General features: G+C 65.9%; 96 protein-coding genes, 2 tRNA genes and 4 pseudogenes (2 of these 102 cut by a window edge). 57 read left to right on the top strand and 45 right to left on the bottom strand.

The features are described from left to right. Window positions 1–1,681, bottom strand: the 5' portion of a protein-coding gene (locus JD971_RS03480; RefSeq protein ID WP_202085970.1) for a pitrilysin family protein. It extends 1,226 nt beyond the left edge of the window; 1,681 of the gene's 2,907 nt are visible here — the first part of the coding sequence; it begins with the start codon at window positions 1,679–1,681; its stop codon lies beyond the left edge, outside the window. A 241-nt stretch (window positions 1,682–1,922) separates the two neighbouring features. Here JD971_RS03480 and clpB point away from each other — a divergent pair, with 241 nt between their 5' ends. Then, window positions 1,923–4,502, top strand: a complete 2,580-nt coding sequence (gene clpB, locus JD971_RS03475) for an ATP-dependent chaperone ClpB (protein ID WP_202085969.1) — start codon at window positions 1,923–1,925, stop codon at window positions 4,500–4,502. Between the two features lie 97 nt (window positions 4,503–4,599). Here the strand turns inward: clpB and JD971_RS03470 are convergent, their stop codons facing one another. Beyond that, complete coding sequence (locus JD971_RS03470) at window positions 4,600–7,602, bottom strand: TonB-dependent receptor domain-containing protein (protein ID WP_202085967.1); 3,003 nt, start codon at window positions 7,600–7,602, stop codon at window positions 4,600–4,602. Between JD971_RS03470 and JD971_RS03465 the strand changes: the two genes are divergently transcribed. After that, entirely contained in the window at window positions 7,601–7,795 is a 195-nt protein-coding gene (locus tag JD971_RS03465) for a hypothetical protein (protein WP_202085965.1), read from the top strand. The two genes, JD971_RS03470 and JD971_RS03465, sit on opposite strands and share 2 nt — an antisense overlap. A gap of 69 nt (window positions 7,796–7,864) precedes the next feature. Here JD971_RS03465 and JD971_RS03460 read toward each other — a convergent pair whose 3' ends face one another. Then, the gene (locus JD971_RS03460; RefSeq protein ID WP_202085963.1) at window positions 7,865–10,789 is read right to left on the bottom strand and encodes a sulfotransferase; all 2,925 of its coding nucleotides are present in this window, start codon (window positions 10,787–10,789) and stop codon (window positions 7,865–7,867) included. A 120-nt stretch (window positions 10,790–10,909) separates the two neighbouring features. Then, entirely contained in the window at window positions 10,910–14,029 is a 3,120-nt protein-coding gene (locus JD971_RS03455) for a TonB-dependent receptor (RefSeq protein WP_202085961.1), read from the bottom strand. Between the two features lie 427 nt (window positions 14,030–14,456). On the opposite strand from JD971_RS03455, the gene JD971_RS03450 reads away from it, so the two are divergent. Next, entirely contained in the window at window positions 14,457–14,915 is a 459-nt protein-coding gene (locus JD971_RS03450; protein WP_202085959.1) for a MarR family winged helix-turn-helix transcriptional regulator, read from the top strand. Between the two features lie 28 nt (window positions 14,916–14,943). Here JD971_RS03450 and JD971_RS03445 read toward each other — a convergent pair whose 3' ends face one another. From JD971_RS03445 to JD971_RS03415, 7 genes are all read right to left on the bottom strand, one after another. After that, a complete protein-coding gene (locus JD971_RS03445) occupies window positions 14,944–15,933 on the bottom strand; it encodes a type II secretion system F family protein (RefSeq protein WP_202085957.1) in 990 nt (329 codons plus the stop codon). 13 nt (window positions 15,934–15,946) lie between these two features. Beyond that, a complete protein-coding gene (locus JD971_RS03440) occupies window positions 15,947–16,915 on the bottom strand; it encodes a type II secretion system F family protein (RefSeq protein WP_202085955.1) in 969 nt (322 codons plus the stop codon). A 22-nt stretch (window positions 16,916–16,937) separates the two neighbouring features. Further along, window positions 16,938–18,206, bottom strand: coding sequence for a pilus assembly protein CpaE (locus JD971_RS03435; RefSeq protein ID WP_202085953.1), 1,269 nt, complete (start codon window positions 18,204–18,206; stop codon window positions 16,938–16,940). Then, entirely contained in the window at window positions 18,203–18,877 is a 675-nt protein-coding gene (locus tag JD971_RS03430) for a CpaD family pilus assembly protein (RefSeq protein WP_202085951.1), read from the bottom strand. The genes JD971_RS03435 and JD971_RS03430 overlap by 4 nt, the downstream gene beginning before the upstream one ends. 23 nt (window positions 18,878–18,900) lie before the next feature. Next, window positions 18,901–20,538, bottom strand: a complete 1,638-nt coding sequence (locus tag JD971_RS03425) for a type II and III secretion system protein family protein (RefSeq protein ID WP_202085949.1) — start codon at window positions 20,536–20,538, stop codon at window positions 18,901–18,903. Window positions 20,539–20,564: 26 nt separating this feature from the next. Next, a complete protein-coding gene (cpaB, locus tag JD971_RS03420) occupies window positions 20,565–21,599 on the bottom strand; it encodes a Flp pilus assembly protein CpaB (RefSeq protein ID WP_202085947.1) in 1,035 nt (344 codons plus the stop codon). Window positions 21,600–21,692: 93 nt separating this feature from the next. After that, the gene (locus tag JD971_RS03415) at window positions 21,693–22,205 is read right to left on the bottom strand and encodes a prepilin peptidase (RefSeq protein WP_202085946.1); all 513 of its coding nucleotides are present in this window, start codon (window positions 22,203–22,205) and stop codon (window positions 21,693–21,695) included. A gap of 92 nt (window positions 22,206–22,297) precedes the next feature. On the opposite strand from JD971_RS03415, the gene JD971_RS03410 reads away from it, so the two are divergent. Continuing rightward, the gene (locus tag JD971_RS03410) at window positions 22,298–23,263 is read left to right on the top strand and encodes an alpha/beta fold hydrolase (RefSeq protein WP_202085944.1); all 966 of its coding nucleotides are present in this window, start codon (window positions 22,298–22,300) and stop codon (window positions 23,261–23,263) included. Continuing rightward, window positions 23,260–24,348 (top strand): FAD-binding oxidoreductase, encoded by a 1,089-nt coding sequence (locus JD971_RS03405; RefSeq protein ID WP_202085942.1) that lies wholly within the window; start codon window positions 23,260–23,262, stop codon window positions 24,346–24,348. Before JD971_RS03410 ends, JD971_RS03405 begins: the two co-directional genes overlap by 4 nt. Before the next feature lie 10 nt (window positions 24,349–24,358). Here JD971_RS03405 and rnhA read toward each other — a convergent pair whose 3' ends face one another. From rnhA to ispH, 3 genes are read right to left on the bottom strand one after another with little or no spacing between them, the layout of a single operon-like run. Beyond that, window positions 24,359–24,799 carry a ribonuclease HI gene (gene rnhA / locus JD971_RS03400; protein ID WP_202085940.1) on the bottom strand — a complete coding sequence of 147 codons (441 nt, stop codon included), beginning with the start codon at window positions 24,797–24,799 and terminating at the stop codon, window positions 24,359–24,361. Then, window positions 24,796–25,800, bottom strand: coding sequence for a homoserine kinase (gene thrB, locus JD971_RS03395; RefSeq protein WP_202085938.1), 1,005 nt, complete (start codon window positions 25,798–25,800; stop codon window positions 24,796–24,798). Before thrB ends, rnhA begins: the two co-directional genes overlap by 4 nt. Window positions 25,801–25,804: 4 nt before the next feature. After that, window positions 25,805–26,785 (bottom strand): 4-hydroxy-3-methylbut-2-enyl diphosphate reductase, encoded by a 981-nt coding sequence (gene ispH / locus JD971_RS03390; protein ID WP_202085936.1) that lies wholly within the window; start codon window positions 26,783–26,785, stop codon window positions 25,805–25,807. Between the two features lie 286 nt (window positions 26,786–27,071). Between ispH and JD971_RS03385 the strand changes: the two genes are divergently transcribed. The 9 genes from JD971_RS03385 to tatC all read left to right on the top strand — a co-directional run bounded on the left by JD971_RS03385 (window position 27,072) and on the right by tatC (window position 34,371). After that, entirely contained in the window at window positions 27,072–27,731 is a 660-nt protein-coding gene (locus JD971_RS03385; protein ID WP_202085934.1) for a hypothetical protein, read from the top strand. Between the two features lie 81 nt (window positions 27,732–27,812). After that, window positions 27,813–29,573 carry an arginine--tRNA ligase gene (gene argS / locus JD971_RS03380; RefSeq protein WP_202085932.1) on the top strand — a complete coding sequence of 587 codons (1,761 nt, stop codon included), beginning with the start codon at window positions 27,813–27,815 and terminating at the stop codon, window positions 29,571–29,573. Window positions 29,574–29,588: 15 nt separating this feature from the next. Beyond that, complete coding sequence (locus JD971_RS03375) at window positions 29,589–30,212, top strand: SPOR domain-containing protein (protein ID WP_202085929.1); 624 nt, start codon at window positions 29,589–29,591, stop codon at window positions 30,210–30,212. A 78-nt stretch (window positions 30,213–30,290) separates the two neighbouring features. Further along, complete coding sequence (gene nagZ, locus JD971_RS03370; RefSeq protein ID WP_202085927.1) at window positions 30,291–31,319, top strand: beta-N-acetylhexosaminidase; 1,029 nt, start codon at window positions 30,291–30,293, stop codon at window positions 31,317–31,319. Then, window positions 31,316–32,116, top strand: coding sequence for a ScpA family protein (locus tag JD971_RS03365; protein ID WP_202085925.1), 801 nt, complete (start codon window positions 31,316–31,318; stop codon window positions 32,114–32,116). Before nagZ ends, JD971_RS03365 begins: the two co-directional genes overlap by 4 nt. A gap of 2 nt (window positions 32,117–32,118) precedes the next feature. Then, the gene (gene scpB / locus JD971_RS03360; protein ID WP_202085923.1) at window positions 32,119–32,790 is read left to right on the top strand and encodes an SMC-Scp complex subunit ScpB; all 672 of its coding nucleotides are present in this window, start codon (window positions 32,119–32,121) and stop codon (window positions 32,788–32,790) included. Window positions 32,791–32,825: 35 nt separating this feature from the next. Further along, on the top strand, window positions 32,826–33,122 hold the full coding sequence (gene tatA, locus JD971_RS03355) for a twin-arginine translocase TatA/TatE family subunit (protein ID WP_371809707.1): 297 nt from the start codon (window positions 32,826–32,828) through the stop codon (window positions 33,120–33,122). A 27-nt stretch (window positions 33,123–33,149) separates the two neighbouring features. After that, the gene (locus tag JD971_RS16460) at window positions 33,150–33,563 is read left to right on the top strand and encodes a twin-arginine translocase subunit TatB (RefSeq protein ID WP_236672245.1); all 414 of its coding nucleotides are present in this window, start codon (window positions 33,150–33,152) and stop codon (window positions 33,561–33,563) included. 4 nt (window positions 33,564–33,567) lie between these two features. Then, window positions 33,568–34,371, top strand: coding sequence for a twin-arginine translocase subunit TatC (gene tatC, locus JD971_RS03345; protein ID WP_202085920.1), 804 nt, complete (start codon window positions 33,568–33,570; stop codon window positions 34,369–34,371). A 43-nt stretch (window positions 34,372–34,414) separates the two neighbouring features. Here tatC and JD971_RS03340 read toward each other — a convergent pair. Then, window positions 34,415–36,094 (bottom strand): annotated as a pseudogene (locus JD971_RS03340) (amidohydrolase). A 58-nt stretch (window positions 36,095–36,152) separates the two neighbouring features. Here JD971_RS03340 and JD971_RS03335 point away from each other — a divergent pair. The 4 genes from JD971_RS03335 to JD971_RS03320 all read left to right on the top strand — a co-directional run bounded on the left by JD971_RS03335 (window position 36,153) and on the right by JD971_RS03320 (window position 44,905). Next, window positions 36,153–37,418: a threonine ammonia-lyase gene (locus JD971_RS03335; RefSeq protein ID WP_202085918.1), complete on the top strand. Its 1,266-nt coding sequence runs from the start codon at window positions 36,153–36,155 to the stop codon at window positions 37,416–37,418. A 224-nt stretch (window positions 37,419–37,642) separates the two neighbouring features. Next, window positions 37,643–38,497, top strand: a complete 855-nt coding sequence (locus JD971_RS03330; protein WP_202085916.1) for an arginyltransferase — start codon at window positions 37,643–37,645, stop codon at window positions 38,495–38,497. After that, a complete protein-coding gene (locus JD971_RS03325) occupies window positions 38,436–40,706 on the top strand; it encodes an autotransporter assembly complex family protein (protein ID WP_236672244.1) in 2,271 nt (756 codons plus the stop codon). The genes JD971_RS03330 and JD971_RS03325 overlap by 62 nt, the downstream gene beginning before the upstream one ends. Continuing rightward, window positions 40,703–44,905: a translocation/assembly module TamB domain-containing protein gene (locus JD971_RS03320; protein WP_202085914.1), complete on the top strand. Its 4,203-nt coding sequence runs from the start codon at window positions 40,703–40,705 to the stop codon at window positions 44,903–44,905. The genes JD971_RS03325 and JD971_RS03320 overlap by 4 nt, the downstream gene beginning before the upstream one ends. A gap of 45 nt (window positions 44,906–44,950) precedes the next feature. Here the strand turns inward: JD971_RS03320 and JD971_RS03315 are convergent, their stop codons facing one another. The 7 genes from JD971_RS03315 to JD971_RS03285 form a co-directional block, all read right to left on the bottom strand. After that, window positions 44,951–45,496, bottom strand: coding sequence for a fasciclin domain-containing protein (locus JD971_RS03315; RefSeq protein ID WP_202085912.1), 546 nt, complete (start codon window positions 45,494–45,496; stop codon window positions 44,951–44,953). Between the two features lie 20 nt (window positions 45,497–45,516). Continuing rightward, entirely contained in the window at window positions 45,517–46,575 is a 1,059-nt protein-coding gene (locus JD971_RS03310) for a hypothetical protein (protein WP_202085910.1), read from the bottom strand. Window positions 46,576–46,729: 154 nt separating this feature from the next. Continuing rightward, a complete protein-coding gene (gene glnA, locus JD971_RS03305; RefSeq protein ID WP_202085908.1) occupies window positions 46,730–48,139 on the bottom strand; it encodes a type I glutamate--ammonia ligase in 1,410 nt (469 codons plus the stop codon). A 94-nt stretch (window positions 48,140–48,233) separates the two neighbouring features. Beyond that, window positions 48,234–48,572, bottom strand: a complete 339-nt coding sequence (locus JD971_RS03300) for a P-II family nitrogen regulator (RefSeq protein ID WP_202085906.1) — start codon at window positions 48,570–48,572, stop codon at window positions 48,234–48,236. A 267-nt stretch (window positions 48,573–48,839) separates the two neighbouring features. Further along, window positions 48,840–49,778 (bottom strand): N-acetyl-gamma-glutamyl-phosphate reductase, encoded by a 939-nt coding sequence (gene argC, locus JD971_RS03295; protein ID WP_202085904.1) that lies wholly within the window; start codon window positions 49,776–49,778, stop codon window positions 48,840–48,842. Then, on the bottom strand, window positions 49,775–50,125 hold the full coding sequence (locus JD971_RS03290; RefSeq protein WP_236672243.1) for an SH3 domain-containing protein: 351 nt from the start codon (window positions 50,123–50,125) through the stop codon (window positions 49,775–49,777). Before JD971_RS03290 ends, argC begins: the two co-directional genes overlap by 4 nt. 95 nt (window positions 50,126–50,220) lie before the next feature. Further along, entirely contained in the window at window positions 50,221–51,618 is a 1,398-nt protein-coding gene (locus tag JD971_RS03285; RefSeq protein ID WP_202085903.1) for a M17 family metallopeptidase, read from the bottom strand. Window positions 51,619–51,686: 68 nt separating this feature from the next. On the opposite strand from JD971_RS03285, the gene JD971_RS03280 reads away from it, so the two are divergent. Both JD971_RS03280 and map read left to right on the top strand, forming a co-directional pair. Next, complete coding sequence (locus tag JD971_RS03280; RefSeq protein ID WP_202085902.1) at window positions 51,687–52,505, top strand: DUF4163 domain-containing protein; 819 nt, start codon at window positions 51,687–51,689, stop codon at window positions 52,503–52,505. Window positions 52,506–52,567: 62 nt separating this feature from the next. Then, window positions 52,568–53,398 (top strand): type I methionyl aminopeptidase, encoded by an 831-nt coding sequence (map, locus tag JD971_RS03275; protein ID WP_202085900.1) that lies wholly within the window; start codon window positions 52,568–52,570, stop codon window positions 53,396–53,398. 137 nt (window positions 53,399–53,535) lie between these two features. Here map and JD971_RS03270 read toward each other — a convergent pair whose 3' ends face one another. Then, entirely contained in the window at window positions 53,536–53,853 is a 318-nt protein-coding gene (locus tag JD971_RS03270) for a 2Fe-2S iron-sulfur cluster-binding protein (RefSeq protein ID WP_202085898.1), read from the bottom strand. Between the two features lie 128 nt (window positions 53,854–53,981). Here JD971_RS03270 and JD971_RS03265 point away from each other — a divergent pair. Continuing rightward, window positions 53,982–54,599: pseudogene (locus tag JD971_RS03265) on the top strand (DNA-3-methyladenine glycosylase). Here JD971_RS03265 and JD971_RS03260 read toward each other — a convergent pair. Next, window positions 54,594–54,881, bottom strand: a complete 288-nt coding sequence (locus JD971_RS03260; protein WP_202085897.1) for a 4a-hydroxytetrahydrobiopterin dehydratase — start codon at window positions 54,879–54,881, stop codon at window positions 54,594–54,596. The pseudogene JD971_RS03265 and the gene JD971_RS03260 sit on opposite strands and share 6 nt — an antisense overlap. A 107-nt stretch (window positions 54,882–54,988) precedes the next feature. Between JD971_RS03260 and ccmA the strand changes: the two genes are divergently transcribed. The 26 genes and pseudogenes from ccmA (at window position 54,989) to JD971_RS03130 (ending at window position 81,314) form a co-directional block, all read left to right on the top strand. Next, complete coding sequence (ccmA, locus tag JD971_RS03255; protein WP_202087296.1) at window positions 54,989–55,585, top strand: heme ABC exporter ATP-binding protein CcmA; 597 nt, start codon at window positions 54,989–54,991, stop codon at window positions 55,583–55,585. Continuing rightward, a complete protein-coding gene (locus JD971_RS03250; protein ID WP_256435280.1) occupies window positions 55,582–56,241 on the top strand; it encodes a heme exporter protein CcmB in 660 nt (219 codons plus the stop codon). The genes ccmA and JD971_RS03250 overlap by 4 nt, the downstream gene beginning before the upstream one ends. Window positions 56,242–56,291: 50 nt before the next feature. After that, entirely contained in the window at window positions 56,292–57,293 is a 1,002-nt protein-coding gene (locus JD971_RS03245) for a cysteine synthase A (protein ID WP_202087294.1), read from the top strand. Window positions 57,294–57,306: 13 nt separating this feature from the next. Beyond that, window positions 57,307–57,738, top strand: a complete 432-nt coding sequence (locus JD971_RS03240; RefSeq protein WP_202085896.1) for a hypothetical protein — start codon at window positions 57,307–57,309, stop codon at window positions 57,736–57,738. A 1-nt stretch (window position 57,739) separates the two neighbouring features. After that, on the top strand, window positions 57,740–58,540 hold the full coding sequence (locus tag JD971_RS03235) for an ABC transporter (protein WP_202085895.1): 801 nt from the start codon (window positions 57,740–57,742) through the stop codon (window positions 58,538–58,540). Between the two features lie 331 nt (window positions 58,541–58,871). Further along, window positions 58,872–59,375, top strand: a complete 504-nt coding sequence (locus JD971_RS03230) for a division/cell wall cluster transcriptional repressor MraZ (protein ID WP_202085894.1) — start codon at window positions 58,872–58,874, stop codon at window positions 59,373–59,375. Continuing rightward, a complete protein-coding gene (rsmH, locus tag JD971_RS03225; RefSeq protein ID WP_202085893.1) occupies window positions 59,372–60,361 on the top strand; it encodes a 16S rRNA (cytosine(1402)-N(4))-methyltransferase RsmH in 990 nt (329 codons plus the stop codon). The genes JD971_RS03230 and rsmH overlap by 4 nt, the downstream gene beginning before the upstream one ends. Continuing rightward, window positions 60,358–60,972 carry a hypothetical protein gene (locus JD971_RS03220; protein ID WP_202085891.1) on the top strand — a complete coding sequence of 205 codons (615 nt, stop codon included), beginning with the start codon at window positions 60,358–60,360 and terminating at the stop codon, window positions 60,970–60,972. Before rsmH ends, JD971_RS03220 begins: the two co-directional genes overlap by 4 nt. 161 nt (window positions 60,973–61,133) lie before the next feature. Then, entirely contained in the window at window positions 61,134–62,759 is a 1,626-nt protein-coding gene (locus tag JD971_RS03215; RefSeq protein WP_202087293.1) for a penicillin-binding protein 2, read from the top strand. After that, on the top strand, window positions 62,759–64,243 hold the full coding sequence (locus JD971_RS03210; RefSeq protein WP_202085889.1) for a UDP-N-acetylmuramoyl-L-alanyl-D-glutamate--2,6-diaminopimelate ligase: 1,485 nt from the start codon (window positions 62,759–62,761) through the stop codon (window positions 64,241–64,243). The genes JD971_RS03215 and JD971_RS03210 overlap by 1 nt, the downstream gene beginning before the upstream one ends. Then, the gene (locus JD971_RS03205) at window positions 64,240–65,220 is read left to right on the top strand and encodes a hypothetical protein (RefSeq protein ID WP_202085888.1); all 981 of its coding nucleotides are present in this window, start codon (window positions 64,240–64,242) and stop codon (window positions 65,218–65,220) included. Before JD971_RS03210 ends, JD971_RS03205 begins: the two co-directional genes overlap by 4 nt. Window positions 65,221–65,411: 191 nt before the next feature. Next, window positions 65,412–66,473, top strand: a complete 1,062-nt coding sequence (gene mraY, locus JD971_RS03200) for a phospho-N-acetylmuramoyl-pentapeptide-transferase (protein WP_202085887.1) — start codon at window positions 65,412–65,414, stop codon at window positions 66,471–66,473. Continuing rightward, on the top strand, window positions 66,470–67,828 hold the full coding sequence (gene murD / locus JD971_RS03195; RefSeq protein WP_371809706.1) for a UDP-N-acetylmuramoyl-L-alanine--D-glutamate ligase: 1,359 nt from the start codon (window positions 66,470–66,472) through the stop codon (window positions 67,826–67,828). The genes mraY and murD overlap by 4 nt, the downstream gene beginning before the upstream one ends. Further along, window positions 67,825–69,060, top strand: coding sequence for an FtsW/RodA/SpoVE family cell cycle protein (locus JD971_RS03190; RefSeq protein ID WP_202085886.1), 1,236 nt, complete (start codon window positions 67,825–67,827; stop codon window positions 69,058–69,060). Before murD ends, JD971_RS03190 begins: the two co-directional genes overlap by 4 nt. Beyond that, window positions 69,057–70,223: an undecaprenyldiphospho-muramoylpentapeptide beta-N-acetylglucosaminyltransferase gene (gene murG / locus JD971_RS03185; protein WP_202085885.1), complete on the top strand. Its 1,167-nt coding sequence runs from the start codon at window positions 69,057–69,059 to the stop codon at window positions 70,221–70,223. Before JD971_RS03190 ends, murG begins: the two co-directional genes overlap by 4 nt. Further along, entirely contained in the window at window positions 70,220–71,641 is a 1,422-nt protein-coding gene (gene murC, locus JD971_RS03180; RefSeq protein WP_202085884.1) for a UDP-N-acetylmuramate--L-alanine ligase, read from the top strand. The genes murG and murC overlap by 4 nt, the downstream gene beginning before the upstream one ends. A 92-nt stretch (window positions 71,642–71,733) precedes the next feature. Then, a pseudogene (gene murB / locus JD971_RS03175) lies at window positions 71,734–72,609 on the top strand (UDP-N-acetylmuramate dehydrogenase). Further along, on the top strand, window positions 72,606–73,535 hold the full coding sequence (locus JD971_RS03170) for a cell division protein FtsQ/DivIB (RefSeq protein ID WP_202085883.1): 930 nt from the start codon (window positions 72,606–72,608) through the stop codon (window positions 73,533–73,535). The pseudogene murB and the gene JD971_RS03170 overlap by 4 nt, the downstream one beginning before the upstream one ends. Before the next feature lie 7 nt (window positions 73,536–73,542). Then, the gene (ftsA, locus tag JD971_RS03165) at window positions 73,543–74,808 is read left to right on the top strand and encodes a cell division protein FtsA (protein ID WP_202085882.1); all 1,266 of its coding nucleotides are present in this window, start codon (window positions 73,543–73,545) and stop codon (window positions 74,806–74,808) included. 199 nt (window positions 74,809–75,007) lie between these two features. After that, window positions 75,008–76,600 carry a cell division protein FtsZ gene (ftsZ, locus tag JD971_RS03160; protein WP_202085881.1) on the top strand — a complete coding sequence of 531 codons (1,593 nt, stop codon included), beginning with the start codon at window positions 75,008–75,010 and terminating at the stop codon, window positions 76,598–76,600. A 4-nt stretch (window positions 76,601–76,604) separates the two neighbouring features. Then, window positions 76,605–77,510 carry a M48 family metallopeptidase gene (locus JD971_RS03155; protein WP_202085879.1) on the top strand — a complete coding sequence of 302 codons (906 nt, stop codon included), beginning with the start codon at window positions 76,605–76,607 and terminating at the stop codon, window positions 77,508–77,510. A gap of 199 nt (window positions 77,511–77,709) precedes the next feature. After that, window positions 77,710–78,198, top strand: a complete 489-nt coding sequence (locus JD971_RS03150) for a YbjN domain-containing protein (protein WP_236672242.1) — start codon at window positions 77,710–77,712, stop codon at window positions 78,196–78,198. Between the two features lie 13 nt (window positions 78,199–78,211). Next, on the top strand, window positions 78,212–79,018 hold the full coding sequence (locus tag JD971_RS03145; protein WP_202085875.1) for a pyrroline-5-carboxylate reductase: 807 nt from the start codon (window positions 78,212–78,214) through the stop codon (window positions 79,016–79,018). A 162-nt stretch (window positions 79,019–79,180) separates the two neighbouring features. After that, complete coding sequence (locus JD971_RS03140) at window positions 79,181–79,924, top strand: Bax inhibitor-1/YccA family protein (RefSeq protein ID WP_202085873.1); 744 nt, start codon at window positions 79,181–79,183, stop codon at window positions 79,922–79,924. A gap of 306 nt (window positions 79,925–80,230) precedes the next feature. Beyond that, window positions 80,231–81,121 (top strand): hypothetical protein, encoded by an 891-nt coding sequence (locus JD971_RS03135; protein ID WP_202085872.1) that lies wholly within the window; start codon window positions 80,231–80,233, stop codon window positions 81,119–81,121. A 117-nt stretch (window positions 81,122–81,238) separates the two neighbouring features. Continuing rightward, window positions 81,239–81,314: transfer RNA gene (locus JD971_RS03130), tRNA-Ala, on the top strand. Between the two features lie 173 nt (window positions 81,315–81,487). Here the strand turns inward: JD971_RS03130 and pnp are convergent. The 5 genes from pnp to JD971_RS03105 form a co-directional block, all read right to left on the bottom strand. Beyond that, window positions 81,488–83,797, bottom strand: a complete 2,310-nt coding sequence (pnp, locus tag JD971_RS03125; RefSeq protein WP_202085870.1) for a polyribonucleotide nucleotidyltransferase — start codon at window positions 83,795–83,797, stop codon at window positions 81,488–81,490. A gap of 216 nt (window positions 83,798–84,013) precedes the next feature. Then, the gene (gene rpsO / locus JD971_RS03120) at window positions 84,014–84,283 is read right to left on the bottom strand and encodes a 30S ribosomal protein S15 (RefSeq protein ID WP_202085869.1); all 270 of its coding nucleotides are present in this window, start codon (window positions 84,281–84,283) and stop codon (window positions 84,014–84,016) included. A gap of 22 nt (window positions 84,284–84,305) precedes the next feature. Next, the gene (gene truB, locus JD971_RS03115; RefSeq protein WP_202085868.1) at window positions 84,306–85,271 is read right to left on the bottom strand and encodes a tRNA pseudouridine(55) synthase TruB; all 966 of its coding nucleotides are present in this window, start codon (window positions 85,269–85,271) and stop codon (window positions 84,306–84,308) included. Beyond that, window positions 85,268–85,960 (bottom strand): site-2 protease family protein, encoded by a 693-nt coding sequence (locus tag JD971_RS03110; RefSeq protein WP_202085867.1) that lies wholly within the window; start codon window positions 85,958–85,960, stop codon window positions 85,268–85,270. Before JD971_RS03110 ends, truB begins: the two co-directional genes overlap by 4 nt. Before the next feature lie 126 nt (window positions 85,961–86,086). Then, window positions 86,087–86,809, bottom strand: coding sequence for a GcrA family cell cycle regulator (locus tag JD971_RS03105; protein WP_202085866.1), 723 nt, complete (start codon window positions 86,807–86,809; stop codon window positions 86,087–86,089). Window positions 86,810–86,915: 106 nt separating this feature from the next. Here JD971_RS03105 and JD971_RS03100 point away from each other — a divergent pair, with 106 nt between their 5' ends. Next, window positions 86,916–87,782, top strand: a complete 867-nt coding sequence (locus tag JD971_RS03100) for an ABC transporter permease (protein ID WP_202085865.1) — start codon at window positions 86,916–86,918, stop codon at window positions 87,780–87,782. Between the two features lie 4 nt (window positions 87,783–87,786). Here the strand turns inward: JD971_RS03100 and hspQ are convergent, their stop codons facing one another. Continuing rightward, window positions 87,787–88,212, bottom strand: coding sequence for a heat shock protein HspQ (gene hspQ / locus JD971_RS03095; RefSeq protein ID WP_202085864.1), 426 nt, complete (start codon window positions 88,210–88,212; stop codon window positions 87,787–87,789). 168 nt (window positions 88,213–88,380) lie between these two features. Here hspQ and JD971_RS03090 point away from each other — a divergent pair. Continuing rightward, window positions 88,381–88,470: transfer RNA gene (locus JD971_RS03090), tRNA-Ser, on the top strand. A gap of 345 nt (window positions 88,471–88,815) precedes the next feature. On the opposite strand, the gene JD971_RS03085 is transcribed toward JD971_RS03090, so the two are convergent. The 8 genes and pseudogenes from JD971_RS03085 to JD971_RS03050 form a co-directional block, all read right to left on the bottom strand. Then, a complete protein-coding gene (locus JD971_RS03085; protein WP_202085862.1) occupies window positions 88,816–89,889 on the bottom strand; it encodes a PLP-dependent cysteine synthase family protein in 1,074 nt (357 codons plus the stop codon). Continuing rightward, a pseudogene (locus JD971_RS03080) lies at window positions 89,889–91,913 on the bottom strand (M3 family metallopeptidase). The gene JD971_RS03085 and the pseudogene JD971_RS03080 overlap by 1 nt, the downstream one beginning before the upstream one ends. A gap of 25 nt (window positions 91,914–91,938) precedes the next feature. After that, the gene (locus JD971_RS03075; RefSeq protein ID WP_202085860.1) at window positions 91,939–92,778 is read right to left on the bottom strand and encodes a hypothetical protein; all 840 of its coding nucleotides are present in this window, start codon (window positions 92,776–92,778) and stop codon (window positions 91,939–91,941) included. A 2-nt stretch (window positions 92,779–92,780) separates the two neighbouring features. After that, window positions 92,781–93,083, bottom strand: a complete 303-nt coding sequence (locus tag JD971_RS03070) for a co-chaperone YbbN (protein ID WP_202085858.1) — start codon at window positions 93,081–93,083, stop codon at window positions 92,781–92,783. A 70-nt stretch (window positions 93,084–93,153) separates the two neighbouring features. After that, entirely contained in the window at window positions 93,154–94,860 is a 1,707-nt protein-coding gene (locus JD971_RS03065) for an ABC transporter ATP-binding protein/permease (RefSeq protein ID WP_236672241.1), read from the bottom strand. Between the two features lie 114 nt (window positions 94,861–94,974). Further along, window positions 94,975–97,170 (bottom strand): TonB-dependent siderophore receptor, encoded by a 2,196-nt coding sequence (locus tag JD971_RS03060; protein WP_202085856.1) that lies wholly within the window; start codon window positions 97,168–97,170, stop codon window positions 94,975–94,977. Window positions 97,171–97,348: 178 nt separating this feature from the next. Beyond that, the gene (locus JD971_RS03055) at window positions 97,349–98,524 is read right to left on the bottom strand and encodes a pitrilysin family protein (RefSeq protein ID WP_202085854.1); all 1,176 of its coding nucleotides are present in this window, start codon (window positions 98,522–98,524) and stop codon (window positions 97,349–97,351) included. Continuing rightward, window positions 98,461–100,110, bottom strand: a complete 1,650-nt coding sequence (locus JD971_RS03050; RefSeq protein ID WP_202085852.1) for a pitrilysin family protein — start codon at window positions 100,108–100,110, stop codon at window positions 98,461–98,463. The genes JD971_RS03055 and JD971_RS03050 overlap by 64 nt, the downstream gene beginning before the upstream one ends. Window positions 100,111–100,194: 84 nt before the next feature. On the opposite strand from JD971_RS03050, the gene JD971_RS03045 reads away from it, so the two are divergent. The 4 genes from JD971_RS03045 (at window position 100,195) to JD971_RS03020 (ending at window position 104,202) form a co-directional block, all read left to right on the top strand. Further along, window positions 100,195–100,824, top strand: a complete 630-nt coding sequence (locus JD971_RS03045; RefSeq protein WP_202085850.1) for a GntR family transcriptional regulator — start codon at window positions 100,195–100,197, stop codon at window positions 100,822–100,824. After that, window positions 100,710–101,627, top strand: a complete 918-nt coding sequence (locus JD971_RS03040) for an aminotransferase class I/II-fold pyridoxal phosphate-dependent enzyme (protein ID WP_236672360.1) — start codon at window positions 100,710–100,712, stop codon at window positions 101,625–101,627. Before JD971_RS03045 ends, JD971_RS03040 begins: the two co-directional genes overlap by 115 nt. A gap of 403 nt (window positions 101,628–102,030) precedes the next feature. Continuing rightward, window positions 102,031–103,812 (top strand): sensor histidine kinase, encoded by a 1,782-nt coding sequence (locus JD971_RS16455; protein WP_236672240.1) that lies wholly within the window; start codon window positions 102,031–102,033, stop codon window positions 103,810–103,812. Window positions 103,813–103,818: 6 nt separating this feature from the next. Then, window positions 103,819–104,202: a response regulator gene (locus tag JD971_RS03020; RefSeq protein WP_202085848.1), complete on the top strand. Its 384-nt coding sequence runs from the start codon at window positions 103,819–103,821 to the stop codon at window positions 104,200–104,202. Between the two features lie 39 nt (window positions 104,203–104,241). On the opposite strand, the gene JD971_RS03015 is transcribed toward JD971_RS03020, so the two are convergent. The 3 genes from JD971_RS03015 to JD971_RS03010 all read right to left on the bottom strand — a co-directional run bounded on the left by JD971_RS03015 (window position 104,242) and on the right by JD971_RS03010 (window position 106,804). Then, window positions 104,242–105,099: an alpha/beta hydrolase gene (locus JD971_RS03015; protein WP_202085845.1), complete on the bottom strand. Its 858-nt coding sequence runs from the start codon at window positions 105,097–105,099 to the stop codon at window positions 104,242–104,244. A gap of 571 nt (window positions 105,100–105,670) precedes the next feature. Beyond that, complete coding sequence (locus JD971_RS17035; RefSeq protein WP_371809734.1) at window positions 105,671–105,844, bottom strand: DUF3649 domain-containing protein; 174 nt, start codon at window positions 105,842–105,844, stop codon at window positions 105,671–105,673. 84 nt (window positions 105,845–105,928) lie between these two features. Next, the gene (locus JD971_RS03010; protein WP_202085843.1) at window positions 105,929–106,804 is read right to left on the bottom strand and encodes an ROK family protein; all 876 of its coding nucleotides are present in this window, start codon (window positions 106,802–106,804) and stop codon (window positions 105,929–105,931) included. A 211-nt stretch (window positions 106,805–107,015) separates the two neighbouring features. Between JD971_RS03010 and JD971_RS03005 the strand changes: the two genes are divergently transcribed. Together JD971_RS03005 and JD971_RS03000 are read left to right on the top strand one after the other, a co-directional pair. Beyond that, window positions 107,016–108,731, top strand: coding sequence for a thiamine pyrophosphate-dependent enzyme (locus JD971_RS03005; protein ID WP_202085841.1), 1,716 nt, complete (start codon window positions 107,016–107,018; stop codon window positions 108,729–108,731). 77 nt (window positions 108,732–108,808) lie between these two features. Further along, a complete protein-coding gene (locus JD971_RS03000; protein ID WP_202085838.1) occupies window positions 108,809–109,267 on the top strand; it encodes a hypothetical protein in 459 nt (152 codons plus the stop codon). A gap of 332 nt (window positions 109,268–109,599) precedes the next feature. Here JD971_RS03000 and JD971_RS02995 read toward each other — a convergent pair whose 3' ends face one another. The 4 genes from JD971_RS02995 to JD971_RS02980 are packed head-to-tail and all read right to left on the bottom strand — an operon-like array spanning window position 109,600 to window position 113,676. Beyond that, on the bottom strand, window positions 109,600–109,992 hold the full coding sequence (locus JD971_RS02995) for a cytochrome o ubiquinol/quinol oxidase subunit IV (protein WP_202085836.1): 393 nt from the start codon (window positions 109,990–109,992) through the stop codon (window positions 109,600–109,602). Next, window positions 109,989–110,621: a cytochrome c oxidase subunit 3 gene (locus tag JD971_RS02990; RefSeq protein WP_202085834.1), complete on the bottom strand. Its 633-nt coding sequence runs from the start codon at window positions 110,619–110,621 to the stop codon at window positions 109,989–109,991. The genes JD971_RS02995 and JD971_RS02990 overlap by 4 nt, the downstream gene beginning before the upstream one ends. Continuing rightward, the gene (locus JD971_RS02985; protein ID WP_202085832.1) at window positions 110,618–112,723 is read right to left on the bottom strand and encodes a cbb3-type cytochrome c oxidase subunit I; all 2,106 of its coding nucleotides are present in this window, start codon (window positions 112,721–112,723) and stop codon (window positions 110,618–110,620) included. Before JD971_RS02985 ends, JD971_RS02990 begins: the two co-directional genes overlap by 4 nt. Then, on the bottom strand, window positions 112,720–113,676 hold the full coding sequence (locus tag JD971_RS02980) for a cytochrome c oxidase subunit II (protein ID WP_202085830.1): 957 nt from the start codon (window positions 113,674–113,676) through the stop codon (window positions 112,720–112,722). Before JD971_RS02980 ends, JD971_RS02985 begins: the two co-directional genes overlap by 4 nt. Window positions 113,677–113,988: 312 nt before the next feature. Here JD971_RS02980 and JD971_RS02975 point away from each other — a divergent pair, with 312 nt between their 5' ends. Further along, window positions 113,989–114,900 (top strand): GAF domain-containing protein, encoded by a 912-nt coding sequence (locus JD971_RS02975; protein ID WP_371809705.1) that lies wholly within the window; start codon window positions 113,989–113,991, stop codon window positions 114,898–114,900. A gap of 139 nt (window positions 114,901–115,039) precedes the next feature. Continuing rightward, window positions 115,040–115,343: the 5' portion of an aldehyde dehydrogenase gene (gene adh / locus JD971_RS02970; protein WP_202085825.1), read on the top strand. 1,217 nt of this gene lie beyond the right edge of the window; 304 of the gene's 1,521 nt are visible here — the first part of the coding sequence; its start codon is at window positions 115,040–115,042; its stop codon lies off the right edge, out of view.

Here is a 115,343-nt window from a genome sequence, read left to right as displayed (position 1 = left end):
CGAAGGCGAGCCGGATCGACACGGTCGGGATCGCGTCGCGCTGCGCGAAATAGACCTCGATCCCGTTCGACAATGTGGCACGCTGTATCTCCGGGAAATCGAGTGCGGCAAGCTCAGCGATCTCCGGCAATTGCGAGCGGTCCGCCTCTGCCTGCGTCATGACGGCGGCAGGATCGGTGCCCGGCTGCATGAAGAAGGCCGGGCCGCGCAGTGCGCCATCGGTACCGGTGCGGTAGCTTCCGGGCGTGGCGCCTTCCTCGTTCCGTTCGCCCGGCTCCACCGTGAGGCGGAAGACGGGCCGGGACAGCCATGTCTGCGCCGCGGTGCGAACCTGCGCCGGGGTCAGGTCGGCGGCGCGTTGCAGCTCCCGTTTGTACGCGTCGGGCGAGCCTTGGTACAGGAGGCTCTGCGCGAGCGTCGGTGCCTTGCCCGCAAACCCGCCGAGATTGTCGAGGCCGCGGATCTGCGACGCGGCATAGGTGGTCTTGGCCCGCAGCAATTCATCCTCGGTCGGTCCCTGCGCGATCATGCGGGCGATTTCGCGGTCGAGCGCGTCGGCGACCTCCTGCGGATCGACGCCGTCCTTCACGTCGGCATAGACGGTGAATTGCCCGCCCTGGGCAAAGGCGCTGTTGCTGGCGACGACGCGGACGGCGATCTCCTCATCCCGGACCAGCGTATTGTCGAGCCGCGAGCTCGCCAGCCCGCCGAGCACGGACGCGGCAGCATCGAGCGGCAGGTAATCGGGATTGTCGAGCCCCGGCGTCGCCCAGATGCGATAGACGCGCGTCGTCGCCACCTGGTCGGTGAGCGTGCGTTCGACATCGGCGGGAAGCGTCGGCACCGGCGCGGCGACCGGCGCGATGGCCGGGCCGGCCGGGATGGCGCCGAACCATTTCGACACCTTTGCCCGCGCCGTCGCGGTGTCGATATCGCCCGACAGCACGAGCACTGCATTGTTCGGCCCGTAATGATCGCGGAACCAGTCCTTCACATCGTCGAGCGTGGCGGACGACAGGTCTTCCAGCGAGCCGATCGTCGAATGGGCATAGGGGTGCGCTTCGGGATAGAGCGTTTCAAGCTCCAGATATTCGACCATGCCGTAGGGCTGATTGTCGCCCTGACGCTTTTCGTTCTGAACCACGCCGATCTGGTTATCGAGCTTTTCCTGCGTCACCGCGCCGAGCAGATAGCCCATGCGGTCGCTTTCCAGCATCAGCGCACGGTCGAGCGCGCCGGTCGGCACGGTCTCGAAATAGTTGGTGCGGTCGAACCAGGTCGTGCCGTTGAAATCGGTCGCGCCGGCATCCTGCAACGGTTGAAAGAAATCGCCCGGCGCATTTTCCGACCCGTTGAACATCAGGTGCTCGAACAGATGGGCAAAACCGGTCTTGCCCTCGGGCTCATGTTTCGATCCCACGCCGTACCAGACCGAAACGGCGACCAGCGGCGCCTTGCGATCCTCATGCACCAGCACGGTCAGGCCGTTGTCCAGCGTGAACCGGTCATAGGGAATATCGACCTCGGCGATCAGCGCGTCGAGCGAGGCGGGCTCTGCCATCGAAGGGGCCATGTCCGGGGCGGGTGCATTTGCGGCGACGGGCACACTCGCATTCTGCACGGCGCAGGCCGACAGCGCGAGCGAGGAAACGGCGGCAAGGCAGGCGGTGATGATACGCATGGATAAATCCCCCTCAATCGATCATGGCGCCAGACGGCGCGAGCGCGCTATTCGGTATCAGTTTCAACCGGAAACGCCAGCCTTAGAACGCCGTCCCGAACGCGAAGATCGGTCCGTTCGCGGTAGACACGGCCCCTTGAAATCGGCGGGTTGCGACAAAATCTTTACCGCTTAGCCGGCGAGGCCCTTGTGTTGTAAAATTGCAACACTATCTCCTGTCCGTAACGACAAGGATTGTGTGATGAATCTCGAAAAATTTACCGATCGCGCCAAAGGCTTTCTGCAGGCGGCGCAGACCGTGGCGATCCGCAACAATCATCAACGGATTTCGCCCGCCCATATCCTGAAGGCCTTGCTCGAGGATAACGAGGGCATGGCGGCGCAGTTGATTCAGCGCGCCGGCGGCAATGCGAAGCAGGCCGAAGCGCAGGCCGATGCGGCGCTGGCAAAAATCGCCGCCGTGTCGGGAAGCGGCGCGCAGGCGACGCCGGGGCTGGACAACGATGCGGTTCGCGTCCTCGATCAGGCGGAGCAGCTCAGCCAGAAGGCCGGCGACAGCTTCGTGCCGGTGCAGCGCGTGTTGCAGGCGCTCGCATTGTCGCAAGCGAATGCGGCGGGGCAGGCGCTGAAATCCGCGAATGTCGATGCGCAGGCGCTGGAGGCCGCGATCCAGGAGGCCACCGGCGGCCGCACCGCCGACAGCGCAAGTGCCGAGGAAAGCTACGATGCGATGAAGAAATACGCCCGCGACCTGACCGAGGCGGCGCGTGCCGGCAAGCTCGACCCCGTGATCGGCCGGGACGAGGAAATCCGCCGCACGGTGCAGATCCTTGCCCGCCGGACGAAGAACAATCCGGTCCTGATCGGCGAACCCGGCACCGGCAAGACAGCCATTGCCGAAGGCCTGGCCCTGCGCATTGCGAATGGCGATGTGCCCGACAGCCTCAAAGACCGCACGCTGATGTCGCTCGACATGGGAAGCCTGATTGCGGGCGCGAAATATCGTGGCGAGTTCGAGGAGCGGTTGAAGGCCGTGCTCGACGAGGTGAAGGGCGCCGAGGGCCATATCATCCTGTTCATCGATGAGATGCACACGCTCATCGGGGCGGGCAAGTCGGAAGGGGCGATGGACGCGGGCAACCTCCTGAAACCCGCGCTCGCCCGCGGCGAGCTGCACTGCATCGGTGCGACGACGCTCGACGAATATCAGAAATATGTCGAGAAGGACGCCGCCCTCCAGCGCCGGTTTCAGCCGGTCTTCGTCGACGAACCCACGGTGGAGGACACGGTGTCGATCCTGCGCGGGCTCAAGGAGAAATACGAGCTGCACCACGGCGTCACCATTTCGGACAATGCGCTGGTGGCGGCGGCGACGCTGTCGAACCGCTATATCGCGGACCGTTTCCTCCCCGACAAGGCGATCGACCTCATGGACGAGGCGGCGAGCCGCATCCGCATGGAGGTGGAGAGCAAGCCCGAAGAGATCGAGAATCTCGACCGCCGCATCATCCAGCTCAAGATCGAGGAACAGGCGCTCCAGCGCGAAACCGATGCCGCGTCGCAGGACCGGCTGAGCGCACTGCGCGAGGAACTCGCCAACCTCGAGCAGCAGTCGAGCGAGCTGACCACCCGCTGGCAGAACGAGCGCGACAAGATCGCCGCCGAGGGCCGCATCAAGGAGCAGCTCGACGCCGCGCGGATCGAGCTGGAACAGGCGCAGCGGGCCGGCGATCTCGCGAAGGCGGGCGAGCTGTCCTACGGCCGCATCCCTGAACTCGACCGGCAATTGGAAGAGGCCAAGGCACAATCCGAAAACGCGATGCTGCGCGAGGTGGTGACGGAGGACGACATCGCCGGCGTCGTCAGCCGCTGGACCGGTGTGCCCGTCGATCGCATGCTGGAGGGGGAGCGCGAAAAGCTGCTCAACATGGAAGGCGCGCTGGGCAAGCGGGTCATCGGGCAGAACCAGGCGGTCGAGGCGGTATCGAAGGCGGTGCGGCGCGCCCGTGCGGGCCTACAGGATCCGAACCGTCCGCTCGGCAGCTTCCTCTTCCTCGGCCCCACCGGCGTCGGGAAGACCGAACTGACGAAGGCGCTGGCCGGGTTCCTGTTCGACGACGACAATGCGATGGTCCGCATCGACATGAGCGAATTCATGGAGAAGCACGCCGTGTCCCGCCTGATCGGGGCGCCGCCGGGCTATGTCGGCTATGACGAAGGCGGCGTCCTGACCGAGGCGGTGCGCCGCCGCCCGTATCAGGTCGTGCTGTTCGACGAGGTGGAGAAGGCGCACGCCGACGTGTTCAACGTGCTGCTGCAGGTGCTCGACGACGGGCGGCTGACCGACGGGCAGGGGCGGCAGGTGGATTTCAGCAACACGCTGATCATCCTCACCTCCAACCTCGGCAGCCAGTATCTCGCGAATATGGAGGACGGGCAGACCGTCGCCGATGTCGAACCGCAGGTGATGGATGTGGTGCGCGGGCATTTCCGGCCCGAATTCCTGAACCGGCTGGACGAGATCATCCTGTTCCATCGCTTGGGCGAGGAGCACATGGCGCCGATCGTCGATATTCAGGTGGGTCGGGTGCAGAAATTGCTCAAGGATCGGAAGATCACGCTCGACCTCACCGATGCGGCGAAACGCTGGCTCGGGCGGGTCGGTTACGATCCTGTCTATGGCGCGCGCCCGTTGAAACGCGCGGTGCAGCGCCATTTGCAGGACCCGCTCGCCGACCGGCTGCTGCGTGGCGAGATCGCCGATGGCAGCACCGTCCATATCGACGAGGGCGACGGCGAATTGCAGATGCGCGTCGCGTAATTCGAGGACGCACCCCGATCCGATAATGCAGCCCGATACGAAAACGGGCCCGGCTTATGGCCGGGCCCGTTTTTTTATGCGCAGGCTTCTTGAAGGATCAGAAGCCGAAGGTCGCAGCCACCTTGAAGTAGCGGCCCATGATCCCGTCGAAATAGGTCACGAGACCGCCACCGGCGGGCGAGGGGAACGGCGCGCTGGTGTCGAAGATATTCTCCCCGATGAGGCGCAGAACCATGTCGTCGCCAGCCTTGAAGCTGATGCCGGCATCCACGAAGATGACATCGTCACGCTCGAAGAATTCGTACGTCTCGGGCGCGGCGTCGGGATCGACCACGGCCTCGCCGATGTAACGACCCTGACCGAAGACGCCGAACGCATCATTGTCGTAGCTCAGGCCCAGCGTGCCCTGATGCTTCGAATAGCCGATACCGCCACGCAGCGTTTCCAGATCGCCGGAACCGACCCGCGTTTCGAGCTGATCGATATACTGGTACGAACCGCGCACCGTCACGCGGCTGTCCGCGCCGAGGAACGGGGTCGGCTGCACCCAGCGCACTTCGCTCACCAGACCCTTGTAGTCGTAGCTTGCGACGTTGAGGTAGCCGGTGCGCACGAATTCCACCTGACCGGCGGCGTCGCGGTCGATCCGGCCACATGCATCCGACGGGAAGCTCGTCGCGTCATAGCATGCCTCGAGCGTCTGCTCGGCATCGACGCTCTGGATCGCGCCTTCGAGCGAGATGTCGACCCAGTCGGCCGAGAGCGTGAGCCCGCGGGCAAAGGTCGGGGTGAACACGAAGCCGACCGTCCAGCTGTCCGCCTTTTCATTCTCCAGATTGGTGTTGCCCGAAAGCGAACCGCGCGTCGTGAAATCGACGATGTTGGAGGTGAAGTTCGCCGGAAGCCCCGCCGCTGCGCAGTTTGCCGCACGCTGGGTCGGGTTCGGACCCGCATTGATGAAGCGCGCATCGCACGGATCGTCTGCGGTCGTGAAGATCGCGCTGGTCGGGTTGAACAGCTCGGTAATCGCGGGCGAACGGATCGAACGGGTGAAATTGCCGCGGAACGTGATGTCACGCACCGGCTGCCAGCGGCCGCCTGCGGTCCAGGTGAGATCACCGCCCGTCAGCGAATTGTCGACGTAACGCGCCGCACCCTTCACCTCGATCAGATTGGCGAACGGCACTTCCATCGCCGGCGTGACGAGCGGCACGAGCACCTCGCCGAACACCTCGTCCGTGTTGTACGAACCGGACACGGCGTCGATCGGGATCGAACGGCCGAACTGGTCACGGGGGCCGTCCGGATCGTCGGGGTTCACCTGACCGAAGAAGAATTCACCCGGATCGAAGTCCGAGGATTCGTCGCGGTGCTCGTAACCGAGCGAGAACGCGACCGGACCGCTCCAGATATTGAACAGGTCGCCGCCGACCGTGGCAATGAAGTCGTACTGTTCGTTCAGGGCGACGGGGTTCGCGATGGTCGTGATGTAATCCGCCACGGCCTGCGAATTCTGGTTGCCGAACGGGTTGAACGGCACGCAGGTCGCGCTGACCGTGTCGATCGGCGCGGATGCGGCGCCGGCGGGGCAACCGGCCAGCGCGTTCTCGAAGTTCTGCTGCACCAGCTCGCGGCTGCGGCCGTCGGTCTTCGAACGACCGTACAGGCCGGACACTTCCCAGTTCAGGTCGCGTTCGCCCAGCGTGAAATCGCCGCGCAGGCCGCCGGCAAAGCGGTACACTTCCACCGTCGACGAACCGCGACCGGAAATGAGGTCGGTGTTGGCGCGGCCGAGGTAGAAGAAATCCTGACCTTCGGGAAGCTGCGCGGCGATTGTGGCGCGTGCCTCGTCCGTCAGGAACGGATTGTCGATCGGGATGATCAGATTGCCGTCGGGCGCGCCGCCGGCATCGAACAGGGCGGTGTTGTACACCGGCTGCGCACGCAGTTCGGTGCCCTTCGAATTGGCATATTGCCCTTCGAAGAATGCGGTGACGTTGTCCGTCAGGTCATAGGTGCCCTGAATCGCGCCGAGGTAACGTTCGACCGGCGAACGCAGGTTCGACACGTCGACGAGGCTGAAGCCATTGCCACCCGAGGAATTGACCGTGCCGAAACGTTCGCCGAAGTCGAGCGGAACGAGGTTGCCGTTCGCGTCGAACACCAGCGTGTTGCCGGCGCTGTCGGTGATGTCGGCGCCAAGACCGGGGAACGCGTCTGCGGTCGAGGGGGCGCCGAACTGGCTCAGGATCGGAATGCGACGATCCTCGATGATCACCTGATCGAAGGGGGAATCGGGATCGTTCGGCGCGGCATAGAACAGGCCGCGCGCGGTCCGGTCACGATCGCGATAGGTCAGGCCGTTGGTGCGGTTATATTCGAAGGCCGCGACAATGTTGCCGCGCCCGTCGCCAAAGCTGGTGCCCGTGAGTGCGCCGAGGCGATATTCGCGGGCGTCGCCTTCTTCGGCAATGCCCATCTGCGCGTCGAAGCGAACACCTTCGAAGCGGTCCTTGAGGATGACGTTCACGGTGCCGGCGATGGCGTCGGCGCCGTAGATCGGCGCGCCGCCGACCGCGATCGTCTCAAGCCGGTCGACCATCAGCGTGGGAATGGTGTTGAGATCGACCTGCGAGCCGGCCGCGACCGGGCCGAAGATCGACGCGGTGTTCGAGCTGACATAGCGGCGGCTGTTGAGCAGCGTCAGCGTGCGCTGCGAACCCAGGCCGAAGAAGTTGATGAAGGTCTGGCCCGAACCGAAGCTGCCGCCCTGGCCGCCGACGGGGTTGTTCGCCGGGGGGCCGAATGCGGGAAGATCCTCGAGTGCTTCGCCGACGCTGGTCTGGCCGCGTTCCTCGATCTGCTGCGAATCGACGACGATCGCAGGCTCGATCGTGTCGCGATTGGCGCGGCGGATGCGCGAACCGGTCACCACGATCGGCGCGCTGACCTGTTCCTCGGTCACGACGCCATCGGTGTCGCCGGCCTGCGCGAAGGCGGGAACCGACAGGGCTGCGGCGCTGCCGGCGCCGATCAGGGCAACCGCACGCAGGGCCGAGCTGGCGGCAAGCAGGCGCTTGTTACGAAAAGAGGCTTTCATGGAATCCATTCCCTTTGCTGGTCGCCCGTCCGATCCGCACGTCACGCGGTGGCGACGGCGCGATGCCGAACGGAACCGCTGTGGTTCGATCGCACCGGACGGGCAAAACTTTCAGGGCGGCGCCACTCTCAAACTCGCCGGGGTTATGCAAAACCTATTGGTATCTTCGGAAACCTTTCGCGAAAATCTGTGACATTTCTGATACAGTTGGGCGGTCTTGCCGTGGGAGACAGTGCGAAAGCGGAAAAAGTTTCACAATAATTTAAAGAGGGCTGTCGTTGCTGCGCCGGGCCGCTTCGAACGGGGCGAGTCGGACGCGATAGGGTTCGGCGACGCCGATGCCGCGGCGGTTGATCGGTGCGCGCACCTGCATCGCGCTGGCGGTGATGACGCTGCGCTTCGTTTCGTGCGGGGCAAAGCACGCAGCCTCCCGCGTGAGCCCGCAATGATCGAGGATACGGCCGATCTCGGTCGCGGGATCGGCGACCAGCGTTTCGTATGCAATGGTCAGCATCCTGTCGCCCAGAACGTCTTGCCAGTGATCGTGGAGCGCATCCTCGCACGCCATGTGCGCCGCGATATCGGCCTGGTTCCAGCTCCACGCGACGCCCTCGACAAACCATGTGCGATAGGCCGACCACGCATTGTCGAGCGGATCGCGCCGCACCCAAACGACCGGCGCATCGGGCAATACCATCGCCACGAGCCCGAGATGGCGGGAGGTCGACAGAGTCTTGTCGATAACGCGCCCGTCCCGCGTCACGCTTTCGTTCAGGAGATGATCGTAATGCGCGACAAGATCGTCGACCCGGCCGCCATCGCGTTCCCAGTGGGCGAAGGCGCCGTACGACTTGCCCCCGATCCGTTGCTCAAGCAGGCGAAGCAGCCCGAGTTCGCCCCCGCCGGCGACCGCGGAATGGGCGGCGAGGATCTGCTCCACCAGTGTCGACCCGGACCGCGGCAGGCCCGTCACGAACACGGGGTCGCGCACCGGTTTGCGCCGATCCGCCCCGCGCGTGTCGCGGAGCCCCTCGGCCCAGCCATCCACCGCCGCGCGGGCATCGGCGCGATCGGCCTCCCGGTCGAACGGGCGCAGCGGTGCCATATGGGCCGCACCCTTTTCGAAGGCATCGAATGTGCGCCCATGCTCGCCCGCAAGATGGCGCATGTGGCCGAGCGCATAGTGCCATGCCGAGCGTTCGGCCGGCGGCGCCTGGGCGAGCGCGGCGGACGCATCCTCCATCGCCCGATGGTCGGCATCGTCGGCGGCGCCCGTCATCGCGAGGCCGAGCCAGCATTGTCCCGATGCCGGCTGCATCCTTGCCGCACGGCGGAAATGGTCGGCGGCCTCCTCCGCTTCGCCGAGATTGGTGGCGATCGATCCCATTAGAAATTGCAGCGAGGCGGAGGCGTCCTGCGCATTGCCGGCGCCTTCGGTCAGAAGCCGCCGCGCGTCCTCCGGCAATCCGGACCGGGCGACGAATGCGGCCCGCTCGATCCGCAGCGCGCGCGTATGGCCGCCGTTCTCCTCCAGCAGGCGCATCGCATCCCGCGCGGCGGTTTTCTCGCCATTGCGCAACAAGGCCTGCGCGATGGCGCGCCAGGAATTGCCCATCGGGGCCTTCGCCGCGATCAGGCCCTTCGCCGCGTGGTTGATCGCGAGGATATCCTGCCGCGCGAGACCGTCCTTCAATCCGGCCACCAGCGTCGCGGGGTCCGGCGGCGTATCGACGGGTGGGGCGCGATACACGCGCATGAACGGGTCGAGCCAGCGGCGATAGGGAGCCGCCGCGCCGATACCCTTGCGATTGACGGGTTCGCGCACCTGCAGGGCGCTGGCCGTGCTGACCGCGCCGGCGCGGCGGTGAAAGTTCATCTGGCCGGGCTCAAACTCCAGCCCGCAAAAGCTGGTGATCCGGCGCGTCCATTCCTCCGGATGTTCGACAAGATCGGCATACGGCACGGTCAGCATCCGGTCGCCGAGAACATCGGCCCAGTGGGCGTGCATGCGATCCTCCACCATCATGTGGTGCGCGATATCGGCAAGCGACCATCCGGATAGCACATTGTTCGAAAACCACGCGCGATAGATGGACCACGCATTGTCGAGCGGATCGCGGCGCAACCAGACAAAAGGCGCATCGGGAAACATCGCCGCGAGCGGGCCGATCGCCCGGCTGGCGTTGAGCGTCTTGTCGACGAAGCGCCCGGTGCCGGAAATGCGTTGACCGGCGAAGCGGAGATAGGTGTCGCGCAGCGCCTCCATCGTGCCGCCACGGGCGCGATAACGGTCGAAATCCGCGGGGGCGAACCCGCCCGTCATCGCCTCCACAGGCACGGTAAGGCCAAGCTCCCGGCCGCCATCGACCAGCGAATGCGCGGCAAGCAATTGTTGAACCAGCGTAGTGCCGCTTCGCGCGAGGCCGGTAACGAAAATCGGCTGCCGCTCCGGCGCGGGGCCGGCGATGGCATGGTCGGCGATATCGGGTGCGTGCCACATCCGGGCGGTCCGCGCGGAATTCTCGTCGTCTCGCGCCGTATAGGCGTATAGCTCGGCCTGAATCCGGGTTGCCGCGTCGAAATGGTCGAAGGCCTTCGCGTGGTCCTGCTCCCGATCGGCGGCGATGGCGAGCGCATGGTGCAGGCCCGCACGGTCGACCGTTTCGATCCGGTTTGCGTCGGGGGCGTCGAGCCGGGCGCGGATGGCGGCCCGGTCCGAAGGGGTGAGCCGGTCGAGCTGCGCCAGCCCGACCCATGACCGACCCGATACGGGCAAGGCGGCCACGGCACGGCGATAATGGCGTTCCGCCTCGTCCCGGCGCCCCAGATTGGCGGCGATGGACCCGCGCAGATACGCATTGGCAACGGGCGAGGGGTGCGTTTCGGGAAGCTGCGCGACAAGGGCAAGCGCGTCGTCCTCACGCCCCGACTGCGCGAGGAGAACGGCTTTCTCATGCACGGCGGCATGGGGCGGTGCGGCCTGATCCTGCCACAAATCGAGTGCGCGCAGGGCAAGATCGAGATCGCCGCAGCGCATGATCGCCTGCGCCGCGAAATTCCATTGCGGCCCGATCGGTGCGCGCTGCTCCACAAGCACGCGCGCCGCGGCGAGCAGCGCCGGGCGGTCGTCGGCGCGATTGGCGGCCTGAAACGCGGCGGCGGCGGTTGTCACATCGGGGGATGGCATCGGGCATGGTCCATGGTGAACAGGAATGATGGGCTGGGGCGCAAGGCCGGGTCAATAAAAAGGGGCAGCCGAAGCCGCCCCTTTCCATTTGTCCGGTGTCCGGCGCTTTGGTGGAAACGCTTATTTCGCGTCGCCTCCGAAACGCATGAACATGGTGAACCGGACCGCACGCGGCGCCTGATAGGCGGTCACGCGGCCATAGTTCGGGTTGCCGTTCGGCGTATAGTCGAGATCGTAATCGCCGAATTCGTTGTAGTCGGATTCCTGCTTCCAGTTGAACACGTTGAAGACCGCGGTCTGGAACTGGATGTTCCGGTTGCTGGCGAATGGCTTGAACGTGACGCTGAGATCGACATTCTTGCTCCATTCGGATTCGAACGCGGAACCGCGGGGGACGAGATAGGACGTCGTGCCACCCGAATTCTCGACCGGGGTGCCGCCGACGCCGTCCTGGGTACAGTAGTAGGATGCCGCACCGTAACCCGCCGCGAAGTTGTTCGAATCGAAGTAGTTACCGATACAGCTGAACTTGCGCGGGCTGGACACGGTCATGTTCGCGCCAAGGTCGAGCCATTCGGTCGGGCTGACATTGCCGTAGAGCTTGAAGGTGTGCTTGCGGCCGTTGGCAAGGGGGCCCGTCGCGCCTTCGAGGAAGCCCGGCTGGTCGAAATCCTGCGTCAGGCCGGCGTCGGTCTGGTTGTTGTCCGACTTCACCGCACCTTCGAAGTTACCGCGAAGGTCCATGTAGGTGTAGTTGAACCGGAAACCGTAGAGACCGTTATACGCCTTCTCCAGTTCGAACTGCACCGCGTCGTAATCGCGTACCGCTTCGGGATAGCCAAGCGATGCCGCATCGAGGGTCACGACATCGCACTGCCCTTCGATGGAGCAGTCGCCGTCGAGGCGCACGGTCACGTCTTCGCCCGGATTGAGCAGCACGTACTGGTGGTAGCCAGTGAATACATCTTCGCAGCCCGCGATACCGTTGTCGGCGCAATAGGAATTGACCGCAGCATCGATCGCGGCGTCCTCCAGCGTCGAGGCCAGGCGGCGACGGGTGTAGTTGATGGACGCGCGCCAATCGCCGATCCGGTGCTCCAGACCGATGATATATTCGTCGGTCCGGCTCGGCTTCAGGGTCTGCGACACCAGCGTGTCGGTCGGCCCGGCGGTGCCATCGCTATAAACGTTGTTACACACTTCGCCTGCATTGGGCGTGCCCTCGGGGCAGACGCCCCCGCCGAAGTTCGCATCGAAGCCGACGATGTCGCCATTTTCGTCGAGCGTATACTGATCGGGAATACCATCGCCGTTCAGATCCTGCGAGGTGCCGTAGAAATCGACCTGCTGATAATAGGTCTCGGCACCGCCGAGGCGGATGTTCGTGTTCGTCGCGATCGGCAGGTAATACTGACCATAGAAAACGTTCAGCTTGGTCGCGCCGTCGCCGAACACGTCGAACGATGCGCCCAGGCGCGGTGCCCAAAGATCGCCCGAATCATAGAATTTCGCGCCGGTGACGCCGTAGTTCTTGAAGCTGTCATTACGGACGCCGAGCTGCAGGTTCACGCGATTGTCGAGCAGCGACCACGAATCCTGAAGATAGAAGGCGCGCTGATCGGTGTTGAACCCGCCTTCGTTGAGGTAGTACCAGCGGATCGCGAGGTTGGACCGCACGTCATAGCGATAGCCCGTACCGTTATAGGTCGTGTTCTCGCCAGCCGACAGCTTTTCAAGATCGAAACCGCCGCGGATGTGGTGCTCGCCAAGGAAGTCGACGTAGATGTCGGCGTCGGCACGGTAGAATTCGCGCTTGCTCTCGTCGTTGTTTCGCCCGGTGCTCGTGCCGCCTACGACACGCGTGCTGCCGATCCGGCTGAGGATATAGGCGTTGTTCGGGCTGGCGACCTGCGTCGTATTGTCATTGTACTGACCATAGGAGCCGGAAATCGACAGCCAGTCGGTAAATTGACCAGAGTAGGTACCGATGAAGTTGTCGCCGCCGAATTCCTGCCTCAGGCCGCCCTGCACTTCGCCATCGACCATGTTTTCGGTGTCAAAGCCGGTGTAGATGATGTCGCGCGTCACCTTGTCGCGGAAATAGGTGCCTTCGAGACGATGGCCGTCGGCGATCACGAAGTCGAGCTTGCCGCCGAAGAACGGGCTGTCGTCGCGGATCGTCGTCGTGCGCGCGCCCGAGAACGACGTGTCGGCATTTTCGCGATAGCGCGCGTTGTAAAGGCCGTAGAAGAACAGGCGATCCTTGATGATCGGACCGGACAGGTAGAAGTTGCCGTCGAGCGACTGGTCGTAATCGCGCGAGTTCAGATTGCCGATGATGTCGCCTTCGGTCTCGGGATCGGAATCCGCATCGACAAAAGTGTTGGGCGTCTGGCTGCGCAGGCCCTGCGGTTCGTACACGACGACCGCGCCGCCGGCGAATTCGTTGGAGCCGGATTTCGTGATCGAAGAGATCACGCCGCCCAGCGCACGGCCGTATTCCGCCTGATAGCCGCCCGTCTTGACGTCGGTGGTACGGTAGAACTCGAACGGAACGATCGAGCTGCCGAGCAGGTTACGGAAATCGGTGACGTTGAGGCCGTTGATGTAATACTGGTTCTCGGCAACGGTCGCGCCGTTGATCGAGGCCAGGTTGCCAAAGCCTTCGTCGCCCGGCGTGGTGCCCGGCGCCAGCAGGATGAGCGAGGTCTGATCGCGGCCTACGGGGACGGTCTGCGCAAGATCTTCGACGTCGAGGGTCACGCCCGTCTGCGTCGCGGCGAAATCGTTCACCTGGATACGGCGACCAACGACGACGATACCTTCGCCGCCCGCGACTTCCTCGCCCAGCGTGCTTTCACCCGCAATGTAGCGATAGGCGGTGTTCTGGCCGGCGACGACGCGCACGCCGGTATCACGCACGACGACGGCACCCTGCGACGTGACGGTGATCGAGTAGGAACCGGTCGGCAGGCCGTTGATCCGGAACGAACCGTCGGCATCGGTGACCGCAGTGTTGTTGAAGCCCTGCTCGTTCGAGGTGAGCGTGACATTGGCGCCCTGCACCGCGTTGCCTGCCTCGTCGACGACGATGCCCGTGATCGAGCCGCGCGTGAAATCCTGCGCATGGGCGGGCGCGGTGGCCACGCCGATCGCCGCGGTTCCGGCGCCGATCAGCGCAATCGCGCGCAGCGCCGAACCGGTGGCAAGCGCCTGCTTGCGGAAAGTCCAAGCTTTCATGTGTTCAGTCCCTCTAATGTCATACATCGGATGCCCCCAAGGAATCCGTACCCCTCGGCTCGCGCCGTTAAAGGAGAGTTCAGAGGCTCCCCCGACCGTCATTTTTTTGCAATTTAATTAAGTCACAAAATCAACGATTACGCACATCATGTTGTTATCGGGCAACAGTATATCCTTTTTTGCCGTCCACGTGCGATCGCGACGGATCCCGAGCATCGGCGTGGAACCGTCGTACAAGGCGGCAAAGGGCGTTTTGCGCGTAAAGTCGCTCGATCATGAGTCGCGGTGCGCCGGGCGAAAGACAAGACGGTCGCGAGGGTCGTTTGCGGATATTTAAATGCGCCACGGGCAGGTATTCGCGTAACATACTAAGCTAAATGGCGAAGCGACGCTTGGCGAAGCGGCGTTTGCGCGATAGGGAAACGCTATGAAACAGCTTTCGTCCCGCCTTGCCGACTTTCTGCCTTATCGCCTGTCCGTCACCTCCAACATGGTCAGCGACAATATTGCGCGCGAATATCGTCGGCGCTTCGGGCTCAGGGTATCCGAATGGCGCGTCATGGCGATTCTGGGCGATGCGGGCGCGTTGACGCAGCGCGATCTAGTCGCCGCGACGTTCATGGACAAGGTCGCAGTCAATCGCGCGTGCAAGGTGTTGTGCGACCGTGCGCTCATCAAACGCAGGCCCAATGCGAACGACGGCCGGTCCCATCTTCTCGAACTGACGGAGGAGGGGACCGAAATCTTCGACGCGGTCATGCCGCTCGCGCTGGAGATGGAGGCGTCGTTGCTCCATGTGCTGTCGGCGAGCGAGCGCGAGACGCTGCTGCGCACGCTGAGCAAGCTGTTCGACCGCGCGCGCGAGATCGGCGCAAAGCGCGATTGACGCGCCGGGTTCCGGACCCGGCGCGTCGTTAAAGCATCGCGTCCGAGATGGAGCAGGCCGCCGGGCCGAGAATGACGATGAACAGCACCGGCAGGATGAACAGGATCAGCGGCACGGTCATGATCGCCGGCAGGCGTGCGGCCTTTTCCTCCGCCCGCATCATCCGTTCGTTACGAAATTCCGCCGAAAGCACGCGCAGCGCGGAGGCGAGCGGCGTGCCGTAGCGCTCGGTCTGGACCATGGTGGTGGTGACGCCGCGGATCGCCTCCAGATCGACGCGATAGGCGAGGTTTTCGAACGCCTGGCGCCGTTCGGACAGGAACGACAATTCGATCGAGGTCAGCGAAAATTCGTCGGCGAGCTCGGGATAGGCGCGCCCGAGTTCGCCCGCCACGCGGCCAAACGCGGAATCGACCGTCAACCCGGCCTCGGCACAGATGACGAGCAGGTCGAGCGCATCGGGAAGCCCCTTGCGGATGGCGTCGGTGCGCTTCGTGATGCTGTTCTTCAGGTAGATGTCGGGCGCCTTGTACCCGATGCCGAGCGCGGCCGCGAAGAGCATGAACCGCTTGAAGCTGCCCCATTCGGGGAATGTGTCGGACCAGTAGACGATGAAGGCGGCAAGCAGGCCGAGAACGACAGGCGCAATCACCCGGAAGGCGATGACGACATAGGCCAGATCCTTGCGCCGGATGCCCGCCTGCATGAGCTTCTGCTCGATCTCGCTGATCTGCGTGTCCTGCAACATGCGCAGTTTGGCGAGGATCCGGCGCACCTTGTCGGTATGGGTCGTGTTGCGCCGCACGCTGCGCCGCCGGTGCGCCATCACGGTCAGCCCGGCCTTCAGTTCGTTGCGCCGGGCATTCAGCGACTTGACCCGTTTCGCCATCGGGTCGCGCACGGTCACTGCGGCATAGATCGCGAGCATCACGGCAAAGGTCGCAACCGCGACCAGCAGCGTGCCGACCGTGATCACGTCGAAGCCGAGAAGGGTGGGGCCGTCGCTCTGGTTCATCATGCCGCGTCCCCCCTCAGATCTCGAAACTGACCATCTTGTACATGATGAACGCGCCGATGCTCATCCACACGGCACCGATGATGCCCGCGACGATGAGCCGGTCGTCGACGAAAAATCCGCCCAGATAGTCGGGGTTCAGAAGATAGACGAGCGTGAAGACGATGAACGGCAGCGAGCCGACGATATAGGCAGAGGCCTTCGATTCCGAACTCATCGCCTTGATCTTCAGCTTCATCTGCGCGCGCTTGCGCAGCACCTCGGCAAGGTTGGACAATGTTTCGGCCAGATTGCCACCCGTCTCGCGCTGAATGGCGAGACTGATGCAGAAAAACTGAAATTCGGGGATGTTGAGCCGGTTCGCGGTCTGCTGCAGCGCATCGTCGAGCGTGCGGCCCACCTTTACGCCGTCGACCACACCGCGAAATTCCGCGCCGACGGGGCCGGGCACTTCATGCGCGACGACACCCATGGTTTCAGTGACCGGCAAACCGGACCGGAGCCCGCGAACGAGCAGTTCGATCGCATCGGGAAAGCGGGTGTTGAACTGATCGAGGCGGCGCTTGATCATGAACCCCACGATCCAGTGGGGCAGCCCCAACCCGATCGCCAGCCCTGCAAACACCGAGAGGAAAACGGCCCCTGTCTTCAACAGGGTCAGCGCCGCGACGATGACGGTCAGCCCGGCCGAAATGTAGAGATATTGGGAGACCGACCATTTGTCGCCCGTCCTCTCCAGTCGAAGCGCGAGCGCATCGAGCCGGGAATCGGCACCGCCCTTTCGGCGGCGCGGCTTGCGCGCGGCGACCGCCTTTTTGAGCTGCGCCTCCACCTTGGCGCTTTCATTGAGCGCGTGGCGAGCGCGGATCTTGTCCAGCCGCCTGGTCTGGCTGCGCGCGCGCATGTTCTCGTAAACGCCGTAATAGCCGAGCAGCAACAGGGCGAGCATCGCACCCGCAATCATCAGCGTCTGCATCAATCCCATGGCTTGTCCCCCGCGCGCCGCATCATGCCTTCTGCTTTGTGCCGAGAAGGGCGCGAAGGTCGAACATGCCCTTCAGCGCGCTCTTTTCCGACTTTCCGCTCACCGGTTCTGCGCCGCCCGACATCGCATAGATGCGGTCCGCGAGATCGACGATCGCGCCGCCTGCCTTGCTGTTGCGGTTGGCCTCGATGAAGGTTTCGCCCTGCTTTGCCGCGTTGACGGCCGCCTTCGCGTCTTCGGCGATGACGATGTCGATCTTGCGTTCGATCGAGGCTTCGAAATCCTTGCGCGTGATCTCGGTCTGGTAAGCGGGCATCTTGTTGCACACGATGAAGGGGGTCACGTGCTGCGCGTTCGAGGTCACCCAGGACAGGATGCGGATCGCATCGCGCGCGGATGCCAGCGTCAGTTCCGTAACGAGAACGAACGCATTCGTTTCGGCCAGAACATGCGGAAAATTGATGAGCATGTTGCGCGGCAGATCGATGACCGTCATGTCGAAGGCCTGACGAAATTCCTCGCTCAACCGGACAAAGGCGCTGCCATCCGTCATCAGCGGCGTGCCGATCGCCGCCTCGGCGGAGAGGACGGAGAGGTTTTCATTGGCACGCACCATCGCGCGTTCGATGAACAGGCCGTCGATCCGGCTCGGGTTGTCCATCGCATCGGTGAGGCCACGACCCGGTTCGAGATCCATGACGAGCGCCCCGGTCCCGAAATGGACGTCGAGATCGAGCAATGCCGTCGGCAGTTTCCGCTCCTCCGAGAAAAACCACGCGAGCGAACTTGCGATCGTGGTGGCGCCGACGCCGCCGCGCGTACCGACGACAGCCGTGCTGACATGGGTGCGTTCCGTTCCGCCGCCGTTCGCCGCCGAATTGCGAGGCGCGTTGAACACGGCGAGCGCGGACACCATCGCCTCGCGCAGCATCTGTTCCGATAGCGGTTTGAGCAGGTAATCCTGAATCCCGCTGGCGATAAGTTCGCGGTAGAGGCGGACATCGTTCACCTGCCCCATCGCGACGACCATCGTGCCCGGCTCGCAAACCTCCGCCAGGGCGTTGATATCGGACAGCGGGTCGGCGCATTCGGACAGGTCGACGAGAAGGATCGTCGGGCTCGCGCTCACCGAAAGCGACTGCACCGCGTTGCGCAGACCGCCCAGATTGATGTTGTCCTCCGAAATGTTGAGATCCGAAATCACCGTGCGCACGATGTCCATCGTGGGCTGGTCGCAGACATAGGCGGCAAAGCTGTCGCGATCTGACTTGTTGCCTGTGGACGCGCTCATTGCTGGTTCCCTCCCTGGCTGGCGGTTTGCGCGCCGATCAGGCCGCGCTGCGAACTGGGCGGCTGTTCGCGATAGCTCTCGATCGGCTTGGCCGCGGTCATGATATCGGTCCCCCCGCCGGCCCGTTGCCCGCGCAGCAGATCTTGCGGATCGGCGATCATCACGGCCATGTTGCCGTTTATCGCGCACCCGAAATTGGGATAGGTCGCGTTATAGGGGTTCGCATCGGAATCGGCGGACCAGTCCGGGCAACCCGGCACCGCGGCGGTAGCGCGGGTCAGCACGACGCGCACGACCCCCGGCGGCAGCGCGCCTTGCGTGACGGGCGCGTTCGCCGACAGCATCATGCCCCGCTGTTCGACCAGTGCCGCGATCTGGGCGATGGCATCGTCGCCGATGGCACCGTCGACCGCGATCCTGTCCCCATAGCCGAAATCCATCGCTTCGAGCCATTCGTCAAGCCGGGCCTGTTCGGACTGGGGCAGGCCATACGCCATCGTTTGCAGGTCGAGGACATGCGTTTGCGCGGTGACCACGGGCTGTTTCACGGAATAGAGCGAGCGATTGTGCGGCACTCCGCCGATACAGCCGGAAAGCCCCGCGACAAGCGCGATGCAGAGCGGGAAGGTCAGGGTGCGCAGGCGTCGGGCCGGGCGGCGGGGCGTGGTCATGGGCATCATGCGTGGGTCACCCTTCAAAACGAAAAGCCGGGGGCGGGATCGCCCGTTTCGGTCGCGTACGGACCGGCGGGCGGCGCCACTGCGCCACCATCGGCGCGCAAGGCCGGGGCCGGCTCGCTGCGCGGCATGGGGCGTTCGCTCCCCGTTACGCCGGCCGACACGCCGTCGGTCTGCATATTGCCGAGAATGCGCTGCAACTCGTCGGGCGCGCGATAGCCGTCGGTGGGCAGGACGATGTCCTTCGCATCGACCGGCTCGACCAGATAGGGCGTGACCACGATGACCAGCTCGGTCTCCCCGCGCCGGAAATCGGTGGAGCGGAACAGGCTTCCGATGATGGGAAGGTCGCCGGCACCCGGCGTTTTTTCCAGTGTCTGCCGCGAATTGTTGGACAGCAGGCCCGCGATCATGAAGCTTTGCCCGGACCCAAGTTCGACCGTCGTTTCCGCCCGCCGCGTGGTGAGCGCGGGAATCTGGAACCCTTCGATGGTGATGGCCCCCTGGGAGGACAGTTCCGACACTTCGGGCCGCACGCGAAGCGAGATGCGTCCGTTGGCGAGCACGGTCGGCGAATAGGACAGGCTGACCCCATATTCGCGATATTGCACGCTCGTCGCGCCCAGACCCTGGCTGATCGGGATGGGATATTCGCCGCCGGCAAGGAAGGTGGCCGTCTCGCCGGAAAGCGCGGTCAGGTTCGGTTGCGACAGCGTGGTGATCAACCCGACCCGTTCCGCCAGGTCGAGGCCCAGATTGACGTCGATGCCGAGCAGCTTGCCCGCCAGGTTGAGCGCGGTCTGCTCGGATTGATTGCCCGGCGAACTGAACCGCGTGCCGTTCACGACAAATTGCCCGGTCGTGGGGTCGAACGGCAGGCTGATCGAACCTTCGGGAAGATTATACATGGCCGATGCGTCGACCCTGGGAAAACGGTCGAAGCTGAAGGCATCGACGATCTCGCAGCCGGCATTGTTGCTGCCGCGCTGAACCCCGAACTGAAACCCGCCGGTCGTGTCCCGGGTGACGAGATTCGACGCCATCTCGCGGACCAGCGAACGGCTGACCTCGGCAAAGCGGACATGCAGGCTGACCTGCAAGGGCGTGGCGGTTTTCAGGCGGCTGATGACGTTGACGCCATCGCCGACGAAGGCCGCGACGAGCCGCTCCGCCTCCGCCGCATCGCCGGGCGACGCGACCGTCCCTGTCAACAGCACCATGTTGTTCATCGTGGCCGTCGCGATCCGCGCCTCGGGCATGGCCAGCCCGAGCATCTGGTCGATGCTGTCGATATTGGAGCCGACCCGCACATTGGCAGACCACACGATATCGTAGGCCGCGTTCGAGGCATAGACGGTGGTTTCGCCGCCCGCCTTGCCAAAGACGTAGAGCTGGTTGCGGGATTTCACTTTCACATCCGCGATCGCGTCATTGGCGATGAAGATATCCGTCATCTGTCCCGCGACATTCACCAGCTGTCCCCGCCCGATGGACAGGACGATCTCGCCCGCCGGCGCGGTCACGCTTTGCGCCCGTGCCATGCCGCCCGTGCCGCCCATACCCGGTCCCGCAGGGGCGAGCGCGGTCGCGGCAAGGGCAACCCCTGCGAACAGGCGTTTCGCGAACGCAGTCTTCGATTGTGTCTGCCTGATCATGATCCCGTTCTTACCTTTTTGCGCGATCATTTGCCGACCGGGACGGCGACGGTATCGGTCCCGCGGCTGATCCGGACGATCGGCCCCTGATAGCCCGACTGCGCGGTCTGCGACCCGCTGGAGGAATTGCGGCTGCGGTCCTCGTCCGCGTCGATCCGGCGGACAGGGGCGCTGCTGCCCGAATTGCTCTGCCGGGGCGGGACGGTGCGGCGTTGAAAGCGGGACACGTCGGCGCCCGTCTGCACGGTGGAGCGGCCGGCCTGCGGGCGGTTCATCGCGGTGCGCAGGATCGCCTCCTCCTGTTCCGGCGTCGCATCGTCGGGCACGATCACCTCGCCCGATGCGATCGCCCGGTCGAGCTCACCCTGATTATCGGCGAGCGAACGCAGCGAGAGCGACAGTTCGCCGATCGTCTGCGCGACCGCGATCTGCTCCGCGATGCGGGGCGTTACCTCCAGCGTGACGGTCCGGAATCCCTGCACCACGGTTTTCCCCTCCACCGTCCGCGTCGTCGTCGACTGATCCGTAGCGAGCACGCGCAGGTTGCGCAGGATCGTTTCCGCGACCTTCAACGGCGGGCCGTCGCCCGTGACCTGCTGCGTCAGCACGAGATCGATCCGATCACCCGGAAAAACGAACCCGCCGACCCCGGTCTTGACCGAGACGGGCACGGTGACCGCGCGCATCCCGGGGCCGAGTGCCGCGGCGAGAAAGCCCCTGTCGCCCGGCATGACCAATGCGCCATGCGTGACAGGTTGCCCGGCGGTCACCGGATAGCGCACGACCGTGCCGAGCAGTTTTTCGAGGTCCGCCTCGCCATCGATGTAATAGGCATCCTGCACCATTTCGGAGGGCCACTGCTTGAATTGGAGGGCGTCCGCGGTGACGATCGTGCCGACGGGCAGGGCGCGTTGCGCGACCAGCACGCGCGGCCCTTCGGGAACCTGTGCGGCCTGCACCTGCGGCGCGGTGCTGCCGGCGAACAGGCTGCGCGCCATCAGCGCGGTCCCCACCGCCACCACCAGTGCCACCGCCAGCAATATCAGCTTTTTCCTGTCCATGGCCCATCAGCCCTCATTTATGCGCAAGGTCCGGCGAATCCCGTCCGCGCCTGTTTGTCGAAGTGAAATTCGCCCCAAATGGTTAAGATCAGGTCAAGAGCCGAGCGTCGCACTGCCGAGCTCGCTCAACCCCGCGCCGTAGCGGACCGCGATCACCGCCATCATCGCGGCGGCCACCGAAATGGCGTAGGGCACCTGCATGCGGTCGGTTTTCGTGCCATTGCGCCGTGCCCGCCGGTGACGTCGCCACACGGCAAGCGTCAGCACCCCGTTGGCAAGCGCGGTGAAAACGATGAGCGCGAGATACCAGCGCGGCTCCATGCAAAGCGCGATCGCGGCGAGCAGCTTGACATCGCCGCCGCCCACCTGACCCAGCCGGAACAGCACCGCCCCCACCAGGAACGCGGCCACCGCCATGATCAGTTGAATCGCCACCCCCGGCCAAAGCGATAGCCCGCTCCCGATCCAGAACAGCGGCGCCATGACCACGATCGCAAGGCAGAGCGTGTTCTTGATCTTGCGATAGCGGTAATCGGTAAAAGCGGCATAGAGCACCGCGATTGCCAAGGCGGCGACCGCCGCGTAAGTGAGCAGCCCATCGTCCATGTTCCAAACCCCGTCTTAACCATTACGAGGCCCGGTTTAGGCGGCATGGCTTACCAAATAGTAACCAAGCCCGAAAAGATGGCCTGAGCCAGATGACGTCCTCCCCCGACCCGGTCCGCCGACAAATTCCGGCCCACGCGCACGAAGCGCGATGGTCCGCACCCGACGGGTTTCGCTTGCGCCGGATCGACTTCGATCACGGGTCCGGCGTCGCCGCGCCGCGCGGGTCGTTGCTGTTCCTGCCGGGGCGGGGCGATTCGTATGAAAAATATCTCGAAACGCTGGCCCGCTGGCATCAGGCGGGGTGGCGCGTGACGGCGGTGGACTGGCGCGGGCAGGCGGGGTCGGGACGGCTGGGCGATGACCGCGTGACGGGCCATGTCGATCATTTCGGCCTGTGGGTCGACGATCTCGCCGATTTTTGGACGCAATGGATGGAGCAGGGTGTCGGGCCGCGGGTCGTGGTCGGCCATTCCATGGGCGGGCATCTCGCCCTGCGCGCGATGGCGGAGGGGCGGATCGCGCCCGATGTGGCGGTGCTTGTCGCGCCGATGCTGGGCCTTGCGGGGAAACAGATGCCCGCGGTGATCACCGATGCGGCGGCGCGGGCGATGCGATGGATCCGGGGCGCGACGACGCCGGCCTGGCGGTGGAGCGAGAAGCCCGGCGAATTGCCGCAGGACCGGATCGACCTGCTCACTCACGACGAAAGCCGCTATGCCGACGAGGTGTGGTGGCGCAGCGAGCGCCCGGAGCTCGCCATGGGGCCGGGGAGCTGGGGCTGGGTCGCGGGTGCGATAGGCTCCATGCGCTGGCTCGCGCGGGAGACGGTGTTGCGACGGGTCGCGGCGCCGGTCATGTTCGTCGCGACAGGCGCGGACCGGCTGGTGTCGGCGGATGCGATCCGGCGGGCCAATCGCCTGATTCCCGATTCGCGGCTGGTCGAGTTCGGGCCGGATTGCGCGCATGAAATCCTTCGCGAGACCGATGCGATCCGCGATCGGGCGCTTCTCGCGATCGACGATTTCCTGGACGAGGCGGCACCCCCCGCATCATGACGGAACGGTTCGACATCGTCATTGCCGGCGCGGGTATGGCCGGGGCGTCGCTCGCCGCGCGGCTCGCGCCGCATCGCAGCGTGACCATGATCGAGGCCGAGGACGAGCCGGGCTATCACGCGACGGGGCGTTCGGCGGCGTTCTGGGCCGAAAGCTATGGCGGGCCGGGCATCACGCCGCTCACCATCGCGTCGGGACCGTATCTGCGGCGGCACGGGTTCCTCACCCCGCGCGGCGCGCTGACGCTGGCGCGGGAAGGGGACCGGGGCCGCATCGCCGCGTTCGTTTCGCGTTTCGCCGCACTCGGTGTCGATGTCGCGATGCTCAACCGCGAGGAGATCGAGGCCCGCGTGCCCGGCATTCGCGAGGGCTGGACAACCGCATCGTGGGAACCGGATTGCTGCGACATCGACGTGGCCGCGCTGCACGCGCATTTCCTCGCGCTGGCGCGGCGGGGCGGGGCGGGCCTGCGCAACCGGGCGCGGCTTTCCTCCGCCCGGCGGGAGCGAGGGGAATGGCAGCTCGTCTTGGCGGATGGCGCGACGATGCGGGCCAGTGTGCTGGTCAATGCGGCCGGCGCTTGGGCCGACGGGATCGCGCGGATCGCGGGGGCGAAGCCGCTGGGCATCGCGCCGCTGCGCCGCACGGTCGCGCAGGTGCGGACCGATCCGCCCGCGCCGGCGACGCTCCCGCTCGTGCTCGACATTGACGAACGGTTCTATTTCAAGCCGGAAAGCGGGCGCATCTGGCTATCGCCGCATGACGAAACGCCCTCCGCGCCTTGCGATGCCGCGCCCGAAGAGATTGACGTCGCGACCGCCATCGCGCGGCTGGAGCAGGTGGTCGACTGGCGCGCCGAACATGTCGAGCGGCGCTGGGCCGGGCTGCGCAGCTTCGCGCCCGATCGCCTGCCGGTCTATGGCTGGGATCCTGTGGCAGAGGGGTTTTTCTGGTGCGCGGGGCAGGGCGGTTTCGGGATCCAGACCGCGCCCGCCGGGTCGGCGCTGGCTGCGGCGCTGCTGCTCGGCCAAGGGGGTGACGAACCGCTCGACCCTGCGCCCTACGATCCCGCGCGCTTCGCCTGACGCTTGGCGCCTAGCGCCCGGCGATCGCGTCCGCCGCATCGCTGGCGAGCGTGTCGGCGCGTTCGTTCTCCGGATGGCCGGCGTGCCCCTTGACCCAGTGCCATTCGATGGTGTGCGGGCGCGCCGCGTCGAGCAATTCGCGCCACAAATCCTCGTTCAGCACGGGTTTCTTCGCCGCGGTCTTCCACCCCTTTTTCTGCCAGCCGAAGACCCATTTCGTGATCCCGTCGATCAGATATTTGCTATCGGTATAAAGATCGACGCGGCACGAGCGTTTGAGCGCGGACAGCGCGCGGATCGCGGCGGTCATCTCCATGCGATTGTTGGTGGTGTCGGCCTCGCCGCCCGACATTTCCTTTTCCACCTCGCCCTTGCGCAGGATCGCGCCCCAGCCGCCGGGGCCGGGATTGCCCTTGCACGCGCCATCGGTGAAGATTTCGACGTCGCTCATGCCGCGAACGCCGCGTCGCCGTGGCGGGCATAGAATTGCAGGCGATTGAGAAAGGCGACCGGATCCTTCTTCGTCACCAGCGCATCGGCGGGCGTATGGAGCCAGTCATAGGCCCGCGTGAGCAGGAAACGCAGCGCCGCCCCCTGCGCCAGAAGCGGAAGCGCCGAACGCTCCTCGTCGCCGAGCGCGCGCACCGTTTCGTACCCGGCGAGCAGGGCCGCACCCAGCTCTGCGTCGAATTCGCGCCCGTCGGGGGAAAAACACCACGCCGCATGGGTCACGGCAAGGTCGTAGGCCATCGCCCCGTTGCACGCGAAATAGAAATCGATCAGCCCCGCCACCGCATCCCCGGTGAGCAGCACGTTATCGGGAAAAAGATCGGCATGGATCACCGATTGCGGCAGGTCGCCGGGCCAGCGGTCCGCAATATCGCGCGCAAGTTCGGGCACGGCGGCAAGGGCGGGGTCGATCTCGTCCCATCGTCCCTCGCACTCGGCCGTGAAATGCAGCCACGCGGCGGGGCCCATCCCGTTGTCCCGGCGCATGGCGAAATCGCGCGCGGCAAGATGCACGCCGGCGAGTGCGACGCCGACCGAACGGGCCTGCGCCGGGGTCGGATTGTCGGCGGACACGCCGGGAAGGAATTCGATCAGCGCGACGGCCTTTTCGACGATGGAGCCGTCGCGCATCCGGGCCGGGAACATGCGGAACGACGCGCCCCCGGTATCGTGGATGGTGCGCGGCACCGGACAGCCCGCCGCCGCGAGATGGTCGAGCAGGCCAAGAAAGAACGGCAGGTCGGAGGCCTCGGTCCGCTCTTCATACATGGTGAGGATGAAACGGCGATTGCCCGCCCCGTCGCGTCCGCCATCCGTTTCGATCAGCCAGTTGCTGTTCGAAACGCCCTCGGCAATGCCCTTGGCGGAAATCAGCGTGCCGACCCCGAACGCGCGGATCAGCGCGTCCATGTCCTCCGCCCCGATGCGGGTATAGACCGCCATGGTTTCAGTCCGCGAGCTGTCGCGGCAGCTTGAACGTGATGCGTTCCTCCGCCGTGGTGACGACGTCCTCTTCCACCTCGCGCAAGGCGTTGAGCCGGTCGATGACCTCGCGCACGAGCACTTCGGGCGCGCTCGCCCCGGCGGTAAGGCCGACGGTGCCCACTCCATCGAGCCAGGCCGGGTCGATATCGGCGCCGCGCTGAATCAGGCGGGCATCGGTGCCCATGCGTTCGGCGACCTCGGCAAGGCGGACCGAATTCGACGAATTGGTCGCGCCGATGACGAGCATCAGGTCCACCTTGGCCGCGATCGCCTTCACCGCCGCCTGCCGGTTGGAGGTGGCATAGCAGATATCCTCGGCCTTGGGCCCGACGATCTGCGGGAAACGGGCGCGCAATGCCTCCACGATGGCGTTGGTGTCGTCAACCGACAATGTCGTCTGCGTGAGGAAGGCCAGGGGCGCGTCGTCGTCGAAGGACAGCGACGCCACGTCCTCCACCGTTTCGACGAGAGTCATGCAGCCGTCGGGCACCTGCCCGAACGTGCCGATCACCTCGGGATGGCCGCGGTGGCCGATGAACAGGATGTGGCGCCCTGCCTCCACCTGCCGTTCGGCCTGCCGATGCACCTTGCTGACGAGGGGGCAGGTCGCGTCGAGATAGTCGAGGCCGCGATCCTCGGCATTGGCGGGCACGGCCTTGGGTACGCCATGCGCGGAAAAGACGACCGGCACGCCATCGGGCACCTCGTCCAGCTCCTCCACGAACACCGCGCCTTTTTCGCGCAGCGTGTCGACGACGAAGGCATTGTGGACGATCTCGTGGCGGACATAGACCGGCGCGCCATAGCGGGCGAGCGCGCGTTCGACGATTTCGATGGCGCGGTCCACCCCGGCGCAAAACCCGCGCGGCGCCGCGATGAGCACCTTGAGCGGGAGGCGGGTATCGGCGGTGCGCGCGGGCGCAAGGGTGCTGGGCTGGGTCATTATGCCCCTGCATAGCGCCGCGCGCCCCGTTTCGTAAAGCGAGCAGCGCGCGCGTTATTCTTCACCCTTGCAAAGCCGCGCCATGGACGCCCGCCGCGAAACGCCGCGCGCCCGTAAATCGGCGGTAAACGATTCCGCGCGCAGGAGCGATGCGCCGTCTCGATTGCCCTTGCCCCGCATGACCGTTAAGGGCGACGGGGAAACATCCGGCGCGGGCATCGGGGGCGTGTCGCTCCGCACGCGCGGGAACAGGCGTTCGCGCATGAACAGATAAGGGTTTTGCCGCATGAAATACCGTAACCGCATCGCCCGCATCGCCGCGACGCTGGGCACAGCCGCCCTTCTCGCGGGGTGCAGCACCGAGGGCGAGCTGGTCGTGGATCAGGGCGTGGGTGTGAATGCGGTCCGTTCGCGCTGTCCCGCCGTGGGCATTCCCGATTACACGGGCGACATCACCACGTTCCGCGATGCGCAGGCGATGACCGCGGCCTCGCTCGACGTGACGGCGGCGATGACGAACCTGCGCGTGACCTGCGACGACAGCGGCGCGCGGATCTATTCCGAGGTCGCCTTCGACGTGTATGCCCGGCGCAGCGACACCGCGCAGGCGCGACAGGTCACGCTCCCCTATTTCGTGACCGTCGTGCGCGGCGGGACCGCGGTGCTGACGAAGCGGGTCGGCGAGGTGACGATCGATTTCGCCGCCGGACAGGACCGGGCGCAGGCCAGCGCGCGGGCCGGTGCCTTCGTCGACGGCGCCGCCGCCACCCTTCCCGAGGATGTGCGCGACCGCATCACCCGGCGGCGCAAGGCCGGCGACGAGGATGCCGCACTCGATCCGCTCGCCGATCCGGAGGTGAAGGCTGCCGTCGCGCGTGCCACCTTCGAAATGCTGGTCGGGTTTCAGCTTACGCCGCAGCAGCTCGCCTATAACGCGACCCGGTAAAGCGGGCGCCGGGCTGGCGGTAACGCGATTTCGCGCATCACCGGCTTCCCCCCGCGCGGATAAGACGCTAACCGCGCGGGCATGACACCGAACGATACCCATACCGCCACGCTGCACGCCGTCATGTCCGATGCGGTGGATGCCGTGCTCGACCGATTGGTGGAGGCGGGCACGCTGCCGGCTGGCCTGTCCCGCGCGAATGTCGCGGTGGAACCCCCGCGCGATCCCTCCCACGGCGATCTGGCGACCAATGCGGCGATGGTTCTGGCCAAGCCGGCCAAGACCAATCCGCGCGCCCTTGCCGAGGGAATCGTCGCCGAGCTGACCGCGCATCCCGCCGTCGAGGAGGCCAGCATCGCCGGGCCGGGCTTCATCAACATGCGGCTTGGAAATGACGCCTGGCTCGACGAATTGCGGGCGATCGCGGCATTGGGCGACGATTACGGCCGGTCCGACATGGGCGCCGGACAGACGGTGAACATCGAATATGTCTCCGCCAATCCGACCGGGCCGATGCATATGGGCCATTGCCGGGGCGCGGTGGTCGGCGATGCGCTGGCCGCGCTGCTCGAATTTGCAGGCTTTGCCGTCATCCGCGAATATTACGTCAACGACGCGGGTGGACAGGTCGATGTCCTCGCGAAGAGCGTGCACCTGCGCTACCGCGAGGCGCTGGGCGAAAAGATCGGCGCCATTCCCGAGGGGCTGTATCCGGGCGATTACCTCGTCCCGGTGGGCGAGGCGCTTGCCCGCGAGCATGGGGATGCCTTCGTCGGCGCGGACGAATCGGAATGGCTGCCGCTGTTTCGGAAAGAGGCGGTCGCGGCCATGCTCACCATGATTCGCGAGGATCTGGCGCTGCTCGGCATTCATCACGACCTGTTTTCGTCCGAGGCCGAGTTGCAGGCCGCCGGAAAGCCCGAAGAAGCAGAGAAATTCCTGCGCGAAAGAGGTCTCGTCTACGACGGCGTATTGGAAGCGCCCAAGGGCAAGTTGCCCGACGATTGGGAGCCTGTCGAACTGCCGCTGTTCCGCTCCACCCAGTTCGGCGACGATCAGGACCGCCCGATCAAAAAGTCGAACGGCGCGTGGACCTATTTCGGTGCCGACCTCGCCTATCATTTTCAGAAGTCGGAAGGCGTCGACGCGCTGATCGACATATGGGGCGCGGACCATGCCGGCACGGTAAAGCGGATCAAGGCCGCGGTCGCCGCGCTGACCGGCGCGGAGGACGGCACGCCGAAACCTTTCGACGTGAAGCTGGTGCAGATGGTGCAGCTCCTGCGCAATGGCGAGCCGGTGAAAATGTCCAAGCGTTCGGGCAATTTCGTCACGCTCGCCGAAGTGGCGAAGGAAGTGGGCAAGGACGTGGTGCGCTTCACCATGCTCACCCGCAAGCCCGAGGCGCAGATGGATTTCGACTTTGCCAAGGTCGTCGAGGCATCCAAGGACAATCCGGTCTTCTACGTGCAATATGCCCATGCGCGCATCTGTTCGACGCTGCGCAAGGGGGCGGAGGCCGGCATGGCACCGTCGGATGCGCATCTCGACCTGCTGGGCGAGGAGGAGCAGGCGCTCATCAAGCAGGCTGCGCAGTTTCCCCGCATGGTGGAGGCAGCGGGCCGGGCGCGCGAACCGCACCGCATCGCGTTTTTCCTCGCCGAGCTGGCGGGATCGCTGCACGCCTACTGGAACCTCGGCAATGACCGGATGGACAAGCGGTTCATCGTCGCCGACAATGCCGACCTTACGGGCGCGCGGCTGTATCTTGCCGAACGCATCGCGCAGGTGATCCGCAACGGGCTCGCCATTCTGGGCGTCGAGGCGGCAGAGGAACTCTAAGCGACGGGGGCGGCCATGGCGGCGAAGGACCGGGCGGATGACGGGCGGCTGGCATTGGGTGAGCCGGACACGCATCTGCCGTGGCTGGAACCCGCCGGAGAGGACCGGGACGAGGGTGTGGACTGGCCCCGTGTGCGGACCTTCGCGGGGGTGCTGGCCGCGGTGCTTCTCGTGCTCGCGCTCGTCTTCTGGTTCGCGTCGGACCGCATGGCGACCCCGCCGCAAGCCGACGGTTCGATCATCGCGGCGCCCGATACGCCGTACAAGATCCGCCCCGACGATCCGGGCGGACTGCGCTTTCGCGGGACGGGCGACACCGCCTATCTCGTCGGCGAAGGGGTCGAGCAGCGCGGCACGCTGGCGCGCAGGGACGCGGCACCGGCCGAGGGCGACACATCGGCACCCGCCGGCGTCCCGGTGCAGATCGGCGCCTTTTCGAGCGAGGACGACGCGCAGGCAGGGTGGCAGCGCTTGATCGCGCGTTACGAACCGCTGCGCGCGCATGGCCACCGGGTCGTCGAAGGGCGGGCCGACATCGGCACCGTCTACAGGCTTCAGGCGCTGGCCCCTGCGCGCGGGCCGGCCCATGCGCTGTGCCGCGATCTGCGCCGCAACGGGATCGAGTGCCAGGTGAAATAGGGTGCGTGCGGTCCGGTTTTCCCCGGTGGCCGCATGTCCGACCTTGCGAAAGCGCGGCGATTGCGCGATTTCGGTCGGATGACGCCTGCAATCTTTGCCCTTTCCGGCCTCGCGCTCACCGATGACGAGCGCGATTTCCTGCGCGAGGCGGACCCCGCCGGCTATATTCTGTTCGGGCGCAATTGCGAAAGCCCGGCGCAGATGCGCGCCTTGACCGACGCGCTGCGCAGCCTGCACGGGCGCGACGATCTCTTCATCACCATCGATCAGGAAGGTGGACGCGTCGCGCGGATGAAGCCGCCGGTCTGGCCGGCCTATCCCGCGGGGGCCGTGTTCGACAGGCTTTACGACATTGCGCCGATGTCCGCGATGGAGGCGGCGCGCGCAAACGCGCTGGCCATCGGGCTAGACCTCGCCGAGGCGGGGGTTTCCTGCGATGCGCTCCCGCTTCTCGACGTCGGTACGCACGACACCCACGATGTCATTGGCGACCGCATGCTGGGCCGCGATCCGGCGCGCGTTGCCTCGCTTGGCCGCGCGGTGCTCGACGGATTGCTCGATGCCGGCGTGCAGGGCATCGTGAAGCACATTCCCGGCCACGGGCGCGCCACCGCCGACAGTCACAAGCAATTGCCCACCGTGACCGTGGACGATGGCGCGCTGGAACGCGATATTCATCCGTTTCGCGCGCTTCGCAACGCGGCGGTCGGCATGACGGCGCATATCGTGTTTACCGCATGGGACGCGGATCGCCCCGCGACGCAATCGCCGACCGTGATCGAGACTATAATCCGGCGGCGCATCGGTTTCGACGGGCTGCTGCTGTCCGACGATATTGATATGGAGGCGCTTTCGGGCAGCATCCCCGAACGATCCGCCGCCGCGATTGCCGCCGGGTGCGATGTCGTGCTCAATTGCTGGGCCCGGATGGACGACATGGCGGGCATTGCCGAAGCCTTGCCGCCGATGACCGAGCGGGCGCGCGAACGGCTGGCCGCGGCGATGGCGCCGACCCGCGTCGCGGCGCCGTTCGACCGCGCGGACGCGCGCGCCGCCGCGATCGCGAAACGCGATGCATTGCTGCGCGCGGCCGGCATGGCGGCGTGAACGACACCCCGTCCCCGGCGCCGCTGTTCAGCGAGGCGGGGTGGGACGCGCAGGCGCCCGCCGATGCGGAGGACGCCGCGCGGCTTTATATCGAGCTCGACAACTGGGAGGGACCGCTCGACCTGCTGCTCGATCTCGCGCGGCGGCAGAAGGTCGATCTGCGCACGATCTCGATCCTGGAACTGACCGATCAATATCTGGAATATATCGACACGGCGGGCGCGCTGAAACTCGAACTGGCGGCGGATTATCTCGTGATGGCGGCGTGGCTGGCCTATCTCAAATCCGCGCTGCTGCTGCCCAAGGCGGAGCAGGAGGATCCGAGTCCCGAGGAGCTGGCCCTGCGGCTCCAGTTGCGGTTGCAGCGGCTCGCGGCGATGCGGGAGGCGGCGGCGCGGCTCATGGCGCGCGACCGGCTGGGGCGCGATAATTTCCTGCGCGGCGCGCCCGAAGGGCTGCGCGTGATGAAGCGCAAGGCCTGGCAATGCGAATGGTTCGACATCGTCCACGCCTACGGGCAGGTGAAGGCCCGCACCGCGCCCGTCGTCCACATGGTGAAGGACCGCGCGGTCATGACACTGGAAAGCGCGCTGTCGCGGGTGTCGGCCATGCTGGGCGTGGCGATCGACTGGATGGAACTGCGCCAATTCCTGCCCCCGCATGCCGACCCGCAATTGCGCCGCTCCGCTTTGGCGAGCAGCTTTGCCGCCGCGCTCGAACTTGCAAAACAAGGCAAGGCCGACCTGCGTCAGGATACGGCGTTCGGCCCCCTCAGCCTGCGCAGCGCCGAACGGTAGCCGTGGCGCGGCCCGATCTCGTGCGCGGGGTGGAGGCGGTGCTGTTCGCCGCAACAGAACCGATGAGCGTGCAGGACATAGCCGAGCATCTGGGCGGCGAGGATGTCACGCCCGCGCTGCGCGAATTGGAGGCGCATTACGAAGGGCGCGGGATCGAGCTGGTCCGGCGCGGGCAGCACTGGCATTTTCAGACCGCCGCCGATCTCGCCTCGCTGCTGCGTCGCGAGCGCGAGGAGGTACGCCGCCTGTCGCGCGCGGCGACCGAATGCCTCGCCATCATCGCCTATCACGAACCGGTCAGCCGGGCGGAAATCAGATCGATCCGCGGCGTGCAGACGGCGAAGGGCACGCTCGATGTCTTGATGGAGGCGGGCTGGATCCGGGCGGCCGGGCGGCGCGAGGTGCCGGGCCGACCGGTGATCTACGCAACGACGCCCGCGTTCCTCACCCATTTCGGCCTCCAGAGCCGCCGCGACCTGCCGGGCCTCGCCGAATTGCGCGCCGCGGGCCTGCTCGACCCGGTGGAGGAGGCGATGGAGCGGGCGATGGGGGAACGCGCGATGGGGGAACGCGAAGCGGGCGACGGTGACGACGCCGGTGATGGGGGCAATATCGGGCGAACCGATCCGAATGCCCGCACGGCAGCACTGGATAATGACGGCGAAAGCGCCTAGATCACAGCCATGAAACCCGTTGTGGAGAATGCATCGTGAATGTCGGTCCCTGGCAATTGCTGATCGTCGCTGTCCTGATCCTCGTCCTGTTCGGGCGGGGACGCATATCCGAAATGATGGGTGATTTCGGCAAGGGCATCAAAAGCTTCAAGCAAGGCATGAACGAGGAAGAGCGCAAGGACGCCGCCCGGATCGAGCAGCGCAGCGAGGCCGCGCCCACCCCCGCGCCGCCGGTAACGCCGGCGCCGACCGCGACGCCCGCCCCCGCACCGGGCAGATCGGCGCCGGTTTCCGCACCCGCCGATCCGAACGCGTCCGAACCCAAGGCGTGATCCGGCGAGGCGACGGCTGATCAGCCCATGTTCGATATCGGTGCTTTTGAACTGCTGATCATCATCGGCGCGGCGGTGTTTGTCATCGGGCCGAAGGACATGCCGCTCGCCATGCGGACCGCGGGCCGCTGGATCGGGAAGCTGCGCAAGGTGACCGGCCATTTCCGCGCCGGGATCGATGCGATGGTCCGCGACGCGGAATTGTCCGACATGGAGGATGAGTGGAAGCGGCGGAATGCCGAGATCATGGCCCGCCACCCCGAAGCCGCGCGTGATCCGGGGTCCGAAACGCCGCCTCCTGCGCCCCTGGGCTTGAGCGGCACCGCCGCGGCGGACGACGACGCCGGCCCGCAGATGGAGCCGCTCAACCCGCCCGCGCCCCCGCCACCACCGGCAAGCACCGCATCGGATGATCCGAACGCGCGCGAAACGCGGGGCTGAACCCATGGTCTATCGCATTCCCGACATCGACGAGAGCGAGCAGCCGCTGCTCGACCATCTCATCGAATTGCGCAACCGGCTGATCCGGTGCCTGCTGGCGCTCGGCATCGCCTTTGCGATTTGCCTGCCCTTTGCCGACACGATCTTCGGCTGGCTCGTCCGCCCGTTGACGCAGGCGTTCCCGGCGGGCGAGGGGCGGCTCATCTATACGCAGCTTTACGAGGCGTTCTTCGTCGAATTGAAGGTGGCGTTGTTTGCGGCGTTCTGCCTGTCGTTCCCGATCATCGCGAATCAGCTCTGGGCCTTTGTCGCGCCGGGGCTTTACGCGCGGGAAAAGCGGGCGTTCCTGCCGTTCCTCTTCGCGACGCCGATCCTGTTCGCGGCGGGGGCGTCGCTTGCCTATTTCGTGGTGATGCCGACCGCGTTTCGCTGGTTCATCGGCTTTTCGGGCGAAACCGGCGGGATGCAGATGGAAGCATTGCCCGGCACCGGGGATTATCTGTCGCTGGTGATGCAGTTCATCCTGGCGTTCGGGATCTGTTTCCTGTTGCCGGTGTTGCTGCTCCTGCTGAACCGGGCGGGGCTGGTGACGCGGGCGCAGCTGGTGAAGGCGCGGCGCTATGTCATCGTCGGGATCGTGACGCTGGCGGCGATCGTAACGCCGCCCGACCCGGGCTCTCAGCTTGTGCTGGCCCTGCCGCTCTATCTCCTGTTCGAATGCTCGATGCTGATCATGCGGTGGAGCGAGCGCAAGCGCGTACGCGAGGCCGAAACCCCCGCCGCCGCCGAGGTGGAAAAGGAAGCCTGAACCGGACGGGCCGCGCCACGCGCGCAGGGATCACGCACGGGGGTCAGTCGCGATCGGCGGTATAGACCCGCTGTCCCGCGATCCATGTTTCCACGACCGTCATCGCGCGCAAACGTTCGGGCGAGACGGTCATCGGGTTGTCATTCAGCAGGATGAAATCGGCCCACTCGCCAGTGTCCAGCGTGCCGAAGCGCCCCTCGGCCCGCCCGGCCCACGCCGCCGTCGCGGTATAGGCGGCAAGCGCCTGCGCCGGCATGATCGTTTCGTCGGGATACCATCCGCCCGCCGGCTGCCCATCGGCATCGGTGCGCGACATCGCGACGGCGAGCCCGGCGAACACGTCCGGCGCTTCGACCGGGGCGTCCGAACCGAAGGCCACCGGCACGCCTGCCCGCTCCATCGAGGCCCAGGCATACGCACCGTCGAGCCGGTCCGGCCCCAGCCGCGCCTCCGCCATCAGCCGGTCCGAGGTCTGGTGCTGCGGCTGCATGCTTGCCACGGCGCCGAGCGCGGCAAAGCGCGGGATGTCGGCCGGCGCGACGATCTGCGCATGTTCGATGCGCCAGCGCCGTTCGCCGGTGTAGGTATCGTCAAGCTCCGCAATCGCGTCGAGCACCTCTGCATTGGCGGCATCGCCGATGGCGTGCACCGCGACCTGGAAATCGTCCATCGCAGCCCGGCTCATCAGGTTGCGCAATTGCGTGCCGGTGAGCAGCGGCAGACCCGTCTGCTTCGGCGCATCGGCATAGGGCTGGCTGAGCCATGCCCCGCGCGAGCCCAGCGCCCCGTCGAGGTAAAGCTTCACCCCGCCCATGTGCAGCCGGTCGCGGTACAGCCAGGGCGAGGGGCCAGGCCCGGCGATCGCTTCCATGTCCTCCACCCCGTGGGCATAGGACATGATCCGGATCCGCAGTTAGCCAAGATCGCCCGCCCGGCGATAGGTGTGCCAGTCCTGCATCGTGGTGCCCATGTCGGCAACGGCGGTGATCCCGCGCGCGATGAGCAGGTCCTGCGCATTTTGCAGCGCGCGGTCGCGATCCTCCGGCCGGATGGAGGGGCGGGCCTTGTCGATGAGCGCGCTCGCCCCGTCGACGAACACGCCGGCGGGCGCCTTGCCCCCGGCGATGCGTTCGATGCGTCCGCCATCGGGGTCGGGCGTGCCGGCATCGACGCCCGCGGCCCGCATCGCCGCCGTGTTCGCCCATCCGGCATGGCCGTCCACCCGTTCGAGCCACACGGGCCGGTCCGCGACCGCCGCGTCGAGGTCGGCCGCGGTGGGAAAGCGGCCAAGGCCCCAGCGTTCCTGATTCCAGCCGCGGCCGATGATCCATGCCCGGTCGGGATTGTCGGCGGCATAGGCGGCGATGCGCTGCTGCGCCTCGGCAAGGCTGTTCGTGTCCGACAGGTCGAGCGTGAGCGTCGCAAGCCCCAGCCCGGCGACATGCAGATGCGCATCGACGAAGGACGGCATCAGCACGCGGCCCTCGCCATCGAGGCGGTAATCCACCTCCCGCGGGAGCCGCTCGCCTTCGCGGTAAAGCCGCGCGACGCGCCCGTCATCGTCGATCAGCAGCGCGGCAAAGCGTTCGACGGTGCCGTCGCGTTCGAAACGCATGCCCGCCACATTGTCGACCAGCGTATCGGCATGGGCAGGAGTGCCCGCCACGGCCAGCATGGCGAGGGCGGAGAGCACGGAGCGGACGGGGGTAAAGACAGACTTCATGAACGACAGCCTTAAACGCCATTTGCACAGCGCGCCATATCCGATAGGGCCGACCCCCATGGCAGATCTTCAGAACGCATCGAAGGCCGGCGGCACGACCGCTGCCGACCAGGCCCCGTTTACCGCCGCGGATGTCCGCGCCGCCGCCGCCCGTATCAGCGGGCAGATCGTGCGCACGCCGACGATGCACAGCAAGACGCTCTCCGACATTACCGGCGCCAATATCTGGCTCAAGTTCGAGAATCAGCAGTTCACCGCCGCCTACAAGGAACGCGGCGCGCTTAATGCCTTGCTGCTCATGGAGGACGATGCCCGGTCGCGCGGCGTCATCGCCGCATCGGCGGGCAACCATGCACAGGGGTTGAGCTATCACGGCACGCGGCTCGGCGTGCCGGTCACGATCGTCATGCCGCGCACCACCCCCACGGTGAAGGTGATGCAGACCGAGGCCGTGGGCGGCAATGTCGTGCTCGAAGGGGAAACCTATGACGAGGCCTATGCCCATGCGCGGCAGCTCGAACAGGATATGGGGCTGACTTTCGTCCACCCGTTCGACGATCCGCGGGTGGCCGCGGGGCAGGGGACGGTCGCGCTCGAAATGCTGGAGGATGCGCCCGAGATCGACACGCTCTGCGTGCCCATCGGCGGCGGCGGGCTGATTTCCGGGATGTCCACCCTTGCGCGGGAGGTGAAGCCCGACATCGCCATCTACGGGGTGCAGGCGGCGCTCTACCCCTCCATGTATGCGAAGGTGAAGGGCAAGAGCATGGAATGCGGCGGCGACACGCTCGCCGAAGGGATCGCGGTGCGCGACCCGGGCAAGATGACGTCCAAGGTGGTCGCCCGCAATGTCGACGATATCGTGCTGGTCGACGAGCCGCAGCTCGAATCGGCGACTGCACTCTTGTTGCAGATCGAAAAGACGGTGGTTGAGGGCGCCGGTGCCGCCGGCCTCGCCGCGGTGCGCGCGAACCCTGAATTATTCCGCGGGCGCAATATCGGCATCGTGCTGTGCGGCGGAAATATCGACACCCGGCTGCTCGCCAATGTGTTGCTGCGCGATCTGGCGCGGTCGGGACGGCTGGCGCGGCTCCGCCTCACGCTGCAGGACCGGCCGGGCGCCTTGTTCAAGGTGATGCGCGCCTTCGATGCGCATAATGTGAACATCATCGAGATCTATCACCAGCGCATCTTCACCACCCTGCCTGCCAAGGGGCTGATCACCGATATCGAGTGCGAGGCCCGCGACCGCGCGCAGATCGACGCGCTCGTTTCGCAGCTTCAGGGCGAAGGCTATGTGGTGAGCGAGGTCGAACTCGCCTGAAACCAGCGGGGCGGCGCGTGTTTGCGCGGCCCCGTTCCACGTTTAATCCAACAAATTTCGACCTGTGCCATTGCGGGAGAGGTCGGTTTTGCTACGTTCAAACGTAGTTAATGGACTTTAACCTTCTGTGGGTCTTTGCCATCTACGCAGGTGCAGCATCGGCAATCGGCCATGGTGCATCGGTTTTGGAACGTCAAAGAGCGAAAGGGCCAGGTGATCGCATCATGACTGCGCCGGTAAAATTTCCCCGTTTCTTCGTGACCGCTCCGGCGCCGTGCCCCTATCTGCCGGATCGCCAGGAGCGCAAGGTCTTCACCGAGATCGACGGGCCGGATGCCGAAGCGTTGAACGATGCCCTTGGCCGGATCGGGTTCCGCCGCAGCCAGAACGTCGCCTATCGCCCCAATTGCGCGACCTGTTCGGCGTGCGTGTCGGTGCGCGTCGTGGCGAGCGAATTTCGCGCCTCCGGCACGCAGAAGCGCACGATGAAGGCCAATGGCGACCTGATCGCGACGGCGACCCGGCCCTGGTCCACGGTCGAGCAATATGATCTGTTGCAAAAATACCTGTCGGTGCGCCATCCCGATGGCGGCATGTCCGCCATGGACGAGATGGATTACGCCGACATGGTGGAACAGACGCCCGTGACCAGCTATGTCATCGAATATCGCGAGCCGGGCGAGGATGGGACGCCGGGCCGTCTGGTCGGGGCCTGCCTGACCGACCGTCAGGACGATGGCCTGTCCATGATCTATTCATTCTACGACCCGCACCATCCCACGCGGACCGGACTTGGCAATTATATCATTCTCGATCATATCCGGCGCGCAGGCCAATCCGACCTTCCCTATGTCTATCTGGGCTATTGGATCGAGGGTTCGCCGCGCATGCAATACAAGGTCCGCTATCGGCCCCTCGAACGGCTGGGCCGGCAGGGGTGGGAACGTTTCGATGCCGATCGTCAGAGCGCTCTCATTGCCGAGGCTTCGGCGCCCCGACGCGGCGGTGACGGCACCCATGGCGGCAACAAGGACGGCATGCCCGGCGGCCAGCGGCAATACGCGGCGGCCAAGAGCTGAATCCCGTCGTGTCGCCCTGCTGGGCGGGGCGGCGATGCTGTGGGCGTCGGCGCTCTGGGCGCCGTCCGGCGCACGGGCGCAGGAATCCGATCCGGAGCTGGAAGCGCTGATCCCCGATGGCGCGGTCGCCGATGCCGAGGGGTGGGCCACGGGTGCCGATGCCGAAAGCGCGGTAGACGACGTCGTCGACACCCCGATCGACGAGAGCGGCTATACGCTCGCATGGCCGGATGACGAACGGCTGGCGGTCGAGATCGAACCGGTCGCGCCCGATCCCGCGCTTGCCGAATTGCTGGACCCGTCCGGCCCGGAGATCGCCGCCGACCTGCGCAGCGCCGACATGGAAAGCGATTTTGCCGGGCGGGAAAGCGATCTGGTGCGGACGGCCCTGTCCGACCGGATCACGCTCGCTTTTCCCGAAACCTTTGCGCGGTTCGGACAGTTCGACAATTTTACGACGCGGTTTCTGGCCCTGTCGACGCTGGAAACGCTCGCCGACGATGACGATACGCTGGCGCAGGTGGTCAATCGTGCGCGCGCGGATCAGGATGTGCTGGCGCGGCTGCTCACCGTGTACGGATTTTACGATGCCGATATCCGGCGCGAGCTTGCCGGACGGGGCGGAGCGGAGGCTGTTGGGACAGACGGGGCCGATGCGCCTTCGCCGGCGGGGGAAGGGTCCGATGCGCGGTTCCGCTTCGTGCTGGAGCCGGGGCCGCGTTACCGGCTGATGGCGATCGATCTCGGCGCGCTCGACGCGACCGGCGCGGATAGCGCGATGCTGCGTCGCAGCTTTGCGGTGGAGGCGGGCGACCCCATCGATCTCGACGCGATCACCTTCGAGCGGATCGACCTTCAATATGCGCTGACGCAAAATGGCTATCCCTTTGCCGAGGTGGCCGAGCCGCAGCTGACCATCGACCACGCGGTGGATGGCGGAACGCTGTCGATGCCGGTGGCGCCGGGCGGCAAATACCGGTTCGGCACGGTGACGAGCACGGATCCCGATTTCCTCTCGGGCCGGCATCTGGCGCAAATCGCCCGGTTCAAGGCCGGGGAAACCTACCGCGGCAGCGATGTGGAGGATCTGCGGGAGGCGATCCTGCAAACAGGGCTCGCCTCCACCTTGACCGTGCGTCCGCGCGCCGTCGTTCCGCCCGCGGATGGCGAGCCGGGAGTGGCCGACATCGATGTCGATATCACGCCCGCCCCGCTTCGCACGATTGCCGGGGCCATCGGTTACGGCACCGGGCAGGGATTCCGGCTCGCGGCGAGTTGGGAACATCGCAATTTCTTCCCACCCGAAGGCATGCTGCGCCTGCGCGGCATCGCGGGCACGCAGGAACAGCTCATCGGCGCGACGGTCCGCCGCAACAATTTCACCGGGCGCGACCGCGTTCTCACGCTCGACCTGTTTGCCAACACGATCGATCGCGACGCGTACGAGGCCCGCACGATTTCGGCCATCGCCCGTTACGAACGGCTTTCGACGCTGATCTTTCAGAAACGCTTCGTCTGGGCCGCCGGGCTCGAACTCGTCGCGTCGCAGGAACGCGAAGGCGCGCTCGACGGCAATCTCGGCCCGCGCGAAACCTATTTCGTCGCGGCGGCACCGGGGCGGATCGGTTTCGATGAAAGCGACGACCTGCTCGACCCGCGGCGCGGATGGCGTGCATCGCTGCTGCTCTCCCCGGAATTCAGCCGCAACAATTCGACAGGATCGCAAGGGTTCTATGCCCGGGCGATCCTCGACGGGAGTTTTTACCAGCCTCTCACCGACCGCATCGTCGGGGCGGGGCGGGTGCGTTTCGGCACGATCACGGGGCTGGGGCTGTCCGACATCGCGCCCTCGCGCCGGCTTTACGCGGGCGGCGGCGGATCGGTTCGCGGCTATGGCTATCAGCAGATCGGACCGAAGGATACGATCGGCGATCCGACGGGCGGCCGTTCGCTGACCGAATTCGCGCTGGAGGCACGGGTGCGCACCGGCTTGTTCGACGGCGCGCTTTCCGTCGTGCCGTTCATCGATGCGGGCGCGGTCGATACCACCACCACGCCGCGCTTGTCGGACCTGCAATTCGGCGCGGGCGTCGGCATACGGTATCACACGAATTTCGGGCCGCTGCGCGTCGATCTCGCCACGCCGATCAATCCGCGCCCGGGCGACGGCCCGGTGGCGGTCTATGTCTCGCTGGGTCAGGCGTTTTGACCGACGCGCCCGATTTTGGCGCGACCGGGGAGGCGCCGCCCGAGAAGCCCCGCCGGAACTGGGGCCGGTACTGGCGCATCCGGATCACGGCGGGCGTCGCCTTGCTGTTCGTGGCGCTGGCGGTGTTTTTCGCCGTGATCGACAGCCCCATCGGCCATCGCTTCATCGCCGAATCGCTGTCCCGCTATGCGCCGGCATCCGGGCTTCGCATCGAGGTCTGCAGGATCGAGGGGTCGGTCCTCGACGAGGCGGTCCTGCACGATGTGCGCTTTTCCGACACGGAAGGCGTGTTCGCCCGCGTGCCGGAGGTGGAGCTGGCCTGGAAACCGTTCGCCTGGTTCACGAGCGGGCTGGACGTGCGGCGTCTGGTCTTCCGGCGGGGCGAGTTGATGCGGATGCCCGCGCTCAACCCCGGCGACCCGGATGCGCCGATCCTGCCGAATTTCGACATTCGCATCGACAGGCTGGAATTCGATGCCTTGACCGTCGGCCCGCAGATTGCGGGGGAGGCGCGGCGCGTCAACCTGCTCGGCCGGGCGCGGATCGCGGACGGGCGCGCGAAGGTCGCCATCGACAGCGCGCTGGGCGGTGCGGACCGGCTGGCCGCGCGGCTGGACATGGCGCCGGCGGACAATCGCTTCGACCTCGAAATCGACTATCGCGCGCCGGCGGGCGGCGTGCTGGCCGGCATGGTCGGCGCGCGGGAGGATCTGCGCGCGGTGGTGACGGGCGATGGCGACTGGCGGCGCTGGGACGGGCGCCTGCTTGTCCGGCGCGGGGGGGATACATTCGCGGCCTTCCGCCTGTCGAACCGGGCGGGGCGATATGGCGCGCTGGGGCGGATCTATCCGGGCGACCTGCTCACCGGCCTGCCCGCGCGCGCTGCGGGGGAGGGCGTGTCGCTGCGCGCCGAAGGAACCTTGCGCAACAGCGTCGTCGATGGCGCCGCCCGGTTCAAGGGGCGCGGCCTTGCCGGCGATGTCCGCGGGGCGGTCGACCTTGCCGGGAACCGTTTCGACGATTTGGTCGCGCGGCTGCGTTTGCGCGATCCGGCGCTGCTCGGCGGCGATCTTCGCCTGCGCGGGATGACGGCGCGGCTCGCCTTTGACGGGGCGTTTCGCGGATCGGCGGTCGGGTACGAGGCCGCGGCGGATCGCGTGACGCTGGGCGCGTTGCGGCTGTCGCGGGTGCGGGCGCGGGGTACGGGCGTGCTGGAGAACGGGCGCCTGACCGTGCCGGTGCGGCTGATGGCGGGGGGGATTGCAACAGGGGTCGCCCCGCTCGACCGGCAGCTTCGCGGTGCGGTGCTGACAGGGACGCTGGTGCATTCCGACGGTCAGCTTATGGCCGATGCGCTGCGCCTCGCCGGGCCGGGGATCGAAGCGCGGCTGGCGCTGCGCGGGGATCTGCGGCGGGGGTTGTACGCGCTGTCGGGACCGGTCGCCGCCGCCGGCGTTCCGCTTGCCAATCTGGGCACGGTGAACATGCGCGGCGACATCGCGGCCACGCTTGGCGGTCCGCGCAAATGGACGCTGAATGCCACGCTCGACGGGCGGATGGCGCGGATCACGAATGCCGCGCTGCGCAATATCGCGGGGCCGCCGATCGCCTTTTCGGGCCGGGTGGAGCTTGCCGCCGGTGCGCCGATCCTCATCCGCACGGCCCGCATCGACGCACGCGATGTCGATCTTTCGCTCACCGGGAGGCGCGCGCTCGATGGAACGGTCACAGTGTCCGGCACGGGCCGGCACATCCGTTTCGGCGCGTTCGAGATCGAGAGCAGCATCGTCGGTAACGGGCCGAGCGCGGTGCTCGTCTTTGCCGATCCCTATCCCGCGGCGGGCCTGCGCGACGTGCGCGTGGCCGTGAACCCGAGCGAGGACGGCTTCCGGATCGAGACGGAGGGGCAATCGCTCCTCGGCCGGTTCGACGGGGTGCTCGACCTGCTCGCTATGCGCGGTGGCGGAACGGCGATCGGTGTGCAGCGCCTCACCATCAGCGATACCGACGTCACCGGCCAATTGCGCCTGTTGCCGGGCGGCGTCGCCGGCGAGCTTGCGCTGTCGGGGGGCGGGGTTTCGGGAACGGTCGGCCTGTCCCCGGACGCCGCGGGGCAGGGGATCGATGCCGCGCTGCGGCTGCGCAATGCGCGGTTCGCCGGCGCCGTCCCGATGCAGGTGCGCACCGCTAATATCCGGATCGACGGAACCCTGGGCGATGATGCGACGCTCGATGCCGCCATCAATGCGCAGGGGATCTCGCGCGGGGACATCTTCATCGGACGGCTCGCGGCGGAAGGGCGCCTGCGCGACGGGGCGGGCGATTTCCGGGCGCGTATCGCCGGGCGGCGCGGCAGCCGCTTTGTCCTGCGCGTGGCGGGCGATGTCTCGCGCGAAAGGATCGCCGTCGGCGCGCGGGGGCGCTATGCCGGGCGGGACATTTCCATGCCGCGCCGCGCCGTATTGCTGCGGCGTGACGGGGCGGGCGGGACGCAATGGGAATTGCAGCGCAGCCAGATCGATTTTGCCGGCGGACGCCTTCAGGTCGAGGGACAGCTGGGCGAGGTGAACGCCATCACGCTGAAACTCGCGGACATGCCGATGTCGGTCGGCGACCTTCTGGTGAGCGATCTCGGGTTGGGCGGGACCGCGTCGGGCGTCGTCACCTATCGCGACATGCCGGGAGAGGCGCCGACGGGACGGGCGCGGTTGCTGTTCGACGACCTGACGCGGTCCGGGCTGGTGCTGACCTCGCGGCCGGTCGATCTGGCGGTGGTGGCCGAATTGTCGGTAGGCCGGTTCGAGACGCGCGCGGTCATCCGCGAAAACGGCAACCGCAGCGGGCGGCTGCAGGCGCGGATCGACGACCTTCCGGCCAGCGGCGCGGTGATCGACCGGCTGCGGGCCGGACGGCTTACGGGACAGGCGCGCTATCGCGGGCCGGCCGATGCGATCTGGCGCCTGGTCGCGGTGGAACTGTTCGACCTTACCGGCGAGGTCCGCATCGCCGCCAACATGCGCGGTACGCTCGACGATCCGCAATTGCGCGGCACCATCCGCAGCGACGATCTGCGCATGCAGAGCGCGCTTACCGGCACCGACATCGACGGCCTGGCCCTGCGCGGCAATTTCGATGGCTCCGTCCTGCGGATCGGGCGGTTTTCGGGGCGCGCGGGCAATGGCGGCACGGTTGCGGGTAGCGGCACGATCGACCTGTCCGATATTGCGGAGCGCGGTGTCGGCATGGATATTCGCATCGCGGCACAGCAGGCGCAGCTGCTTCGTCGTGACGAAATCGGCGCCGTGGTGACCGGCCCGATGCGTATCGTGGCGCGCGACAATCGCGGTACGATCGCCGGGCGCCTGCGCGTGGAAAGCGGGCGCTGGCAATTGGGGCGCGCATCGGCGGCGCAAAGCCTGCCGAGCGTTGCGACGCGCGAAATCAACCTTCCCGCGGATCAGCAGGCCGCACGGTCGCGCATGGGGCCGTGGCGCTATCTCATCGACGTGCGCGCCGATGATCGTTTCGCAGTGACCGGCCTCGGCCTCGACAGCGAGTGGGAGGCCGATGTCCGCATTCGCGGCACCACCGCGGCGCCGCGCCTTTATGGTGAGGCGGAACTCGTCCGCGGCGGGTATCAGTTTTCGGGACAGCGTTTCGAACTCGAACGCGGGCGGATCCAGTTCACCGGCGAAAATCCGCCCGATCCGCAATTGAACGTGCTCGCCGTCGCGGATGTGGAGGATATCGACGCGCGCATCGCGATCAGCGGCTCGGCGCTCGCGCCGCAGATCGCCTTCTCCTCCGTCCCGGCCCTGCCGGAGGAAGAAGTGCTCTCCCGCCTGCTGTTCGGCGATTCCATTGCCAATATCTCCGCGGCGGAAGCGTTGCAGCTCGGTTCCGCCGTGGCAGCCTTGCAGGGCGGGGGGAGCGGGCTCGACCCGATCAACCGCCTGCGCAGCGCGATCGGCCTCGACCGGCTGCGCATCGTCGGCGCGGATGAGGCGCTGGGCCGGGGCACCAGCGTCGCGGCGGGCGAATATCTCGGGCGCAATCTTTATGTCGAGCTGATTACCGACGGGCGCGGCTATAGCGCGAGCGCACTCGAATACCGGGTCACAGGCTGGCTCTCGCTGCTCGCGAGCGTGTCGTCCATCGGGTATAATTCGGTCGGGGCCGAGGTCAGCCGGGATTACTGACGCAGGTCGCGGGTGCGGAGCGTCGCCCCGCACCCGGCGCCGCTGCTACGGCGTTTTCAGCATGGCATCGACCGGAATGGCGACCCCATTGCTGGCGACGATCGCGTCCCCTGTGATGAGAGCGGTGCCGCCATCCTCGTCAGTGACGCGGATCGCATCGCCTTCGCGTGCGAAGGTCAGCATGGTCCCGCCCATGTTCTGCATCTCCACGCTGCCGTCGTTTTCGAGCGCGCGGGCAATATCGGGCACGGTGAACGCGCCGGGCAGGACATGTTCGCGCAGTACGGCGGCGAGCACGGCATCCGCACTCTCGCCTTCCTGAGGGGATAGCGCGGCCTCGTCGAAGGCGGCGTCGGTGGGCGCGAGAATCGTGTAGCTCGCCGTACCGTCGAAGATGGTGGCCATCGCGGTTTCGTTGAGCGAACCGCTCAACCGTGAAAGCCCGTCCGCATCGGCGAGCGCCGCGGCCAGCGATTCGTTGCGGGCATCCGCCGCCCCGCCCGCGGCGCCCCCGGCTTCGTCCGATCCGCATGCGGCCAGCGGTGCGACGAGCAGCAGGGCGGCGGAAAGATTGCGCAGGATCTGGTTCATCGGTTTTCCTTCCCTGCGCATCACAGCAGTTCGATCACGGCCTGGACAAGCTGCGTCGTCGGGTCGAGCCGATAGACATAGCCGTCGCTGTAACGATAGCGGGCATCCGGCCCGTCGCGGTAACGATCCCGGTAATTATACGGCACGTTGTAGACGTCGTAGCCCGATGGCATCGGCTGTCCCACGCGGATGTCATTCCCGGTGAGCAGCGCCGCAACCGTGGTGATCGCCTGCGTCGTGGGGTCGATCCGGTAGATCGTATTGTCGGCATAACGATAGCTTTGCGCATTGCCGAGGTCGAAATAGGACTGGTAATAGGACGGGAGCGGCTCCTGCTGGAACCAGTTGGGCCAGCGCTGTCCGGGCGAAAGCGCCCCGGCGAGCAGCGGGTAATAGCCGCTGATCCTGCCGCCATCGCCGATCCGCACCAGATTGCCGTCATAATAGCGATAACGCCCGTCGGTCATGTTGGGCAGATCCCACCAATCGAGCCGGTCGTACCGGCGGTCCGCCTTCCGCGCGAGGCCGGGCGGCATGCAGCCGTTGTTCTTCTTGGCAAGACCGGGCGGGCACCCGTCGACGGGCCGGTAATCGGGCGAGCGGCGGTCGTAGTAAATATCGCGCACGGGCCCGTCGCGGTAATCGCCGCGCGAATAATAATCGTCGCGGGCGTAGCGGATATCGCGATCCTGCCGGGCATTGCCGTTGTTGCCCTGCATCACCGGCCGGTTGCCGTTCCCGTTCCCATTCCCGTTTCCGTTGAACGATTTGGCGGAATTGCCGCGCGGCTGGGCATCGTTGGCAAGGCGGGCATTGCCGTTTCCGTTGCCGTTCCCGTTGCCATTGCCCGGATTACGAGGAGCGGCAGAGGCCTGCTTGTCCGGCTTTCCGCCGCCATTGCCGCGGTTGCCGGCTCCATTGTTGCCACGGGCGTTGCCATTGCCGTTTCCGCCCTGGGCGGCGGCCTGGCCCTTCGCCTGGCCGTTGCCATTCCCGTTGCCATTGCCATTTCCGGGCTGCGCGTGGGCGACCGGGGCGGACAAGGCAAGCACGGCTACGCCGATCAAAAACTTGCGCATTGTTAATCTCCTTTGCGGGAGTAACGCATTGCAAAGGCGCGCGGTTCCACAAAGACACACGCTGCGGCATTGCCCCTCTCCCACGTGGCGGACATGCAAAAGGGCGCCCGACCCACGGCCGGACGCCCTTTCGCAAAATGCCGTTCCGATGGAATCAGGCGCTGTAATACATGTCGAATTCGACCGCGCTCGGCGTCGTTTCGAAACGCAGCACGTCGGCCCATTTCAATTCGGCATAGGCGTCGATCTGCTCCTTGGTGAACACGCCGCCTTCGAGCAGGAACTCGTGATCCGCTTCCAGTGCGAGCAACGCTTCGCGCAGCGAACCGCACACGGTCGGCACCTCGGCGAGCTCTGCCGGCGGCAGGTCGTACAGGTTCTTGTCCATCGCTTCGCCGGGGTGGATCTTGTTCTTGATCCCGTCGATGCCCGCCATCAACAGCGCCGCGAACGACAGATAGGGATTGGCGAGCGGATCGGGGAAGCGGAATTCGACGCGCTTCGCCTTTTCGCCCGCGCCATACGGAATGCGGCACGATGCCGACCGGTTGCGCGCCGAATAGGCGAGCAGCACCGGCGCCTCGAAGCCCGGCACCAGACGCTTGTAGCTGTTGGTGGTCGGGTTGGTGAAGGCGTTCAAGGCCTTGGCATGCTTGATCACGCCGCCGATGTAGTAGAGGCAATTGTCGGACAGGCCGGCATAGCCATTGCCGGCAAAGGTCGGCTTGCCATTGTCCCAGATCGACATGTGCGTGTGCATGCCCGACCCGTTGTCGGCCTTGATCGGCTTGGGCATGAAGGTCGCGGTCTTGCCATAGGCCTGCGCGACCATGTGCACGACATATTTGTAGATCTGCACCCGGTCCGCCGTCTGCGTGAGCGTGCCGAACGTGATGCCGAGCTCGTGCTGCGCGGAGGCGACCTCGTGGTGGTGCTTGTCCATGGGCAAGCCCATTTCGACCATCGTCGTGACCATTTCGGCACGGATGTCCATGGCGCTGTCGACCGGCGCGACGGGGAAATAGCCACCCTTGGCGCGCGGACGGTGGGCGAGGTTGCCGCCTTCATAATCGCGGTTCGAATTGGTGGGCAGTTCGATGTCGTCGATGCGATAGCCCGAGCCATCGTAACCGTCATAGAACTTCACGTCGTCGAACATGAAGAATTCCGGTTCCGGCCCGACATAGACCGTGTCGCCCAGCCCCGTGGTCTTCAGGAATTCCTCGGCGCGCTTGGCGGTGGAACGGGGATCGCGGCCATAGAGCTCGCCGGTGGAGGGTTCGACGATGTCGCAGAACAACACCATCATCGGCGTCGCGGAGAACGGGTCGATATAGGCGGCGTCGAGATCGGGTTTGAGGATCATGTCCGATTCGTTGATCGTCTTCCACCCCTCGATCGAGGAGCCGTCGAACATCAGCCCCTGTTCCAGCTCGTCCTCACCCAGCGGCCCGGCCAGCATCTGAAGATGCTGCCACTTGCCCTTGGGGTCGGTGAAACGCAGGTCGACCCACTCGATCTCTTCGTCCTTGATCCGTTTCAGGATGTCGCTTGCAGAAGCCATGTTCATACCTTTCGTCTTGGTACCCGGACACGCCGGGGATTTTTCGTGAGAATTTCGACATTCCGCGCGTGTGCCGCGCGGTCGCTGCGCGAACTCAGACCGCGTCGGCGTCGCGTTCGCCGGTGCGGATGCGGATCGCCGATTCGATCGGGGACACGAAGATCTTGCCATCGCCGATGCGTCCGGTCTGCGCCGCGCCGGCGATCGCCTCGACGACGCGTTCGGCAAGATCGGCGGTGACGATCACCTCAAGCTTCACCTTGGGCAGGAAATCGACGACATATTCGGCGCCGCGATACAGCTCCGTATGCCCTTTCTGCCGTCCGAAGCCCTTGGCCTCGGTGACGGTGATCCCGGTGACGCCGACTTCATGAAGGGCTTCCTTCACCTCGTCGAGCTTGAATGGCTTGATGATTGCCTCGATCTTTTTCACAGCGCTTTCAAGGCCCCCGCAAATGCGCTTCCCGCACGATGCGGCAAGGGCGGGAATGCCGGAATGCCGCGCCGGGGCGACGGGAAGATTCGCCGTCCGACTAGGGCGGAACCCTAGGCGATGGACAACCCGAACGAAAGGGGGCGGAGCCGCGAAAGAGGCGGTTTTTGCGGTGATTCGCAAAATAAACTTGCGTGGAGACAGGCAGGGTGATGCCTAATCGTGCAGGCCCTGCCCAAACATTGGGCAGTGCCTGTCACGCAGGCACTATTTGCCGAGGTTCAGCCCCGCCGTCTCATCGAACCCGGCCATGATGTTGAGGTTCTGAAGCGCGGCACCGCTCGCCCCCTTGCCCAGATTGTCGAGCGTCGCGGCCAGCCGGATCTGCGCACCGTCCGCGCTTGCGAACACGTGCAGCACGATCCCGTCATGCGCGCCGCCCTCGGCATCGAGCAGCAGCGCGGTCCGGTCCGTGTCCTTGGGTGCGACGGTGACGATGGGCGAATGGGCATAGCGTTCGTGCAGGGCGGCGCGCATCGCATCGGCATCGGCCGCAAGCCCCATCGCGGCGGCGGGGATCGGCACCTCCACCACCATGCCGCGCATCGCGGACACCACCGCCGGCGCGAACACCGGCGCATGGGTCAGGCTGGCATGTTTCTGCATTTCGGGCAGATGCTTGTGCCCGCCGTGGAGGGCATAGCCGCGAAACGCCGGCGGGCTCCCGGCGTTGCGGTAATCGGTGATCATCGCCTTGCCGCCGCCCGAATATCCGGACACGGCATGACACACGAACGGGAAATCCGCCGGCAACAGCCCGCCCGCCACCAGCGGCGCGACCAACGCGAGGAACCCCGTGGGATAGCAGCCCGGATTGGATACAAAGCGCGCATTCGCGATGGCGTCATGCCCGACCAGTTCCGCAAAACCATAGGTCCACCCGTCCGCAACGCGATGCGCGGTCGATGCGTCGATCACGCGGGTGGTATCGTTGCGGATCATCGCGACCGATTCGCGCGCGGCATCGTCGGGCAGGCACAGGATCGCGAAATCGCAATCGTTCAACGCCTCGGCCCGCGCGGCATCGTCCTTGCGCCGGTCGTCGGGCAGGGTGATCATCTCGATCGCGCTCCGCCCGTTCAGCCGTTCCGCGATTTCCAGACCGGTCGTCCCCGCCGCCCCGTCGATGAAGACCCGCACGCTCATGCCATGGCCTTCAGGGCATCGGACGCGACATAGCCCGCCATGCCGCCCGGCGCACAGCCCCAGGCGAATCCACCGGAAAAATCGAGCACGTCGAACATGTCCCCTTCGTTGAGCGACCCGACCGGACAGGCCCCGACCTGCGGCGAGGCCACGACCGGCGCGGCCCGCGTCGCGACATGCGCCATCGGTACCGCGTAATGCGGCACGAAGATCCTGCCGGCCAGATCGATATGCGCAAGATCGCCGCGCGCAGGAAGGCGCGCGTCGTCGCTCTCACGCGGGCCGGACAGGTTGAAACTGCGCGGCTGAGGCTCTGCGGGAATGGACAGGGTAGTTGGATCGGGCAAGGGCGGCATGTTTCTGATCGAGTGAAAGTCTTTCGCGAACGCGCCGCTTAGACCGCCGTGCCGACAGAGGCAAGTTTCCGCCCCGCCGCACCGGTTCAATTGCCGCCGAAACGCGTGCGCACCATGTGCCATGCCGCCCTGAGGCCGAGCGCGGCGCCGCCCTTGGGCCGTCCCGGCTTTGCCGAGGGGCGCCATGCGAACGTATCGAAATGCGCCCAGTCGAGATCGTCGGCCACGAACGCGTCGAGGAAAAGCCCCGCGGTGATCGCGCCAGCGAACCCGCCGCTGGCCGAATTGGCCATGTCGGCGACGTCGCTTTTCAACATGTCGCGATAGGTTTCGGGAAGCGGCAGGCGCCAGCATTCGTCGTCATGCGCCTTGCCCGCGGTGAGCAGTGCATCCGCCGTCGCATCGCGCCGCGCCATCAGCGCCGGCAGGTCGGGGCCGAGCGCCACGCGCGCCGCGCCGGTCAGCGTGGCGAAATCGATGATGAGTTCGGGCTTCATCTCGCTCGCCCGCGCCAGCGCATCGCCGAGGATCAGCCGCCCTTCGGCATCGGTATTGGTGATCTCCACCGTTTTCCCCGCCCGCGATGTCAGGACGTCGCCCGGCCGGAATGCATTGCCGGCAATCGCGTTCTCCACCGCCGGGACGAGGCAATGCAGACGCACGTTGAGCCCCCGCGCCATGATCAGCTGCGCCAGCGCCAGCGCATGCGCGGACCCGCCCATGTCCTTCTTCATCAATGCCATGCCGCTCGCGCCCTTGATGTCGAGCCCGCCGGAATCGAAACACACCCCCTTGCCCACGATGGCGAGCCGCGGCGCATTTTCATCGCCCCATTCGATTTCGATCATGCGGGGCGCAAACCCGCGCGCGGCGGCGCGGCCCACGGCATGGACCATCGGATATTCGCGTTCGAGCGTGTCGCCGCGCGTAACCGATATGGTCGCGCCATGCGCCTTCGCGATGCGCTCGGCCTCGGCCTCCAGCGCGTCGGGGCCCATGTCCTCTGCGGGCGTGTTGACGAGGTCGCGCACCAGATGGGCGGCCTCGGCCTCCGCGATGGCGGCGTCGATGGCCGCGGCCTGCTGCGTGAGGAGGATGCGCGGACCTTCGGCCTCGGCGTTCTTCTTGTACCGGTCATACCGATATTGTGCGGTCTGCCACCCGAACAGCGCCGGGCCGGCATCCCCCTTGGCAAGGCGGTAGGTGCCGGCGGGCAGCACCTCGGCAAGCTTGGCCAGGCACCAGCTCGACAGGTCGGCGGGATTGGCGACGCCGCCCACCGCGAACCAGCCATCGCCATCTGGCACGATCGCGGTCTCATACCCCTTGCCCTTGAATTTCTGCGCCGCGAGGGCCGCGCGCTGCGGCCCGGACAGGGTGGCGCGCCATGCATCGAACCCGTCCTTGTTGACGAGGTGCAGCGCGATCGCGTCCTGACCGCGGTCGGCCTCGATGAGGGCGGGGCTCTTTTCGGATCGGGTCATCGTATCCATATCCTTGGTTGTCGGCGCAATAGGCGGCACTGTTATCCGCTAGCGAGGAAAATCTGATCATGTTTCGAACGGCTCTTGCCACCGCCCTGTTCCTGCCGATTCTGACAGGATGCTCCGACAATGGCGCGGCGGAGCCTGCGGCAGCGCCCGCGAGCGAGGACGCGGCGACCATCTCCGCCGTGGCCGAAACTCCCGCGCAACCGGGCCGGGCCGAGGCGGTGGACGAAAGCACCGACGATTTCGAGTTCGCCTATAGCTGGCCCGCCGCGGCCGGCACCGGCCCGTTGAAGGATGCGCTCACCGCCGAGCGGCAGCGCCTGCGCAACGAGATCGCGACAAGCGCCGGCGCCGCGCGGCGGGAGGCCGAGGCATCGGGATACCCCTTCCGCCCCTTCGGTTTCGAGAAGGAGTGGAGCGTGGTGACGCAAACGCCGCGCTTCGTCTCGCTGTCGGCGGAAACCTATGTTTACGAAGGGGGCGCGCACGGGATGCAAACCTTCGATGCGCTGGTGCTCGACCGGGAGAAGAACCTGGTGCTGCAGCCCGGCACGATGTTTTCGGGCACCGCCGCTCTCAACGATGCGGTGCGCGGGCCGATGTGCGACGCGCTCGACCGCGCGCGGGCCGAACGGCGCGGCGACATGGGCACCGAGGGCGGGTGGGAAAACGCCTGCATCGATCCTGTATCGGACACCTCGATGATTCTCGGGTCGAGCGACGGGCGCCGGATCGACCGGCTCGGTTTCCTCGTCGGGTCGTCGGTCGCGGGCGCCCATGCGGAGGGCAGCTACGATCTCACCATTCCGGTGACAGACGCGGTGATCGCCGCGCTCCGCCCCGAATATCGCGACGCATTCGCCGCCGCGCCGGAGGGGTGAAGACCGCCCGGCCCGGCGTTTGACCACTCGCAATCCGGCCCCAGCGACGCTACATGGACCCGATGACCCAATATCAGACCGTAGACGACACCGACATCCTGCCGCGCGACGGCACCATCAAGCTGCATGGCGAGGCCGGGTTTGCCGGCATGCGCAAGGCAGGCCGGCTAGCGGCCGAAATCCTCGATGCGATGGCCGAAATGGTGCGCCCCGGCATCACCACGGGCGCGCTCGACGACGCGGTGCGATCCATGACGCTCGACGCCGGTGCGGTTCCGGCCACGGCGGGCTATCGCGGATACCGGCACAGCTGCTGCATCTCGATCAACCATGTGGTGTGCCACGGTATCCCCTCGGAAAAGACGCTGAAGGATGGCGACATCGTCAATATTGACGTCACGCCGCTGCTCGACGGATGGCACGGCGACAGCTCGCGCATGTATCTGGTCGGCGATGTACCGCTCAAGGCGCGGCGGCTGGTCGACGTGACGTACGAATGCCTGATGATCGGGATCGAGCAGGCCCGCCCCGGCGCGCGGCTCGGCGATATTGCGTCCGCCATTCAGACCCATGCCGAAAATCACCGCTATGGCGTGGTGCGCGAATTTTGCGGGCACGGGCTGGGCCGGTTGTTCCACGATGCGCCCGAAGTCGTCCATGCCGGGCGCGCGGGCACCGGGCCGGAATTGAAGCCGGGCATGTTCTTCACCATCGAACCGATGATCAATCTGGGCAAGGCGGGGGTGAAGCTGCTCGACGACGGATGGACGGCGGTGACGCGCGACCGTTCGCTATCGGCGCAGTTCGAGCATTCCATCGGCATTACCGAGGATGGCTGCGAAATCTTCACACAGAGCCCGAAGGAACGCCACGCGCCGCCCTACGATGTATGAGCCTGCCGACGTGTGACCGGGGCGTCGCACGCGGACATGTCCGCCGCAAAATAAACGCCCCGGTTCCTCTTGGCGGGAACCGGGGCGTTTCCTCTCCAACCGGCTTCGCGCCGACCGGAACGATCGCGGCGCTGGCCTCAATCCTCCGGGGCGATTTCGACTTTCAGACCGTCCAGATCGCCCGACATCGGGATCTGACAGGAAAGTCGCGAATTCTCCTTGCGATGGTCGGAGCTGTCGAGGAGATCGTCCTCGTCTTCCGACATCTTGGGCAGCTTTTCGCCGAACGCGGGATCGACATAGACATGGCACGTCGCGCAAGAGCAGCAGCCCCCGCAAAGCGCCAGCAATTCATCGAAACCATTGTCGCGGATCGCTTCCATCACGCTCAGCCCGTCCTGGGCTTCGACCGGCTTTTCCTCGCCTTCGCGATTGACGACAATCAGTTGCGGCATAGTCTGTCCCTATGTTTCGGCGGCGATGCGCGGGGCACCGCTTGCCTGTCCGGGACGGGCTGCTATCGCGTTGCGCAGGATTTGGCAAGCCTGCTTGTGGTCGGGCGCAACATGACGAAGGACCAGCGATGGGTTTGACGTACGCACAACTCACCGCCGGACTGGACGCGGTCGCGGCCCGCGATCCGCAGGTTGCGCGTGCGCTGGAGGCGGTCGGATACCCGGAGGAACGGATCCGCGAAACCGGATACCGCACATTGCTGCGCACCATCGTGGGACAGCAGGTGTCGGTCGCGGCGGCGAACGCGGTGTGGGGCCGGCTGGTCGCGCATCTGGGGGAGGATATTCCGCCACGCGCCGTGCTGGACGCGGATTTCGACGCCTTGCGCGCTTGCGGCCTGTCGCGGCAGAAGCAGGATTATGCCCGGTCCTTGTGTGCGTTGATCGACGACGGTTCGCTCGACCTCCACGCGCTGCCCGCCGATGACGAGGAAGCGATTGCCGCGCTCACGCAGGTCAAGGGGATCGGGCGCTGGTCGGCGGAAATCTACCTGCTTTTTGCCGAGGGGCGGCCCGACATCTGGTAGGCCGGCGACCTTGCCGTGCAGGTGGGGGCGGGGCGCATTGCCGGGATGAAGGAACGCCCCGACGAACGCGCCACGCGCGCGCTTGCCGAAAAATGGCGACCGCATCGCGGCGCGATGGCGATCTTCACCTGGCATTATTACCAGAATCCGGCGTTATAGCGCGGCGTCGATCGCCCGTGCCATGGCCGCGTCGCGGGCCGACAATCCGTCCGCGTCATGCGTCGTGAGCGTGATGTCCACGCGGTTGTAGACATTGCTCCATTCGGGGTGATGGTCCGCCTTTTCCGCGAGCAGTGCGACGCGCGTCATGAACCCGAACGCGGCGACGAAATCACCGAACACGAAGCGCCGTTCGATCGCGCCGCCATCTTCGCGCAGCGTCCATTCCGGCGCCTGCGCCAGCATCGCGCCGATTTCCTCTTTCGTCAGCCTGTCGACCATATTCGTATCCATTCCCCTGGCTTGGCACGCGGCCCATCATCCCATAGACCGGCGCGATGGCCGCCGCCCTTTCGATTCCGTCCGACCCGCCCGCCCAGTCCGGCCCGATGGCGTATGCGAATGCCGTGCTCGACGCGCGGGATCTGGCATGCCGGCGGGGCGAACGGCTGTTGTTCGCAAAGCTGTCGCTGCGGTTGAAGAGCGGCGATGCGCTCCATCTGGCAGGGCCGAACGGCGTGGGCAAGTCCAGCCTGATCCGGATCCTGGCGGGATTGTCGCGGCCTTTTGCCGGCACCGTGGAGCGGAGCGGCGATATTGCCCTGCTCGATGAGCGGCTGGCGCTGGACACGCATCTGCCGCTCGGCCGGGCGCTCGGCTTCTGGGCGCGGTGCGACGGGTTGGCTGACGAGGCCGCGGCGCGCATCGCAAGCCGGGTCGGCATCGACGGCCTGCTCGACGTGCCGGTGCGCTATCTTTCCACCGGGCAGCGGCGCCGGGCTGCGCTCGCGCGCATGGCGGGGCGCGGGGCTGCGATCTGGATGCTGGACGAACCGCTCAACGGGCTGGACGCGGCATCGACCGACATGGTGGAGGCGCTGATCGCGGAGCATTGCGGGTCGGGCGGCATCGCGCTCGTCGCCTCGCACCAACCGATCCGCTTGCCCGGCATGGCGCGCCTCTCGATACCGGATTATGCCGCGTGACGGCCCTTTGGGTGCAGGTGTTCCGCCGCGACATCGCCATGCTGCTCACGGGCGGGCGGCGCGGCGGGGCGGGATTGCCGGTGCTGTTCTTCCTGGCGGTGGCCATGCTCTATCCCTTTGCCGTAGGGCCGGATGCGGCGCTGCTCGCGCGCAGCGGCGGGGGCATCGTGTGGGTCGCGGCGTTGCTGGCGGCGATCCTTCCGCTCGACCGGCTGGTGGAGCCGGACCTCGATGCCGGGTTCTTCGATCAATGGGCGATCCGCGGATTGAGCGAGGAATGGATCATGGCGGCGCGCATCGGTGCGCACTGGCTGACCTTTGCGGTGCCGTTGATGGCGGCGGCCTTGCCCGCCTCCGCCCTGCTCGGCCTTTCGGGGGAACAGGTGCGGGTCGTGATGCTGGGCCTGCTTGCGGGGACGCCGGGGCTGGCGGCGCTCGGCGTGATGGTGGCGGGGATCACGGCTGGGCTGCGCGGGGGTGCGGCGCTTTCGGGGCTGCTCATCGTGCCGCTGGCGATACCGCTGCTGATCTTCGGGGCGGGCAGCCTGTCGAGCGGGGGCGAGGGCGGCATCGCGCTCACCGGCGCGGTCAGTCTGGTGCTGCTTGCGATTGCGCCCTTTGCCGCTGGCGCGGCGGTGCGCGCGGCCCGCGATTGACCGCCGCTTTATCGTTGCCCTTCGGCAATGCGCCTCCTACCTTGGCGATGATGCAGACAATTCCTGATACATTATCGCTTATCGGCAACACCCGGCTGGTCCGGCTCGCAGGGCCGAGCGAGGCCGCCGGATGCGACATTTTCGGCAAGTGCGAGTTCGAGAATCCCGGCGCGTCGGTCAAGGACCGCGCCGCGCTGTGGATCGTGCGCGATGCGGAGGAACGCGGCGCGCTCGAACCCGGCGGCACCATCGTCGAGGGTACGGCCGGCAATACCGGCATCGGCATGGCTCTCGTCGCCAATGCGCGCGGGTATCGCACCATCATCGTCATGCCCGAAACCCAATCGCGTGAGAAAATGGACACGCTGCGGGCGCTGGGCGCGGAGCTGGTGCTGGTCCCTGCGGCGCCCTTTTCCAATCCGGGCCATTTCGTGCACACCTCCCGCCGCCTGGCCGAGGAGACGGAGGGCGCGATCTGGGCCAATCAGTTCGACAACACCGCCAATCGCAAGGCCCATATCGACAGCACCGCCCCCGAAATCTGGGACCAGATGGGCGGAAAGGTCGACGGGTTCACCTGCGCCGCGGGCACGGGCGGCACCATCGCCGGGGTCGGCATGGGACTGAAGGAACGGAGCGAGGATGTGCGCATCGCGCTGTCGGATCCGCACGGGGCCGCGCTGTATAATTATTACGCGAACGGCGAACTGAAGGCAGAGGGCAGCTCCGTCGCCGAAGGGATCGGACAGGGGCGGATCACCGCCAATCTCGAAGGGGCGCCGATTGACACGCAATATCGCATCTCGGACGAGGAAGGCCTCGAATGGGTGCGCCGCCTGCTTAAAGAGGAGGGGCTGTGCCTTGGCCTGTCGTCGGGCATCAACGTGGCGGGGGCGATCCGCCTAGGGCAGGATCTCACGCGTGACCTCGGCCGGCCGGCGCGCATTGCGACGATCCTGTGCGATACGGGCTTTCGCTATCTCTCCAGCCTCTACAATCCCGAATGGTTGCGGGCCAAGGGGCTTCCCGTCTTTCCCTGGCTGAACGGGTGAGGGGGGCACGGTCATGGCGTTGACGCGCGGATTCGCCCGGCGCGAAGCCTCCGCCAGAAAGGCCGAGCTCGATTCCGCCGCCCTTCGCGGCGCCCGCGTTCAGGCGAGCCAGCGCATACAGCTCGGCATCGCGGGCATCGGCGCGATGCTGCTCCTCGTCGCTTTGGCCAGCACCATCATGGAGCAGGCGCGCGAGGCCGAGGACCCTCAGATCGCGGCGCAGGAAGGCGCGGAGGCGAAGGCCAACCGTACCGATCCGCTGGTCGATATCGGCGTCGTGCCGGAACTGCCCGCCGAGGGAGAAGGCGATAGCGTGCGCGATCTTCCCGCCGCGGATCTCCCTCCGCCGCAGGCCGCACCGTCGACGCCGCCCACCGGTAATCGCAGCGGCGGCGGCAATAACGGCGGCAACGCCAGCGGCACTGTCGGTGGCGCCGGGCAATAGGATGCGCACGCTTGCTACGCTGTTCGCCGCGCTCGCACTGTGCGGGTGCAACACTGGCGCGGGCGGGGGTGCGGGCGCGGGCGGCGGTGCGGACGCCGCCAATGCGAACCCGTCTTCGGCCGGGGGCGCCGCGACGGTTGCGGCGAACAGGCCCGCGCTCGCCTTGTTCACCAGCCTGCCGATATTCTGGGCCGAGGGGGACATTGACGCCTTGCTCGACGGGAAAACGCGGGACCATTGGGCGAAGGCCGTGATCGCGCGCGATTACGATCTGCGACCGGTCGACCGGTTGACCCAATTGGGCGACCCGGGGGATGGCGGCGTGCAGCGTCTTTTCATGGCACAGCCGCGGGCGCTTGCCGGTGACGAAAATGTCGCGCTCGACACATGGGTGCGCGGCGGCGGGCGGCTGGTGCTGCTCGCCGATCCGATGCTGGAGGCGCATTCGGAATACGGGCTCGGCGACCGGCGCAGGCCGGAGGCGATGGCGATGCTGTCGCCGATCCTGGCGCGCTGGGGTCTCGAACTCGCCTATGACGAGGCGCAGGACGAGGGCTGGCGCATGGCACGCACGCCCGGGCCGTTGCCCGTGTCGCAGGCGGGGCATTTCGTCCTGACCGGAGAGGGGCACGATTCGGAGTGTGAGACGCAGGCAGGCGGGCTGATCGTGCGATGCCGGATCGGGGATGGCACGGTCCTGGCGATTGCCGATGCCGCGCTTTTGCAGGACGGCGACGCCCCGGTGGAGGGCGCGGAAACCGCGTTGCGCGCGATGCTGGGCACGCTCGAAGCGCCGCTCTGACCCCGCCGTCGCATTGCCCATCGGGGATCGTGCGGGACGAATGGCCGACATTGCCGTAAATGGAAGGGGATCGCACGGGACGGGCCGTGCCGATTGACGATTCCGAGCGGTTCCGCATAGTTAGCGGGCGGTAAACGCCGTTCGGAAATGCACGTAAAACTCATTTTGGACGTAGTTTCCCGCGAATTCCCCTTTCATCCCCGACCCCTTTGGGCTAATAGCGATTCCATTCACTGGAACGATCATTTCCCGCGCCGAAAGGGGGCGTACCGGGCCATGCTCACGCACGGCACCGGGAGGAGAAACGCGTTTGTAATTTTGGGGACGCTACGTGTCGGCACGGCCGCACAGCTACAGGGGGCAGGGCTTTTCGCTACGCGGCGAGAAGAACCGATTCGTGCTGCCCCCTGCGTTCCGCAAGGTGGTGCGCGAATCGTCCGATGACGCACGCATCCTGTGCCTCGCCAAGCATGAACGGTGGGATTGCCTGACCGGATTTGGCCTCTCGCGCATGGACGAGCTGGAGATACAGCTCGACCGGGAGGAAGAGCGCGCCCTGCGGATGGACCGCGAATTCGACCGCGATACACGCTCGGCGCAGCTTTACGGCTTTCTCGAAATTCCTTTCGACGAATCGGGCCGCTTCATCATGCCCGACCATCTCATCGATCTCGCCCGGATCGAAGGCGAGCTGTTCTTTCAGGGCGGCGGCGCGTTCTTCACCTTGTGGAACCCGGCGCGCCTGTTCGAAATGGGCGACGACTGGACCGCGGCGAAGGCGGCGTGCGAGTCGCTGCGCGGCGATGCGGCCAAGCCGAAGCGGGGGCGCAAGTGAGCGTTGCTGCAAACCATGACGCGCCCCACGTGCCCGTCCTGCTCGACGAGGTGATCGCGGCGTTGCAACCGCTCGCCAATGCGGTGGTGATCGATGCGACCTTCGGCGCGGGCGGCTATACCCGTGCCTTGCTGGCGGCGGGGGCGACCGTCCATGCCTTCGACCGCGACCCGACCGCCATCGCCGCGGCGCGCGACTGGCCGGAAACGGCGGGCGATACGCCGCGCCTCGTCCTCCATCCGCGCCGCTTTTCCGAAATGGCCGATGCCATGCGCGAGGCCGGCGTGCGCCACGTCGACGGCGTGGTGATGGACATTGGCGTGTCCTCCATGCAGCTCAATCAGGCGGAGCGCGGCTTTGCCTTTTCCGCCGACGGCCCGCTCGACATGCGCATGTCGCGGGAGGGGGAAAGCGCCGCCGATTTCGTGAATAGTGCGGAGGAAGGCGCGATCGCCGACGTGCTGTATCAATATGGCGAGGAGCGGCAGTCGCGCCGTGTTGCACGCGCCATCGTCGCGGCCCGCCCATTGGAAACGACGGGTGCGCTGGCCGATATCGTGCGCAAGGCGCTCGGCTTCAATCGCAACGATCGCCGCGCCAACGCCCCGAAGGATCCCGCTACCCGCAGTTTTCAGGCGATTCGGATCCATGTGAATGCCGAGCTCGACGAATTGCGCCGCCGCCTTTGCGCTGCGGAAGATTTGCTGAACGAAGGGGGGCGGCTCGCCGTGGTCAGTTTCCATAGCCTTGAGGACCGCATCGTGAAGCATTTCCTGCGCGATGCGTCCAATACGGGCGCCGCGCCGTCGCGCCACATGCCCGCGACGGACGACGCGCCAAGCGCCGTGTTTGCAAAGCCTGCCAAACCCGTCCGGCCGGGCGATGTGGAGCTGGCGCGCAATCCCCGCGCCCGTTCCGCCGTCCTTCGCGCCGCCACCCGCACCGCCGCCCCCGCCCGCCCCGCATCGCAGAGGAACACCGCATGACCGGCCCCATGATCAGCCGCAATCGCACGCAGGCCATGATGTGGAGCGCCGCGGTGCTGGTGACGCTGGCCGTGTGCTTTGCGTTGATGTTGCAGGTGAAGGGCGTGAAGAGCGACATCGCCGCGACCGAGCGGCAGATCCTGCAGACGAAGCAGGAGCTGATCGTGCTCGAAACCGAGTTTCAGACCCGCGCGCGGCAACAGCAGCTCGTCCGCTGGAACGAGGTCGAATTCGGCTATGTCGCGCCCAAGGCGGACCAGTTTTTCGAAACGCGGCAGGAGCTCGCCATGCTGGGCAAGCCAGTCGATGTCGTCGCCCCGGCGCCGATGCGCATGGCCGATGCGGAGGATGCGGCGCGCGATGCCGGCGAAGCGGGCGAAGCACCCGTCCGCATGGCCGCCGCCGACAATGCCGCCGCGCCGATCGGCATGATGCGGCAACTGGTCGCGCGGGATAACGCGCGTGGGCCGGGCGCGGCAAAGGCCAAACCCACCCGCGTCGAACCGTCGAGCCTCCCCGCCATTCCGGCAGGCAAGGCCGTCACCCCGCGCAATTTTGCCGAACGCTTCGACCTCGACGCCGTTCTGGCCAAGGCGGAAGGAGCCGATTGATGGCCACGGCGCCGCTCGGCTACGGGGCGAATTTCGAACCATCGCGGGAATTTTCGGGCGGGAGCAAGGCGAACGGCGCGCATGGCGAAATCCATGCCGCGCCCCCGCCGGCGAGCCGGGGCAACATCCGCACGACCGCCCTGCGCCAGGCGCGGCAACGCATGGCGTGGATCGCGTTTTTCTTCGCCATGTTCACCGCCGTGCTGTTGCTGCGCGTCGCGGTGCTGGGCTTTTTTGAAAGCGACGGCGTGCCCGTGCGCGCGGGCGATGCGCTGCTTCCCGATCGGGGGCAGATCACCGACCGTAACGGCGTCCCGCTGGCGCGCGATTTTCAATCCTATGCGCTCTGGTTCAATCCCAAGGCGATGGAGGGCGGTCCGCCATTGACCCGGCCCGCCGCCGAAATCGCGAAAAAGCTGGTCGCGATCTTTCCCGACATGGACGAGGCGGACCTGACCCGGCGGCTCGCCTCGGGCAAGGGGCAATATCTGCGCCGCCGTATCCTCCCCGCAGAGGCCACGAAGGTGTTCGCCATTGGCGAGCCCGCGCTGAACCCGCCCGAAGAGCCCAGCCGCTATTATCCCGAAGGCAATCTTGCCGCGCATGTGCTGGGCTATGTCGCGTCCGACGGCAAGGGGCGCGTCGGCATGGAGCAGGTGTATGACGCGCAGCTGTCCGACCGGGCGACGCGCGGCACGCCCGTGCCGCTTTCGATCGACGCGCGGGTGCAGGCCGCGCTCGAGGATGAACTCATGCGCGGCATTGGCGAGGCGCAGGCCCTGGGCGCGGCGGGCATCGTGCTCGACGTCGATACGGGCGAGGTGATCGCGCTCGCCTCGCTTCCCTCCTTCGATCCGAACAAGATCGACGAGGAGGGCATGAAGCTGATGTTCAACCGGGTCACGAACCAGGTCTACGAACTCGGCTCCACGTTCAAGCCGCTCGCCGTTGCCGCCGCGATCGACGCGGGCACGGTCACCAATCTGGCGCGGCGTTACCCGGCCGGCCACGGGCTTCGCGTCGGGCGCTTCACCATTCGCGACAGCCACTCGCTCGGCGCGAGCCTCAACGTGCCCGAAGCCTTGATGCATTCCTCCAACATCGTCACGGCGCAGATCGCGGACGAGCTGGGGTCGAAGCGCATGAAGGCGAAGATGGAGCTGCTCGGCTTTAACGAGCGGCCCCGGATCGAACTTCCGGCGCGCGGCTTTCCCATCTGGCGGAGCGGGGAATGGCCGCGGCTGACGACGATGACGGTCGCCTATGGCCACGGCATCGCGGTGACGCCGCTCCATCTCGCCAGCGCCTATGCCGCGATGGTGAACGGCGGCATCTGGCGCCCGGCGACCCTGCACAAGCTCGCCCCCGGCGAAGCGCCCAAGGGCCGCCGCGTGTTCAAGGAAGCGACGAGCGCCCGCATGCGGCAGATGCTGCGCATGATCGTGGTCGACGGCACCGGGCGCAAGGCGGAGGCACCGGGCTTCCGTCTCGGCGGGAAGACGGGCAGCGCGGAAAAGCCGACCGATGGCGGCTATGCCCGCACGACGCTGGTGACGACCTTTGCCTCCGCCTTTCCGATGGACAATCCGCGCTATGTCGTGATCACCATGTTCGACGAGCCGAAGGGCACGCCCGCCACCTCGTATCAACGGACCGCGGCATGGAATGCGGCGCCCGCCGTCGGTCGGCTCGTGCCGCGGATCGGCCCGATGCTGGGCGTGTATCCGGAAGAAAACCGCGACATCGACCTGTCCGACCTGATGCCGCTGGTGGGGGGAGCGCATTGATGCGGTTGAATACGCTACTCGAACGTGCGGGATACGAACCGGTCGCGGGCGAGACGCAAGTCACCGGCTTTGCCATCGACAATCGCAAGGTCGCCAAGGGCAGCGTCTTCGGCGCGTTCCGGGGCAGCGCCGCCAATGGCGAGGATTACATCCCGCATGCGATCGCGGCGGGTGCGGTCGCCATCGTCGCCCGGCCCGAGGCCCACGTCGACGGCGCGATCCACATCGCCGATGCGGAGCCGCGCCGCGCATTTGCCCGGATTGCGGCGGGCTTTTTCCGCCCCACGCCGCAGACCGTCGTCGCCGTGACCGGCACCAATGGCAAGACATCGACGGTGGAAATGACGCGGCAGATCTGGCGCATGTGCGGCTTTTCCGCGGCGTCGATCGGCACGCTGGGCGTGACGACGCCGGACGAATCGGTGTCGACCGGCCTGACCACGCCGGACATCGCGACCTTCCTGTCGAACATGACGGGCCTCGCGCGCGAGGGCGTCACCCATGTCGCGTATGAGGCGTCGAGCCACGGCCTCTCCCAATATCGCAACGAAGGCCTGCCGGTTGCGGCGTGTGCCTTTACCAATCTGTCGCGTGACCATCTCGATTATCACGCCGACATGGACGATTATTTCGCGGCCAAAATGCGCCTTGTCGAAGAGGTCGTCGACGATGGCGGCGCCGCGGTCGTGTGGATGGACGATGGCAAGAGCGCGGCCGTCGCGGACCGGGTGCGGCGGCGCGGATTGCGGCTCTTCGCGGTGGGTGAGAACGGGGATGGCGGCGATGACGGGGGCGGGGGGATCCGCCTCCTGTCGCGCACACCGACCGAGCTGGGGCAGGAGCTTGCCATCCTGCACGATGGACAGGAACGCACGATCCGCCTTCCGCTGATCGGCGCGTATCAGGCGGCGAATGCGCTGTGTGCCGCAGGTCTGGCCATCGTGACGGGCGGGAAGGACGGTCCGGGCGCGGCCCAGGTGTTCGATGCGATGGGGCGCTTGCAACCGGTGCGTGGACGGCTCGAACGCGCGGCGATCAACCGGGCGGGCGCGCCGGTCTATGTCGATTACGCCCACACGCCCGACGCGCTGGAGGCCGCGATTGCCGCGCTTCGCCCGCACGTGTCGGGGCGGCTCATCACGGTGTTCGGCGCGGGCGGCGACCGCGATACCGGAAAGCGCGGACCGATGGGCACGGTTGCCGCACGCGCCAGCGACATCGCCATCGTCACAGACGACAATCCGCGCGGCGAAGACCCCTCCGCCATCCGCGCCGCGATTCTTGCCGGCGCCGATGAAGGGATCTTGCGCGAAGTCGCGGGCCGGCGCGAGGCCATCGCCGCCGCCATTGGCGAGGCCGGGCGGGGCGATATCGTCCTCATCGCCGGGAAGGGCCACGAGCAGGGACAGATCCACGGGCGCGGCGAGGCGCAGCGGATCGAACCGTTCGACGACGTTACCGTAGCAAGGGAGTGCGCAGCATGAGTGGTGCATCCAAGGTCAGCATACGCCCCGTCCCCTCCGCCACCCGTGCGCAGATCATTGCGGAAACGCACGGCCTCGCCGACAAGCCGCTCTGGCGCGCGCAGGCGGTGGCAAGTTCGGTCGGCGGGCAGTTGATCGGCGATTTCGCCGCAACCGATGTCGCCACCATCGCGGACGATGTGGAGCAGGGCACGCTTTATTTCGCGCGAGGCCACATCGATGCGCAGGCCGCACGGGCCAAAGGCGCCGCCGGCATCGTCACCACGCAGCGGGTGCAAGGCCCGCATATCCTCGTCGACGAAACGGGGGAGGCCCTGTCGCGGCTCGCGCGCGCGTCGCGCAACCGGGCGCGCGGTACGGTCATGGCGATCCTCGGCTTTACCGGCGGCGCGGTGGCCGATGTGCTGGGCCGCGCGCTCAAGCTCGCCAGCCGGGGCACAAGCTGGACGAGCGACACGGCACAGGGGCTCGACCTCGCGCTATGCCGGATGGCGGCGGATCGCAGCCATGCGCTGTTCGGGATCGACGGCGTCGCTGCTCCCGAAGTGCTGCGGCCCCATCTCGTCATTCTCGGGCCGGGCACAGGCCGCGAGGCCGGCCGCCGCGCCGCCGCTTCGGTCGAGGCGGGCGGCGCCGCCGTCCTACCCGCCGACCATCCCGATTTTGCACGCTGGCGCGCCGCGGCGATGGACGCGGGCGCCGCGGTCACCGGCTATGGCCGCCGGGCGAGTGCCGACATTCGCCTGCTCGATGGCGTGGCCGGACCGTTTGGCGGGACGCTGCTCTCGGTTGAAATCCATGGCCGTCCGCTGTGCTATACCATCGCCGACAGCGCCGATGCCGATGCCACGATGGCGGTTATCGGCGCGATGCGTGCGGCGGGTGCATCGCTCGGCGCGGCGGCGATGACGCTGGCCGACGATGCCTTTGCAGGCAAGGCTTCGGGGGGCGGCGCGTCCGGGGGCAGGGCGGGCTGAACCATGGCACGGCGGGCCATTTCGATCCCGCCCCGATCCGCGCGCGCCGCGCCGCGTCGGGGAAACCGGACAACAGGGTTCTTCACAAGCGGCACCCAATCGCCCATGGCATTATCGCAGGTCGCGTGCGCCGGCCTTGTGGACATTGCAATCGCGCCGACCCGGTTCGCCGGTGCGCCAAGGGAATTTCAATGCTTTTTCTGATTGCCGAGTGGCTGAATTTCGAGGGGCTGGCCAATCTTGTCCGGTACCAGACATTCCGCGCCGGAGCCTGCCTTCTCACCGCGCTCGTGATCGGGCTGGTGATGGGGCCGCGCTTCATCAACATGCTCCGGTTGAGCCAGGGCAAGGGGCAGCCGATCCGCCTCGACGGGCCGCAGACGCATCTGGCCAAGCGGGGCACGCCGACGATGGGCGGGCTGCTCGTGTTGATCAGCGTGACCGTCTCCATGCTGCTGTGGATGGATTTGCGTTCGTTTCTGGTGTGGGCGTGCATCGCGGTGACCGTGGGATTCGGGTTGATCGGCTTCCTCGACGACTGGGACAAGGTGCGCAAATCGAGCCACGCGGGCGTCCCCGGAAGGGTGCGGCTGGCGGGGGAATTTCTCATTGCCGGGATCGCGGCATGGCTGATCGTGCGCGATACCAGCCTTTATTTGCCCTTCGTGACGTTCGGTATTCCGCTGGGCCCGCTTTATTACGTGTTCGCCGCCTTCGTCATCGTCGGCGCGGGCAATGCGGTGAACCTGACCGACGGGCTCGACGGGCTGGCCACGATGCCGGTCATCATCGCGGCGGGCACGTTTGCGATCATCGCCTATCTCGTCGGGCGGACCGATTTTGCCGCCTATCTCGGCATTCCGTTTGTGGAGGGCGCGGGCGAGCTTGCCATTCTATGCGCCGCGATCATCGGCGGGGGGCTTGCGTTCCTGTGGTTCAATGCGCCGCCTGCCGCCGTGTTCATGGGCGATACGGGTTCGCTCGCGCTGGGCGGGGCGCTCGGCACCATCGCGGTGGGCACGCATCATGAGGTCGTGCTCGGCATCGTCGGCGGGCTTTTCGTGCTGGAGGCCGCGTCGGTCATCATTCAGGTGTTCTGGTTCAAGCGGACGGGCAAGCGCGTCTTCAAGATGGCGCCGATCCACCATCATTTCGAGCAGAAGGGGTGGGCCGAATCCACCGTCGTCATCCGTTTCTGGATCGTGGCCATCGTGCTGGCCGTGATCGGGCTTGCGACGTTGAAACTGCGGTGAGCGGGGGCGCCGCCTCGATCCTGTCGCCGCAGGTTTTCGCCGGGCGTCGCTATGCCGTGCTCGGCCTTGCGCGCAGCGGGCAGGCGGCGGTGCGCACCCTGCTCAATGCCGGGGCGCATGTGCGGGCGTGGGACCGGGACGCGGATGCGCGCGACGCCGCGATGGCGGCAAGCGACGGGCGCGTCGAACTGGGCGAGATGGACGCGGGCACGCTTGCCGGGTTCGACGGGATCGTCGTATCGCCGGGCGTGCCGCTCAACCGTCATCCCATTGCCGGGATCGCGCAGGAGGCCGGCGTACCGCTCATCGGCGATATCGAGCTTTTCGCGCAGAACCGCGCCGCGATGCCGCCGCACAAGGTCGTCGGCATTACCGGCACCAACGGAAAATCCACGACGACCGCGCTGGTGCAGCACATGCTCGACACCGCGGGCATCGCCGCGCGGATGGGCGGGAACATCGGGATTCCCATCCTCGCGACCGAGGCGCTTTCCGAAGGAGGCGTCTATGTGCTCGAACTGTCGAGTTACCAGATCGACCTCACCCATTCGCTGGCGTGCGATTGCGCCATGCTGCTCAACCTGACGCCCGATCATCTCGACCGGTACGACGACGGTTTCGCAGACTATGCCGCGGCGAAGGCCCGCCTTTTCGAGATGCAGGGCGGCGCGGGCACGGCGATTGTCGATGCGCGGTCGCTGCGCACCATCCCGCAGGTCGCGCAGGCGCTCGCCGGGCGCGCGCCCACCGTGATCGAGGATGTCGCGATCCCGTCGCAGCAGTCGGACTGGCCCGCGCTGCAGGGGCCGCACAACCGGGCCAATGTCGCGGCCGCGACCGCCGCGGCGCGGGCATGCGGGCTGAACGATGCGGACATCGCGCGCGCCCTGGCCAGCTTTACAGGCTTGCCCCACCGGATGCAGCGTGTCGCCGACATTGGCGGCACCGTGTTCATCAATGACAGCAAGGCGACGAACCCGGCCTCCGCCGCGCCGGCGCTCGCCGCCTTCGCGCCGCGGGAGGGGCGGCCCCGCATCCACTGGATCGTCGGCGGGCTGGCCAAGGGGGACGCGCTGGAGGAATGCGCAGACTGGCTGCACCACGTGGCCGCGGCCTACACCATTGGCGAGGCGGGCGAGATGTTTGCCGGTCTTCTGTCGCCGCACGTCCCCGTCACGCGGGCGGAAATGCTGGGCCAGGCTGTCCATGCCGCCGCCGCCGCCGCCGCGCCGGGCGATGTCGTGCTGCTGTCGCCCGCATGCGCGAGTTTCGACCAGTTTCGCGATTACGAAAAGCGCGGCGAATGCTTCATTCAGAACGTGCGTTCGATCGAGGAGGCGAGACAGCAGCCATGAACGTGACCCCTCATTTCGAAAGCGGCCAGTTCGCGGGCGAGACGCGCGGCGTCCATATCGCCCGTAAATCGAACCGGTACCGGCGCGGGCGCCGCCGCGAACTCGCCATCTGGTGGCGGGAGATCGACCGGGTGCTGCTCGGCATTGTCGCCGCGCTCATGATCGCGGGCATCATCGCGGTCGCGGCCGGTTCCGCCGCCAGCGCAGAGCGGCTTTCGACCGCGCGCAAGACATTGCCCGATCTCTATTTCTTCTGGCCGCATGTGCGCTGGCTCGTGCTGGGCGCGGGGGTGATGGCGGCGACTTCGATGATGCCGCGCGACCTTGCCCGCCGTTTCGCCATCGTGCTGGCGGCGGGGATGCTGGCACTGCTGGTGCTGGTGCCGTTCGTCGGGGCGGAGGTGAACGGGGCGCGCCGCTGGATCAATGTCGGCGCCTCGTTTCAGCCGAGCGAGTTCTACAAGCCGGCCTTCGCGCTTGCGCTGGCGTGGATCCTGTCGTGGAAGGTGCGCGACCCCGGTCTCCCGGTGATCGCGGCGTCGGGGGCGTTGTTGCTGCTCTCGGTCGGATTGTTGATGCTGCAACCCGATTTCGGCGCGGCGATGCTGCTTTGCGGGGTGTGGTTCGTGCTGGTGCTGTGTGCGGGCATGCCGTGGCGCCATATCGGACTCGCCGTCGGGGCGATCGGTTCGATCGTCGGGCTCGCCTACATGTTCTACGACAATGCGCGGCACCGCATCGACGCTTTCCTCGAAGGGGGGGAGGCCTTCAGCCAGGTCGATCTCGCCAGCAAGACGATGCTGTCGGGCGGATGGTTCGGGCGCGGATTGTGGATGGGGGAGCGCAAGAATTCGCTGCCCGAGGCGCATACCGATTATATCCTGTCCGTGATCGGGGAGGAGTTCGGCCTTGTGTCCGTGGCGGCGATTTCGCTGCTGTTTTGCGCGCTGGTGGTGCGGGTGCTGTGGCGGCTCCGGGACGAGGATGATCTTTTTGCCGTGCTCGGCGGGACGGGGCTTGCCGCCCTGCTTGGCGGGCAGGCGTTCATCAATATCGCCGTCAATCTTCAGCTTTTCCCGTCGAAAGGCATGACGCTGCCATTGATCAGCTATGGCGGTTCGTCGATGATTGCCCTGTGCCTCAGCATCGGTCTGCTGCTGGCGGTGACACGCCGCAATCCGTATCTGGGGCGCGACGGTTTCAACGCGTTGCAAGGAAGGCGCAGGACATGACGAAGGCTTCGCGCCACTACGTGCTGGCCGCGGGCGGAACCGGCGGGCATCTCATCCCCGCCTTCGCGCTCGGCACCGAACTTATCGGGCGGGGACACCGGGTCGCGCTCATCACCGACGAACGCGGCGCGGCCATCCCCGGCATGCCGCATGCGATGAAGGCCCATGTCCTGCCCGCGGGGCGGATGGATGGCGGCATCCTCGCGAAGATAAAGGGGATTGGCGCGATCCTGTCGGGGCGCAAGATGGCGCTGCGCCTGTTCCGCGAATTCGAACCGTCGGCGGTCGTCGGCTTTGGCGGCTATCCCGCATTGCCGGCGCTGCTGGCCGCGCAATCGGCCCGCATCCCGTCGATCATCCATGAACAGAACGCGGTGCTGGGGCGGGTGAACCGTTTCCTTGCCCGCAATGCCAATATCGTCGCGACCGCTTATGAACAGGTCGACCGCATGCCAAAGGGCGCGGGCGCGCGGGCCGAACTCGTCGGCAATCCGGTGCGCGGGCCCGTGCTGGACCTGCGCAGTCAGCCCTTTCCCGCATATGCCGAGGACGGGGCGTTGCGCATCCTCGTCACCGGGGGGAGCCAGGGTGCGCGCGTGCTGTCGCAGGTGGTGCCGGACGGGTTGGCGCAATTGCCGGACGCGCTGCGGCGCCGGCTCCACGTGACGCAGCAATGCTTACCGGAGGATATGGAGGCGGTGCGCGACGCCTATGCCGCGCATGGCATCACGGCACAGCTCGGAACCTATTTCGAGGATATGGCCCAAAGGCTCGCCGATGCGCATCTGTTCATCGGACGCGCGGGCGCATCGACGATTGCGGAGCTGACCGCGGTGGGACGCCCCGCGATCCTCGTGCCGCTGCCTATCGCGACCGACGATCACCAGGCCGCCAATGTGCGCGACATCGTGGCCGCCGGCGGCGCGCGGTCGATCCGGCAGCCGCAATTCACGCCCGCGGAACTGGCCGCGCAGGTCGCCGACCTTGCGCGTACCCCGGAAACGCTCGCCGCCGCCGCCCATGCCATGTGGAATTGCGGGCGCCCCGACGCGGCAAGCGATCTTGCCGATCTGGTCGAAGGGTTCGGCGGCGCACCGCTCATGGATGTGATCCGCATGAAACAGCCCGACGCGCGCGGCGAAATGCGGGGGATGCGCGCATGAAGGGCGTCGGCACAGACATCGGCACCATCCATTTTGCAGGGATCGGCGGAATCGGCATGTCCGGCATTGCCGAGGTCATGCACAACCTCGGCTATGACGTGCAGGGTTCGGACATTTCCGAAGGGCACGTGATCGAGGGGCTGCGCAAAAAAGGCATCCCGGTGATGATCGGGCAGAAAGCGGAAAATGTCGCGGGCGCCGCCGTGCTCGTCACCTCCACCGCGATCCGCCGCAACAATCCGGAAGTTGTCGCCGCGCTCGAAAACCGGATCCCTGTGGTCAGGCGCGCCGAAATGCTGGCCGAGCTGATGCGATTGAAACGCACCGTCGCGGTCGCCGGCACCCATGGGAAGACGACGACGACATCGATGGTCGCCGCCCTGCTCGACGCCGGGGGTGTGGACCCCACCGTCATCAATGGCGGCATCATCAACAGCTACGGCTCCAACGCGCGCGTCGGCACCAGCGAATGGATGGTGGTGGAGGCCGATGAAAGCGACGGCAGCTTCCTCCGCCTCGACGGGACGATCGCGGTCGTCACCAATATCGACCCCGAACATCTCGACCATTACGGCAGCTTCGACAATGTGAAGAACGCCTTCGTCGAATTCATCGAGAACGTGCCGTTCTACGGCGCCGCCGTGCTGTGCCTCGACCATCCGGAGGTGCAGGCGATCCTGCCGAAGATCCGCGACCGCCGCGTCGTCACCTATGGCTTCAGCGCGCAGGCCGACATCCGCGGCGAGAACGTGACCCCGGTGCCCGGCGGCAATCGGTTCGACGTCGCCATCCGCCACCGCGACGGCAGCGCCGAACGGATCGAGGGCATCGAATTGCCGATGCCGGGCCGCCATAATGTGCAGAACGCGCTGGCCGCGATTGCCGTCGCCGTCGAAATGCAATGCCCGTTCGAAACGGTGCGCGACGGGTTTGCCCGGTTCGGCGGGGTCAAGCGACGCTTTACCAAGGTGGGCGAGATCGCGACCGGCGGCGAACCAGCGATCGTGATCGACGATTACGGTCACCACCCGGTGGAAATCCGCGCCGTGTTGTCCGCCGCGCGCGAAGGGGCGACGGGCCGGGTGATCGCGGTGGCGCAGCCGCATCGCTACTCCCGCCTGCGCGACCATATGGAGGAGTTTCAGAGCGCCTTCAACGATGCCGACATCGTCTATGTCACGCCGGTCTACGCCGCGAGCGAGGAGCCGATCGAGGGCGTGGATGCCGATGCGCTTGTCGCCGGGCTGAAGGATCGCGGCCATCGGCAGACCTCCGTGGTCGAGGATGCCGATGCACTCGCCGCAACGCTTGCCGGCGTTGTCGAGCCGGGCGACATGATCGTGTGCCTGGGCGCGGGGGACATCACCCGCTGGGCCGCGGGGCTGGCCGATGCCGTTGCGGCGCAAAGGGGCGCGTGATGGCGGATCTGGTCGCGCATGCGGGTCGTCTCGATATACGGCTGAATGGCGGGGCGTTCGCCATCGATGCGCCGCGCGGGAAATTGCGCGCGATGGCGCCGCTCGCCAAATATACCTGGTTCAAGACGGGCGGACCGGCCGAATTGCTGTTCGAGTAGGCCGATGTTGACGATCTGTGCGAATTCCTCGCCGCGCTGCCCGGCTGGGTGCCGGTGATGGGAATTGGCCTCGGCTCCAACATGATCGTGCGCGATGGCGGCGTGGACGGCGTCGTCGTGCGGCTGGGCAAGGCCTTCGCCGAGGTGGAGGCGCTCGACCCCACGACCCTGCGGATGGGCGGCGGGACGAGCGGCATTCTGGCGGCGAGCAGCGCCCGCGATGCGGGCATTGCGGGCATGGAGTTCCTGCGCGGTATTCCCGGCACGGTCGGCGGGTTCGTGCGGATGAACGGCGGCGCGTATGGGCGCGAGGTGGCCGATATTTTCGTCGCATGCGATGTCGTGCTGCGCGATGGGACATCCGCCACGTTCGGTCCCGGTGACATGGGCTATCGCTATCGCCATTCCGACCTGCCCGATGGCGCGATCGTCACTGCCGCGACGTTCCGCGGCACGCCGGGCGACCCCGATGCCATTGGCGACGAGATGGACCGCATCGCCGAAGCGCGCGAAAACAGCCAGCCTTTGCGCACCAAAACCGGCGGGTCCACGTTCAAGAATCCCGACGGGCACAAGGCCTGGCAACTCGTCGATGCGGCGGGGTGCCGCGGTCTCGCCATCGGCGATGCACAGGTGAGCGAGAAGCACACCAATTTCCTCATCAACACGGGCGAGGCGACGAGCCGCGACATCGAAATGCTGGGCGAGGAGGTGCGCCGCCGGGTCAAGGCGCATTCGGGCGTGACGCTGGACTGGGAAATCCGCCGCGTCGGCCGTTTCGCGGGCGAGCCGGTGGAGGCGGGGGCATGAGCACGACCATCCGCCGCGGCGGAAAGGGCGTGCGCCGCGCCGCCGCCGCCAAGGGCAAGCGCAAGGCCGTCAACACGGCAAAGGCGCGCACCGGGGGGGCGGCCGATGCGATCATGCGCGTGCTGCCCGTTTCCGAACGCGGCTTGCAGAAATTCTTTCAGCTGCTGATCGCGGCGGCGCTCGCCATCGCGGCATGGGGGCTGGCCGTCCTGCTCGGCGTGCCCGAGATGATCCGCGCGCGCGTGGCCGATGCGGCGGACAGCGCCGGTTTCGCCGTGCACCGGATCGAGGTGCGCGGCGTGAACCGCATGGACGAGCAGGCGATCTATGCCAAGGCGCTCGCCGCGCGCAACGTGCCGATGCCGCTGCTCGATCTCGACAGCCTGCGCGCCGATCTGGTCGCGCTGCCCTGGGTGCAGGATGCGCGCGTGTCGCGGCAATTGCCCGATGCGCTGGTGATCGACGTGGTGGAACGCAAACCGCATGCCGTGTTGCGCCAGGGCGAGGAATTCGTGCTCATCGATCCCGCTGGCCACAGGCTGGAGCCGGTGCCGCGGGGCCGGGCGGAGAAAATGCTCGTCCTGTCGGGCGAGGGGGCGGAGGATCGGGCGATCGACCTTGCGCAATTGCTCGACATCGCGCCCGCGCTCAAGCCGCAGGTGCGCGGCGCGGAATGGATCGGCAACCGGCGCTGGAACCTGACCTTCGCGACCGGGCAGGTGCTCGCCCTGCCCGAAGGGGACGAGGAGGCGCGCGATGCGCTCGTCACCTTTGCGCGCGACGACGGCACCAATCGCCTGCTCGGCGGGCAGGTCGCGGTGTTCGACATGCGCGCGCCCGACCGCACCTACATGCGCGTGCCGGGCCGGGCGAAGGCGCAGGCCGAGCTTGCCGCGGAACGCGCGCGCGACGCGGACGGAGGCTGAACCCGCCGTGCCCGCACCGCGTATCGAAAAGATTTTCGCCGCCATCAATATCGGCAGCTTCCGCATCTCCGCCATGATTGCGGGGCTGACCGGCGATGGCGAGATGATCGTGCTGGGCTCGGGCCACCGCGCCGCCGACGGGATCCGGCGCGGCTATGTCACCGACATGGACGCAGCGACCCATGCGGTGCGCGATGCGATCGAACGCGCCGAACGCGCCGCCGACGTGCAGGTCGATGCGGTGTGGATCGGATGCGCCAATGCCGGCCTCACCAGCGCCATTCGCGAGGTGGATATCGAGATCGGCGGACGCCGGATCGAGCAGGACGACATCGATTACCTGCTGCTCGATGCGCGCGATCAGATCATTCCCGAAGCGGGTGAGCAGCGCGCCGTGCTCCACGCGCAACCGGCGTTCTACGTCCTCGACCAGGCGCAGGGCGTCGCCAATCCGCGCGGGCTTCATGCCGATACGCTTTCGGTCGCGATCCACGTGATGGAGGCGGAAACCGGCCCGCTGCGCAATCTGATGGAGGCGGTACAGAGCGCGCATCTCGAAGTCGCGGGCGTCGTCGGTGCCGCGGTCGCCAGCGGGCACGCCTGCCTCACCGAGGAGGAGCGCGACCTCGGCGTCGCGGTCATCGACATGGGGGCGGAGGTCACGCATATTTCCGTCCATGCGGGCGGGATGCTCGTCGGCATGGACGTGCTGCCCTATGGTTCGGGCGACATCACCGATGCCGTCGCCTCCGCCTTCGGTATCCGCCGCGCGCAGGCAGAGCGGCTGAAATGCGTCTATGGTTCGGCGATCGCCAGCCCGACCGACAACCGCGAGATGATACCGTTGTCGGCGGACAGCACCGGCCGAGGGGAGATGATCCCGAGGGCAGAGCTGATCTCGGTCATCACCGGGCAGCTGGCCCGATGGACCGACGATGTGTCCAAGGCGCTGAAATCGCTGGGCTTCGTGGCCGGGCGGGGAAGCAACGGGCGGCAGATCGTGCTCACCGGCGGGGGTGCGGAACTGGCCGGACTTGCCGATTATGTGCAGCAGGCGCTGGCAAAGCCCGTACGCACGGGCCGCGCGCCGGCGATGACCGGCCTGCCCGAGGCCCATGCGACGCCCGGATTTGCGAGCCTTGCCGGGCTGGTGCTGCATGCGGCGGCCGATCCTGTGGACATACGCGCGCACGGGTCGGTCGGCGATGGGGCCAGGGGCGGCGGGCGCAACCTGCTCGCGCGGATGGTGCGCGCGGTGCGTGAATATTTCTGAGGGCGGATGGCGGGGCCGGTCCGCCCTTCGCGACGGAGCGGGGCAGGCGCGCGACAAAGGCACGCCGTGCTGCTTTTTGGGGTGTGGAAATCTGCATTATCCCTTTGCCCCGATGAATTGTTCTGTGCCAAAACCCCGCCATAATTTTGCCAGCCTTAAATTTTGAACGCTGACGACGGTTTTCGTCCCGGAGAATTTCATGAGCATCAATATCGGTCCGCCGGCGGTTGAGGAGCTTCGCCCCCGCATCACCGTGATCGGCGTCGGCGGCGCCGGCAATAACGCCATCGCCAACATGATCCGTTCGGAGATCGAGGGCGTCGATTTCGTCGTCGTGAATACCGACGCGCAGGCGCTGAATTCCTCCATCGCGGAGGACCGGATCCAGCTTGGCCCCGAAATCACGCAAGGGTTGGGCGCGGGCGCACGTCCCGAGGTCGGCCGCGCGGCGGCGGAGGAAACCATCGGCGAGATCGACCGCATGCTGGAGGGCGTGCACATGTGCTTCATCGCCGCGGGCATGGGCGGCGGCACCGGCACGGGCGCGGCGCCGGTCATCGCCAAGGCCGCGCGCGAAAAGGGCGTGCTGACCGTGGGCGTGGTCACGAAGCCGTTCATGTTCGAGGGCAATCGCCGCATGCGCGCCGCCGACGCGGGCATCGAGGAATTGCAGAAGCACGTCGACACGCTGATCGTCATTCCGAACCAGAACCTCTTCCTGGTCGCCAGCCCCGACACCACGTTCAAGGAAGCCTTCCTCCTCGCCGACGAGGTGTTGCAGCAGGGCGTCCGGTCGATCACCGATCTCATGGTGATGCCGGGCCTCATCAATCTTGACTTTGCCGACGTGCGTTCGGTCATGGGCGAGATGGGCAAGGCCATGATGGGCACGGGCGAGGGCGAGGGCGACAATCGCGCGCTCGAAGCCGCGGAAAAGGCCATCGCCAACCCCCTGCTCGACGGGGTGTCGATGCAGGGCGCAAAGGGCGTCATCGTGTCGATCATCGGCGGCGAGGACATGCGCCTCATGGAAGTGGACGAGGCGGCCAACCATATCCGCGATCTCGTCGATCCGGATGCGAACATCATCTGGGGTTCGGCCTTCAATCCCGATCTTGAGGGCAAGATTCGCGTGTCGGTCGTCGCGACCGGCATCGATCAGAGCGCCGACCGCCAGGAATCGCCCGCGGTGAAGGGTTTCTCCATGGGGTCGGGCCGTGCCCCGGTCCATCCCGGCTCGTCCCCCGCACCAGCACCCGCACCCGCACCCGCCGCGCCGCCCGCACCGGTGGCCGAAACGCGCAGCGCGGCACAGGATGGTGGCGCCGGCCTGCCCGACCCTGCCGATGATCGCGAGTTGAAGGCGCCCGGCACCGACCACGGTTTCGCCGAGGATGCGCACGACGACGAACCGCTCGAACTCAATCTCGATCAGCAGGCCGATATTCCGCCGCCCGCCGACGCGAGCGACGAATTGCAGCTTGGCGGGATGGAGGCAGAGCCCGCCCCCCGGCACACGCCGCCGCCCGCGCCGGCTCCCGACCGCCTGACCCCGCCCGAAGACGTTGCTCCCACACCCGCACCGGCGCGTCCGGCGCCGGCCCCGCGCAGTTCGGGCGGCGGCAGCACCTTGTTCGAGCGCATGGCCAATCTTTCGCGCGGACGGGACGACCGCCGCGACGAAAGCCGCGATGCGCCCCGCCGCGACAACTGCCGTGTCGATCTCGAAGATGACGACGATGACGATGGCGCACTCAACATCCCGCGCTTCCTGGGTCGCAACAATCGTTAAGCGCATGCGTGGCTTTTCCGCCGGCATGGCGCGCCGCCTGCGCCCGGTCCTGGCCGCCGTTCTGACGGTGGGGGCGGGCGCTGGCGTCGCGGTTTCGCCGGTCGCGGCCGTGCCGGTGGTGCAGCCGCTGCCCGGCCCGGATCAGATCGCGTTGACGGATGCGCGCGCGGTGCTCCTGCGCGATCCCGACAATCTGGGGGCGCTGCGCGAGGCTGCGGTGGCGGCGGTGCGGCTGGGCGATCCGGAAGCGGCGCTGACCTATGTCGAGGAAGCGGAGAAGCACGCACCGGCGGATCCTGTCATTGCATCCGTGCGGGCGGCGATCCTCGCCTTGCGGGGCGAGCCGCAGGCCGCGCTCGACCAGTTCGCGAAGGCCGAGGCCAATGGCGCGCCCGTCGCCGATCTCGCCGCGGATCGCGCGCTCGCCTACGACCTCATCGGGGATCAGCCCTCGGCCCAGTATTACTACCGGATTGCCGCGCAATTGCTGCAGCAGCGCGACGTTCCGCCCAATAATTACGTCGCGGACGAGCTGACCCGGCGCCACGCGCTCAGCCTTGCCGTCGGGGGCGATTTTGCCGCCGGCGATGCCGTATTGCGTCCGCTGCTCGAACGGCAGGACCTTTCGGGTTGGCGCACGCGGGCCTTCATGCTCGCCATCAGCGGGAACGAGCGCGAGGCGGTCGCACTGCTCGGCACGGTCTTGCCGGCCGAACTCGCCGCGCAGATTTCGCCCTATATGCGGGTCATGCCGAGGCTGAGCAATGCGCAGCAGGTCGCCGCGGCCACCTTCGGGCGTTTCCCGCGCATGGACGCGATCGCTGCCGATCCGCAAGCACGCTCCGACAGGGCACGCTCCGACAGGGCGAAAGCATCGCGGCGACGCGCCCGGCGCAGCAGGGGCGAATGACCGATGCGACCCATCCCGGCACAGGGAGGGTCGTTTTCCACATGGTCTGCACAGCTGTGTGGGGTTATGCCCCGGTGCGGCATGGGGCGCGGATTGGCAAGCGGGGGTGCGGCAGGGCACGAGCATGAAGGCTGGCCCCGCATCACGCGCGGGGCGGGCGATCCATGCGGCGGGAGCGACGATGACGACAGGACGCAAAATGATGAGCACCCAGGAGGAGCTGGCCCCCGTCGACATGCTGATGTCGCTCTTCGAGGCGCGCAGCTGGCCCTACGAACTCATCGGCGAGGACGAGATCAGCGGCGAGGTGCAGGGCGCCTGGGCCAAGTATCAGCTGCGCGCGATCTGGCGGCACGAGGATAACGTGCTTCAATTGCTGTGCCTGCCCGAAACGCGCGTGCCGCAGGACAAGCGGGTTACGATGTTCGAATTGATGACCCTGGTGAACGAACAATTGTGGCTGGGTCATTTCGATATCTGGTCCAACGGATCGGTCCTGCTTTACCGCCACGGGTTGATGCTGGGCGATGATGGCTTACTTAGCCTGTCACAGGCGCAGACCGCCGTGGAGGTGGCCGTCGAGGAATGCGACCGGTTCTATCCGGCGTTTCAATTCGTTTTATGGGGCGATCGCGACGCGCAGACGGCCTTGCAATCCGCGCTCGTCGATGCCGCAGGAGAAGCTTGAGATTATGAACGTGATGACGACGAAAACACCCGGCTCGATGCTGTTGATCGGTTGCGGCAACATGGCGGGTGCCATGCTGGACGGCTGGCTCGCAGGGGGGGTGGATCCGGCGATCTTCACCATCGCGGACCCCTATCGCGAGGATGCGCCCGATGGCGTGCGCCTGCTCAAGGAACTTCCCAAGGGCGAGACGTTCGATGCGGTGATGCTCGGCATCAAGCCGCAGATGCTCAACGACAATGCGCCGGACATCGAACCGCTCATCGGGAGTGACACGGTCGTGCTGTCGATCCTGGCGGGGACGCAGCTCGATACGCTGGCGTCGAAATTTCCGCGCGCGGGCGGTATCGTGCGCGTCATGCCGAACCTGTCGGCGGCGCTCGGCAAATCGCCGCTCGCACTCGTCGGCAAGGATGTCGGCGACGAACAGCGCGCCATGGTCGATGCGCTCGCCGCGCCGCTGGGGCAGGGCGAATGGCTGCCGGATGAAAGCCTGTTCGATCTCGTCACGGCCCTCGCCGGATCGGGGCCGGGCTTCGTCTATCGCTTCATCGATTCGCTTGCCAAGGCCGCGACCGAGCTTGGCCTGCCGCGCGAACAGGCCGATCGGCTCGCGCTCGCCACAGTCGAAGGGTCCGCCGCGCTTGCCGCGAACAGCGAACATTCGCCGGGCGAACTGGCGCGCCGCGTCGCATCGCCGGGCGGGGTGACGCAGGCCGGGCTGGACACGCTCGATGAAAACGACCGCATGCTGACCTTGATGACCGATACGCTGCGCAACGCGCGCGATCGCAGCATCGCGATGGCCAAAGAGGCCTGAACCGGCCGAAACGATACCGGCGTTAAACATTTGTTTCCCGTTGGTATCCGATTGTAACGCAAGGTCGTCGTAGCCCGGTTTCCCTTGAATTCGGGGGCGATCGGGCCGATATTGCATGCAACGGCCCGCCTTGTCGCGGGTTGGCAGAGGAGTTAGGACACAATGGCAAACTGGAACGATCCCCAGCCCACCCGGACGGGCTTCGGCGCGTCCACGGGCCTCGACGGGCGTATGCAGGCGCGGGAGGGCTTTGACGCAGGCCTGCGCAAATACATGCTGTCGATCTATAATTATATGGCGATGGGCGTCGCGCTGACCGGCGTGGTGGCATTCGTCATGGCGAACACCGCCTTTGGCGTGGCGATCATGACTTCGCCGCTGATGTGGCTGATCGTGCTGTCGCCGCTGGCCATCGTTTTTGCGATGTCGTTCGGCGCGAACCGCTTTTCGCAAGGCACGCTGCAGATCCTGTTCTGGGCGTTCGCGGCGCTCATGGGTGCGTCGATGTCGACGATTTTTGCCGTCTATACCGGCGCGTCGATCGCGGCGACGTTCTTTGCAACCGCGGGTGCGTTCGCCGGCCTCAGCCTGTTCGGCTACACCACGAAGAAGGACCTGTCCGGCATGGGCAGCTTCCTCATCATGGGCGTCATCGGCCTGCTGATCGCGTCGGTGATCAACATTTTCCTGCAGAGCGCGGCGCTGATGTGGGCGGTGAGCTTTCTCGGCGTACTGATTTTCGCAGGGCTGACCGCCTATGACACGCAGCGGCTGAAGCGTCAGTATTTTCAGCTCGCCGGCACGGATTTCATGGGCAAGGCGGTGATCCTTGGTGCGCTTTCGCTGTACCTCGATTTCATCAACATGTTCCAGTTCCTGCTGATGTTCATGGGGCAGCGCGACTGATCGCGGTTGCTCCCTCGCTTCCGGTCCGCACGGGCGGGCCGGATGACGAAATGGCGATGACAGCATGTGCCCGGCCGGACCCGATCCGGCCGGGCATTTTGTTGGATATTCGCCATTTACGAGCGGCCCCGGCTTGGCGCATAAGGGGGTTCGGACACGATCTGTTTCGGGGCTGCAAGCGCTTCACGCTGCGGTCATCGCCCATCGGTCAGATCGAATGTCGGTATATCTCCCCGAATTGAGAGAGGGTCGCATAGCATGGCGGGACGCATTTCCACGATTTTTCGATTGGCCGCCCTGGCCAGCATGACCGCGATCGCGGCATGTTCCTCCACGCCCGAACCGGCGCCGCCGCCGCCGCCGCCGCCCGAGCCGGAAGCATTCCCCGCCCGCCCTCTGGCGCCCAACCGCGCCCACGAAGGGCTTCAGGTGCCGCGCACCGATCCGACCGGGGTGCGTCAGACGGTCAATACGTGGGTGACCCCGGCGCAGGCGGTCTGGAACCTGCGCTCTGCGTATAATGTCGCGGCGCTCAATTGCGACGGCGTGATCTACGAACCGATGGCGGAACGCTATGGCGCGTTTCTCGAAACGCACACGCGCGACCTCGCCGCCGCGGGCCGCACGGTGGATAGCGAATTTCGCCAGAAATACGGCCCCACGTTCCGCGATCCGCAGGACGCCTACATGACGCAGGTCTATAATTATTTCGCGCTGCCTGCGATGGAGGACGAGTTCTGCCCGATCGCGCTCGCGGTAAGCGAGGAGCTCGCGCTGATGCCGAAGGGCGGGCTGAGCGAGGCGGCGCCGGGCATGCTGCTCCGCATGGAAGAGCCGTTTCTCGCCTTTTTCAAGCGGTACGAGGCGTACAAGGCAGAAGCCGCCGCGTGGGAGGCCCGATATCTCGCCACTTACGGGAAGCCCTATCCCTACACGCCGCGCAGTTTCGCGCCCGCACCGATCATCGCGCCGGTGGCGGTCGATGCGAATGGCAATCCCGTCGATCCCGCGGCGGCCAACGCTGGCGTGCCCGCGACCGGAGGGACGGTCGTGACCGACCCTGTCAATGCCGTTCCGCCCGTTCTGCAACCGCAGATCGTGCCGGCTCCCCCGGTTCCGGAGGCACCGGTTGCTGTGGGTGCGACCTCCGCCGATCCGAATGGCACGACGCCGCCGGTCACCACCACCGGCCAATAATCGATAACCGGCGGGCAAAGGGCGGATTTTGAAAAATCCCCCTTTGCCTCAGCCTCATCATGCGGTAACAGCGCCGCGTTCGCCGGATGAAGATATGCCCGCGAACACGACTGGAACGGGGCCGTAGCTCAGTTGGGAGAGCGCGTCGTTCGCAATGACGAGGTCAGGGGTTCGATTCCCCTCGGCTCCACCAGTCTCCTCTTCCTATCGCCGGGATCGTGCACGGGCCACCACGGGTGCGCCCTGCCGCCTCGCGTGAGCGAAGCGGACAGCATCCGCCGGTGCCTGCGGCGACGGCGCAAAGAAAGGGCCGCGAAGGTTTCCCCTCGCGGCCCGTTTCATGTCCGATGCCTCGCGGCGATCAGATCAATCGTCGTCCTTCAGGAACGCCGGCATGTGGTCGGGGCCTTCGCCCTTGTCGGCCGGGCCGCCACGATTGCCGCCTTCGCGGCGCGGGCCGCGTCCGCCACGACCACCCCGGTCGCCATCGCGACGCGGACGGCGATCACCGCCGCGGTCGCCCCGATCGGAGCGTTCGCCCCGGTCGCTGCGCGGTTCGCGCGGCGGGCGGGTGTCTTCGAGCTCTTCACCGGTTTCCTGGTCGACGACGCGCATCGACAGGCGAACCTTGCCGCGCTGATCGATTTCGAGCACCTTGACCTTCACTTCCTGCCCTTCGGACACGACGTCGGTCGGCTTTTCCACGCGCTCGTTCTTCATTTCCGACACGTGGACGAGCCCGTCCTTGCCGCCCATGAAGTTCACGAATGCGCCGAAATCGACGATGTTCACGACCTTGCCGGTGTAGACCTTGCCGACTTCGGCTTCCTCGACGATGCCTTCGATCCACTTCTTCGCGGCCTCGATCTGGCTGTTGTCGGAGCTGCTGATCTTGATCAGGCCCTCGTCGTCGATGTCGACCTTCGCACCGGTTTCGGCGACGATCTCGCGGATCACCTTGCCGCCGGTCCCGATGACGTCGCGGATCTTCGACTTGTCGATCTGGATCGTCTCGATGCGCGGGGCGTGCTGCGAAATCTCGGTGCGGGCGGAGCCCAGCGCCTTGGTCATTTCGCCCAGGATATGCGCGCGGCCTTCCTTCGCCTGGCTCAGCGCCTGGGTCATGATCTCGCGTGTGATGCCCGCGACCTTGATGTCCATCTGAAGCGAGGTGATGCCCTGTTCGGTCCCGGCCACCTTGAAGTCCATGTCGCCGAGGTGATCTTCGTCACCCAGGATGTCGGACAGCACGGTGAATTCCTCGCCTTCGAGGATGAGGCCCATGGCGATGCCCGAAACCGGGCGCGTGATCGGCACGCCGGCGTCCATCATGGACAGACAGCCACCGCACGCCGTCGCCATCGAGGACGAGCCATTCGACTCGGTGATGTCCGACAATACGCGGATGGTGTAGGGAAAATCGTCCTTCGTCGGCAGCACCGCACGAAGCGCGCGCCACGCAAGCTTGCCATGGCCGATGTCGCGGCGGCTGGGCGCCCCGAAACGACCGACTTCACCGACCGAATAGGGCGGGAAGTTGTAGTGCAGCATGAAGTTCGAATAGGTCAGGCCCTCGAGCCCGTCGATCATCTGCTCCGATTCCTTGGTGCCAAGGGTGGTGGTGCAGATGGCCTGCGTTTCGCCGCGGGTGAAGAGCGACGAACCGTGGGTCCGGGGCAGCAGGCCGACGATCGCCTCGATCGGGCGAACCTGCGTCGTGGTGCGGCCATCGATGCGGGTGCCGTCCTTGAGGATGGCGCCGCGCACGATTTCGGCTTCCAGCTTCTTCACGGCCTTAACGGCGGTCATCTGCGTCTGGCCGTCTTCGTCGGCGAAGGCCTCCTTCGCCTTGGCGCGGGCGGCGTTGAGCGCGTCCGAACGCTCCGACTTGTCGGTCAGGCGATAGGCGGCGGCGATGTCGTTGCCGACGATCCCGCGCAGCTTTTCCTTGATCGCCGACTGGTCGTCGCTGACGTCGATTTCCCACGGATCCTTCGCGGCCTTCTCGGCGAGGTCGATGATCGCGTTGACGACCTTCTTGCACTCGTCATGCGCGAACATCACGCCGCCCAGCATTATCTCTTCCGAAAGCTCCTTGGCTTCGGATTCGACCATCATCACGGCATTCCCGGTCGCCGCCACGATCAGGTCGAGCGCGGTGTCGGCGGCATGCGCCTGCGACGGGTTCAGCGTGTATTCGCCGTCTTCGTAACCGACGCGGCACGCGCCGATCGGCCCCATGAAGGGCACGCCCGAAATGGTCAGCGCGGCGGACGCGGCGATCATCGCGACGATATCGGGTTCGGTCTCGCCGTCATAGGACATGACCTGCGCGATGACGTTGATCTCGTTGTAGAACCCTTCGGGGAAGAGCGGACGGATCGGACGGTCGATCAAGCGGCTGGTCAGCGTTTCCTTTTCGGTCGCGCCGCGCTCACGCTTGAAGAAGCCACCGGGAATACGGTAAGCGGACGAGAATTTTTCCTGGTAGTGAACGGTGAGGGGGAAGAAATCCTGGCCCTCTTTCACCTTCTTCGCGGCGGTGACGGCGCACAGCACCACGGTTTCGCCATAGGTCGCCAGAACGGCGCCGTCGGCCTGACGGGCGATGCGCCCGGTTTCGAGTGTCAGCGTCTTGCCGCCCCACTCGATCGATACGGTTTTCGTGTCGAACATGTACTTTCCTCAATCCCGTAGGCCAGATTGCTCAGGCGGGGTTTCCTTGCCGGGAATATCCGTCCCGGTCCGGTGCGGGGCAAATCGGCCCCTGTTTGCAGGCGGCGACGCCGGATTGCGTTCGCCTTGCCCTTGATCGGGGGTCGCGGCGTGGCGCAAACCCCATAAGCGAAAAAGCGGCCCGTTTGATGAGGCCGCTTTCCCGTAACTCTCGGCTTACTTGCGCAGGCCCAATTTCTTGATCAGCTCGTTATACCGCTCGACATCGATCTTCTTCAGATAGGCGAGCAGGCTACGACGCTTGTTGACCATGACCAGCAGGCCGCGACGCGAATGGTTATCCTTGTGGTTCGCGTCAAAGTGACCGGTCAGGTTGCGGATGCGCTGGGTCAGGATGGCGACCTGCACTTCCGGGCTGCCGGTGTCGCCTTCGTGGCGGGCGTGGTCCTGGATGATCTGCTGTTTTTCTTCGGCGGTAACCGACATAGTCTTACTCCGCGACATCCTGTTAAAGGTTGAAGCCCCGAAGGACCCTTGCCTCGCCATCCGCAACCTCGATGAGGGCGACCGGCGTTTCGCCCGATTTCGCCCAGTAGGTTCCGTCGGGTTCGGCAAGCCCGGACAATTTGCGGCCCTGTCGGACCGCCCCTGCCGCGTCCGGGGAAAGGGAGAGGGCCGGGATGTCGTCCAGCCCCGCCTCTACCGGCAGGAGAATGCGTTCAAGTGGCGCGCCCTTGCCGATTTCATTCAGCATGTCCAGCGAAATCGCCTGCGCCTCGCCGAACGGGCCTGCGCGCGTGCGGCGCAGCATGGTCACGTGGCCATAGGTGCCCAGCGCCCGCGCAATATCGCGCGCCAGGGACCGTATATAGGTACCCTTCGACACTTTTGCCAGCAGCGTGACCGATTCGGCAAGTTCGAGCGGGGCCCCAGGGTCGTAAGGGTCGGGCCTTCCTCCCGCCGTCGCGAAGCTGCCCGCGATGCTCTCGTCCCGCCGCTCGGACGCGAGGGCGAGCGCGTGGATCGTCACGCGGCGCGATGTCATCTCGACGTCCTCGCCCGCGCGCGCACGGTCATAGGCGCGCTTACCATCGATTTTGAGCGCGGAATAGGTCGGCGGCACCTGTTCGATCGGGCCGGTGAAATGGTCGAGCACGGCCGCAATCGCGGCGAACGGCGGGCGCCGGTCGCTTTCGGCGATGACCTTGCCTTCGGTGTCGAGCGTGTCGGTCTCGCTGCCGAATTGCACGGTAAAGGCATATTCCTTCGTCGCGTCGAGCATCCGGCCCGCAAGCTTCGTCGCCTCGCCCAATGCGATCGGCAGCACGCCGGTCGCCAGCGGGTCGAGCGTGCCGCCATGGCCCACTTTCACCTTGCCCAGCCCGGCCTCGCGCAGGTTGCGCTTCACCGCCGAAACTGCCTGCGTCGATCCGAGTTCGAGCGGCTTGTCGAGTATGATCCAGCCGTTCGTCATGTGCGGAACCCGGCGACAAGATCCGCGATGCCGATATATTTGTCGAGCAGCCATTGCACCGGCGGCAGGATGACGTTTTCCACGATGCCGAGCCCCGGAAACACGTACGGCACCACAAGCAGCAGGATCACCACCAGCGCAAAGCCCGCCGGACGGAGCCGCTCATAGGCCGGTATCGCCCGGCGCGGGAGAAGCCCCTCCACGATATGCGACCCGTCGAAGGGCGGGATCGGCAGCAGGTTGAACAGCGCGAGGAAAATATTGATCGCGATGAAATAATAGAGCGAGGTCAGCGCAAAACCGGCGACGCCCGCCGCATCCGGCCCGGCCAGACCTGCAACCGTGCCCAGCAACACCGCGCCGACGAGCGCAAGCAGGAAATTGCTCCCCGGCCCGGCGATCGCGACCAGCATCATGCCGATGCGTGGATTGCGCAGGCGGTTCTTTGCCACCGGAACCGGCTTTGCCCATCCGAACACCGGCATCGACAGCATCGCCAGCACGCCCGGCACGAGCAAGGTGCCGACCGGATCGACATGGCGAACGGGATTGAGCGTGAGCCGCCCCTTTCGTTCCGCCGTATGATCGCCGAGCATGCGCGCGACAAAGCCGTGCGACACCTCGTGAAAGACGATGGCGATGATGAGCGGAACGATGAGCGCCGCGGCAAGATAGAGGGTTTCGTTCATGGCCGTCAGATAGCGATGAAACCCGCAAAGGCCAGCACACCGAGCTACCGAGGGCGAGAAAAAGACCGGCCACGAAAAAGGGCGCCCGGTCGGCCCGGACGCCCTTTTTCAAGAATCAGCCGAAGATCAGCGCACCCGCGGACCGCCGAACGGCAGCGGCGGCGGGGGGCGGCGCGAACCGCGCGGCAATTGCGCCTGATACGCGCGGCCGCAATGTTCGACGCAATAGGGGAAGCCGGGATTGACCGCCTCGCCGCAGAAATGGAAATCCGGTTCGCCCGGATGCCCCATCGGCCAGCGGCAGATCCGCTCGTTAAGGTCGAGAAGGCTGGTCTTGTCCGCGATGTCCGGGCTGGGTTTTGCAGGTACGAGCCGGCGCGGCGGCGCGGGCGGGATCGGCGGCTGCTGATCGCCCGGACCCTGGCGCAGGAAGCCGCCGGGGCCGACCGACACGATGCGCGGGCTGCTTTTCGGCGCGGGTGCATCGTCGTCCTCGCTCGCGGCGGGGGCCGGGGCGGGCGCGGGCTCGGCCTGCGCGCGGACGGGGCGTTCCACCGGGGCCGGGGCAGGCGCAGGCGCGGGTTCGGGCGCAGGTTTCGCCGCGACCGGTTCCGCTGCGGGCGCCTTGGGTTCGGGCGTTGCGGCCTCCTTCTTCGGCTTGGCCGGCTTGGGCTTCGCCTTTTCGCCCGATTTCACCGGCGAGGGCCGCGATTTCAGGCCCAGCCGATGCGCCTTGCCGATGACCGCGTTACGGCTCACGCCGCCCAGTTCCTCTGCAATCTGCGATGCGGTCGATCCGCCTTCCCACAGCTTTGTCAGCGTGGCGATGCGTTCCTCGGTCCAGCTCATGGATACTCCGTTCAAAAACTTTTCGCCCGACAGGGTGCGGGCGCGGCGTGGAAGGCGGCGGGGCTGCTTGCCATCCCCATCGCATGCCGGTAACCGCACCGACTGTATGAACGATCCGAAAATCACGCCCGCCCCGATAAAGCAACATGTCTCGCGCTTTCGCGCGCCGGGCGAGCCTATTATCGGCCGTGTCAACGGACTCGGGCTGTGGACGCTCTATATGAAAGAGGTCCGCCGTTTCTTCAAGGTGCAGACGCAGACAATCTGGGCACCGGCGATCACGACGCTTCTGTTCCTCGTCATCTTCTCGGTCGCGCTGGGCCGGTCGGGGCGGGAAATCCTCGGCGTGAATTTCGCAACGTTCGTGGCGCCCGGCCTCATCGTGATGGGCATGATGCAGAACGCCTTCGCCAATTCCAGCTTCAGCCTGCTGGGCGGAAAGATCCAAGGCACGATCATCGATTATCTGATGCCGCCGCTGTCCAATGCGGAGCTGATGATCGCGATTGTCGGTGCGGCGGTGACGCGCGGCGTGCTGGTCGGGCTGGCCGTGGCGCTGGCGATGGCGCTCTATCCCGGTGTCGACCTCGCCGCGCCGCATCCCTGGGCAATCGTGTGGTTCGGGCTGATGGGGACGGCGATGCTGGCGTTCCTCGGCATGCTGACGTCGATCTGGGCGGAAAAGTTCGACCATAACGCGGCGGTCACGAATTTCGTGGTGGCACCGCTCGCGCTGCTGTCGGGCACGTTCTACGTCATCGACAACCTCGCCCCGTTCTTTCAGTCGATCAGCAGGCTGAACCCGTTCTTCTACGTGATTTCGGGCTTCCGCTTCGGCTTTCTGGGGCGCAGCGACATCGGCGACACGAACATGGCGGTCCTGCACGGGGCCATCGGGCTCGGCGTGCTGAACCTCGTGCTCGCGTTCATCGTCTATGCGGTGCTGCGGTCGGGATGGAAGATCCGCAGCTGACCGGTCAATGGCTCAATGAGCGGTGCAGCGGGTAGCGGCCGTCGGTGAATTCGCCGAAGATCATCTCGATCGAGGGGTGATCGACCGGCCCTGAAATGCCGTCCTCGGTCAGGTTCTGCTGACTGACATAGGCGACATAGCTGCTTTCGTCGTTCTCCGCGAAGAGGTGATAATAGGGTTGTTCGCGCCGCGGGCGCAGTTCCTTGGGAATGGATTCGTACCATTCCTCGCTATTGGCGAAGACGGGGTCGATATCGAAGATGACCCCGCGAAAATCGTGCTTGCGGTGGCGGACCACGTCGCCGATGGCAGATCGCGCGCTCGTCACCGCAGGGGCGCTCACCGCCCGTCCGGCCTGCGGGGAATAGAACGTGGAGCGTTTCCTGCCCGCGTCCGTGTCGATCTCATTGGAACCGAAATTGATGCTCATGCCGCCAATATAGGCGCATGGCGGGACCGAAACAAGCGAGCGCCATTTCGCGCATGTGGGAAATCGCGAATAATTTGCGAATGCCCCCTTGGCAAAGGGCGGCGCATCGGTTAACCGCCCGCCTTCGTTCGACCTGTTGCCGAAAGGCGATGCACGAACCTCGGATGCGGAGAGGTGGCAGAGAGGTCGAATGCGCTGCACTCGAAATGCAGTGTACGGGCAACCGTACCGTGGGTTCGAATCCCACCCTCTCCGCCATCTTCCCTGATCATTCGCGATGATGCGTGGCCGCAATTTCCTGCTGTCCGGGATTTTGGGAAGCGCAATCCCTGCGCCGGGCAAGCATACTCGCTATCGTCCTTCAAACGCGTGCAGACGGCCATCTGTCTCCGCGTGCCTGCGGTCAGCGCAGCCTTTGCCGAAGCCATGAAAATCCTTCGGGAGATCGAGATCCATTCACCCCGAGGGGTTACCGCTTTGAGGCGGCATTTCCATCCGTGGCGCCATCGGAGGAGTGCTCATGGCTTTCTGATGCCATAATGCGGAACCGCAAAATCCGTACGCACAGAGGCGATCGACGCGGGAATCGCCGTGTCGGTCCGTTCACAATCTGGCGGGGCAATTCTCGAAAATGCTTTGATAACGCCCGTTCATTTTTACGATATCGATGCCCCGTTCGGCCAGCCAGCTATCATCGTAATAGGTGCAGCTATAGCGTTCGCCGCCATCGCACAGAAGCGTGACGATGCTCCCGCTTTCACCGGCATTCACCATCTCCTGCGCCAACGCCAGACAGGCGATGAGATTGGTCCCGGTCGACCCCCCCACATTGCGCCCCAGCGAATCGGACAGAGCCCGCATTGCCGCGATGGAATCGGCATCCTCTACGGGGATCATGCGATCGATGACCGTGGGCACGAAGCTGGGTTCGACCCGCGGCCTGCCAATGCCCTCGACGATACTGGCGTGCCCCTCGGGCAGCTGCGTCACGCTGCGATCGGCGTAGTGATGGTGGAAGATCGAATGGACAGGGTCGGCGACGCACAACCGGGTCGCATAGCGTTGATAGCGTATATAGCGCCCGATCGTGGCCGACGTACCGCCCGTCCCCGCGCCGCACACGATCCAGGACGGCACCGGATGCCGTTCCTGTTCCATCTGCGCAAAAATCGATTCCGCGATGTTATTATTGCCTCGCCAGTCGGTGGCCCGCTCGGCATTGGTGAACTGGTCGATGTAGTGACCGCCGGTTTCGGACGCCAGCCGCTGTGCGACCGCATAGACGGTGCGGGGATCGTCGACGGAATGGATTTCGCCGCCGTGAAATCGGATCGCGTCGAGCTTGGGAGCAGCCGTGGCGGCCGGGACCACCGCGATGAAGCGCAGGCCGAGCATCCTTGCGAAATAGGCCTCGCTGACCGCGGTTGATCCCGATGACGCCTCGATCACACAGGTGTCCTGATCGATCCAGCCATTGCAGAGCCCGTAAAGGAACAGCGACCGCGCCAGCCGGTGTTTCAGGCTGCCCGTCGGGTGGCTGCTTTCATCCTTGAGATAGAGCGTCACCCCCGGATGCCGCGGCAATTCGAGCCGCACGAGATGGGTGTCGGCCGAGCGATTATAGTCGGCCTCGATCTTGCGGATCGCTTCGGATCGCCATGCATGATCGGACGGCATCAGACGAGACCCCGCCGAACCAGCAAGGCGTCGATCGCGGCATCGCGGCCGCGGAAGGCGCGAAAGCTTTCTTCCGCAGGACGCGACGCCCCGCGTGACAGCACCTCCGCCCGGAAGGCATCACCCGTCGCGCGATCGACCACGCCGGCTTCGGCGAACCGCCCGAATCCGTCGGCGGCCAGCACCTCGGCCCATAGATAGCTGTAATAGCCGGACGCATATCCGTCGGCGAATACGTGTTGAAAGGAATGCGGGAAGCGATGCCATGCAGGCGGACGCACGACCGCCACCTTGTCGCGGACCGCCTCCATCACCGTCATCGGGTCGTCCCCCAGCGTGCCAAGGTGCAGCAACAGATCGAACAGCCCGAACTCGATCTGGCGCAGCAAGGTCATGCCCGACTGAAAACTGCGCGCCGCCAGCAGGCGATCGAACAGGTCGGGGGGCAGCGGCGTGCCCGTGACGTAATGTCCCGACATGCCGGTCAACACCTCGCGGTCCCATGCGAAATCTTCCATGAGCTGGCTCGGCAATTCGACCGCGTCCCATTCGAATCCGGCGATGCCGGCGATGCTCTACCGGTCCACCTCGGTAAACAGATGGTGGAGCGCATGCCCCGTTTCGTGAAGCAGCGTGACGATGTCGCGATGCGACAAAAGCGCCGGACTGTGTGCCCCATCGGGAGCGAAATTGCAGGTGAGATAGGCGACGGGCATCTGCCGGGTCGCGCCGTCGTTGATCCGGGACCGCGCGCTCCCGACCCACGCGCCGCCACGCTTCCCTTGTCGCGCGTGCAGATCGACGTAGAGACCGCCAAACACCGTCCCGTCCGCCTCGACGGTGTCGAAGTACCGGCAATCGGGATGCGGACGCTCCACGTCGCGGCGCTCGACCAGACGAATGCCATAGAGCCGTTCGATCAGCCTTTGCCAGCTTACAACGACGCGAGCGATGGGAAAATAGGCGCGGACCTCGCTTTCGTCGATTGCATGACGCTCTGCACGCAGCCGTTCGGATGCGAAGCCGACATCCCATGGCTGAAGCATGGCCAGCCCTAGTCTCGACGCGGCAAATTCGCGCAGCGTCGCCATCTCCCGCTCTGCAAACGGGCGCGCCCGCTCGGCCAGATCGTAGAGAAAGGTCAGGACCGCATCGGCATCGGGTGCCATCTTCGTTGCGAGCGACCAGGCAACGGGATCCGAAAAACCAAGGAGCGCGGCACCTTCGCGCCGCAATTCGAGGATCCGCGCAATCCGCTCGCCATTGTCGAATTGGTCGGCATGCGGGCCCTGATCGGACGCGCGCGTGCCGAAGGCGTCATAGACCTGCTCGCGCAGGGCGCGGTCCTCGGCGAATGTCAGTATCGCGGCAACGCTCGGTTGCTGAAGCGTGATGAGCCATCCATCCAGCCCGCGGGCGTGCGCCGCCACTGCCAACATCGCCTTGTCGGCACTCGACAGCCCGGCGAGGCGCGCCTCGTCGGTGATATGCGCGCTCCAGGCGTCGGTCGCATCGAGAACCGCACTGGAAAAGCCGTTGGCGAGCGCCGACAGCTCCATCGATATGTCGGCAAACGCCTTTCGCGCCTCGGGTTCAAGGGCAATGCCGGCCAGGTTCGCATCGCGGATGGCCCGCTCCACCGCGACGCGATCCGCCTGGGGAAGCGCGGCAAAATCCTCCGCTTCGGTCAGCTTGACGAGGAGGGCGTGAAGATCCCTGTTCTGCTGTACCGCCATGCTCGACTGCACGAGATGCGCCTGTCCTTGCGCATGGGCCTCGCGCAGCGCGGGCGTGTCGGCCACGGCATGGACATGCGATACGGCCGACCACAAGGCATCGATTGCGGCCTGGCTGCGTTCAAGCGGCAACCACAGCTCGCCAAAATTTTCGGGCGCGGTGCGGACCAGCTGCGCAATGGTCGCGTCCTGTGCGGCGAGAACCTCGTCGAGTGCGGGGGCGATCGCACCGGGGGTAATGGCCGCGAAGGGGGGCAGGGCGGCGGGGTCCGCGAGATGATGCGTCATGGCAAATCCTCGATAGGTTTGAGTGTCAGGAGGCGTGCGTTGCCAGAGTGTCGAGAACGATGTCGGGCACCGTTCGGGCACGCTCGATATAGCGCGCATTGGCGCGGTTGAGATGCAATTCGAAGGCCGCGGCCAGCGCCGGTGCCCGGGACCGGAAGATCGCCGGGATGTCGACATGTTCGCCCTTATCCCGTTCCGGCTGCGTTTCCGCGTAAATTCGGTCCAGCATCGCGATCGCCTGTTCATGTTCCACAGCGTCGAATTCCGGGTCGTGCTCCTTTGCCGCATGTTGCACCCAGTCTGCGATCAGGGCCGTCAGCGCCGATCGGCTGGTCCGCAGCGGCCAGCACGCGTTCGCGCACGCCTTCAGCGCGAATTGTCGCTCGCCGTGCGGGGGCGCCTCGGCGGCAGCCTGCTCGATCGCACGGCGCAGCTCGGACCATGCGCGGCGCGGCGGGGGCGCATCGTGCCCCTCCGCCTCGTAGAGGCTGAGCAGGTCGCCATAATAGGGCGAGGCCAGACGGTCGGCGCCCATCGCGCGGAGCATGGTCCGGGCGATCCGCTGCGGTACGGCGGAAAGATCGGCGCCCGGCTCCACGCTGGATACCCATCGCAGCGCATATCCTTCCGCCGTATCGGGGGCGGCGTAAGCCGTCATGGGATCGAGCAGGCCTCCAAGCGCCAGCGGGTAGCCGTAGCGTTCGGCATAATCGACGCTGTCTCCGCCCTGCACGGAGATGCCGAGCGGGCTGCCGCCTTGCCCATCCCATTGCGTCGCGCCGAAGCGAAGCGTGCCGTTCGCGGCATGCTCGCGCAGGCGCGCCAGCAGCTCGGCCTTCACGGCCGGATCACCCCTGAAAGCCACGGTCATAAATGGTTCTCGATCCAGTAGGCCAGTTGCGCACGGGAGCGCAATCCGACGATCCGGTCGATTTCCTCGCCATCTCGATACAGGATCAGCGTCGGAAAGGCGCGGGGCCCGAAATGTTCGGCAACCGACGGATCCGCGCTGACATCCACTTTGAACACCCGGATGGCACCGGCGAAATCGGCCGCCAGATCGTCGAGCACGGGCGCAAGCGTCCTGCATGGCGCGCAGCTGGGAGAGAACAGGTCGAAAAGCGTCAGGCCGGCATAGCGCGTAAGCTCGGCCACGGCGGTGCCGGTCATGTCGACTGCCTTGCCATCCCTTTCCGCGATAGGCGCTGTATCCATATCGGGGCGCCGGCTTTGCGCAGCATCAGTCAATATTCGTGTCCTTCTGGATTTTGGCGGGCCGTGCGCGGCCGTCGGCAAAGGTCAACGTGTGGCTGTGATGCGCCACGAGCGCTTCGTCATGCAGCACGCTGATGATCGTGATGTCGGGGAGATTGCTGCGCACGCTGTCGTAGAAATGCCGGGCATTGTCCGCATCCAGCGCGCTGGTCGCCTCATCGAGGACCAGAAGGCTCGGGCGGTGGAGCAGGATGCGCGCCAGCGACACGCGCTGCTGCTCACCGGGAGACAATTCTTCGTGCCACATCCGCACACCGTGCAATTCGTCCCGCAAATGGCCCAGCCGCACCTGCTCGAGAAGCTGGGCAATGCGCGCATCGTCATGGTCTTCGGGCCGGTCCGGAAAGCAGATCGCTCCCTTCAGCGTGCCAAGCGGCAGATAGAGGCGCTGCGGCACGAACATCGCGCAGCTGTCCAGCGCCATGGCGATGTGGCCCTCGCCATCGGGCCATAGGTAGGCCAGTGCCCGCACCAATGTCGATTTGCCGGCACCCGATGCCCCGATCATGGCCCAGCGCTCGCCTTGGCCAATCTGCCAGTCGCCGATGTCGACGAGCGTATCGCCGTGCGGGCGGTGCAGCGCCAGACCCCGAGTGGCCAGAACGACGCCGGGGGCGGTGCCGGCCCCAACCGCGATCCCCGGCGGACGGGTATCGTCAATGGCGTCGTCCAGCCCCTTGATCCGGTTGAAATAGCTGATCTGCTGGCCAATCAGCTGATAACTCTTGACGAAATAGCCAAGCTGCATGCCCAGCTGGCCGAATGCCTCGCGCCCGGCCATCAGCTGACCGAACGACATGCCGCCGGCGAAATAGGTCGGAACCATGATGAACAGCGGAAGCACCGTTCCCAACCGGTCGTATATGCTGCCCGCCGCCGTGATGCCGAGCGAGCTGTAGATGACCGAGCGGAAGTTTCTGCGCACCGCATCGAACGACATGCCGAGCGCCCGGCGTTCCGTCGGTACCGCGCCTGCCAGCCCGATCTGCGCCGCGTTGCGCCGCACATGGATGAGACCTGCGCGGAAATCCGCCTCCCGGTGCTGCTGACGCATGACGGCGCGCACATAGGGCTGGCCGATCTTGGCCGTCAGGTAGGAGCCGACGACGGCATAGGCAACGGCATACCAGACGGTGCTGCCCGGAATGGAAAATCCGGTCCCCGCCATCTGAAATTCGATCGGCGGAGCGGTTTCGAGCAATACCATCGCAAAGGTGATGCCCGTCACGACCGAGCCGATCAGGCGCATGACGATATGCAATGCGCCGATCGACATGCCGAGCGCCGCGGTGATCGCGTTCAGGTCTTCGGCGATGCGCTGATCCGGATTGTCGATGATGCGCAAGCGCTCGATCTCGGCATAGCGATTGCGGCTCATCCAGCGGTCGAGATAATCGCGCGTCAAGAAGGTACGCCAGCGGATCGACAGCAAGCCGTCGATCAGATTTTCGACCAGGATCATCACGACCTGCATCGCCATGATCCCGAGAAAAACGATCATCAGCGGCACCAGCTGCTCGGAGGCACGCTGTTCGACGGAATCGAAAAATTCCTGTTGCCAGCGATTGGCCCGCAACAGGATGAAGGCCGTGCCGAACTGAAAGAAGAAAAGCGTGATCAGCGCGAACCACGCGAATTTCCAGTCGGACGACACCCAGTAACCGCTGACCACGTGCCAGGCGTCGCGCCACCGTGCCCTGGCGGATTGGGGCGGGGAAACGCCCGTCTCGCGACGGACCTCTCCGCTCTGGGTGGGTTGCGGCATCATGGCGATAGGTTCACCCGATCAGAAGAAGCGATAACCGACGGTAAGGCGCCATGTGCGCGGTTCGCCGAGCGGAACGTAATTGATGGAACGCGTCGGGTTGAAGTTCTCGGCGTCGAACAGATTGCGCACGCCGACATTGATGTCCAGATCGCCGATCGACAGGAAGCCGTTCAGATTGGCGAACGTCGCCGCCGGAATGCGATACAAGTCGAGCCGATCGATTGCCGAGCTGGAGCGCCCGGACACGCTCGCACCGATGCCCGCTTTCATGCGATCGGCGATCTTGCGTTCATAAGACGCGTAGACATTGTATACATCGCGCGGCTGGCCGTTGACGGTATTGCCCAGCGTATTCGATGGCTCCAGGAATTTATAGTTGGTGCGCGTGTAGGCGGCGGATACCGTCAGGCCGCGAAACGGACGGCCGCTGACATTGATGTCGATGCCTTCGCCTTGCTGGCCGGGCACCGAAATCTGGAAGCGCGGATCGACGGGGTCGCGGTCCAGCAGATTGGTTTGCCGAATGTTGAACCAGGACGCGTTGAGCAGGACGCGCTCGTCGAACAGATCCCACTTCACGCCAATTTCGGCATTGCGCGAGCGAATGTCCGGCAGCGTATTGCCGGACCGGTCCAGCGTCGTGACCGGCACATAGCCAAAGGCCAGCGAGCCGAAGAGCGAAAAATGGTCGGTCAGATCCACAACCGCGCCGTAATTGGGCGTCGTCGCGTTCGTTTCGTTTTCGACCGGCGTGCCGCCCGACACCGCGGAGGTAATCGTGGTGTTGTTGTGGCGCACGCCCGCCACGAGGTGAACGGGCCCAAACCCGATCAGATACTGGCCGTAATAGCCGTATTGGGTCGAATCCAGGTCGAACGACAGATTGTAGTTCCGCGCGAGCGGGCGCAGCGTGGCGGGCGGGTTCAGGAAATTATACGGAAACAGACCGCCGTCGCCGGCGTAAATCGCGCGGACCTTGCTATCCACAACGGTCATGCCCGCCACGATCTTGTGGCTTACCGCGCCGGTATCGAAGGAAATCCGCCCGAAGGCATCGACCGTGTCGTTTTCCGACGTTTGCCGGGTGCCGCTGCTCGACACGAGCAGAAGGCCGTTATTGTCGAGAATGGCGAAGGGCGAATACTGGCGCAGCGCGAAATTGATCGTCTGATGCTGACCGCGCGCGACGACCGAGAGCCAGTCGGTGATTTCCTGCGAAATCTCGGCATTGAACTGCGTGGTTTCGATCTGAACGCCCTGGTCCTTTCCGCCGATCAGGGGCTGGCCGTCCGGAATGTCGTAGGGTTCGCCGGTGACCCTGTTCATGACCGTGAAGGGCACCACGCCGAACAGCTGATTGCCGAGCGTTGCGGAGACGATGATGTCGCTCTTCGCGTTCTTGTATCGGACCGACGGGGCGAACAGATAGTCCTCGTTACCGCGATAGCCGCCGAAATTCCTGTCGGCTGTGGCTGCGGTCGCGATGACGCGGGCACTCAGCCGGTCGTCCCGCGTTAGGGACTGGTTGGCGTCGATCGTACCGCGCGCCAATCCGAAGGAGCCGGTTTCGGCGGTCACATGGAGCCGCTCCTCCGCATAGGGCTTTTTGGTGACGATATTGATCGTGCCGCCCAGATTGTCGCTGCCCAGCAAGATGGCGTCCGGGCCCTTGAGCACCTCGATCCGCTCGATATTGGCGAGCGGCAGGGTGGTGCCCGCGGCAAAGGTGGAACTGGAGGCCGAAGGCAGGCCGTTGACCGCTCCGTTGGAATCGAACCCGCGAACGGAGAAGCTGACGCCGCCCTGCACCGTCGCGGTGTTGGCCACCACACCGCCGGCATTGGCCAGCGCTTCGGTCAGCGTCTGCGCCTGCTGTCGTTCCAGCAATTTGGAGGAGATCACCTGCGTATTGCGTGGTTGTTCCCGCAAGGATTGCCCCAGCCGGGATGAGCTGGTCGCGCCGCGCACCAGGACATTGTCTTCTGCTTCGTTGAGCCTTGCGATAACCACCAGCTCGTTGATGATGGCAATCCGTCCATCGTCGCTGATCTGTACCGCCACGGGCAGGCCCCTCGTCGCCTGATCGACCGCATCGCGCTCGCTGCGGGCATCGACGACGGGCTTTGCCGTCAATCCCTCGGTCGCGGCCGGATCGATGTCCATCGGCGCGTTCCATTCGTCCGCGATCCGCTGCAGCGCCTCGCTGAGCGGCATGGCCGGTTGCGATTGCGCAGGGGACTGTGCCCATGCCGTGCCGGGCGTCGCAACGCAGATTGTCAGAAGGTACCCGCAAGAAAATGGCTTTTATGCATGATGATACCCCTCATCTCGAATGTAACGATCGGAATGCGCCAGCCTTTGCCCCTGTCGATTGCATCGCAGCGCTGCGGAATCAGTCTGCCGGTTCGATCACCACCGGCTCGCCAAGCTTCAGATCTTCGAACTGGTCGCGGATGCGGTTCCAGTCGCCCACCACCACCCAGTGGATCGTGCGCGGATCGGCAAAGGCGGTCGCCGCCTGCCTCACCTCAGCCAGCGTCAATGCGCCCAGCCGCATCGGTTGGCGCACGACATCGTCATAGGGCAGGCCGCTGGAATGGGCGTCCGCCATCGCGCTCAACAATTCGCTGTTGTTTTCCAGCCGGGCCGCATTCTTGTTGGCGGCGGTGGTGACGATCCGGTCGAGCTCGGCCTGCTCGGGCGGATGCTGCGCGCTCAGCGCCCGCATCTCCTCAATCAGCTCGGCAATCGACGCGCCGCTATGCTCCCGGTCAACCGACCCTGCGATGATCCAGCGCCGCTGCGCGCGGGTGTTGTAGAGACCCGAACCGATCCCATAGGTCCAGCCCTTCTCCCCGCGCAGGTTGGTCCCGATTCGCGAGGTCAGATTGCCCCCGTAGATCTCGTTCACCACATAGGCTGCGGCATCATCGACACTGCCGGGTTCGTCTGCCGCGGGAATGACCTTGCTTGCGACGATATAGGTCTGGGTCGCTCCCGGTTTGTCGAGCACCGTGAGCGATGGGACGGGCCGGCCTTCGGCTGGCGGGATCGACAGCTCCGTCGCCTCTGCCCGCCCGGTTTTCCAGCCGCCCAGCGCCTTTTCCAGCAGCGGTTTCAGCGTCGCCATATCGGTATCGGCCGCGACATATAGCGTGGCGCGTCCGGGCCGCAGACGGGACCGCGTCCATGCTTCGAGGGCCGCGGCGTCGATCCGCTCGACCTGGTTCACGGCCTCGGCGGTGGTGGCGGCCGGGGCGTAAGGATGGCCTTCGCCGTAAATTGCGCTGTACAGGGTGCGCTGCGGACCGGCACCCCGGTTGATGCTCTCGGCATTCAGCTCATCGATGCGGGCGCTTTTGAGGCTATCCAGCGTATCGGGGGAGACTGCGGGACGGGTCAGCGCCTCTCCGAACAGTGCGATGCCGGCGGCCATGCGCGATGCGTCCCAGCCGAAGACGATGTCGGCATGATCCAGATCGATGCTCTCGTTCAGCCAGCCATTCAGCGCGTCGATCCGCTCCCGGTATGCCAGTTGCGCGCCGGTCTTGCCCCTGGCGGCCAGCATGGCGAGCGCGATCCGGGCGATCTCGCGCGACGGGCCGGCATCGCCGCCTTCCTCGAACCGAAGCAGCAGCGTGTTGGGAGACTGCCTTCGCGCGGTACCAGCACGACCCGCAATCCGTTCGACAGCCGCGCGTCTTCGATGGCGGGAAACGCAATCGGCGTGATCGGCCCCAGCGGAGGCGGTCCCGCGGCCAGATCGTAGCCATGCGGCTTAATGGTCGCCCGCAGGGCGGGGCGCGGCAGAACCGACAGATGGTGACCGGGGCGACCATATATGTCGGTCGCAACCCGGCGAACGCTGTCCACGGTGGCGCTCGACAGTGCGCGCAGATAGGATTCCGCAAAATCCGCAACCTGATTTTGCTTTGCGCCCTGCGCCTGCAAAAATGCCTTGCCGGAGGTGCTGTTCTGCAGATTGCGCAGATATCCGATGCGGGCCGTCCGCGCGTTTTCCAGTTCCTCGGACGTCGGCCCCTCTGCCGCGAATCGAGCCAGCATCGCGTCGACCTCGTCCTCGACGCGGGGCATGTCTTCGGGATCGACCCCATCGACGACAAAGCCCATCACGCTCGACAATTTGCCGATCTCGAACGTCGCGAAAGCCGATCTGGCCAGGCCCAGTTCCGAGACGAGCCGGCTCAGTCGCGATCGCGGGCCGTTCGCCATGATCTGCGCCGTGAGGTCGAGTTCCGCGATCGCGGCGGAGCCCGCCGGCGGGGCCAGATGGTTGACATAGAGCCGCCCGCCCGCAACCGCATCGAACATCTGTCGCCGGACCGGACCGGACATTCGCGGCGCTTGCGTCTGAAGCGTATCGACGGCCGGTCGTGGCTCAAGCCCCCCGAAATACCGGGTCACCAGTTCGCGCGCGTCGTCTCCCGTCACATCCCCGGCAAGGATCAGCGTAGCATTCGACGGACCGTAATAGGTATCGAACCATTGCCTCGCCGCCGCCACCGTGACGCCGCGAAGATCGGCCTCGTTCCCCACGACATTGTGGTGATAGGGGTGGCTTACCGGATACATGTCCCGATGAATGACAGCATCGACCGTGCCAAACGGTTGGCCTGCGCGCAGTGATTTTTCATTCAGGACGACATCGACCTCGCGGGCGATGCGTTCGGATGTCAGCGCCGCGCCGATGAAGCCCATGCGATCGGCTTCGAGAAACAGCACCCGTTCAAGAGCGGCGCGGGGAAAGGTTTCGAGGAACGTCGTGCTGTCCCGCGTCGTCTGCGCGTTGATCTGCGTCGCGCCCATGTCGTGCAGGGAGCGCAAGGCGTTCTGGTTCCAATGGGCGCTTCCATCGAGCGCCAGATGTTCGAACAGATGCGCATAACCATATTGGCCGGCCCGCTCGTCCTTCGAACCCACGTCATAGACGAGCGCCGCGGACACCAGCGGCACCCTGTGGCTGCTCTGAACGACGACCTTCAATCCGTTGGGCAAGGTGAAGCGCGTGACCGAATCGGTGATCGCCTGCGATGCTTCGTCAGATGCGGGCGCCTCCTGCGCGGCCGAACTGGCGGCCTGTTCCTGCGCATGGGCCGGGGCCGCCGCGATCGAAGCGATCGCCGTGGCCGTCATGAGAGCAACATCTAATAATCTTTTTCCCATTCCACGAACATTACTGATTGCGTGGCGAATGGCTTGCATCCAAATGCATAAAATATGACCGGCCTGTCCTACTCCGATGACCAGGACAATTCCAGGCTACCCGATGGCAACCCCAGTTCCGGTGGCGGGCGGACGGTGCGCGTCGTTCGCACGGTTCAGGGGCGGATCGCGGACGGAACCCTGGCGGTGGGCCAACGCCTCCCGTCGATCCGCGCGATGGCCGCCGAAATGGGTCTCAGCCGCGATACCGTGCAACGGGCTTATGACAGGCTGGTTTCAGGCGGGCACATCTACGCGCGGCGTGGATCGGGTTTCTACGTTTCGCCGCCGCGATCGCTTCCGCCGTCGTTTTCGGAGCAGGGTCCGCAAATCGACCTTGGCGCATTTCAGCTCATCCATTCCGCGCACCCGGTCAATCGCTCCCCCGGCAGCGGCGCGCTCTATCACAAGCCGTCCGAGGTCGAAGAACTGAACCGGGTGCTCAAGAGCGTTTCCGCAGGGGGGCTGCGATCATCGGGTTATGGCGATGCCGCCGGCTATCTTCGCTGCGCGAACAATTGTGCAGCAAGATCAGGGCCGAGGGGATCGACGTACCCATCGATGCGATCACCACGGTCCCTGGCTGCATTGCCGGACTGGGTGTGGTGGTCCGCTCTCTGGTGCGTCCGGGCGGGTCGGTGTTGATCGAGGATCCGGCCTCCTTCGCGCATGTCGCGTCCTTGCTGGCGCAGGGTGCGAACATCATGCGTGTCCCGCGCAGGGCCGACGGGCCGGATATCGACGTCCTGCGCACGCTCTGCGAACGTCATCGCCCGGTGGTCTTTGTGCTATCGTCGCTGATCCAGAACCCGACCGGCAGTTGTATTTCCCTCCATAATGCGCGCCAGCTCATCGAAATCGCCGCCGAGTTCGATCTGACGCTGATCGACGATGGCTTCAACGCCGATCTCCTGCCGCTCGGCAGCAGCAGGGCGCTGGCCCCGCTGATGCTCCTCGACAATCTCGACCGCGTCATTCACATCGGCGGATCGTCGCGCATTCTGGAGCCGCAGATCGGCGCGGGCTACATCGTCGCGGGAGAGCGGTATATCGACATGCTGCGGCGCTTTCGCCTGACCCACTGGCTGGGCAATATGCTCATTCAGGAGCGGGTGTTCTTCCGCTTCCTCGATGAGGGGCTCTATCGCCGCCGATGCGAACGGGTTCGTACGCAACTGGCGCATGGCGCGGGCGCATTGCGGAATATTTTCGCCGGACTTGGCGTGACGGCAGACCCCTCCATGGGCGGACCGCATCTGTGGGTCGATCTGGGTGAGGACATCGATTCTGCTGATATTGCGAGGCTGATGTCAGCGCGCGGTTTCCTGACTGCACCCGGCAGGCATTTCCGCCCACCGAAGGTAGTATCCTCGGAAATGCGCTTCAACGTCACCACCACCAGCGAAGAGGCGTTGCAGACGCTTGGCGAAGTCCTGAACAGATATTAGCGGAGGCGCGGCAGATCGCTCGCATCTGGGCGCCGATTGCAAGAGCGTGATCGTGAAAGGTATCCGCCTTATTCTGCCCGGGCCGAATTTTTTGAAAAGCGGCGCCACAACGCGCGGCGGCCTCATTCTTCGTTACAGGAGTATTTGCGCTTGTCCGCGGCCGGCGGCACTCTATTCAAGGGGTTACGTCCCCGCCCGCGGCTTGGTTGATCCCATCGATGACACGTGATTTTGACAACCGATCCTCGATGTCCATCGACACGTACCCGTTCCTTGCGGGCGGCGGCGAGCGACGGCTCTCATCCTGGCGCGCGACTGGACGGATCATCCGCTGGGTCCGCCGGATCGCTGGCCCGATACGCTCAAATCCTGCCTGAGCCTGATTCTCAATTCGCCGGAATCGATGATCCTGTGCTGGGGCGAAGAGGAGCTGACGTTCTTCTTCAACGAGGCGTATTTTCCGCTGCTCGGCCCGCGTCTCGAATGGGCGATGGGCGCACCGTTCCACGAAGTGTGGGCCGATGCGTGGGAACAGGCAAAGCCCATCATCGCGGACGCCTTCGACGGACGTTCGCAGCATTATACCGACCTGCCGTGGAAACTCGCCACGGACAGGGGGCGGGCCGAAACGTGGTTTTCCTTCTCCTATTCGCGCGTTCTCGATCCCGGCGGGGCGGTGGCGGGCCTGTTCATTTCCACCGTCGAGACCACCGATCGCGTTCTTGCCGACGAGGCATTGCGCGCGAGTGAGCGGAAATGGCGCGACATCTTCGCCACGTTGCAGGAAGGGTTCCTGATCGGCGAGCTGATCCGTGACGCGGCCGGCACGGCGATCGACTGGCGGTACGAAGAGGTGAACGATGCGTGGCACGATCTCGTCGCGGTGCCGCGCGGCCAGGCGGTCGGGCGCCGGGTGCGTGAGATCATTCCAGGCATAGAAGACGAATGGATCGCGGCATTCGCAACGGTCGTGGAAACGGGCGAGCCTGCGCGCTTTACGCAGCAGGTCGGCGAGCTGGGCCGATGGTACGATTGCGTCGCGCAGTCGATCGGCGGCGATCGGTTCACCGTGATCTTCAGCGACGCGACCGAGCGGGTGGACCGGCTCAACCGGCAGGCAGGGGTGGTCGCACTCACCGATGTTCTTCAAAACGCGTCGCTGGTGGACGATCTCATCGTATCGGCAAGCGCGGTCATCGGTCAGACGCTCGGCATCGAACTGGTCGGTTTTGGCAGCGTGGATAGCGATGCCGAGACGATCGCGGTCGAAAGCGACTGGGCCACCGCTGATGCGCTGTCCTTGTCGGGAACCCATCAATTCCGGGATTACGGGTCCTATATCGACGATCTGAAAAGCGGGGAAACCGTTATCGTGGTGGATTGTCGCACCGATCCGCGCACCCGTGACCACATCGCAGCCTTCGAGGCGCGCCGTTCCCAGGCGTTCGTGAATGTGCCCGTCATCGAGAGAGGCCGGTTCGTGGCGCTGCTCTATGCGATCTCGACACGCCCGCGAAGCTGGAGCGGGGAGGATCTTCAGTTCCTGCGGGACGCCGCGGCGCGCATCCGCGTCGCGGTGCAGCGTATCCGCGCGGAGGAACAGCAGGACATCCTGAACCGCGAGATCGTTCATCGCCTCAAAAACACGCTGGCCATGGTGCAATCGATCGCCAATCTCACGCTTCGGGATCATCTCGAACCCGGCGCGTTGAGCATATTCGCCCGTCGCCTCACCGCGCTGGGCATGGCGCAGAACGATTTGCTCGACCATTCGATCGGCCCGGCCGATCTGGGCGAGCTGATCGGGCGGGTGCTCGATGCCGTGGGCGCCACCGATCGTTTCTGCGCGAAGGGGCCACATGTGCGGCTGGGGCAGAGGTCCGCGCTGTCGACATCCTTGCTGATCCACGAACTTGCGACCAATGCGATGAAATATGGCGCGCTGTCGAGCGATGGCACCATCGCAATCGAATGGAAGCTCGTCGGGCAGGGGAAGGACCGTCAGTTGATCCTCCACTGGAACGAACGGGGCGGCCCGCCGGTCGAAGAACCCGCGACGAAAGGCTTCGGGTCGCGGCTCATCCGCATGGGGCTTGCCGGCACGGGGGGAAGTACGCTGAATTACGGACCGGGCGGATTTAATGCCTCTTTCGCGGCGCCGATTGCCGATCTCGAGCGTTCCTGACCTGCCATGATTTCACACGCTTCACCATCGAACCCTTCGGTTCTCATCCTCGTAGTGGAGGACGACCCGCTTCAGCGGCTGGGGATGATCGACCTGGTCGAGGACGCAGGCTATGGCGCGGTCGAGGCAAGGGACGCCGACGAGGCGGTTATCATCCTCGAACAGCGGGAGGACATTCGCGTCGTCTTTACCGATGTCGACATGCCCGGATCGATGGATGGCCTGCGCCTTGCCGCGGCGATCCGGAAACGTTGGCCCCCGATCGAGATTATCGTCACGTCCGGCGGTCACAAGCCTGCACTCGACGTATTGCCGGTGCGGGCGGAATTCATCCCCAAACCGATCGTTCCGGCCGATGCCATACGCTTGCTGCGCGCATTCGCCGCATAGGATGGCGGGAACGTGCGCCGGCCTGCGCGCCCTTGGAATTCAGCGGCGACGAAATTCGATCAATCCGCCGCTCTCGGTATCGTTGAGCATCCGCAAAGCCGCCCCGTCGCCCAGGACATAGGCCTGCAAGAAGCGGACCGTGATGTCGATCGCGGCGTCATAGCCAGGCTCCTGCCCATAGACGAAGTCATGCGATGCGCCGTCAACGATCGCAAGATAGCGTCCCCCAGTAGGCTCGTTCTCGAAATAGTGAACATGGGCCGCAGGATCGGGGATGAAGCTGGTTACGACATCGCGGGTGCCGGTAATCATGAGTGTCGGCACCGATACGCCTTGCAGGCCCGCATCGGTGACCACCCCGGGTATCAGTCCCGGCGAGGAAAAGGTGGCCACCGCCTTCATCGCGGGGACGCTGGCGCCGACCATGTCGCTTAGCGCGCCGCCACCGATCAGCGCGAAGAGCGAACCGTAGCTATATCCCACGCCGCCATAGGGCAGGCCGGGGAAGAGCCGGTCCGCCACGGCGGAGGTCGCCTGAAGGTCGGCGATACGCGTTGCAAATGCGGATTGCAGATCCTCGCGGTCCTGCGCCGGGTAGGTCATGGAATCGCGGTGAAGCGGGGCCACGACGGAGAATCCCGCCCCGACCAGCCGGTCGATCAACGGACGCATCATCTCCGGCGAGCCACCGGCGCCATGCGACAGGAAAAGGACGCCGCGCGGCGCCTCCACCGGGCGAAACACGGAAATGCGAAGCTCGCGCCCGTCGACAGGAACGGTCATCATCGTCGCGGCGGCAGGCGCGTCGGCGACGCTCTGCGGCGGTGAGGCCGTCCCTGTGGTGCAGGCACAGAGCGACAAGACCAGCGCGGCACTCAGGAACCGGGATTTGAGCATGGCGAACATCGTTTCCTGGTTGTGACTATCGAGAGGCTTTATACGCCCTGTTCGCGCGATCGATAGCATTTATCGTGCGTTGCGGATCGGTCTTCCCATGACTTCAGGTTCAGGGCAGGGGGCAGCGACGGCGTGCCCGCCGAGCGGGCGCACACTGCGCATGGGTTCGAGGCGCGGATCCGCGACTGGCGATGCCTGTTCCGCCGTTCGGAATGCGAGCGGGGACTGGATCGTGCCGCCGCGCTTCAGGGGCGTAAAGGCCGCGCGCGCCGGTGGGGACGGCGCCCCGAACACCTGTCCCGGTCGCGGCGCGCCGTGCGGGCAGGCGGGTCCGCCACCATGTCGAGCGCAAGCATGTTCCTAAGGATCGGTGAGCCAGGCCCGGTCGTGTTTCGGCGCGCGGCCCCTGTTTATCTCGCCCATGATGAGGGCGGGGCGCCATGCTGGTCACAATGGTATCGGCGCGGTTTCGGGGGGAGCAGATCGGGGTCGCCCATGCCAGCCCAGAGCAGACCTGCCCGGTTCCAATCTCTCCCCATGCCGGGAGAACGGCGTGGAGCGCGCTTTTCCATCACGGACTCTCCTGCGCTGTGCCTGCGGATGGCGCTACCAACGGGCCATCCCGGACCGCGGCGCCGATAGGCAGGATGTCTGCCCATGCGCGCCATGCCGCACGCGGGGCGAACGTTTGGTGTGCCCCATGCGCAGAGTATTGCGATACTGATCGGGAAACCCCGCGCCCGATCTGCCGACCATCGTGCAGGCTAGCGTTCCGCCGCGTGAAACGGCTCTGCCTTTTCGTCCCTTGGCGCGAACGAAGCGGTCAGGATCACGCGCACCGCCCATTTTCCGCGAGCAGCAGCGCGCCGGTGATCCCGGCCCTGTCTCCGAGCGAAGGGGCGACGATCCGGTGGTCCGCCGCGCCGGGGAAATAGCCCGCGCCAAGGGCCTGTGCCTTCTGGGCGATCCGGTTCATCAGCCCCGGCGTGTTCATGACACCGCCGCCCAGCACGATAAGTTGCGCCGCGATCGAGGCGTGGACGGTGTGGCACATCTGCGCGAGATATCCGGCCACCAGCCCGTGCGCTTCATGGTCGTCGGGAAGGTCGGAAAGCGTCGCTCCCCAGCGTGCCGAAATGGCCGGACCGGAGGCCAGACCTTCGAGGCAATCGCCGTGAAAGCGGCATACGCCGGGAAAGTCGCGATCCTGAATGCCGCGCCGCGGGTAGATATGGCCGAGTTCCGGATGCCTGGCGCCATGGACGAGCCGCCCGTCGATGACCGTCCCGCCGCCAATGCCCGTGCCGACCGTCACATAGGTGAGCGAGGCCGCACCCTGTCCAGCGCCGTGACGATATTCGCCGAGCGCCGCTGCGTTCACGTCGGTGTCGAACCCGACGGGAACGCAAAACGCGCGGGAGAAATATCCGGCGAGGTCGCATCGGGACCAGCCCGCCTTCGGCGTCTCCAGAATATGGCCCCATAGCGGCGCCGCGGGATCGAGTTCGACCGGCCCGAAGCTGGCGATGCCGATCGCGCAGGGTGGTCCGTGTTCTTCGAACCAGTTGCGCGCCGTGGCGAGAGTTTCATCGGGTTCGCGGGTCGGGATCGTATGTGTTGCGACAATCTCGGTCGGGCTTTCCGCGACCGTGAGGACGATCTTGGTTCCGCCCGCCTCGATCCCGCCGATCAGCGTCTTGCCCATGCATGCTCCTCCATCGCGGCCATTGCGGCGAAGGCGCATCTTGCGCGCGAATGGGCGGGTTGGAAAGTCGTGTGGGGCGCCTGTATTAATGTGTCGCATTGCCGCCTGGCGGCTTCGCGATGGAAACCATGACGGACACTCGCGGGTTGGCGAAATGGCGGGCAGGCCTCTGCAGACCCGTCGAGCAGAACGCCGCCGTGAAAGGGAAAACATGTCCAGGACCGTAGCGCATATCGTTGTCGATGCTCTCGAACAGGCGGGCGCGCGGCGCGTCTATGGCATTCCCGGCGATACGATCAATCACCTCACCGAAGCGATCGCGAAATCGGACCTGCGCTGGATCAGCGTGCGGCACGAGGAGGCGGGCGCTTTTGCCGCCGGCGGCGAGGCCTACATGACCGGAGAGCTGGCCGTGTGCGCGGGCACCTGCGGGCCGGGCTCGCTCCATTTCGTGAACGGAATCTACGAAAGCCACCGCAATGGGGCACCGGTGCTTCTCATCGCGTCGGACGTCGCGCGGACCGAAACCGGCTTCAACTTCCCGCAGGAAGTCGACCAGAAGAAGATCTACGAACAGCATTCGCATTTCTGCGAATATATTTCCCATCCCTCGCAGGCCCGCCGCATCGTGACGAAGGCCGCGCAGGCCGCTCTCACGAAAAAGGGGGTCGCGGTCGTCATCGTGAACGGCGACATGTTCAGCGAGACGGATGAGGATGCGATGGCGTGGGACATCTATCGCCCCGAACCGGTCTGCCGGCCCAACGATTCCGAAATGGCGCAGCTTGCCGAGCTGATCGATGCGGCGGGAAAGGTCACGGTCTATGCCGGGATCGGGGCACGCGACGCGCGGGCCGAGATCGTCGCCTTTTGCGAAAAGGTGAAGGCGCCGATGGTCCACACGACGCGGGCGAAGGAGTTTCTGGAGCCGGACAATCCCTTTAATGTCGGGGTCAACGGTATCCTCGGCAATCACGCGGGGGTGGAGGCGCTCGAAAGTGCCGATCTCGTGATCTCGCTGGGCTGCGATTTCGCCTATACCCAATATTATCCCGAGGCGAAGAAGATCGTGCAGATCGACATCGACCCGACCCATCTCGGCCGGCGCTCGGCCATCAGCATGGGGCTGGTCGGCGATGCGCGAACGACGCTGGCCGCGCTCACCCCGATGGTCGCGGCGAAACCGGACACGCGCCATCTCGAGGCGCAGCAGAATCAATGGCAGGACGATCTGCGCGGCTATGTCGAGGAGGGGGAGGAAAGCGATCCCACGCTCATCCACCCGCAATTCGTCGCCAACATGCTGGACGAAAAGGCCGCCGACGATGCGATTTTCGTGTCCGACGTCGGCACCGCGATGGTGTGGATGCTGCGCCACCTGCGCGCCAATGGCCGGCGCCGCTTCCTCAACAGCCTGCTCCACGGCACCATGGCGAGCGGGATGCCGCAGGCCATCGGTGCCAAGCTCGCCTATCCCGAACGACAGGTCATCGCGATGTGCGGCGATGGCGGGTTGAGCATGTTGATGGGCGATCTGCTGACGCTGGTGCAGGAGGACATCCCGCTCAAGCTGCTGGTGTTTCGCAACGACACGCTTGGCTTCGTCGAAATGGAGCAGCGTGTCGAAGGGCTGGTCGATCATTTTACCAGGCTCAGGAATCCCGACTTCCCGAAACTGGCCGAGGCGTGCGGAATCGCGAGCTGGCGGGTGGAGAACGGCGCCGATCTGGCCGGCGCGATGGAGGCGTGGCTGCGGGCCGAAGGACCTGCGCTTCTCGACGTGCGGGTGAACCAGATGGAGCTGGTCATGCCGCCCAAAATCGAGATTTCGCAAGTCGCATCGACTGCCATGTTCGGCGTGAAGGCCGTGCTCGACGGAAGGTCGGGCGAGGTGGTGGAATTGCTGCGCAACAATTTTTTGCGATAGGCGGGCGATGCGTTACGCATTTCCTGCAATGCCGTGCGGGCCTTGTTGGGCTGCATGAGACAAAGGATCGAGCAACGATGAAAAAGCCGGGTTATCTTTTCCTTCTCCTGCCCGTTTCCATGGCTCTTTCCGCGTGCGGCGACGAAGCGGCGCAGGAGCAGGGCGCGGTGCAGCAGGCCACCGTCGAGGAACCCGGTTTCGAAGACACCGCGGCAACCCCGTCGCAGCTTCGGTCAGAGGCGATGGAACTCGCGCAGCATCTGCAATCGGGCACGCTGGACATGGCGGAGAGTTCGGCCGTGCTGGAGGATCTCGACCAGCTCGTCACGGCGAATATCGCCGAATTTCCCGAAGCCATCCGTGCACAGCTGACGCAGGACATCGCGTCGGCAAAATCGGCGCTGCAGAGCAGTGACGCGGACGGCGTGGCCGAGGCCGCGGCCAGCATCGCAAGCACGCTCGCCTCCGTTCCCGCCGATGCGCAAACCGGCGCGGCGGCGGATCCGCAATTACCGGCGGGGGCTGATCCGGCCTGATCGCCGAGCGCGCGACCCTGTTCGCAGCGCCGGTTGCATGTCCGCGCCGTCGCCACCCCCGGCTTGTGTGAGGCGGCATGTTGCGCCCGGCAAAGGTGGGTGCGCTACAGCCCAATAGCGGACGGACCGGGTTCATCGCGAGCGCGCATCTCGTGATTTCTTCGATAGTCGGGAGCAGCCGGATCGAGGCGACGCGCATCTGTTGTGATGGATGAAGCGCGAGCGATGGTGGACGGTTTTCCCAACGCATGGAACCCGAACGCACCGTGTGTCGTGTGCGGGATCGAGGATGGGCCGCGGCGCCGCGCCCGGCGACGAGACGCGCCGCGCCGTTACGCCGCAGGGGCCGGCTCTTCGCCCGTTGTCGGCGCTGTGTGCGCGGTCTCACCCTCGTGCATGCGCTCCTGAAGGTCGGCGAGGATCCACACGGTCCCGCCTGCCATGATGGAGAGCAGGCACACGGAAAATAGCACCAGCAGCAGATCCTCGCGCGATTGCCCGCCCGAAAAGCTGAGATGCAGGAAATGGCGCAGGTGTGTCGCGACCTGAAGCAGCGCCGCCGCGCACACCGCGATGATCTTCACCATGGGCGCAAGCGGCGACAGCACCGCAGCGAAGGCCGCAACGGTCAAACCCACGCTGATCACGAAGCCCAGCGCATATTTGCGCAATTCCGCCTTCGCGCTTTCGCCGGGGTCCAGCTCGCCAGTATTGGGCCGGCTCATGAAAGCGGCACCAGGAAAACGAAGGAAAAAATACCGACCCAGACGAGGTCGAGAAAATGCCAGAACACGCCCAGCATGGAGAGGCGGACCTTGACCACATCGTCCAGCCCGCGCACGGCGATCTGTGCTGCGCTCGCACCGATCCACGCAATGCCAACCGCGACATGCAGCCCATGCAGCCCGACGAGCGCCCAGTACGCGCTCAGCCAGCCGCTCGCCTGCGGGATGCCGCCCTCCTGCGCCTGGTGCAGGAAATCGCGAATTTCAAAGAACAGGAACGCCGCGCCAAGCCCTGCGCAGATTGCGAGCCAGGCCACCACCTTTGCCGCGCCCCCGTCGTATTTCACCGCCAGCGACACCCCGCCATAAGCCGCCCCGCCGAGCAGGAGCAGACCTGTCTGAATCGCGATGCTGCGCAGGTCGAACAGCGCCTGCGGCCCCGGACCGCCGGCAAGGCCGACGGGATCGAGCGCGGCGGCATAGGTGGCAAACAGAATGCCGAAGATGATGAGATCGCTCATCAAAAAGACCCAGAAACCAAAGACTTTCGTTTCCGCTTGGTCATGCGCGTCGCCGTGCCCCGCGCCGAGGTTGAGACCGGGGTAAAGGCCGTTGTCGCCGTTGCTCATCCCGCGAACTCCGTGATGTCGGGAACGCCCCTGTTGCGCGGGGTCTCTTCGTCTGCCCGGCTGGCCGGAGGGGTGGTCGCGACCCATTCGCGAAATTGCCGGTCGGCGCGTTCGAGCGCGGCGGCGGGGACGATCTCGGGCTCCACCACGATCATCCCGCGCCACATCACCGCCGCCACGATCGCGAGAAGGGCGGCGATTCCCATCCACCACACATGCCACACCATCGCGAAGCCCAGCGCAAAGGCGGCGGCGGCCAGCACAACGCCAAAGCGCGTATTGGCGGGCATTTCGATGTCGGCATAATCGTCCGGCCCCTTCCACGGGTCGCCGCCGCGCTTCGCCGCGCTCCAATCGTCGCGCGCGCTGACGTCGGGGATGCGCGGGAAATTCCATGCCGGCACCGGCGCCGGGCTCGACCATTCGAGTGTCCCGCCGTTCCACGGATCGCCGCCCGGCACGGCCAGTTCCGCACGGCGGCGCCAACTGCTCCAGAATGTCCAGCCAAGGCTCACCAATGCGCACAGCATCAACACCGCGCCCATCCCCGCGACATACATCAACGGCAGGAAATCCGGGTTCTGAAACGTGGACGAACGGCGCGGCATTCCCATGAGACCCAGCACGTAGAGCGGCATGAAGGTCAGCAGGAAACCGCCGACAAACAAACAGGCCGTGCGCCGTCCCCATGTTTCGCAAAGGCGAAAGCCGAACGCCTTGGGGAACCAGTAATGAATGCCCGCCAGCATTCCGTAAAGCACGCCGGGAATGATCACGTTGTGAAAATGCGCGACGAGGAAGGTGGAATTGTGCACCTGGTAATCGATGGACGGATTGGCGAGGATGATCCCCGACAGCCCGCCGATCACGAAGAGCATGAAGAACCCGATGAGATAGACTATCGGCGTGGTGATGCGCACCTGTCCGCGCCACATCGTCGCCATCCAGTCGTAGATCTTCACCCCCGTCGGCACGCCGATGATCATGGTGGCGATGCCGAACGCGATATTGACGCCCGCGCTTTGCCCCATGGTGAAGAAATGGTGCAGCCACACGGTAAAGCTGACGACCGCGATGCTCATGCTGGCGATCACGAGCGACGTGTAGCCGTAGAGCTTCTTTCCCGAAAAGGTCGAGCTGATTTCCGAGAACACGCCGAACGCCGGGAGGATCAGGATATAGACCTCCGGATGGCCGAACATCCAGAAGATGTTGGCGTAATTCATCATGTTGCCGCCCGCGCCATTCGTGAAGAAATGAAAGCCCGCATAGCGGTCGAGCATGAGCATCGCGCTCGACACGGTGAGCGCGGGCATCGCGTAGATCAGCATGATGGCAACGCATAGCGACGTCCAGCAGAACAGCGGCATGCGCATGAAATGCATGCCCGGCGCGCGCTTCTTAAAGATCGTGACCGCGAAATTCATGCCCGTCAGCGTGGACCCGACGCCCGAAATCGCGATGGCCCAGAGCCAGTAATCGACCCCTTCGCCGGGGCTGTACGCGATGCCGGTATAGGGGGGGTACATCGTCCATCCCCCGGTCCCGAACTTCCCGATGAGTAGCGACACCATCACCAGCGCCGCCCCCGCTGCCGTCAGCCCCAGGCTGACCTGATTGAGCACGGGGAACGCCATGTCGCGCGCGCCCAGTTGCTGCGGAAGCACGAAATTTATGAGGCCGATGAGCAGCGGCATCGCGACGAAGAAGATCATGATCGTGCCATGCGTGCTGAACAGCTGCGCAAAATGATCGGGCGCGACGAGGCCGCTTTCCGGCGCGGACAGCGTGCCCAGGGCCGTCGCCTGATGCGCGCGCATGACGAAGCCTTCGACAATGCCGCGCGCCATCATCACCAGTGCCAGCACGATATACATGATGCCGATCTTCTTCGCGTCCGCAGACGTCAGCCAGTCCCGGAAAAGCGGCCCCCACCCCCCCATCCGCGTGATGAGCGCGACCGCGCCGAGCGTGCCGAGCACGAGAACCGTCGCTGCGCCCGCGCCGACGATCGTGCTGCTCGTCACCTCGTGCAAAAGATCGGTATAGGGCGTGACGGTCCAGTCGAGCCGGCCGAAGATCGGGCTGGTGGGCTGGCTCATTCATCGCCTCCCTGCGGGCGAGGGGGGAGGCCGGTGCCGCCGAGTGCGCCCGATCCGCCGCCATCGGTCGCGTGATATTTCGCGACGACACGCTCGAACATATCCGGAATGGGCAGCGCGAAATAAAGCGGCGTCGCCGCCCGGCTGAGGCCCAGTTCCCCGCGCGCCTCGGCAAGGACCGACCGGTGCCGCAGGATGCGGTATGTCGCCGCGTCGAGCATGGGTGCGCGGCGCGCGTCGGCGAGCCATGCGGCATGGCGGGCCGGTGCCATGGCGGTGACGGTGAATTTCTGCCGCCCGAAGCCGGCGCCATTGAATTGCGTGTTCTCACCCTCGGCCACGCCGGTGCGCGTTGCGGCGAAATTGAGCTTCGTCGTCATGCCCGGCATGGCATAGATCTGCCCGGTGAGCGGCGCGATCAGCATGCTTTGCATCACCGTGTCGGTCGTGAGCGTGAGTTCCACCGGCCGCCCCACCGGGATGGCGAGCGCGTTCACGGTCGCCACACCCTCGTCTGGGTAGAGGAACACCCATTTCCAGTCGAGCCCGATCGCCTGTATCCGAAGCGGCTGCGGACCCATTGGTTCGTAGGGATCGAGCCGGTTCGTCGAATACCAAAGCCAGCTCGCGAGCACGATCACCACCGCCACGGGAACGCCCCACAACAGCCATTCCAGCTTGGCCGAATAATCCCATTCCGGCGTATATTTCGCCCCCTTCGCGCCGATACGGTAGCGCCAGACGAGCAAGGGCACCCCGATGAGGACGGGAAGGATCACGACCATGGCAATCGCGATCACGCGCCAGAGATGGGCCGCCTGTTCCTCGGCCACCGGGCCCATCGGTTGCAGGAAGGATTGCGTCGGCGCCGCCATCGCGGCCTGCGGCAACAGCATGCCGAGCAGCAGAACGATGCCAGTGCAGACAGGGACGGACCGGAGCGCCGCCTGCACCAATTTTCCTGAAGTCTCCGAATGCACAGCCTGCCCAGCGATCGTGATGCTCTCTACGCTTTCGCTGCCTGTTTCACGCGGCCGGGTCAATCCATGACGCGACGGGCCACGGGGCGGTCAAGGGCACGAAAATCGCGCCCGCGCGTCGTGCGATCCATAGCCGCGCGATGACGATGCCGCATCGGCGCATCGTCGGGGGCGAGCGTCGGCGTCCGCGCATTTGCCCACGATGTCTGCGCAGTGGTCAACGGGGGGCAAACGGGGTACGATGGCGTCATGGCAGGCCATCACGCAGACTCCGTCGAAGCGGTCTTGCAATCGTCGTCGAGTGCCGCGCAATCCTTTGTCGCGGCCAGCTGGTGCCGTTCGGGGCTGAAGCACGGGCTCGTGCCGAGCGCGGACCGTGCCGCCGAGCTGGTGCCCGGCGCCGACCTCGCGCAGCGGCGGCAGCGGCACGAGCTCCTGCTGTGCGTGGCGCGCCCGCTGCTCGATCAGCTGTTTCAGACCGTTGCCGCCACCGGCTGCGCGGTCATGCTCTCGGACAATGACGGCGTCATTCTCGAAGCGCGCAGCAGCGCAGGCGACCGCGCGACATTCGATCAGGTCGGCCTGACGCCGGGCGGGGTCTGGAGCGAGAGCCGCGAGGGCACCAATGGCATCGGCACCTGTCTCGAAGAAGGCCGGCCGGTCACGATCCACCGCGACGAGCATTTCGCCAGCCGCAACATCGGCATCAGCTGCATGGACGCGCCGGTGCGGGATGCGACGGGGCGCCTGGTGGGCGCGCTCGACATTTCCAGTTGCCGGGCGGACCACACCGCGGCGATGGGGTCGCTGGTGCAGAAAATCGTGCAGGATGCGGCGCGCCGGATCGAGAGCGGGGTTTTCCGCCAGTATTTCGCAGGGCATCGCATCATCGACGCGAACCTTCCCGGCGGCGATGCGGCCTTGCTCGCGGTCGACCGGGACGATCTCGTCATCGGTGCCACCCATGCCGCGCGGCATCGCTTCACCCTGAGCGACGCTTGCCTGACCGGTTGCCGCAGCGCTGCGGACATCCTCGGCGGGGAGGAGGCGGTATCGTTCCGCGACTCGGAACGCACGGTGTTGCGCCGTGCGCTCGCACAGGCCGATGGCAATGCGACACAGGCGGCCAGGGCGCTCGGCATCGGTCGGGCGACGCTTTATCGGCGCATGGAAAAGGTCGGTCTCGTTCGCGGCTGACGCTCTTTGTCCGCAACTGTCTCGATAGCGAGACAGTTGCGCGTCCCTCCGGCCCGCCCCCTCTTTCCATCGGTGCGGTAGTGCGAAACCATCGTCCTTGCGACCGGGAGCAACCGGCGATTGTGACGAGGATGAACTGATGGACATGCAAACCAATCCGGCGGCGTCGATGACCGCGCCTTTTGCGGACAGATACGACAATTTCATCGGCGGTCAGTGGACCGCACCGCGCGACGGGCGCTATTTCGACAATATCTCCTCCATAACCGGCAAGTCGGTCGGCAAGGTGGCGCGCAGCCAGGCGGTCGATATCGAGGCCGCGCTCGACGCAGCGCATGCGGCGAGGGACGCCTGGGCCCGCACCAGCGTGGGCGAACGCGCGTTGATCCTCCATCGCATCGCCGACCGGATGGAGGAAAATCTCCAGACGCTCGCGATCGCCG

The organism is Croceicoccus sp. YJ47 (genome assembly GCF_016745095.1).
GTDB lineage: Bacteria > Pseudomonadota > Alphaproteobacteria > Sphingomonadales > Sphingomonadaceae > Croceicoccus.
This window is presented reverse-complemented; position numbering and strand designations above follow the sequence as displayed.

What these genes read in the sequence shown, in the direction of transcription:
- clpB (WP_202085969.1), top strand. Translation starts at nt 1,923, where the DNA reads ATGAATCTCGAAAAATTTACCGATCGCGCCAAAGGCTTTCTGCAGGCG.
- JD971_RS03465 (WP_202085965.1), top strand. Translation starts at nt 7,601, where the DNA reads ATGGAATCCATTCCCTTTGCTGGTCGCCCGTCCGATCCGCACGTCACG.
- JD971_RS03470 (WP_202085967.1), bottom strand. Translation starts at nt 7,602, where the DNA reads ATGAAAGCCTCTTTTCGTAACAAGCGCCTGCTTGCCGCCAGCTCGGCC.
- JD971_RS03460 (WP_202085963.1), bottom strand. Translation starts at nt 10,789, where the DNA reads ATGCCATCCCCCGATGTGACAACCGCCGCCGCCGCGTTTCAGGCCGCC.
- JD971_RS03455 (WP_202085961.1), bottom strand. Translation starts at nt 14,029, where the DNA reads ATGAAAGCTTGGACTTTCCGCAAGCAGGCGCTTGCCACCGGTTCGGCG.
- JD971_RS03450 (WP_202085959.1), top strand. Translation starts at nt 14,457, where the DNA reads ATGAAACAGCTTTCGTCCCGCCTTGCCGACTTTCTGCCTTATCGCCTG.
- JD971_RS03445 (WP_202085957.1), bottom strand. Translation starts at nt 15,933, where the DNA reads ATGATGAACCAGAGCGACGGCCCCACCCTTCTCGGCTTCGACGTGATC.
- JD971_RS03440 (WP_202085955.1), bottom strand. Translation starts at nt 16,915, where the DNA reads ATGGGATTGATGCAGACGCTGATGATTGCGGGTGCGATGCTCGCCCTG.
- JD971_RS03435 (WP_202085953.1), bottom strand. Translation starts at nt 18,206, where the DNA reads ATGAGCGCGTCCACAGGCAACAAGTCAGATCGCGACAGCTTTGCCGCC.
- JD971_RS03430 (WP_202085951.1), bottom strand. Translation starts at nt 18,877, where the DNA reads ATGACCACGCCCCGCCGCCCGGCCCGACGCCTGCGCACCCTGACCTTC.
- JD971_RS03425 (WP_202085949.1), bottom strand. Translation starts at nt 20,538, where the DNA reads ATGATCAGGCAGACACAATCGAAGACTGCGTTCGCGAAACGCCTGTTC.
- cpaB (WP_202085947.1), bottom strand. Translation starts at nt 21,599, where the DNA reads ATGGACAGGAAAAAGCTGATATTGCTGGCGGTGGCACTGGTGGTGGCG.
- JD971_RS03415 (WP_202085946.1), bottom strand. Translation starts at nt 22,205, where the DNA reads ATGGACGATGGGCTGCTCACTTACGCGGCGGTCGCCGCCTTGGCAATC.
- JD971_RS03410 (WP_202085944.1), top strand. Translation starts at nt 22,298, where the DNA reads ATGACGTCCTCCCCCGACCCGGTCCGCCGACAAATTCCGGCCCACGCG.
- JD971_RS03405 (WP_202085942.1), top strand. Translation starts at nt 23,260, where the DNA reads ATGACGGAACGGTTCGACATCGTCATTGCCGGCGCGGGTATGGCCGGG.
- rnhA (WP_202085940.1), bottom strand. Translation starts at nt 24,799, where the DNA reads ATGAGCGACGTCGAAATCTTCACCGATGGCGCGTGCAAGGGCAATCCC.
- thrB (WP_202085938.1), bottom strand. Translation starts at nt 25,800, where the DNA reads ATGGCGGTCTATACCCGCATCGGGGCGGAGGACATGGACGCGCTGATC.
- ispH (WP_202085936.1), bottom strand. Translation starts at nt 26,785, where the DNA reads ATGACCCAGCCCAGCACCCTTGCGCCCGCGCGCACCGCCGATACCCGC.
- JD971_RS03385 (WP_202085934.1), top strand. Translation starts at nt 27,072, where the DNA reads ATGAAATACCGTAACCGCATCGCCCGCATCGCCGCGACGCTGGGCACA.
- argS (WP_202085932.1), top strand. Translation starts at nt 27,813, where the DNA reads ATGACACCGAACGATACCCATACCGCCACGCTGCACGCCGTCATGTCC.
- JD971_RS03375 (WP_202085929.1), top strand. Translation starts at nt 29,589, where the DNA reads ATGGCGGCGAAGGACCGGGCGGATGACGGGCGGCTGGCATTGGGTGAG.
- nagZ (WP_202085927.1), top strand. Translation starts at nt 30,291, where the DNA reads ATGACGCCTGCAATCTTTGCCCTTTCCGGCCTCGCGCTCACCGATGAC.
- JD971_RS16460 (WP_236672245.1), top strand. Translation starts at nt 33,150, where the DNA reads ATGTTCGATATCGGTGCTTTTGAACTGCTGATCATCATCGGCGCGGCG.
- tatC (WP_202085920.1), top strand. Translation starts at nt 33,568, where the DNA reads ATGGTCTATCGCATTCCCGACATCGACGAGAGCGAGCAGCCGCTGCTC.
- JD971_RS03335 (WP_202085918.1), top strand. Translation starts at nt 36,153, where the DNA reads ATGGCAGATCTTCAGAACGCATCGAAGGCCGGCGGCACGACCGCTGCC.
- JD971_RS03330 (WP_202085916.1), top strand. Translation starts at nt 37,643, where the DNA reads ATGACTGCGCCGGTAAAATTTCCCCGTTTCTTCGTGACCGCTCCGGCG.
- JD971_RS03325 (WP_236672244.1), top strand. Translation starts at nt 38,436, where the DNA reads ATGGCGGCAACAAGGACGGCATGCCCGGCGGCCAGCGGCAATACGCGG.
- JD971_RS03315 (WP_202085912.1), bottom strand. Translation starts at nt 45,496, where the DNA reads ATGAACCAGATCCTGCGCAATCTTTCCGCCGCCCTGCTGCTCGTCGCA.
- JD971_RS03310 (WP_202085910.1), bottom strand. Translation starts at nt 46,575, where the DNA reads ATGCGCAAGTTTTTGATCGGCGTAGCCGTGCTTGCCTTGTCCGCCCCG.
- glnA (WP_202085908.1), bottom strand. Translation starts at nt 48,139, where the DNA reads ATGGCTTCTGCAAGCGACATCCTGAAACGGATCAAGGACGAAGAGATC.
- argC (WP_202085904.1), bottom strand. Translation starts at nt 49,778, where the DNA reads ATGAGCGTGCGGGTCTTCATCGACGGGGCGGCGGGGACGACCGGTCTG.
- JD971_RS03285 (WP_202085903.1), bottom strand. Translation starts at nt 51,618, where the DNA reads ATGACCCGATCCGAAAAGAGCCCCGCCCTCATCGAGGCCGACCGCGGT.
- JD971_RS03280 (WP_202085902.1), top strand. Translation starts at nt 51,687, where the DNA reads ATGTTTCGAACGGCTCTTGCCACCGCCCTGTTCCTGCCGATTCTGACA.
- map (WP_202085900.1), top strand. Translation starts at nt 52,568, where the DNA reads ATGACCCAATATCAGACCGTAGACGACACCGACATCCTGCCGCGCGAC.
- JD971_RS03270 (WP_202085898.1), bottom strand. Translation starts at nt 53,853, where the DNA reads ATGCCGCAACTGATTGTCGTCAATCGCGAAGGCGAGGAAAAGCCGGTC.
- JD971_RS03260 (WP_202085897.1), bottom strand. Translation starts at nt 54,881, where the DNA reads ATGGTCGACAGGCTGACGAAAGAGGAAATCGGCGCGATGCTGGCGCAG.
- ccmA (WP_202087296.1), top strand. Translation starts at nt 54,989, where the DNA reads ATGGCGTATGCGAATGCCGTGCTCGACGCGCGGGATCTGGCATGCCGG.
- JD971_RS03245 (WP_202087294.1), top strand. Translation starts at nt 56,292, where the DNA reads ATGCAGACAATTCCTGATACATTATCGCTTATCGGCAACACCCGGCTG.
- JD971_RS03240 (WP_202085896.1), top strand. Translation starts at nt 57,307, where the DNA reads ATGGCGTTGACGCGCGGATTCGCCCGGCGCGAAGCCTCCGCCAGAAAG.
- JD971_RS03235 (WP_202085895.1), top strand. Translation starts at nt 57,740, where the DNA reads ATGCGCACGCTTGCTACGCTGTTCGCCGCGCTCGCACTGTGCGGGTGC.
- JD971_RS03220 (WP_202085891.1), top strand. Translation starts at nt 60,358, where the DNA reads ATGACCGGCCCCATGATCAGCCGCAATCGCACGCAGGCCATGATGTGG.
- JD971_RS03215 (WP_202087293.1), top strand. Translation starts at nt 61,134, where the DNA reads ATGGCGTGGATCGCGTTTTTCTTCGCCATGTTCACCGCCGTGCTGTTG.
- JD971_RS03210 (WP_202085889.1), top strand. Translation starts at nt 62,759, where the DNA reads ATGCGGTTGAATACGCTACTCGAACGTGCGGGATACGAACCGGTCGCG.
- JD971_RS03205 (WP_202085888.1), top strand. Translation starts at nt 64,240, where the DNA reads ATGAGTGGTGCATCCAAGGTCAGCATACGCCCCGTCCCCTCCGCCACC.
- mraY (WP_202085887.1), top strand. Translation starts at nt 65,412, where the DNA reads ATGCTTTTTCTGATTGCCGAGTGGCTGAATTTCGAGGGGCTGGCCAAT.
- JD971_RS03190 (WP_202085886.1), top strand. Translation starts at nt 67,825, where the DNA reads ATGAACGTGACCCCTCATTTCGAAAGCGGCCAGTTCGCGGGCGAGACG.
- murG (WP_202085885.1), top strand. Translation starts at nt 69,057, where the DNA reads ATGACGAAGGCTTCGCGCCACTACGTGCTGGCCGCGGGCGGAACCGGC.
- murC (WP_202085884.1), top strand. Translation starts at nt 70,220, where the DNA reads ATGAAGGGCGTCGGCACAGACATCGGCACCATCCATTTTGCAGGGATC.
- JD971_RS03170 (WP_202085883.1), top strand. Translation starts at nt 72,606, where the DNA reads ATGAGCACGACCATCCGCCGCGGCGGAAAGGGCGTGCGCCGCGCCGCC.
- ftsZ (WP_202085881.1), top strand. Translation starts at nt 75,008, where the DNA reads ATGAGCATCAATATCGGTCCGCCGGCGGTTGAGGAGCTTCGCCCCCGC.
- JD971_RS03155 (WP_202085879.1), top strand. Translation starts at nt 76,605, where the DNA reads ATGCGTGGCTTTTCCGCCGGCATGGCGCGCCGCCTGCGCCCGGTCCTG.
- JD971_RS03150 (WP_236672242.1), top strand. Translation starts at nt 77,710, where the DNA reads ATGATGAGCACCCAGGAGGAGCTGGCCCCCGTCGACATGCTGATGTCG.
- JD971_RS03145 (WP_202085875.1), top strand. Translation starts at nt 78,212, where the DNA reads ATGACGACGAAAACACCCGGCTCGATGCTGTTGATCGGTTGCGGCAAC.
- JD971_RS03140 (WP_202085873.1), top strand. Translation starts at nt 79,181, where the DNA reads ATGGCAAACTGGAACGATCCCCAGCCCACCCGGACGGGCTTCGGCGCG.
- JD971_RS03135 (WP_202085872.1), top strand. Translation starts at nt 80,231, where the DNA reads ATGACCGCGATCGCGGCATGTTCCTCCACGCCCGAACCGGCGCCGCCG.
- pnp (WP_202085870.1), bottom strand. Translation starts at nt 83,797, where the DNA reads ATGTTCGACACGAAAACCGTATCGATCGAGTGGGGCGGCAAGACGCTG.
- rpsO (WP_202085869.1), bottom strand. Translation starts at nt 84,283, where the DNA reads ATGTCGGTTACCGCCGAAGAAAAACAGCAGATCATCCAGGACCACGCC.
- truB (WP_202085868.1), bottom strand. Translation starts at nt 85,271, where the DNA reads ATGACGAACGGCTGGATCATACTCGACAAGCCGCTCGAACTCGGATCG.
- JD971_RS03110 (WP_202085867.1), bottom strand. Translation starts at nt 85,960, where the DNA reads ATGAACGAAACCCTCTATCTTGCCGCGGCGCTCATCGTTCCGCTCATC.
- JD971_RS03105 (WP_202085866.1), bottom strand. Translation starts at nt 86,809, where the DNA reads ATGAGCTGGACCGAGGAACGCATCGCCACGCTGACAAAGCTGTGGGAA.
- JD971_RS03100 (WP_202085865.1), top strand. Translation starts at nt 86,916, where the DNA reads ATGAACGATCCGAAAATCACGCCCGCCCCGATAAAGCAACATGTCTCG.
- hspQ (WP_202085864.1), bottom strand. Translation starts at nt 88,212, where the DNA reads ATGAGCATCAATTTCGGTTCCAATGAGATCGACACGGACGCGGGCAGG.
- JD971_RS03085 (WP_202085862.1), bottom strand. Translation starts at nt 89,889, where the DNA reads ATGCCGTCCGATCATGCATGGCGATCCGAAGCGATCCGCAAGATCGAG.
- JD971_RS03070 (WP_202085858.1), bottom strand. Translation starts at nt 93,083, where the DNA reads ATGACCGGCACCGCCGTGGCCGAGCTTACGCGCTATGCCGGCCTGACG.
- JD971_RS03060 (WP_202085856.1), bottom strand. Translation starts at nt 97,170, where the DNA reads ATGCCGCTCAGCGAGGCGCTGCAGCGGATCGCGGACGAATGGAACGCG.
- JD971_RS03055 (WP_202085854.1), bottom strand. Translation starts at nt 98,524, where the DNA reads ATGCTGGCCGCCAGGGGCAAGACCGGCGCGCAACTGGCATACCGGGAG.
- JD971_RS03050 (WP_202085852.1), bottom strand. Translation starts at nt 100,110, where the DNA reads ATGACGGCCACGGCGATCGCTTCGATCGCGGCGGCCCCGGCCCATGCG.
- JD971_RS03045 (WP_202085850.1), top strand. Translation starts at nt 100,195, where the DNA reads ATGACCGGCCTGTCCTACTCCGATGACCAGGACAATTCCAGGCTACCC.
- JD971_RS16455 (WP_236672240.1), top strand. Translation starts at nt 102,031, where the DNA reads ATGATCCTGTGCTGGGGCGAAGAGGAGCTGACGTTCTTCTTCAACGAG.
- JD971_RS03020 (WP_202085848.1), top strand. Translation starts at nt 103,819, where the DNA reads ATGATTTCACACGCTTCACCATCGAACCCTTCGGTTCTCATCCTCGTA.
- JD971_RS03015 (WP_202085845.1), bottom strand. Translation starts at nt 105,099, where the DNA reads ATGCTCAAATCCCGGTTCCTGAGTGCCGCGCTGGTCTTGTCGCTCTGT.
- JD971_RS03010 (WP_202085843.1), bottom strand. Translation starts at nt 106,804, where the DNA reads ATGGGCAAGACGCTGATCGGCGGGATCGAGGCGGGCGGAACCAAGATC.
- JD971_RS03005 (WP_202085841.1), top strand. Translation starts at nt 107,016, where the DNA reads ATGTCCAGGACCGTAGCGCATATCGTTGTCGATGCTCTCGAACAGGCG.
- JD971_RS03000 (WP_202085838.1), top strand. Translation starts at nt 108,809, where the DNA reads ATGAAAAAGCCGGGTTATCTTTTCCTTCTCCTGCCCGTTTCCATGGCT.
- JD971_RS02995 (WP_202085836.1), bottom strand. Translation starts at nt 109,992, where the DNA reads ATGAGCCGGCCCAATACTGGCGAGCTGGACCCCGGCGAAAGCGCGAAG.
- JD971_RS02990 (WP_202085834.1), bottom strand. Translation starts at nt 110,621, where the DNA reads ATGAGCAACGGCGACAACGGCCTTTACCCCGGTCTCAACCTCGGCGCG.
- JD971_RS02985 (WP_202085832.1), bottom strand. Translation starts at nt 112,723, where the DNA reads ATGAGCCAGCCCACCAGCCCGATCTTCGGCCGGCTCGACTGGACCGTC.